This window comes from Undibacterium sp. JH2W, assembly GCF_049340425.1.
Classification (GTDB): Bacteria; Pseudomonadota; Gammaproteobacteria; order Burkholderiales; family Burkholderiaceae_D; genus Undibacterium.
On sequence record NZ_JBMPOT010000009.1, the window covers coordinates 172,294 to 283,226 of the forward strand.

At 50.2% G+C, this 110,933-nt stretch carries 118 protein-coding genes and 5 pseudogenes (1 of these 123 running past the window's edge); 75 read left to right on the top strand and 48 right to left on the bottom strand.

Going from position 1 to position 110,933, the window contains the following annotated elements:
• The 19 genes from ACO0LC_RS15305 to ACO0LC_RS15395 form a co-directional block, all read left to right on the top strand.
• Positions 1-285, top strand: partial view of an aldehyde dehydrogenase family protein gene (locus ACO0LC_RS15305; RefSeq protein ID WP_423004539.1) — the 3' portion only. Its footprint begins 1,227 nt before the window's first position; only the last 285 of its 1,512 coding nucleotides appear in the window; the start codon falls outside the window, past its left edge; its stop codon occupies positions 283-285.
• A 124-nt stretch (positions 286-409) separates the two neighbouring features.
• The gene (locus ACO0LC_RS15310) at positions 410-706 is read left to right on the top strand and encodes a helix-hairpin-helix domain-containing protein (protein ID WP_423004541.1); all 297 of its coding nucleotides are present in this window, start codon (positions 410-412) and stop codon (positions 704-706) included.
• 104 nt (positions 707-810) lie between these two features.
• A complete protein-coding gene (gene iscR / locus ACO0LC_RS15315) occupies positions 811-1,293 on the top strand; it encodes a Fe-S cluster assembly transcriptional regulator IscR (RefSeq protein WP_423004543.1) in 483 nt (160 codons plus the stop codon).
• 16 nt (positions 1,294-1,309) lie between these two features.
• Positions 1,310-2,563, top strand: coding sequence for an IscS subfamily cysteine desulfurase (locus ACO0LC_RS15320; protein WP_423004545.1), 1,254 nt, complete (start codon positions 1,310-1,312; stop codon positions 2,561-2,563).
• A gap of 56 nt (positions 2,564-2,619) precedes the next feature.
• Positions 2,620-3,015, top strand: a complete 396-nt coding sequence (gene iscU / locus ACO0LC_RS15325; RefSeq protein ID WP_186951509.1) for a Fe-S cluster assembly scaffold IscU — start codon at positions 2,620-2,622, stop codon at positions 3,013-3,015.
• A 68-nt stretch (positions 3,016-3,083) separates the two neighbouring features.
• Positions 3,084-3,407, top strand: a complete 324-nt coding sequence (gene iscA / locus ACO0LC_RS15330) for an iron-sulfur cluster assembly protein IscA (RefSeq protein ID WP_186945385.1) — start codon at positions 3,084-3,086, stop codon at positions 3,405-3,407.
• Between the two features lie 11 nt (positions 3,408-3,418).
• Entirely contained in the window at positions 3,419-3,922 is a 504-nt protein-coding gene (gene hscB, locus ACO0LC_RS15335; protein ID WP_423004547.1) for a Fe-S protein assembly co-chaperone HscB, read from the top strand.
• Between the two features lie 69 nt (positions 3,923-3,991).
• Positions 3,992-5,857, top strand: a complete 1,866-nt coding sequence (gene hscA, locus ACO0LC_RS15340) for a Fe-S protein assembly chaperone HscA (RefSeq protein ID WP_423004549.1) — start codon at positions 3,992-3,994, stop codon at positions 5,855-5,857.
• A gap of 52 nt (positions 5,858-5,909) precedes the next feature.
• Positions 5,910-6,248: an ISC system 2Fe-2S type ferredoxin gene (gene fdx / locus ACO0LC_RS15345; RefSeq protein ID WP_162041509.1), complete on the top strand. Its 339-nt coding sequence runs from the start codon at positions 5,910-5,912 to the stop codon at positions 6,246-6,248.
• Between the two features lie 40 nt (positions 6,249-6,288).
• Positions 6,289-6,483, top strand: a complete 195-nt coding sequence (gene iscX / locus ACO0LC_RS15350; protein ID WP_423004551.1) for a Fe-S cluster assembly protein IscX — start codon at positions 6,289-6,291, stop codon at positions 6,481-6,483.
• Positions 6,484-6,748: 265 nt separating this feature from the next.
• A complete protein-coding gene (locus tag ACO0LC_RS15355; RefSeq protein WP_423004553.1) occupies positions 6,749-8,362 on the top strand; it encodes a sensor histidine kinase in 1,614 nt (537 codons plus the stop codon).
• Between the two features lie 137 nt (positions 8,363-8,499).
• Positions 8,500-9,294: a thymidylate synthase gene (locus ACO0LC_RS15360; protein WP_423004555.1), complete on the top strand. Its 795-nt coding sequence runs from the start codon at positions 8,500-8,502 to the stop codon at positions 9,292-9,294.
• A 17-nt stretch (positions 9,295-9,311) separates the two neighbouring features.
• Entirely contained in the window at positions 9,312-9,794 is a 483-nt protein-coding gene (locus ACO0LC_RS15365; protein ID WP_423004557.1) for a dihydrofolate reductase, read from the top strand.
• Between the two features lie 7 nt (positions 9,795-9,801).
• On the top strand, positions 9,802-10,371 hold the full coding sequence (locus ACO0LC_RS15370) for a DUF4337 domain-containing protein (RefSeq protein WP_423004559.1): 570 nt from the start codon (positions 9,802-9,804) through the stop codon (positions 10,369-10,371).
• Between the two features lie 24 nt (positions 10,372-10,395).
• The gene (locus ACO0LC_RS15375) at positions 10,396-11,184 is read left to right on the top strand and encodes a MipA/OmpV family protein (protein ID WP_423004561.1); all 789 of its coding nucleotides are present in this window, start codon (positions 10,396-10,398) and stop codon (positions 11,182-11,184) included.
• Positions 11,185-11,509: 325 nt separating this feature from the next.
• Positions 11,510-13,780: an Orn/Lys/Arg decarboxylase N-terminal domain-containing protein gene (locus ACO0LC_RS15380; protein WP_423004563.1), complete on the top strand. Its 2,271-nt coding sequence runs from the start codon at positions 11,510-11,512 to the stop codon at positions 13,778-13,780.
• Between the two features lie 186 nt (positions 13,781-13,966).
• Positions 13,967-14,875 carry a flagellar brake protein gene (locus ACO0LC_RS15385; protein ID WP_423004565.1) on the top strand — a complete coding sequence of 303 codons (909 nt, stop codon included), beginning with the start codon at positions 13,967-13,969 and terminating at the stop codon, positions 14,873-14,875.
• Between the two features lie 205 nt (positions 14,876-15,080).
• Positions 15,081-17,564: a DUF1800 family protein gene (locus ACO0LC_RS15390; RefSeq protein WP_423004567.1), complete on the top strand. Its 2,484-nt coding sequence runs from the start codon at positions 15,081-15,083 to the stop codon at positions 17,562-17,564.
• A 12-nt stretch (positions 17,565-17,576) separates the two neighbouring features.
• Positions 17,577-19,028 (top strand): DUF1501 domain-containing protein, encoded by a 1,452-nt coding sequence (locus tag ACO0LC_RS15395; RefSeq protein ID WP_423004569.1) that lies wholly within the window; start codon positions 17,577-17,579, stop codon positions 19,026-19,028.
• Positions 19,029-19,104: 76 nt separating this feature from the next.
• On the opposite strand, the gene ACO0LC_RS15400 is transcribed toward ACO0LC_RS15395, so the two are convergent.
• Both ACO0LC_RS15400 and dcd read right to left on the bottom strand, forming a co-directional pair.
• The gene (locus ACO0LC_RS15400) at positions 19,105-20,025 is read right to left on the bottom strand and encodes a glutaminase (protein ID WP_423004571.1); all 921 of its coding nucleotides are present in this window, start codon (positions 20,023-20,025) and stop codon (positions 19,105-19,107) included.
• Between the two features lie 13 nt (positions 20,026-20,038).
• Positions 20,039-20,605, bottom strand: coding sequence for a dCTP deaminase (gene dcd / locus ACO0LC_RS15405; protein ID WP_186945400.1), 567 nt, complete (start codon positions 20,603-20,605; stop codon positions 20,039-20,041).
• A gap of 59 nt (positions 20,606-20,664) precedes the next feature.
• On the opposite strand from dcd, the gene ACO0LC_RS15410 reads away from it, so the two are divergent.
• The 7 genes from ACO0LC_RS15410 (at position 20,665) to ACO0LC_RS15440 (ending at position 29,055) form a co-directional block, all read left to right on the top strand.
• Positions 20,665-20,901, top strand: coding sequence for a hypothetical protein (locus ACO0LC_RS15410; RefSeq protein WP_423004573.1), 237 nt, complete (start codon positions 20,665-20,667; stop codon positions 20,899-20,901).
• The gene (locus tag ACO0LC_RS15415; protein ID WP_423004575.1) at positions 20,885-23,224 is read left to right on the top strand and encodes a YgiQ family radical SAM protein; all 2,340 of its coding nucleotides are present in this window, start codon (positions 20,885-20,887) and stop codon (positions 23,222-23,224) included. Before ACO0LC_RS15410 ends, ACO0LC_RS15415 begins: the two co-directional genes overlap by 17 nt.
• Before the next feature lie 168 nt (positions 23,225-23,392).
• Complete coding sequence (locus ACO0LC_RS15420; protein WP_162041522.1) at positions 23,393-23,683, top strand: hypothetical protein; 291 nt, start codon at positions 23,393-23,395, stop codon at positions 23,681-23,683.
• A gap of 179 nt (positions 23,684-23,862) precedes the next feature.
• A protein-coding gene (prfB, locus tag ACO0LC_RS15425) for a peptide chain release factor 2 (protein ID WP_186951525.1) occupies positions 23,863-24,967 on the top strand; the annotation gives its coding sequence in 2 pieces (ribosomal slippage) (positions 23,863-23,943 and positions 23,945-24,967; 1,104 coding nt in all).
• An 88-nt stretch (positions 24,968-25,055) separates the two neighbouring features.
• Complete coding sequence (gene lysS / locus ACO0LC_RS15430; RefSeq protein WP_423004578.1) at positions 25,056-26,591, top strand: lysine--tRNA ligase; 1,536 nt, start codon at positions 25,056-25,058, stop codon at positions 26,589-26,591.
• Between the two features lie 90 nt (positions 26,592-26,681).
• Entirely contained in the window at positions 26,682-28,469 is a 1,788-nt protein-coding gene (locus ACO0LC_RS15435; protein WP_423004580.1) for an ABC transporter ATP-binding protein, read from the top strand.
• Positions 28,470-28,581: 112 nt separating this feature from the next.
• The gene (locus ACO0LC_RS15440; protein ID WP_423004582.1) at positions 28,582-29,055 is read left to right on the top strand and encodes a cupin domain-containing protein; all 474 of its coding nucleotides are present in this window, start codon (positions 28,582-28,584) and stop codon (positions 29,053-29,055) included.
• Here ACO0LC_RS15440 and ACO0LC_RS15445 read toward each other — a convergent pair whose 3' ends face one another.
• The 3 genes from ACO0LC_RS15445 to ACO0LC_RS15455 form a co-directional block, all read right to left on the bottom strand.
• The gene (locus ACO0LC_RS15445; protein ID WP_423004584.1) at positions 29,056-30,048 is read right to left on the bottom strand and encodes an NAD(P)/FAD-dependent oxidoreductase; all 993 of its coding nucleotides are present in this window, start codon (positions 30,046-30,048) and stop codon (positions 29,056-29,058) included.
• 75 nt (positions 30,049-30,123) lie between these two features.
• Positions 30,124-30,321, bottom strand: coding sequence for a hypothetical protein (locus ACO0LC_RS15450; protein WP_423004586.1), 198 nt, complete (start codon positions 30,319-30,321; stop codon positions 30,124-30,126).
• 82 nt (positions 30,322-30,403) lie between these two features.
• On the bottom strand, positions 30,404-30,853 hold the full coding sequence (locus tag ACO0LC_RS15455) for a CBS domain-containing protein (RefSeq protein ID WP_162041529.1): 450 nt from the start codon (positions 30,851-30,853) through the stop codon (positions 30,404-30,406).
• Positions 30,854-31,030: 177 nt separating this feature from the next.
• Between ACO0LC_RS15455 and ACO0LC_RS15460 the strand changes: the two genes are divergently transcribed.
• From ACO0LC_RS15460 to ACO0LC_RS15470, 3 genes are read left to right on the top strand one after another with little or no spacing between them, the layout of a single operon-like run.
• The gene (locus tag ACO0LC_RS15460) at positions 31,031-32,341 is read left to right on the top strand and encodes an O-acetylhomoserine aminocarboxypropyltransferase (protein ID WP_423004588.1); all 1,311 of its coding nucleotides are present in this window, start codon (positions 31,031-31,033) and stop codon (positions 32,339-32,341) included.
• 1 nt (position 32,342) lies between these two features.
• Entirely contained in the window at positions 32,343-33,149 is an 807-nt protein-coding gene (locus ACO0LC_RS15465) for an alpha/beta fold hydrolase (RefSeq protein WP_423004590.1), read from the top strand.
• Between the two features lie 12 nt (positions 33,150-33,161).
• The gene (locus ACO0LC_RS15470) at positions 33,162-33,779 is read left to right on the top strand and encodes a LysE family translocator (protein ID WP_423004592.1); all 618 of its coding nucleotides are present in this window, start codon (positions 33,162-33,164) and stop codon (positions 33,777-33,779) included.
• A gap of 10 nt (positions 33,780-33,789) precedes the next feature.
• Here the strand turns inward: ACO0LC_RS15470 and ACO0LC_RS15475 are convergent, their stop codons facing one another.
• Genes ACO0LC_RS15475 through ACO0LC_RS15490 form a run of 4 tightly spaced genes read right to left on the bottom strand, consistent with a single transcriptional unit; the run spans position 33,790 to position 38,453 of the window.
• Entirely contained in the window at positions 33,790-34,860 is a 1,071-nt protein-coding gene (locus ACO0LC_RS15475) for a sulfotransferase family protein (RefSeq protein WP_423004594.1), read from the bottom strand.
• 58 nt (positions 34,861-34,918) lie between these two features.
• Positions 34,919-35,929, bottom strand: coding sequence for a hypothetical protein (locus ACO0LC_RS15480; protein ID WP_423004596.1), 1,011 nt, complete (start codon positions 35,927-35,929; stop codon positions 34,919-34,921).
• A 10-nt stretch (positions 35,930-35,939) separates the two neighbouring features.
• Positions 35,940-36,659 carry an adenylyl-sulfate kinase gene (gene cysC, locus ACO0LC_RS15485; protein WP_423004598.1) on the bottom strand — a complete coding sequence of 240 codons (720 nt, stop codon included), beginning with the start codon at positions 36,657-36,659 and terminating at the stop codon, positions 35,940-35,942.
• Positions 36,660-36,707: 48 nt separating this feature from the next.
• On the bottom strand, positions 36,708-38,453 hold the full coding sequence (locus ACO0LC_RS15490; protein WP_423004600.1) for a methyl-accepting chemotaxis protein: 1,746 nt from the start codon (positions 38,451-38,453) through the stop codon (positions 36,708-36,710).
• A 411-nt stretch (positions 38,454-38,864) separates the two neighbouring features.
• Between ACO0LC_RS15490 and ACO0LC_RS15495 the strand changes: the two genes are divergently transcribed.
• A complete protein-coding gene (locus ACO0LC_RS15495) occupies positions 38,865-39,197 on the top strand; it encodes an Mpo1-like protein (RefSeq protein ID WP_423004602.1) in 333 nt (110 codons plus the stop codon).
• A gap of 47 nt (positions 39,198-39,244) precedes the next feature.
• On the opposite strand, the gene ACO0LC_RS15500 is transcribed toward ACO0LC_RS15495, so the two are convergent.
• The 11 genes from ACO0LC_RS15500 to ACO0LC_RS15550 form a co-directional block, all read right to left on the bottom strand.
• Positions 39,245-39,679, bottom strand: a complete 435-nt coding sequence (locus ACO0LC_RS15500) for a GNAT family N-acetyltransferase (RefSeq protein WP_423004604.1) — start codon at positions 39,677-39,679, stop codon at positions 39,245-39,247.
• Positions 39,676-40,119: an acyl-CoA thioesterase gene (locus ACO0LC_RS15505; protein ID WP_423004606.1), complete on the bottom strand. Its 444-nt coding sequence runs from the start codon at positions 40,117-40,119 to the stop codon at positions 39,676-39,678. Before ACO0LC_RS15505 ends, ACO0LC_RS15500 begins: the two co-directional genes overlap by 4 nt.
• A 5-nt stretch (positions 40,120-40,124) precedes the next feature.
• Complete coding sequence (locus ACO0LC_RS15510; RefSeq protein ID WP_423004608.1) at positions 40,125-41,021, bottom strand: alpha/beta fold hydrolase; 897 nt, start codon at positions 41,019-41,021, stop codon at positions 40,125-40,127.
• Between the two features lie 32 nt (positions 41,022-41,053).
• On the bottom strand, positions 41,054-41,953 hold the full coding sequence (locus ACO0LC_RS15515) for an SDR family oxidoreductase (RefSeq protein WP_423004610.1): 900 nt from the start codon (positions 41,951-41,953) through the stop codon (positions 41,054-41,056).
• Between the two features lie 27 nt (positions 41,954-41,980).
• Complete coding sequence (locus tag ACO0LC_RS15520) at positions 41,981-42,916, bottom strand: glutathione S-transferase family protein (protein WP_423004612.1); 936 nt, start codon at positions 42,914-42,916, stop codon at positions 41,981-41,983.
• A 35-nt stretch (positions 42,917-42,951) separates the two neighbouring features.
• Entirely contained in the window at positions 42,952-43,962 is a 1,011-nt protein-coding gene (locus ACO0LC_RS15525; RefSeq protein WP_423004614.1) for an NADP-dependent oxidoreductase, read from the bottom strand.
• Positions 43,963-43,969: 7 nt separating this feature from the next.
• Positions 43,970-45,220 carry a serine hydrolase domain-containing protein gene (locus tag ACO0LC_RS15530; protein ID WP_423004751.1) on the bottom strand — a complete coding sequence of 417 codons (1,251 nt, stop codon included), beginning with the start codon at positions 45,218-45,220 and terminating at the stop codon, positions 43,970-43,972.
• A 109-nt stretch (positions 45,221-45,329) separates the two neighbouring features.
• On the bottom strand, positions 45,330-45,800 hold the full coding sequence (locus tag ACO0LC_RS15535; RefSeq protein WP_423004616.1) for a PaaI family thioesterase: 471 nt from the start codon (positions 45,798-45,800) through the stop codon (positions 45,330-45,332).
• Complete coding sequence (locus tag ACO0LC_RS15540) at positions 45,797-46,579, bottom strand: SDR family oxidoreductase (RefSeq protein WP_423004753.1); 783 nt, start codon at positions 46,577-46,579, stop codon at positions 45,797-45,799. Before ACO0LC_RS15540 ends, ACO0LC_RS15535 begins: the two co-directional genes overlap by 4 nt.
• A gap of 108 nt (positions 46,580-46,687) precedes the next feature.
• Positions 46,688-48,505, bottom strand: a complete 1,818-nt coding sequence (locus tag ACO0LC_RS15545; RefSeq protein WP_423004618.1) for an acyl-CoA dehydrogenase — start codon at positions 48,503-48,505, stop codon at positions 46,688-46,690.
• 83 nt (positions 48,506-48,588) lie between these two features.
• Complete coding sequence (locus tag ACO0LC_RS15550) at positions 48,589-49,767, bottom strand: acetyl-CoA C-acyltransferase (protein WP_423004620.1); 1,179 nt, start codon at positions 49,765-49,767, stop codon at positions 48,589-48,591.
• Positions 49,768-50,120: 353 nt separating this feature from the next.
• Between ACO0LC_RS15550 and ACO0LC_RS15555 the strand changes: the two genes are divergently transcribed.
• Positions 50,121-51,785 (top strand): MFS transporter, encoded by a 1,665-nt coding sequence (locus tag ACO0LC_RS15555; protein ID WP_423004622.1) that lies wholly within the window; start codon positions 50,121-50,123, stop codon positions 51,783-51,785.
• Between the two features lie 71 nt (positions 51,786-51,856).
• On the opposite strand, the gene ACO0LC_RS15560 is transcribed toward ACO0LC_RS15555, so the two are convergent.
• From ACO0LC_RS15560 to guaB, 7 genes are all read right to left on the bottom strand, one after another.
• Complete coding sequence (locus ACO0LC_RS15560; protein WP_423004624.1) at positions 51,857-52,762, bottom strand: LD-carboxypeptidase; 906 nt, start codon at positions 52,760-52,762, stop codon at positions 51,857-51,859.
• Positions 52,763-52,781: 19 nt separating this feature from the next.
• Positions 52,782-53,336 carry a tRNA adenosine(34) deaminase TadA gene (tadA, locus tag ACO0LC_RS15565; RefSeq protein WP_423004626.1) on the bottom strand — a complete coding sequence of 185 codons (555 nt, stop codon included), beginning with the start codon at positions 53,334-53,336 and terminating at the stop codon, positions 52,782-52,784.
• Positions 53,336-53,779 carry a 6-carboxytetrahydropterin synthase QueD gene (gene queD / locus ACO0LC_RS15570; RefSeq protein WP_422941532.1) on the bottom strand — a complete coding sequence of 148 codons (444 nt, stop codon included), beginning with the start codon at positions 53,777-53,779 and terminating at the stop codon, positions 53,336-53,338. The genes tadA and queD overlap by 1 nt, the downstream gene beginning before the upstream one ends.
• Positions 53,780-53,785: 6 nt before the next feature.
• A complete protein-coding gene (queE, locus tag ACO0LC_RS15575) occupies positions 53,786-54,421 on the bottom strand; it encodes a 7-carboxy-7-deazaguanine synthase (RefSeq protein WP_423004755.1) in 636 nt (211 codons plus the stop codon).
• A gap of 320 nt (positions 54,422-54,741) precedes the next feature.
• A complete protein-coding gene (guaA, locus tag ACO0LC_RS15580) occupies positions 54,742-56,334 on the bottom strand; it encodes a glutamine-hydrolyzing GMP synthase (RefSeq protein WP_423004628.1) in 1,593 nt (530 codons plus the stop codon).
• A gap of 3 nt (positions 56,335-56,337) precedes the next feature.
• Entirely contained in the window at positions 56,338-57,387 is a 1,050-nt protein-coding gene (locus tag ACO0LC_RS15585) for a GGDEF domain-containing protein (RefSeq protein ID WP_423004630.1), read from the bottom strand.
• A 42-nt stretch (positions 57,388-57,429) separates the two neighbouring features.
• Complete coding sequence (gene guaB / locus ACO0LC_RS15590; RefSeq protein WP_423004632.1) at positions 57,430-58,890, bottom strand: IMP dehydrogenase; 1,461 nt, start codon at positions 58,888-58,890, stop codon at positions 57,430-57,432.
• 104 nt (positions 58,891-58,994) lie between these two features.
• Between guaB and ACO0LC_RS15595 the strand changes: the two genes are divergently transcribed.
• A complete protein-coding gene (locus ACO0LC_RS15595) occupies positions 58,995-59,498 on the top strand; it encodes a DUF4124 domain-containing protein (protein WP_423004634.1) in 504 nt (167 codons plus the stop codon).
• A 30-nt stretch (positions 59,499-59,528) separates the two neighbouring features.
• Here the strand turns inward: ACO0LC_RS15595 and ACO0LC_RS15600 are convergent, their stop codons facing one another.
• Positions 59,529-59,807 (bottom strand): RnfH family protein, encoded by a 279-nt coding sequence (locus ACO0LC_RS15600; RefSeq protein ID WP_423004636.1) that lies wholly within the window; start codon positions 59,805-59,807, stop codon positions 59,529-59,531.
• A gap of 19 nt (positions 59,808-59,826) precedes the next feature.
• A complete protein-coding gene (locus ACO0LC_RS15605; protein ID WP_423004757.1) occupies positions 59,827-60,258 on the bottom strand; it encodes a type II toxin-antitoxin system RatA family toxin in 432 nt (143 codons plus the stop codon).
• 111 nt (positions 60,259-60,369) lie between these two features.
• Between ACO0LC_RS15605 and smpB the strand changes: the two genes are divergently transcribed.
• Complete coding sequence (gene smpB, locus ACO0LC_RS15610; protein ID WP_423004638.1) at positions 60,370-60,819, top strand: SsrA-binding protein SmpB; 450 nt, start codon at positions 60,370-60,372, stop codon at positions 60,817-60,819.
• A gap of 25 nt (positions 60,820-60,844) precedes the next feature.
• On the opposite strand, the gene ACO0LC_RS15615 is transcribed toward smpB, so the two are convergent.
• Positions 60,845-61,147 (bottom strand): hypothetical protein, encoded by a 303-nt coding sequence (locus ACO0LC_RS15615; RefSeq protein ID WP_423004640.1) that lies wholly within the window; start codon positions 61,145-61,147, stop codon positions 60,845-60,847.
• Between the two features lie 306 nt (positions 61,148-61,453).
• On the opposite strand from ACO0LC_RS15615, the gene ompR reads away from it, so the two are divergent.
• The 3 genes from ompR to ACO0LC_RS15630 all read left to right on the top strand — a co-directional run bounded on the left by ompR (position 61,454) and on the right by ACO0LC_RS15630 (position 64,745).
• Positions 61,454-62,221 carry a two-component system response regulator OmpR gene (gene ompR / locus ACO0LC_RS15620; protein ID WP_423004642.1) on the top strand — a complete coding sequence of 256 codons (768 nt, stop codon included), beginning with the start codon at positions 61,454-61,456 and terminating at the stop codon, positions 62,219-62,221.
• 43 nt (positions 62,222-62,264) lie between these two features.
• Positions 62,265-63,626 carry an ATP-binding protein gene (locus tag ACO0LC_RS15625; RefSeq protein WP_423004644.1) on the top strand — a complete coding sequence of 454 codons (1,362 nt, stop codon included), beginning with the start codon at positions 62,265-62,267 and terminating at the stop codon, positions 63,624-63,626.
• A gap of 177 nt (positions 63,627-63,803) precedes the next feature.
• Entirely contained in the window at positions 63,804-64,745 is a 942-nt protein-coding gene (locus ACO0LC_RS15630; RefSeq protein WP_423004646.1) for a retroviral-like aspartic protease family protein, read from the top strand.
• Between the two features lie 40 nt (positions 64,746-64,785).
• Here the strand turns inward: ACO0LC_RS15630 and ACO0LC_RS15635 are convergent, their stop codons facing one another.
• From ACO0LC_RS15635 to ACO0LC_RS15645, 3 genes are all read right to left on the bottom strand, one after another.
• The gene (locus tag ACO0LC_RS15635) at positions 64,786-66,951 is read right to left on the bottom strand and encodes a TonB-dependent receptor (RefSeq protein ID WP_423004648.1); all 2,166 of its coding nucleotides are present in this window, start codon (positions 66,949-66,951) and stop codon (positions 64,786-64,788) included.
• Between the two features lie 206 nt (positions 66,952-67,157).
• Positions 67,158-67,943 carry a substrate-binding periplasmic protein gene (locus tag ACO0LC_RS15640; protein WP_423004650.1) on the bottom strand — a complete coding sequence of 262 codons (786 nt, stop codon included), beginning with the start codon at positions 67,941-67,943 and terminating at the stop codon, positions 67,158-67,160.
• A 208-nt stretch (positions 67,944-68,151) separates the two neighbouring features.
• Positions 68,152-69,777 (bottom strand): patatin-like phospholipase family protein, encoded by a 1,626-nt coding sequence (locus ACO0LC_RS15645; RefSeq protein ID WP_423004652.1) that lies wholly within the window; start codon positions 69,775-69,777, stop codon positions 68,152-68,154.
• A gap of 400 nt (positions 69,778-70,177) precedes the next feature.
• Between ACO0LC_RS15645 and ACO0LC_RS15650 the strand changes: the two genes are divergently transcribed.
• Both ACO0LC_RS15650 and ACO0LC_RS15655 read left to right on the top strand, forming a co-directional pair.
• Complete coding sequence (locus ACO0LC_RS15650) at positions 70,178-70,396, top strand: hypothetical protein (RefSeq protein ID WP_423004654.1); 219 nt, start codon at positions 70,178-70,180, stop codon at positions 70,394-70,396.
• Positions 70,303-70,839: a lipase family protein gene (locus ACO0LC_RS15655; RefSeq protein ID WP_423004656.1), complete on the top strand. Its 537-nt coding sequence runs from the start codon at positions 70,303-70,305 to the stop codon at positions 70,837-70,839. Before ACO0LC_RS15650 ends, ACO0LC_RS15655 begins: the two co-directional genes overlap by 94 nt.
• 92 nt (positions 70,840-70,931) lie before the next feature.
• Here ACO0LC_RS15655 and dksA read toward each other — a convergent pair.
• Together dksA and ACO0LC_RS15665 are read right to left on the bottom strand one after the other, a co-directional pair.
• Positions 70,932-71,405 (bottom strand): annotated as a pseudogene (gene dksA, locus ACO0LC_RS15660) (RNA polymerase-binding protein DksA).
• Positions 71,406-71,599: 194 nt separating this feature from the next.
• A pseudogene (locus ACO0LC_RS15665) lies at positions 71,600-72,432 on the bottom strand (phage portal protein); the annotation flags it as partial.
• Between ACO0LC_RS15665 and ACO0LC_RS15670 the strand changes: the two are divergent.
• The 4 genes and pseudogenes from ACO0LC_RS15670 (at position 72,407) to ACO0LC_RS15685 (ending at position 73,547) form a co-directional block, all read left to right on the top strand.
• Positions 72,407-72,631 (top strand): hypothetical protein, encoded by a 225-nt coding sequence (locus ACO0LC_RS15670; protein WP_423004763.1) that lies wholly within the window; start codon positions 72,407-72,409, stop codon positions 72,629-72,631. The pseudogene ACO0LC_RS15665 and the gene ACO0LC_RS15670 sit on opposite strands and share 26 nt — an antisense overlap.
• Positions 72,628-72,834, top strand: a complete 207-nt coding sequence (locus ACO0LC_RS15675) for a glycoside hydrolase family protein (protein ID WP_423004658.1) — start codon at positions 72,628-72,630, stop codon at positions 72,832-72,834. The genes ACO0LC_RS15670 and ACO0LC_RS15675 overlap by 4 nt, the downstream gene beginning before the upstream one ends.
• Before the next feature lie 102 nt (positions 72,835-72,936).
• Positions 72,937-72,996, top strand: a pseudogene (locus ACO0LC_RS15680) (hypothetical protein); the annotation flags it as partial.
• Positions 72,997-73,163: 167 nt separating this feature from the next.
• Positions 73,164-73,547, top strand: coding sequence for a phage virion morphogenesis protein (locus ACO0LC_RS15685; RefSeq protein WP_423004660.1), 384 nt, complete (start codon positions 73,164-73,166; stop codon positions 73,545-73,547).
• Between the two features lie 25 nt (positions 73,548-73,572).
• Here ACO0LC_RS15685 and ACO0LC_RS15690 read toward each other — a convergent pair whose 3' ends face one another.
• From ACO0LC_RS15690 to ACO0LC_RS15710, 5 genes and pseudogenes are all read right to left on the bottom strand, one after another.
• The gene (locus ACO0LC_RS15690; RefSeq protein ID WP_423004662.1) at positions 73,573-74,064 is read right to left on the bottom strand and encodes a GNAT family N-acetyltransferase; all 492 of its coding nucleotides are present in this window, start codon (positions 74,062-74,064) and stop codon (positions 73,573-73,575) included.
• Positions 74,027-74,341 carry a DUF1778 domain-containing protein gene (locus ACO0LC_RS15695; RefSeq protein ID WP_423004664.1) on the bottom strand — a complete coding sequence of 105 codons (315 nt, stop codon included), beginning with the start codon at positions 74,339-74,341 and terminating at the stop codon, positions 74,027-74,029. The genes ACO0LC_RS15690 and ACO0LC_RS15695 overlap by 38 nt, the downstream gene beginning before the upstream one ends.
• A gap of 756 nt (positions 74,342-75,097) precedes the next feature.
• Positions 75,098-75,400, bottom strand: a pseudogene (locus ACO0LC_RS15700) (transposase); the annotation flags it as partial.
• A gap of 6 nt (positions 75,401-75,406) precedes the next feature.
• Positions 75,407-76,588 (bottom strand): annotated as a pseudogene (locus tag ACO0LC_RS15705) (IS3 family transposase).
• 832 nt (positions 76,589-77,420) lie between these two features.
• A complete protein-coding gene (locus tag ACO0LC_RS15710; protein ID WP_423004666.1) occupies positions 77,421-77,849 on the bottom strand; it encodes a hypothetical protein in 429 nt (142 codons plus the stop codon).
• 760 nt (positions 77,850-78,609) lie between these two features.
• Here ACO0LC_RS15710 and ACO0LC_RS15715 point away from each other — a divergent pair.
• The gene (locus tag ACO0LC_RS15715; RefSeq protein ID WP_423004668.1) at positions 78,610-79,335 is read left to right on the top strand and encodes a hypothetical protein; all 726 of its coding nucleotides are present in this window, start codon (positions 78,610-78,612) and stop codon (positions 79,333-79,335) included.
• A complete protein-coding gene (locus tag ACO0LC_RS15720) occupies positions 79,332-79,739 on the top strand; it encodes a hypothetical protein (protein WP_423004670.1) in 408 nt (135 codons plus the stop codon). The genes ACO0LC_RS15715 and ACO0LC_RS15720 overlap by 4 nt, the downstream gene beginning before the upstream one ends.
• A 260-nt stretch (positions 79,740-79,999) precedes the next feature.
• On the opposite strand, the gene ACO0LC_RS15725 is transcribed toward ACO0LC_RS15720, so the two are convergent.
• On the bottom strand, positions 80,000-81,067 hold the full coding sequence (locus ACO0LC_RS15725) for a phage portal protein (RefSeq protein WP_423004672.1): 1,068 nt from the start codon (positions 81,065-81,067) through the stop codon (positions 80,000-80,002).
• Entirely contained in the window at positions 81,064-82,893 is a 1,830-nt protein-coding gene (locus tag ACO0LC_RS15730) for a terminase ATPase subunit family protein (protein ID WP_423004674.1), read from the bottom strand. Before ACO0LC_RS15730 ends, ACO0LC_RS15725 begins: the two co-directional genes overlap by 4 nt.
• 140 nt (positions 82,894-83,033) lie before the next feature.
• On the opposite strand from ACO0LC_RS15730, the gene ACO0LC_RS15735 reads away from it, so the two are divergent.
• From ACO0LC_RS15735 to ACO0LC_RS15790, 12 genes are all read left to right on the top strand, one after another.
• Positions 83,034-83,846 carry a GPO family capsid scaffolding protein gene (locus ACO0LC_RS15735; RefSeq protein WP_423004676.1) on the top strand — a complete coding sequence of 271 codons (813 nt, stop codon included), beginning with the start codon at positions 83,034-83,036 and terminating at the stop codon, positions 83,844-83,846.
• Positions 83,847-83,873: 27 nt separating this feature from the next.
• Positions 83,874-84,875, top strand: a complete 1,002-nt coding sequence (locus ACO0LC_RS15740) for a phage major capsid protein, P2 family (RefSeq protein ID WP_423004677.1) — start codon at positions 83,874-83,876, stop codon at positions 84,873-84,875.
• A gap of 14 nt (positions 84,876-84,889) precedes the next feature.
• On the top strand, positions 84,890-85,636 hold the full coding sequence (gene gpM, locus ACO0LC_RS15745) for a phage terminase small subunit (protein ID WP_423004679.1): 747 nt from the start codon (positions 84,890-84,892) through the stop codon (positions 85,634-85,636).
• Between the two features lie 111 nt (positions 85,637-85,747).
• Entirely contained in the window at positions 85,748-86,239 is a 492-nt protein-coding gene (locus ACO0LC_RS15750; protein ID WP_423004681.1) for a head completion/stabilization protein, read from the top strand.
• 2 nt (positions 86,240-86,241) lie between these two features.
• Positions 86,242-86,445 carry a tail protein X gene (locus ACO0LC_RS15755; RefSeq protein ID WP_423004683.1) on the top strand — a complete coding sequence of 68 codons (204 nt, stop codon included), beginning with the start codon at positions 86,242-86,244 and terminating at the stop codon, positions 86,443-86,445.
• 2 nt (positions 86,446-86,447) lie between these two features.
• Positions 86,448-86,657: a hypothetical protein gene (locus tag ACO0LC_RS15760; protein WP_423004685.1), complete on the top strand. Its 210-nt coding sequence runs from the start codon at positions 86,448-86,450 to the stop codon at positions 86,655-86,657.
• A complete protein-coding gene (locus ACO0LC_RS15765; protein ID WP_423004687.1) occupies positions 86,654-87,148 on the top strand; it encodes a lysozyme in 495 nt (164 codons plus the stop codon). Before ACO0LC_RS15760 ends, ACO0LC_RS15765 begins: the two co-directional genes overlap by 4 nt.
• A gap of 13 nt (positions 87,149-87,161) precedes the next feature.
• Entirely contained in the window at positions 87,162-87,668 is a 507-nt protein-coding gene (locus ACO0LC_RS15770) for a lysis system i-spanin subunit Rz (RefSeq protein WP_423004689.1), read from the top strand.
• Positions 87,652-88,074 carry a phage tail protein gene (locus tag ACO0LC_RS15775; protein ID WP_423004759.1) on the top strand — a complete coding sequence of 141 codons (423 nt, stop codon included), beginning with the start codon at positions 87,652-87,654 and terminating at the stop codon, positions 88,072-88,074. Before ACO0LC_RS15770 ends, ACO0LC_RS15775 begins: the two co-directional genes overlap by 17 nt.
• Positions 88,075-88,136: 62 nt before the next feature.
• Positions 88,137-88,592: a phage virion morphogenesis protein gene (locus ACO0LC_RS15780; protein WP_423004691.1), complete on the top strand. Its 456-nt coding sequence runs from the start codon at positions 88,137-88,139 to the stop codon at positions 88,590-88,592.
• A 30-nt stretch (positions 88,593-88,622) separates the two neighbouring features.
• The gene (locus tag ACO0LC_RS15785; RefSeq protein ID WP_423004693.1) at positions 88,623-88,982 is read left to right on the top strand and encodes a hypothetical protein; all 360 of its coding nucleotides are present in this window, start codon (positions 88,623-88,625) and stop codon (positions 88,980-88,982) included.
• Positions 88,951-89,163, top strand: a complete 213-nt coding sequence (locus ACO0LC_RS15790; protein ID WP_423004695.1) for a phage virion morphogenesis protein — start codon at positions 88,951-88,953, stop codon at positions 89,161-89,163. The genes ACO0LC_RS15785 and ACO0LC_RS15790 overlap by 32 nt, the downstream gene beginning before the upstream one ends.
• A gap of 6 nt (positions 89,164-89,169) precedes the next feature.
• On the opposite strand, the gene ACO0LC_RS15795 is transcribed toward ACO0LC_RS15790, so the two are convergent.
• Complete coding sequence (locus tag ACO0LC_RS15795) at positions 89,170-89,787, bottom strand: hypothetical protein (protein WP_423004697.1); 618 nt, start codon at positions 89,785-89,787, stop codon at positions 89,170-89,172.
• Between the two features lie 96 nt (positions 89,788-89,883).
• On the bottom strand, positions 89,884-90,258 hold the full coding sequence (locus ACO0LC_RS15800; protein WP_423004699.1) for a hypothetical protein: 375 nt from the start codon (positions 90,256-90,258) through the stop codon (positions 89,884-89,886).
• A gap of 570 nt (positions 90,259-90,828) precedes the next feature.
• On the opposite strand from ACO0LC_RS15800, the gene ACO0LC_RS15805 reads away from it, so the two are divergent.
• Together ACO0LC_RS15805 and ACO0LC_RS15810 are read left to right on the top strand one after the other, a co-directional pair.
• Positions 90,829-91,191, top strand: a complete 363-nt coding sequence (locus ACO0LC_RS15805) for a hypothetical protein (RefSeq protein WP_423004701.1) — start codon at positions 90,829-90,831, stop codon at positions 91,189-91,191.
• A 137-nt stretch (positions 91,192-91,328) separates the two neighbouring features.
• Positions 91,329-92,279, top strand: a complete 951-nt coding sequence (locus ACO0LC_RS15810; protein WP_423004703.1) for a phage antirepressor N-terminal domain-containing protein — start codon at positions 91,329-91,331, stop codon at positions 92,277-92,279.
• 246 nt (positions 92,280-92,525) lie between these two features.
• Here the strand turns inward: ACO0LC_RS15810 and ACO0LC_RS15815 are convergent, their stop codons facing one another.
• The gene (locus ACO0LC_RS15815) at positions 92,526-93,209 is read right to left on the bottom strand and encodes a hypothetical protein (RefSeq protein WP_423004705.1); all 684 of its coding nucleotides are present in this window, start codon (positions 93,207-93,209) and stop codon (positions 92,526-92,528) included.
• Between the two features lie 353 nt (positions 93,210-93,562).
• Between ACO0LC_RS15815 and ACO0LC_RS15820 the strand changes: the two genes are divergently transcribed.
• The 17 genes from ACO0LC_RS15820 to ACO0LC_RS15900 are packed head-to-tail and all read left to right on the top strand — an operon-like array spanning position 93,563 to position 108,827.
• On the top strand, positions 93,563-94,033 hold the full coding sequence (locus ACO0LC_RS15820) for a phage baseplate assembly protein V (RefSeq protein WP_423004707.1): 471 nt from the start codon (positions 93,563-93,565) through the stop codon (positions 94,031-94,033).
• Positions 94,030-94,299 carry a PAAR domain-containing protein gene (locus ACO0LC_RS15825; protein WP_423004709.1) on the top strand — a complete coding sequence of 90 codons (270 nt, stop codon included), beginning with the start codon at positions 94,030-94,032 and terminating at the stop codon, positions 94,297-94,299. Before ACO0LC_RS15820 ends, ACO0LC_RS15825 begins: the two co-directional genes overlap by 4 nt.
• Before the next feature lie 18 nt (positions 94,300-94,317).
• Complete coding sequence (locus ACO0LC_RS15830) at positions 94,318-94,662, top strand: GPW/gp25 family protein (RefSeq protein ID WP_423004761.1); 345 nt, start codon at positions 94,318-94,320, stop codon at positions 94,660-94,662.
• Entirely contained in the window at positions 94,659-95,498 is an 840-nt protein-coding gene (locus ACO0LC_RS15835; RefSeq protein WP_423004711.1) for a baseplate assembly protein, read from the top strand. The genes ACO0LC_RS15830 and ACO0LC_RS15835 overlap by 4 nt, the downstream gene beginning before the upstream one ends.
• Positions 95,495-96,439 (top strand): phage tail protein, encoded by a 945-nt coding sequence (locus tag ACO0LC_RS15840; RefSeq protein WP_423004713.1) that lies wholly within the window; start codon positions 95,495-95,497, stop codon positions 96,437-96,439. The genes ACO0LC_RS15835 and ACO0LC_RS15840 overlap by 4 nt, the downstream gene beginning before the upstream one ends.
• Positions 96,440-96,449: 10 nt before the next feature.
• Positions 96,450-96,947 (top strand): hypothetical protein, encoded by a 498-nt coding sequence (locus ACO0LC_RS15845; protein ID WP_423004715.1) that lies wholly within the window; start codon positions 96,450-96,452, stop codon positions 96,945-96,947.
• An 11-nt stretch (positions 96,948-96,958) separates the two neighbouring features.
• Positions 96,959-100,150: a DUF4815 domain-containing protein gene (locus ACO0LC_RS15850; protein ID WP_423004717.1), complete on the top strand. Its 3,192-nt coding sequence runs from the start codon at positions 96,959-96,961 to the stop codon at positions 100,148-100,150.
• 8 nt (positions 100,151-100,158) lie between these two features.
• The gene (locus tag ACO0LC_RS15855; protein ID WP_423004719.1) at positions 100,159-100,380 is read left to right on the top strand and encodes a hypothetical protein; all 222 of its coding nucleotides are present in this window, start codon (positions 100,159-100,161) and stop codon (positions 100,378-100,380) included.
• 1 nt (position 100,381) lies between these two features.
• Positions 100,382-101,509, top strand: a complete 1,128-nt coding sequence (locus tag ACO0LC_RS15860) for a hypothetical protein (protein WP_423004721.1) — start codon at positions 100,382-100,384, stop codon at positions 101,507-101,509.
• 8 nt (positions 101,510-101,517) lie between these two features.
• The gene (locus tag ACO0LC_RS15865) at positions 101,518-102,183 is read left to right on the top strand and encodes a hypothetical protein (RefSeq protein ID WP_423004723.1); all 666 of its coding nucleotides are present in this window, start codon (positions 101,518-101,520) and stop codon (positions 102,181-102,183) included.
• Between the two features lie 31 nt (positions 102,184-102,214).
• A complete protein-coding gene (locus ACO0LC_RS15870; RefSeq protein WP_423004725.1) occupies positions 102,215-103,390 on the top strand; it encodes a phage tail sheath protein in 1,176 nt (391 codons plus the stop codon).
• A gap of 23 nt (positions 103,391-103,413) precedes the next feature.
• Positions 103,414-103,923 (top strand): phage major tail tube protein, encoded by a 510-nt coding sequence (locus ACO0LC_RS15875; protein WP_423004727.1) that lies wholly within the window; start codon positions 103,414-103,416, stop codon positions 103,921-103,923.
• Between the two features lie 53 nt (positions 103,924-103,976).
• A complete protein-coding gene (locus ACO0LC_RS15880) occupies positions 103,977-104,297 on the top strand; it encodes a phage tail assembly protein (RefSeq protein ID WP_423004729.1) in 321 nt (106 codons plus the stop codon).
• A gap of 8 nt (positions 104,298-104,305) precedes the next feature.
• Complete coding sequence (locus ACO0LC_RS15885) at positions 104,306-104,419, top strand: GpE family phage tail protein (RefSeq protein WP_423004731.1); 114 nt, start codon at positions 104,306-104,308, stop codon at positions 104,417-104,419.
• Between the two features lie 20 nt (positions 104,420-104,439).
• Positions 104,440-107,355 (top strand): phage tail tape measure protein, encoded by a 2,916-nt coding sequence (locus tag ACO0LC_RS15890; protein WP_423004733.1) that lies wholly within the window; start codon positions 104,440-104,442, stop codon positions 107,353-107,355.
• A 12-nt stretch (positions 107,356-107,367) separates the two neighbouring features.
• Entirely contained in the window at positions 107,368-107,823 is a 456-nt protein-coding gene (locus ACO0LC_RS15895; RefSeq protein ID WP_423004735.1) for a phage tail protein, read from the top strand.
• Positions 107,820-108,827, top strand: coding sequence for a contractile injection system protein, VgrG/Pvc8 family (locus tag ACO0LC_RS15900; protein ID WP_423004737.1), 1,008 nt, complete (start codon positions 107,820-107,822; stop codon positions 108,825-108,827). The genes ACO0LC_RS15895 and ACO0LC_RS15900 overlap by 4 nt, the downstream gene beginning before the upstream one ends.
• On the opposite strand, the gene ACO0LC_RS15905 is transcribed toward ACO0LC_RS15900, so the two are convergent.
• The 3 genes from ACO0LC_RS15905 to ACO0LC_RS15915 form a co-directional block, all read right to left on the bottom strand.
• Positions 108,824-109,111, bottom strand: coding sequence for a hypothetical protein (locus ACO0LC_RS15905; RefSeq protein ID WP_423004739.1), 288 nt, complete (start codon positions 109,109-109,111; stop codon positions 108,824-108,826). The two genes, ACO0LC_RS15900 and ACO0LC_RS15905, sit on opposite strands and share 4 nt — an antisense overlap.
• Before the next feature lie 248 nt (positions 109,112-109,359).
• On the bottom strand, positions 109,360-109,746 hold the full coding sequence (locus ACO0LC_RS15910) for a hypothetical protein (protein WP_423004741.1): 387 nt from the start codon (positions 109,744-109,746) through the stop codon (positions 109,360-109,362).
• 33 nt (positions 109,747-109,779) lie between these two features.
• The gene (locus ACO0LC_RS15915; protein ID WP_423004743.1) at positions 109,780-110,832 is read right to left on the bottom strand and encodes a hypothetical protein; all 1,053 of its coding nucleotides are present in this window, start codon (positions 110,830-110,832) and stop codon (positions 109,780-109,782) included.
• Between the last annotated feature and the right edge of the window lie 101 nt (positions 110,833-110,933).

The following is a 110,933-nucleotide window of genomic DNA, read 5'->3' on the forward strand; positions in this document are numbered from 1 at the left end:
TTGAATAATGAAGTACCGCAAGGCTTGTCATCATCTATCTTCACCACAGATATGCGCGAAGCCGAGACCTTTGTCTCTGCTGCCGGTAGTGACTGTGGCATCGCCAATGTCAATATCGGCCCTTCAGGCGCTGAAATTGGTGGTGCGTTTGGTGGTGAGAAAGAGACTGGCGGTGGTCGCGAATCTGGCTCTGATGCGTGGAAAGCCTATATGCGCCGTACTACAAACACCTTCAATTACAGCAATTCCCTGCCATTGGCACAAGGCATCAGCTTTGATATTTGATCCAGATCAAATATATTGAACTCAAAAGATCGCCTTTTGGCGGTCTTTTGCTTTATTGAGCTGCAAATTCACCTTACAATTTAAGATTCGCCACCTCGCACAAACCCTCGCAACAAGCAAGCTTATGAAAAAAGCACTTTCATGCGCCTACATTAACCAGTTAGAACAATTGCCAAATGTAGGCAAGGCAACAGTTGCCGACTTGCACCTGCTGGGCATTACCGAACCGCAGCAACTCAAAGGGCGCAATCCTTACCAGATGTATGTCGAACTTTGTGTTCTGACCAAAGTCAGTCATGACCCCTGTGTCTACGACGTTTTCATTTCCATAGTAAAATTCATGGATGGCGAACCACCTCAGGCTTGGTGGCATTACACAGCAGAGCGCAAAGCCCATCTGGCATCCCCCTCCTCACTATAAGCCCATTCCTGACAAGATTACTCAAGTTTGCTATACTTGACTAAAATGCTCAACAACTCAGGGCATTCAGCTTTTTCTTGCGTGGAGTACCCTCGGAGTAATATATGCGACTGACCACCAAAGGACGTTTTGCCGTGACGGCAATGATAGACCTGGCCCTGCGCCAGGATAAGGGACCTGTAACCCTTGCGGGCATCAGCCAGCGCCAGGACATCTCCCTGTCCTATCTTGAGCAGTTATTTGGGAAGCTGCGCCGTCATGAAATCGTTGAATCCGTAAGAGGACCGGGCGGAGGCTACAATCTTGCCCGCAAAGCACAAAATGTCACCGTTGCCGATATTATCATCGCCGTTGATGAGCCCCTAGATGCAACACAATGCGGTGGCAAAGGTAATTGTCATGGCAGCGACCATGAAAATGGCCTGCACTGTATGACACACGACCTGTGGGCGACGCTGAACGCCAAAATGGTCGATTACCTGGATTCTGTTTCGCTCCAGGATTTAGTCAATCAGCAAAGACAGAAAGCATCAGAAAATCATGTAGTCGTCATGCACCATACGCATGCCAGCCACATTGCCTCTTGAATATTTGGAGTTTTAAATGAACGCCCCTTTGGAACAAAGCCTGCTTGATACACTGAAGTCACCGCATTTCCCTATTTACATGGATTATTCGGCGACGACGCCAGTTGATCCTCGTGTTGCTGACAAGATGATTCCCTTCTTGCGTGCACAATACGGCAACCCCGCCTCACGCAGCCATATGTATGGATGGGACGCAGAAAAAGCGGTGGAAGATGCACGTGCTCAAGTGGCAGACCTGGTCAATGCTGATCCGCGTGAAATCATCTGGACTTCCGGCGCGACAGAAAGCAATAACCTGGCGCTCAAGGGCGCAGCAAATTTTTACAAGGCCAAGGGCAAGCACATCATCACGGTAAAAACCGAGCATAAAGCAGTGCTGGATACCGTGCGTGAACTGGAGCGCCAGGGCTTTGAAGCCACTTACCTGCAACCAGGCGATGATGGCTTGATTACAGTAGAACAATTGAATGCCGCCATACGTCCCGACACCATCCTGGTATCCGTGATGTGGGTCAACAATGAAATTGGTGTCATCCAGCCTATCGCTGAAATTGGTGAACTGTGCCGCGAAAAAGGCATTGTATTCCACTCCGATGCAGCGCAGGCGACTGGCAAAGTACATATCGACCTGGAAAATACCAAGGTTGATCTGGTGTCTTTCTCTGCACACAAATCCTATGGTCCGAAAGGCATAGGCGCGCTGTATATCCGCCGCAAACCACGTGTACGCCTGGAAGCACAGATGCACGGCGGCGGTCATGAACGCGGCTTCCGTTCTGGCACACTGGCAACCCATCAAATCGCCGGCATGGGTGAAGCCTTCCGTATTGCAAAAGAAGAAATGGAAAGCGAACTGGCACACGTACGCGCCATGCGTGACCGCCTGGCAAAAGGCTTGCAAGAAATTGAAGAAACCTATGTCAATGGTGACATGGAACACCGTGTACCACACAACCTGAATGTCAGCTTCAACTATGTTGAGGGCGAATCCCTGATCATGGCGATCAAGGATATTGCAGTATCATCCGGCTCAGCATGCACCTCTGCCAGCCTGGAACCATCTTACGTATTGCGCGCACTGGGCCGTAGTGATGAGCTGGCGCATAGCTCAATACGTTTTACCATCGGCCGCTTCACGACAGAAGAAGACATCGACTTTACGATAGATTTGCTGAAGTCCAAGGTTGCCAAGTTGCGTGAATTGTCCCCCCTCTGGGATATGTACAAGGACGGCATTGATATATCCACTATCCAGTGGGCTGCACATTAATTCAATATTGAATGCGTATTTAAAAAACGCATTTGAGAAAATCAAGGAGCATCAAAATGGCTTATTCTGAAAAAGTTTTAGATCACTATGAAAACCCACGCAATGTTGGCGCTTTTGAAAAAGGCGACGACACAGTAGGCACTGGCATGGTTGGCGCACCTGCTTGCGGCGACGTCATGAAATTGCAAATCAAGGTAGGCGCTGATGGCGTTATCCAGGATGCAAAGTTCAAGACTTATGGCTGCGGCTCGGCGATTGCCTCTTCTTCCCTGGTCACTGAGTGGGTCAAGGGCAAGACACTGGACCAAGCCCTGGAAATCAAGAACACGGCGATTGCTGAAGAACTGGCACTGCCACCGGTCAAGATCCACTGTTCCATCCTGGCGGAAGATGCGATCAAAGCTGCTGTGCTGGATTACAAAAACAAGCACAGCGCTGAACAAAGCGCCTGAAATTAGTTTCAAGATTCGCTTCAAGAAAACCGGCAACAAAAGTTTAGTAGCAAAAAACTGGAATAAATATGGCTATCACACTCACAGAAAAAGCGGCAAAACATGTGACCCGTTATATGGAACGTCGCGGCAAAGGCATAGGCCTGCGTTTTGGCGTACGTACCACCGGCTGCTCAGGCATGGCTTATAAGCTTGAGTATGTGGATGAAATCGGTAACGACGATCAGATTTTTGAATCGCATGGCGTCAAAGTGTTTGTAGACCCAAAGAGCCTGCCCTATATCGACGGTACCGAACTGGATTTTGCCCGCGAAGGTTTGAACGAAGGCTTTAAATTCTACAACCCCAACGTCAAGGACGAATGCGGTTGTGGCGAAAGTTTCAGGATTTAAGGCTGGCGCAGATGCAGAATCATTTTGATTTGTTTCAGTTGCCGCAGCAATTTGCACTTGATCAGGGACAATTGGATGCAGCTTACCGCGAAGTGCAAAACCAGGTGCATCCTGATAAGTTTGTGCAAGCCAGCGAGGCGGAAAAGCGCGTTGCCATGCAATGGGCAACCAGGGCCAATGAAGCTTATCAAACCCTCAAGAAACCGCTGAAGCGTGCGCGCTATCTGTGTGAATTGCAAGGCGTGGATTTACAAACAGAATCCAACACCTCCATGCCCGGTGCATTTTTGATGCAGCAGATGGAATGGCGCGAAGCCTTTGATGAGGCGCGCCAGGATAATAACGAAGCCACCTTATTACGGCTCGAGCGTGAACTGAATAGCGCCTTAAGAACGCAATTGCATGCGGTTGGCGACTCGATAGACCTGGGCAAGTTTGAAGAGGCTGCATTGCAAATCCGCACTTGCATGTTTCTCGAAAAATTTATTGCAGATATTGCTGCGCTCGAAGAGTAATTTCGAATAACCCGGCAAATCTGCCTGTGCTGATTTGCCTTTTTTGGATGCCTAGCCATCCCTCTCACCATGGCATTACTGCAGATTTCTGAACCTGGCATGTCCACCGCTCCACACCAGCACAGGTTGGCAGTCGGCATAGATCTGGGCACGACTAACTCCCTGGTTGCAACTGTACGCAATAGCATCCCCGAAGTATTGAATGATGAAGAAGGCCGCCCTCTGCTGCCGTCGGTAGTACGCTATTTGCCAAATGGCCATGCCCATATCGGCTTCAAGGCCCAGGCCGAACAAAGCAATGACCCCAGGAATACCATAGCCTCGGTCAAACGCTTCATGGGTCGCGGCTTGAAAGACATCGCCTATGCCGAGAATTTACCCTATGATTTTCATGATGAGCCAGGCATGGTGCAGATCAAGACTGTGGCTGGCATCAAGAGTCCGGTAGAAGTATCCGCACAAATTCTGGCCACACTACGCCAGCAGGCAGAAGATGCCCTGGGTGATGATCTGGTTGGCGCTGTCATTACCGTCCCTGCCTATTTCGATGATGCACAAAGACAGGCAACCAAGGATGCAGCCAAACTGGCTGGCCTGAATGTCTTGCGTCTGCTCAATGAGCCTACCGCTGCAGCAATTGCCTATGGCCTCGACAATTCTTCAGAAGGCATCTATGCCGTCTATGACCTGGGTGGTGGCACCTTTGACATCTCCATCCTGAAGATGAGCAAGGGAGTATTCGAAGTCCTGGCTACTGGTGGCGATTCTGCCCTGGGTGGTGATGATTTTGATCACCGTCTGTTTTGCTGGATTTTGCAGGAATCCAGGCTGGCACCGCTGTCAGACGAGGATACCAGCGCCCTGATGGTCAAAGCACGTGAAGCCAAAGAAATTTTGTCGAACAAGCCTTCTACCTTTATTGATGCAAAACTCAATTCTGGCGAATCTGTCCACTTGCAGATCAGCGCAGCGGCATTTGCCGAAATGACACAAAACCTGGTAGTCAAAACCACGACGCCTTGCCGCAAAGCCCTGCGCGATGCTGGCCTGACTGTGGACGATATTGATGGCGTGGTGTTGGTGGGTGGCGCAACACGCATGCCACATGTACGCAAAGCTGTAGGCGAATTCTTTCAGACTACGCCGCTGGCCAATATTGATCCTGACAAAGTCGTAGCACTTGGTGCCGCGATACAGGCCAATCTACTGGCAGGCAATCGCGCTCCTGGCGATGACTGGTTGTTGCTGGATGTAATCCCTTTATCGCTGGGCGTGGAAACCATGGGTGGCCTGGCTGAAAAAGTCATCCCACGCAATTCCACCATCCCCTGTGCGCGTGCGCAAGAATTTACCACTTTCAAGGACGGTCAGACTGCCATGGCCATCCATGTCGTGCAAGGCGAACGTGAATTAGTGAGCGAGTGCCGCTCGCTGGCACGCTTTGAATTGCGTGGCATCCCTCCTATGGCAGCTGGCGCTGCCCGGATACGCATCACTTATCAAGTAGATGCGGATGGATTGCTGTCAGTGTCAGCGCGCGAACTACGCTCCGGCGTGGAAGCAGCAATCACGGTCAAACCATCATATGGCCTGGCCGATGATGAAATCACGCGTATGTTGCAAGACTCATTCACTTCAGCAGATGCCGATATGCAGGAGCGTGCCTTGCGTGAAGAAGTCGTCGAAGCTGAACGTATTTTGCTGGCGACTCAGTCCGCACTGAATGGTGACGCCCAATTGCTGAGCAGCACAGAGCAAGGACAGATCAAAGCATTGATGGATCAGGTCGCCGGATTGAAAAACGGCAAAGATTATCAGTTACTCCATGCCGCCATCACCGCTCTTGCCAATGGTACGGAAGAATTTGCCGCACGCCGCATGGATCAAAGTGTGCGCAGTGCACTGGCCGGAAAAAAACTGGATGAAATAGTCTGACCGCTCAAAGCGGCGCACCTACATATTCAAATAGCTAGATTACGAGAACAACATGCCACAAATTATTGTCTTGCCACACCCACAGCTTTGCCCAGAAGGAACTGTCATTGATGCGCCTGAAGGTAAATCGCTGTGCGAAGCCCTGGTTGAAAGCGATGTCGAAATCGAACACGCCTGTGAAATGTCTTGCGCTTGCACCACCTGCCATGTGGTAATACGTGAAGGCTTTAATTCATTGAATGAATCTACTGATGACGAAGAAGACCTGCTGGATGCAGCCTGGGGCCTGGAAGCGACTTCGCGCCTGTCATGTCAGGTTAAACTGGGCAAGCAGGATATCACGATAGAAATCCCGAAATACACGATCAACCACGCACGCGAAAATCATTAATACTGGTTTGCTATGCGCTTACTGCTAAGTGAGGCTCAACATGAAATGGACAGATACCTTCAGAATCGCCGAAGCTCTCAGCGATAAATTCCCTGATGTTGACCCATTGAAAGTACGCTTCACTGACTTGCACAACTGGATCGTCGATCTGGAAGAATTTGATGACGATCATGCACGGGGTGGTGAAAAGATACTCGAGGCCATACAAATGGCCTGGATAGAAGAGAATAAATAAATCTACCTTCTTTTTTTACAAACACATACCAGTTCATTCAGGGTCCCAGCAATCATTTCATTGTTTTTGGACATTTGGATACACAGAGCAAACACGCAAGAATCATAACTTGCTGAAACGCAAAAAACCTTTTAGTATTTTAGAATTGTTTGTGCGATCATTAAACTGTGTATCCGTGTCTGATCTGTAAATGAATGTCTGGCGAGAAATAACACTTAAAATCGCCGGCTCTACCTACCGGGAAGTGTTGCACAAGGACCTTGCAATGCAGTTTCGACATCTTTTATCTGCGCTACGCAGTCGAATTACGCTGAGACTGGCGATTATTCTGGCTGTCGTATTCGGATTGACCGTCCCAGCTGCCATACTCATTCCCTACCATTTGCACACAATAGAAACTGCTGCCCAACTCAGAAATGCAGAAGATCATAATCGCCTGGTCGAAATTCTCTCTGTCATTTTAAGTGAACCCTTGTGGCAAATCACACCCGAGATTGCCAATATCTCTAGCGAAGTCGTGTACTCCGACCCCAGGGTAGCCACCATAGAAGTCATTACCTTGCCCGACCGCAAGGAATTCATCAAGAATGATACGCGAAAAAAAAACCAGAAGGGCCCGTTCACCAGCATGGTCAGGGAAATCAAGCATGGCGGGCAAGTCATAGGCCAGGTCAGATTGACCCTGGCGGAAGATTTACTGCAAGAAAGTCTTGCATCCGACTTCCGCCGCTATGTAACGACAGCGGTTTTATCACTGATACTGGCCATCCTGTTTATCCTCGTCGTCTTGCAATGGCGCCTGGTGCAACCAGTCAGAATATTGATGGGGCAGTCTGATCGCCTGGCCAATGGCGAACTAAATGATCCTATTGCGCTAAATCGCGAAGACGAATTGGGCCATTTGGCCACCAGCCTGGAAGCAACCCGCCAGGCGCTGCAAAGATCCTTTGGCGAACTGGAAATCAAGAATCAGCAATTACTGGAATATTCGGGCACCCTGGAATCCAAGGTCAGGCAACGCACGCAAGAGCTGGAAACAGTCAATCAAAATCTGGAAGCCGCATTAACCAATGTCAATTCTGCGCAAGCGGAATTGGCGAGGGTAGAACGCATGGCGGCACTGGGCTCCATGGTGGCCGGCGTTGCTCACGAACTTAATACTCCTCTGGGCAATTGCCTGCTGGTAGCCAGTACACTGGAAGAAGAAACCCGCAATCTGGTCAGGATGGTAGAAGAAGGCAAGATGAAACGATCTGACCTGACACGCTATGCGACAACCGCCGTTGATTCAACAAAATTGCTATTGCGTGGCCTACAACAATCCGCGCATCTGGTGGGCGACTTCAAACAGGTTGCGGTCGACCAGTCCAGCGCGCAGCGCAGGCAGTTTGCCTTGCTAGTTATGTTACAGGAACTCACCGCCCTGCTCCACTCCAGCTTGCGCAAGACTCCCTTCACACTGGAACTTGATATTCCATCTGAAATACAGCTCGACAGTTATCCAGGTTTGCTCGGTCAGGTTTTCACCAATCTGGTCAATAATGCAGTCGCCCATGGTCTCGAAGGACGAGAAGAAGGCCATATGCGCTGCACCGCCGAACAACAAGGCGACCATGTCACTATCATCTTTGAAGACAATGGCAAGGGAATTTCGGCAGAAATTATTAACAGAATTTTTGAGCCCTTCTTCACCACCAAATTTGGCCAGGGCGGCAGTGGCCTGGGCTTGAGCATTACCTTCAATATCATTTCCAATGTGCTTGGCGGCAGCATTCACGCGACCAGTGTAGTTGGACAAGGGACACGCTTTGAAATCAAGCTGCCTCTGGTGGCACCAGGTGAGCCTGAATCCAGCAATCCCTTGCTGAGCAAGCGCTAAACTCAATTGCCTCCTTTGTATTAGCTGGTGCCACCAGGAGCCAGACTATTTACGATCCCCAAGTGTTTTTTCTTACCCTAAGGTATACTAGCGCGCTGGATAAGATAGCAATTCAACATAATAATTAATTAAGTACCATGCACCAATACCTTGATTTCATGCGCCATGTGAAAGAACACGGCACTCAAAAAACTGACAGAACCGGCACTGGCACTGTGTCCGTATTCGGCTATCAGATGCGCTTTGACCTGAGCCAGGGCTTTCCATTGGTGACGACCAAAAAATTGCACCTGAAATCCATCGTCCATGAACTCATCTGGTTTTTGGCAGGCTCGACCAATATCAAATACCTGACCGACAATGGCGTTTCGATCTGGAATGAGTGGGCCGATGCAAATGGTGATCTTGGCCCCGTATACGGCTCGCAATGGCGCAATTGGCCTACGCCTTCTGGTGAACACATAGACCAGATCAAGCAAGTTGTAGCACAGATACGCAGTAACCCAGACTCGCGCCGCCTCATCGTCTCTGCCTGGAATGTCGCCGACATACCGCAGATGAAGCTGCCACCCTGCCACATGATGTTCCAGTTTTATGTCGCTGACGGAAAATTATCTTGCCAGCTATATCAACGCAGTGCAGATATCTTTTTGGGCGTACCCTTTAATATAGCTTCGTATGCCTTGTTGACCCATATGGTGGCACAGCAGACAGGTCTTGAAGTGGGCGATTTCATATGGACGGGCGGTGATTGCCACTTGTATTCGAATCACATGGACCAAGTTAACGAACAATTATCACGTAACACTTTGCCATTGGCTCAATTAGTGATCAAGCGCAAACCTGAATCCCTCTTTGACTATCAATTTGATGATTTTGAGTTTGCCAATTACCAATTCCACCCTGCAATCAAAGCACCTGTTGCAGTGTAAACCCTGGATTCATGAGTATGTCATCTTTAAGTATTATTGTTGCAACGGATAGCAAACAAGGCATAGGCATAAATAACAAATTGCCATGGCATTTGCCTGAGGATCTCGCCCATTTCAAGCGTACCACCAGCGGCCACGCCATCGTAATGGGTAGAAAAACCTTTGAATCCATAGGCCGGCCATTGCCAAACAGGCGCAATATCGTAGTTACCCGTAATCCTGAATGGCAACATGCGGGGGTTGAAGTTGTTGCCTCTTTGGATGCAGCCCGTGCTTTGTTAAGCAATGAATTGGCTTTCATTATTGGAGGCGCCCAGATTTATCAGCAAAGTCTGGATCTGGCTGATGAACTGATCGTGACTGAGATACAACAGGAATTTGCATGTGATGCTTTTTTCCCTGTAATCAATCCGCTAATATGGAAAGAGACGGGAAGAGAAAAACATTACTCCCAGGAAAATAATTTGCACTTCGCATTTGTCACTTATAAAAAGATTTAGGATTACTATGTCAGGACACGGATTTCACGTACACGGCCCACATGACCACGAACTGGAACATGCAGCGCACGGCAATGATGATTTTGCCAGTAAAATTGCGGTAATGACTGCCATTATGGCAACTGTTGGTGCCTTGTTTGGCTATGAAGGTGGCGCTACACAGAATGATGCCGCCATGTACAAAAATGATTCTGCCATTAAAAAGACAGAGGCATCGAACCAATGGAATTATTACCAGTCCAAGTCCAGTAAGCAAAACCTGGCGGAACTGGCAATGGTGATCCCTGGCTCGGATGCAACAAAATACAAAGCAGAAGTTGAGCGCTACAAGTTAGAAAAAGAAGACATCAAGAAAAAAGCAGAGGCATTGGAAAAAGCTAGCCTGGCTTTTGAAGAGAAGTCTGAACAAGCTTTGCACCAGCACCATCGTTGGGCTCAGGCGATGACAGCTGTGCAAATTGCCATTTCCCTGGCAGCAATCACTTTGCTGACCAAAAAAAAATGGCTGCAATATGGCTCATATGGCGTGGCTGGGGTTGGTGTGGTATTGGCTGGACTTGCCTCGCTGCACATATAGTAATAGTAGAGTGAGAAAAAAATAATGAAAAAACTACTGGGTATCACATTATTGGCGGCGGCTTGCTCTGCAGGAGCGCAGACCGCACAATTTGTGCAACTGGTTCCTTCTAGCTACTTACCCAAGGATGTGAATTTCTCCCTGGGTGCAGCAGCACTTAGCTTGCCCAAGTACACCGGCTCTGATGAGCGCCGTCTGGCTGCTTATCCCATGTTCGACGCACAATGGAAGAACGGTGCATTTTTTAGTGCAGTGAATGGCCTGGGCTATAATTTTTCCAAAGATGCTGGAGTGCAGTATGGCTTGCGCATGTCTCTGGAGGCCCCTCGTGACGAATCACGCTCAGCCAAGCTTCGCGGCTTGGGTGATGTGAATACCACAATCGAGCCAGGTGCTTTTCTGAATTTTAATCTCGATCAAAACTTCTCCCTGGCCTCATCCATACGGTATGGTTCAGGAGTTGACCACAACGGCGTGCAAGTCAGTTTCGGCGCACGTGCGACCACTTTGCTAAGCCCTCAGCACCGCTTGTCTGCCAGTATAGGCGCGAATTGGGTTAATAGCGCCTATATGCAATCTTATTTTGGCGTAAATGCAGCACAATCTGCAGCCAGCGGCTATGCCCAATTCACACCGTCGTCAGGTATCTCGGATATTAAACTGGGCGCAAGCTGGCATTGGACGATAGACAGCAACTGGTCATTGACCACAGGTGCATCGGTGAGCCGCCTCAATGGCGATGCTGGCAGAAGCCCCTTTGTCTTCCAGAAAAATCCTGTCACAATCTTTTCTGCCGCCAGCTATCGCTTCTAGCAAGCTATACACAATATGTTGCGAATTAAGAGTACTCTGCAATGAACTGAGTACTCTTTTTTATTGCACACTTTGCTCATGCAATTATCTGGGTTTATTGAATAAAATTTATCTCCATGCGCTTTTTTCTAAGCAAGATATGGCGCAATTCCTGATTTGATGACAATCAGATGAAATTTTACATTTCCAGCCAAAAACCTGCGATTTTTTCACATTAGCCAGCCCATATCTGAGAGAATTCGCTTCTTTGAATTTTTCGGCGCGCAAGCGGTTGATTTAACTTGCCCAGGCGTCTCCCTTGTAACAAGCTTTTTTGGAGACCTCCATGAAATTCCGCTTCCCCATCGTCATCATTGACGAAGACTTCCGTTCTGAAAACACCTCTGGCCTGGGCATACGCGCGCTTGCTGATGCCATAGAATCCGAAGGCATGGAAGTATTGGGTGTCACCAGCTATGGTGACTTATCCCAGTTTGCCCAACAACAATCACGTGCTTCCGCTTTTATCCTCTCGATTGACGATGAAGAATTTGGGGATGGCACCGATGAAGAGACAGATTACGCATTAAAGTCCCTGCGTGCCTTTGTAGAAGAAATTCGCTACAAGAATGCCGACATCCCAATTTACCTGTACGGTGAAACCCGCACTTCCCGCCACATCCCCAATGACATCCTGCGTGAATTGCATGGTTTCATTCACATGTTTGAAGACACGCCAGAATTCGTGGCGCGCCATATCATCCGCGAAGCCCGTTCTTACCTGGATGGCCTGGCTCCACCGTTTTTCCGTGCACTGGTGCATTATGCCAATGATGGATCCTATTCCTGGCATTGCCCTGGTCACTCAGGTGGCGTAGCCTTCCTGAAGTCACCTATAGGCCAGATGTTCCATCAGTTCTTTGGTGAAAACATGCTGCGCGCCGACGTGTGTAACGCCGTGGAAGAGCTGGGGCAATTGCTCGATCATACCGGCCCGGTTGCCGCGTCCGAACGCAATGCAGCACGCATTTTCAATGCGGATCATTGCTACTTCGTGACCAACGGTACTTCAACGTCCAACAAAATGGTCTGGCATTCCACAGTCGCTCCTGGCGATATCGTTGTGGTTGATCGTAACTGCCACAAGTCCATTTTGCACTCCATCATCATGTGTGGTGCGATACCGGTTTTCCTGATGCCTACAAGGAATCACCTTGGCATTATCGGCCCTATCCCGCTGGAAGAATTCAGCATGGAAAGCATACAAAGGAAGATAGAAGCCAATCCTTTTGCTCGTGAAGCCAAAAACAAGAAACCGCGCATCCTGACCATCACGCAATCTACGTACGACGGTGTGTTGTACAACGTCGAAGTATTGAAAGACTTGCTGGATGGCGAAATCGACACCCTCCATTTCGATGAAGCCTGGTTGCCACATGCGACTTTCCATGACTTTTATAAAGACATGCATGCCATAGGCAAAGACAGACCACGTGCCAAAAAATCGATGATTTTCTCTACCCAGTCCACGCACAAATTGCTGGCTGGCATTTCGCAGGCATCACAAATACTGGTACGTGAATCCGAGACGCGCAAACTCGATCGAGACAGCTTCAATGAAGCCTATCTGATGCACACCTCGACATCGCCGCAATATTCGATTATCGCCTCTTGCGATATCGCAGCAGCCATGATGGAAGCACCAGGCGGTACAGCACTGGTGGAAGAATCCATACTCGAAGCACTGGACTTCCGTCGCGCCATGCGCAAGGTAGATCAGGAATGGGGCAAGGACTGGTGGTTCCAGGTTTGGGGGCCGGAAGAATTTGCAGCAGACGGAATCGGTTCGCGCGAAGACTGGATGATACGTGCCGAAGATGACTGGCATGGCTTTGGCAAACTGGCGCCGGGCTTCAATATGCTAGACCCGATCAAGGCTACCATCGTGACGCCTGGCCTGTCGCTGGAAGGCAAGTTTGGCGAAACAGGCATCCCCGCCTCGATTGTCACCAAATACCTGGCTGAGCATGGCGTTATTGTTGAAAAATGCGGCCTGTATTCCTTCTTCATCATGTTCACGATCGGCATTACCAAGGGTCGCTGGAATACTTTGCTGACTGCCTTGCAACAGTTCAAGGACGACTATGACAAGAACCAGCCTATGTGGCGCATCTTGCCAGAGTTTGCTGCGGCAAATCCCCGTTATGAAGGCGTGGGCTTGAAGGATCTGTGCCAGGGTATACATGAAGCCTATAAAGGGCATGATGTGGCACGTCTGACGACAGAGATGTATTTGTCTGACATGCAACCGGCAATGAAACCATCTGATGCTTTTGCCATGATGGCGCACCGCGAAACTGAGCGGGTATCGATAGATGAGCTAGAGGGTCGCGTTACTGCCATTTTGCTGACACCTTATCCACCCGGTATTCCACTGCTGATTCCTGGCGAACGTTTCAACCAGACTATTGTTGATTACTTACGCTTCGTGCGTGATTTCAATGAAAAATTCCCTGGTTTTGAAACTGACTGTCATGGTCTGGTCAAGGCCGAGATTGATGGCAAACGTGGTTACTTTGTTGATTGCGTCAAATCTACGGCCGAATCTGGCAAATAAAGCGGTTTTAGTCATTTAATCGCCAGATGTGCCTCCTTAAAAAGCACTTATTGTCAAAGAAAGGCAATAAGTGCTTTTTATTATACAAACGAGCAACATCGCACTTAATTTGCCCTGATTTTCGATATACAATCGATCCGGTACTTCACATTACGGACACAGGACATGGGTGGTGCAACAGGACTAATGCCAATCAAGCACGCTGAGATCAGCGTGGGTCAGGCCGTACCCTGGCCTATCTATGATGAACAAGGGCATTTGTTGATGGCTTCTGGTGTCAAGGTAGAAAGCCAGCATCAATTGGACGGCTTGCTGGAGCACGGCTATTGCAATCCAGACGCCATGTGGGACACCATACCTTCCAAGATGACGCCAATTTCCAAGCCTGCTTCATCTCAGTCAGGTTCTCCTGGCAGTAGCTCACCTTCCCCTCAAGATGCCCATAAAGATGTCCTGATGGAGCTTGATAGCGTACGCTGGAATGTGGGTGAAACACTCTACCTGCAAGTCCATGACCATACGGCCATGCGCTACACAGTCAGACTGATAGGCTTTGTCAAAAACATGTCCATCATGGTCACAGCACCAACAATGGATGGTAAGGCGGTCATCATTCGTGACGGACAAACCTTTATTGTGCGGGCCTTTCCCGGCAAGAAAGCCTATGCCTTCACAGCCTCAGCCATCAAATCTGTCTACTCCCCCCACCCTTACCTGCATATTTCTTACCCAAAACAGGTGCGGTGCACAACCATACGCCAGGGCTCACGGGCAACTGTAAAAATTATCGCCTCCCTGACCATAGGAGATCCCGAGCAAATGGCAGCTGCCACAATAGGCGATCTTAGTATGGGCGGCGCTTCTGGCGTCATCAAAAAAGCCGTGGGCAAGAAAGGAGATGTGGGGGTGCTCAAATTCAAGGTCAGCGCAGCTGGAAATGATGAATACCTCAGTCTGAATGTCATCTTGCGCTCGCAGGCCCCTACCGAAAACGGCCTGGAGTACAGACATGGTTTTGAATTTATTGATGTCTCTGCACAATCAAAACTTATACTTTCGGCATTCGTTCATCAAACTCTGGCTGAAATAGATTAATCCCCTTTAAATAAATTATCTTTCCAGCAATTTATGGCAAAGTGAAATAACAATCATTCCGGGTCATTACATCTACTTACTTTCTACGCACAAATTGCACCACCCCTAACGGTTTGTTACACTTTATGGCGGTTTGCGCCATAGGCATGGATTAGAATTGACTTTCCAGAATGAAATTTTCTGTGAATGGATAATAGGAGTTATCATGCCAACAATCAGGATTTCCACATTCAAGCATTGCTTGATTGTTCTCGCTGTTTTCGCCCTAAGTTCCTGCGGTGGCGATCAAAAGACTGCATCGTCTAATGTCAGCACACCAGCACCAGCACCAATTTCATCACTGCAGCAATTGTTTGCGCCGGCCCCTGCCACGAGCAACACGGTGGCAAACTTTAACGGTAGCCGCTCCAACTATACAATTACGTTGAGTAGCACAGGCTACTCAGTCAAAGACAACATGGGAACTGACGGTGCCGTCGGCATCTCCCCCAGCGTCCAGCAACTGGTTTTCAAGGACGTTTCTGTCAACCTGCAAATTTCCAATCTGGCCTCCAGTATTTCTGCAAATGACTTGAATTCCATTGTAGAACTATACATTGCCTACTTTAATCGCATCCCGGACGCGAATGGGCTGGCTTACTGGATCACCCAGTTCAAGAATGGCATGCCTATCAACAAGATCAGCGATTCTTTCTACACTGCAGCCATACAGGACTCTGCATTGACAGGCTATGCCCCCAATGCAAACAATGTCGATTTCGTCACCAATGTTTATCGCAATGTGTTAAGCCGCGCACCTGATCAGCCTGGTTTGGATTACTGGACCAACAACCTCGCCAGTGGCGCGGTTGACCGTGACATCGTCGTGCGCTCCATGTTGATTGCAGCACACGGCTATGCAGGCGATCCCGTTTATGGCTGGGTAAGCAGCTTGCTGGACAACAGGACCAGTGTCGCCAAAAACTTCGCCATACAGCAAGGTCTGACCTACCTCAGTAGTGCAGATTCCATTACCAAAGGCATGGCACTGGCATCTACAGTTACCTCTACAGATACCAGTGTCGCCAATGGCTTGATACAAGCCTTGGTGGGCTTTCAAACCAACAGCAATGCACCAAGCCCGGCACAAGCATCGCGCTTCCTTGCGCAAGCCAGTTTCGGCGCCAACAATGCCGATATCAATAGTCTGATCGGCAGTAGCTATAGCGCTTGGATAGACAAACAGTTTGCCATACCACAGAAGCTGCACCGCAGTTATATGGATGCCCAGGCTGCAGGCTTTATCAATGGATTGAAAGATCTCAGTCAAAATAATTTCTTTGAATCCTACTGGCAGCAAGCAATTAAGGGGGATGATCAGTTAAGGCAACGTGTCACCTTCGCACTTTCGCAAATCATGGTAATTTCCTTCCAGGATAGTAATGTCGCCAACTATCCACGCGGCGTTGCAGGATATTACGATACGCTGGCAGCAAACTCTTTTGGTAATTTCCGCAATCTGCTGGAAGCCGTCAGCCTGCATCCCATGATGGGCACTTATCTGACTTCCTTGCGCAATCAAAAGGAATCTGGAACTCAGGTACCAGATGAAAACTATGCACGCGAAGTCATGCAGCTTTTCACCATAGGCCTGTATCAGTTGAACCAGGATGGCAGCAATGTCCTCAGTGGTGGCAAGCCAGTAGAGACTTATTCCAGCTCAGACATTGCAGGTCTGGCTAAAGTCTTTACCGGCTGGAGCTGGGCCGGCCCGGACAAGAGTGATACCCGTTTTTTTGGCGGCAATGCAGATGCCAACCGCGATTGGCTGCCTATGCAAAGCTATCCCAAATATCATTCTGTCTCGGCAAAGACCTTCCTGGGCGTGACTATTCCCGCGCAATCACCAGCCAATCCTGAGGCCAGCCTGAAAACTGCCCTGGACACTTTATTCAATCACCCAAATGTTGGTCCTTTCATAGGAAAACAGTTGATACAACGCTTGGTCACCAGTAACCCTAGCCCACAATATATATCCCGGGTGGCCGCTGCCTTCAATAATAATGGCTCAGGCGTCAGAGGTGATATGCGCGCAGTCATCAAGGCCATTTTGCTGGACAATGAAGCGCGCACCGATACCACTTTGGCTTATGCCAATACTGGCAAACTGAGAGAGCCCGTCTTGAGACTGGCTAACTGGATGCGTGCATTTAACGTCAATTCCACATCCGGCCGCTTCCTCATGACAAGCATGGATGATCCCCTGAGTGGCTTGTCTGAAACACCGATGCGTGCACCTTCCGTATTCAACTATTATCGTCCGGGTTATGTGCCGCCAAATTCCAGTATTGCCAATGCTGGCCTGGTAGCACCAGAAATGCAGATTACTGGCGAGACTTCGGTAGTTGGTTATCTGAACTTCATGCGCGATGTCATTCCAAATGGCACAGGTTCCTCACGTGATGTCAAAGCCGATTACACCAGCCTGATTGCGTTGGCAGCAACACCGGATTTATTGCTGGATCAGTTGAACCTGAACTTGATGGCAAATCAAATGAGCAGTAACTTGCGCAGCCAGATTTTGACGGCAGTGAATTCTGTCGCCATCCCAACCAACAATGCAGCCAATGCAGATACGGCGAAAAAGAATCGTGTTTACCTGGCAATTTTCCTGACTATGGCTTCACCTGAATACCTGGTCCAAAAATGAAGGGGATACATCATGACTAAAGTTAACGCTTCACGCCGCCAGTTTTTGCGCGTTTCTACCGCCTTGGGTGCTGCAGGTGCCGCAGGTAGTGCAAGTCTGCCATTTGCGCTTAATTTAGCAACCATGGGTTCCGCAGCCGCACAAACCTCGCCGGGTGGCTACAAGGCGCTGGTCTGTCTGTTCCTGTATGGTGCCAATGACCATGCCAATACTGTCCTAGCAACAGACAGTGGCTCCTGGAGTCAATACACCACAGTACGCACCACCAATGAGGCAGGCTCGATTGCCTTGCCACCCGTAGGCAGCAGCGGCGGGGTCATCGCAATTAACCCCAGCACGACACAAGCAGGCCGCAGCTTTGCTCTGCATCCGCAACTGGGGCCTTTGAAAACCTTGTTTGACAATGGCCGCGCAGCCATACTGAGCAATGTTGGTCCATTGATAGTGCCAACGACACTGGCACAATACAAGGCAGCCAGCGTGCCCTTGCCACCGAAACTGTTTTCCCATAATGATCAGCAATCGCTATGGCAAGCTTATGCACCTGAAGGCGCAGCCTATGGCTGGGGTGGTCGCATGGGTGATATGCTGGCCTCGACCAATGCTTACCCGGTATTTACGGCAATATCAGCATCAGGCAATGCCGTATTTCTGGCTGGCCGCTCTGTCAATCAATACCAGGTCAGTGCCTCAGGCGCAGTGCCCATCAATAGCTTGAGCGGTAGCTTGTTTGGCTCCAGTGCTGCTGGCAATCCTCTAAAAAATATCATCTCCGCTGATAGTGCCAATTTGTTCCAGAAGGAACACGCTGCAGTCACCAATCGCTCCATCAATGCGCAAACCTTGCTCAGTCCGGCAATGGCTGCGGCTGGTGGGAATGGCGTACCCAACCCGACCCAATACACCAACCCCAACACAGGCAACCTGACCAACAATGCCCTGGCATCACAATTGCAAACTGTGGCAAGGATCATCGCTGGGCGCAGTGCACTAGGGGCACAAAGGCAAGTGTTTTTCGTCAGCCTGAGTGGTTTTGATACCCATGATTTTCAACGCACCAACCATGCAGACCTGATGGCCAAGCTGGCTCATGCCATCAGCTATTTTGATGGTGTACTTGGCAATTTGCAGGGCACGGACCTGCGCAAGCAAGTGACCCTGTTCACTGCCTCTGATTTTGGCCGTACCTTTACCAGCAACGGCGACGGTACGGACCATGGCTGGGGCTCGCACCATTTCATCGTTGGTGGTGCAGTCAAGGGTAATAATATTTATGGTGAATTCCCAGTCACTGGTCTCAAGCACAACCTGGACGTAGGTTCAGGTAGCCTGCTGCCACAGATTTCGGTTGACCAGTATGGCGCTACCCTGGCCAACTGGTTTGGCCTCAGCACCACACAAATTAATGATATTTTCCCAAATATCACTAATTTTTCCAATCGCAATTTGGGATTTTTTGCCTGATTAGTGATTGCAACTGCTGTAATGACAACTGCTGTCCGGTCTTGAAAGCCGGACAGACAGTGCTCACAACAGGTAATCAGAATATCGACCTGGCAGTCAGCGTCGTGAAGCGTTCCAGCGCATAAGTACCTGCCAGCGAATTGCCGGTTGCATCCAGGCCCGGCGACCATACAGCCACAGCCAACTCGCCCGGCACCAAGGCTAAAATACCGCCGCCCACCCCGCTCTTGGCTGGCAAACCCACGCGATAAGCAAAATCGCCTGCAGCATCATAAGTGCCACAAGTCAGCATCAGTGCATTCAAGCGCTTGGATGAACTGGCATCCAGAATTTGTTGCCCACTCCAAGGGATGCTGCCATGATTGGCAAGGAAGCTGCCAGCCTTGGCCAATTCAGCACAAGTCATCGTCAGCGAGCATTGGCGGCAATAACTGTCGATAACGGTTTTGACAGGATTGTGCAGATTGCCAAAATCCTTCATCAAATGGGCAATGGCATAATTGCGGTGCGCAGTCTGGCGCTCAGACTGCGCAACTGCCATATCAAAATCGATAGCAGGCTCGCCTGATATAGTCCTGGCAAACTGCTGGACTGCAATATCCGATTGCACAAAGCGCGCCGACAAAATATCGGCAATGACCAGCGCACCTGCATTGATGAAGGGATTACGCGGCTTGCCACGTTCATATTCCAGCTGCACCAGGGAATTGAATGGGTTGCCGGAAGGCTCGCGCCCTACCCGCTCCCAAATCGCATCGCCTTCGCGGGAAAATGCCAGCGCCAGGGCAAACAATTTGGTGACGCTTTGCAAAGAAAATTTTTGTTGGCTGTCACCTATGTTGTAAGTGCTGCCATCCAGGCAATACACAGCCATGCCAAAATGCTGTGCTGACACTTTGGATAACTCAGGGATATAGGAAGCCACTTTCCCTTGAGCCAATAAAGGCTGGACTTCAGAAAAAATGGTCTGAAGTATGGTTGCGTAATCCGGCTGCATCAATTTCTTGTATTCAGGTTTTCGGCAAAGTCACGCCAACCTGGCCCTGATATTTACCACCACGGTCTTTATAAGACGTTTCGCAAACTTCATCACTTTCAAAAAACAGCACCTGGGCGCAACCTTCACCTGCATAAATCTTGGCTGGCAATGGTGTGGTATTAGAAAATTCCAGCGTCACATAACCTTCCCATTCAGGCTCAAACGGCGTGACATTGACGATGATGCCGCAGCGCGCATAAGTGGATTTACCCAGGCATATTGTCAATACACTACGTGGAATGCGGAAATATTCCATCGTGCGTGCCAGCGCAAATGAGTTCGGTGGAATGATGCACACATCACCCTTGAAATCGACAAAGGATTTTTCATCGAAATTTTTTGGATCAACAATGGTGCTGTTGATATTCGTAAAAATCTTGAATTCGTCGGCGCAACGTATATCGTAACCATACGAAGAAGTGCCGTAGCTGACGATGCGATTACCATCACGCTCACGCACCTGACCAGGCTCAAACGGCTCTATCATGCCGGTTTGCTCTGCCATACGGCGTATCCACTTGTCTGATTTGATGCTCATGTGCTTCTCCTGCCAAATTAATATTGGCGCGATTTTACGCGAAAACAGCTATATCTAATATGGAATTAGCTCTCGAAAGCATAAACAAATTTGAGGAATTTTCTACCCTGGCATTCGCCATGCAGACATCTCGCATCGTGCAGCCCAGCCAAATTCGCAATTCAAAGAGTGAAATCAATTGGCAAAAAATTCACTTCAGATTTATGCAAGCTTTTGATTTTTCAGAAGAATTTCCTTTCATACGAGCAAATTTAACAGCTTTCCGGTACAATTCCGCCCATGAACGCTCAGCCTAAAAATCTATTCTCCTTTCCCCGTTTCCGTCCAGAAGTTGGCGGGAAAAATACCGCACCATTTTTACCCATGTCACGCACCGAAATGGATGCACTGGGTTGGGATAGTTGCGACGTTATCCTCGTCACTGGCGATGCCTATATCGATCACCCCAGCTTTGGCATGGCCTTGATAGGCCGCCTGCTGGAACATCATGGCTTCCGTGTTGGCATCATCAGCCAGCCAGACTGGCAGTCTGCCGATGCTTTCCGCGCTTTAGGTAAACCGAATCTGTACTTTGGCGTCACAGCAGGCAATATGGATTCCATGGTGAACCGCTACACCGCTGACCGCAAGATACGCTCTGAAGATGCTTATACGCCAGATGGCGACCGCACCAAGCGTCCGGACCGTGCCCTGGTGGTTTATGCCCAGCGCGCCCGTGAAGCTTACCCGGACGCCAATGTCGTCGCTGGCAGCATAGAAGCCAGTTTGCGCCGTATTGCCCATTATGATTATTGGTCTGACAAGGTAAGACGCTCCGTCCTGCCAGATTCCAAGGCTGACATACTCTTGTTTGGCAATGCCGAACGCGCATTGATTGATCTGACTCACCGCTTGGCGAATGGCGAAGCCATCAAGGATATCCGTGATTTGCGCGGCACTGCCTTCATGACACCAAAAGGCTGGTTGCCAGATGAAGATTGGACAGAGATCAATTCTGTCAAAATTGATACCCCAGGTAAGATAGAAGCGCATACCGATCCGTATGCCATGGTCCCCGAGAAAGAAGCAAAATGCGCCACTGGCGATGCGCCTGTGGCTACTGTCGCCTCTGCGGAAGCCAAGCCTGAAGTCAAAGCCGAGACCAAGGCTGACGTCGTGCAATTGCAAGCCATACGCATCATGAGCCGCGAAGAACGCCAGCTCATGCTGCGCAACAAACAACACAAATCTGTCATACGCCTGCCTTCCTTTGATGAAGTCAAGGAAGATGCCGTGTTGTATGCCCATGCCTCGCGCGTATTCCATCTGGAAGCCAACCCAGGTAATGCCAAGGCACTGGTGCAGGGTCATGGCGACCGTGATGTTTGGCTAAACCCGCCACCGCTGCCGCTGGCCATGGATGAGATGGATGGCGTATATGACCGTGCCTATGCACGCGCACCCCACCCAGCCTATGGCAAGGCACGCATACCGGCCTGGGAAATGATACGTTTCTCGGTCAATATCATGCGCGGCTGCTTTGGTGGCTGTACCTTCTGCTCGATTACCGAGCATGAAGGCCGCATCATACAAAGCCGCTCTGAACCTTCAATTTTGCGTGAGATAGAAGAAATCCGCGACAAGGTCAAAGGCTTTACCGGCACCATCTCTGATCTGGGTGGCCCCACAGCGAACATGTACCGCCTGGCCTGCAAAGACAAGAAGATAGAAGAATCCTGTCGCCGCCTGTCTTGCGTCTACCCAAGCATCTGCTCAAACCTGGGGACTGACCACAGCAAGCTGATCTCGATTTACCGCAAGGCGCGCGCCCTGCCTGGCATCAAGAAGATACTGGTCAGCTCTGGACTGCGCTATGACCTGGCAGTACGCTCACCAGAGTATGTAAAAGAACTGGTCACGCATCACGTCGGCGGCTTGCTGAAGATAGCGCCTGAGCATACCGAGGCTGATACTTTGTCCAAGATGATGAAGCCCGGCATAGGTAGCTATGATGAGTTCAAGGCGATGTTCCAAAAGTATTCGAAAGAAGCTGGCAAGGAACAATACCTGATCCCTTACTTCATTGCTGCCCATCCAGGCTCTACCGATGAAGACATGGTCAACCTGGCAGTCTGGCTCAAGAAAAATGATTTCAAGCTCGATCAGGTGCAGACCTTCATGCCGACCCCTATGGCGCTGGCGACCACCATGTACCATACCCGCAAGAATCCGCTAAAGAAAGTCACTGCAGATTCTGAAGTGGTAGAAACTGCACGCTCAGGCAAGATACGCAAGCTACACAAGGCATTGTTGCGCTATCACGCACCAGAAAACTGGGAAATCATCCATGAAGCCCTGGTGCGCATGGGCAGGCGCGATTTGATAGGTAGCGGGCCAAGGCACTTAATCCCGCTACGCCAGCCCCATATCGCGATTACCATCGATGAAAGTGGTGTCGCCAATGGCAAACGGGTAGCCGCACCAAAAATTGATACTTTTGGTAAAAAGTCATATGCACGTGCTGCTGCAAATGCAAAAACGACACCAGGCAAACCTGCATCCACCAGCCCGGCGCGGCCTGGGCTGGCATACAAGTCGGCCAAACCAAAAGCGACGACCGGCAAGACTGGTAGACGTTAAGAAATTAGAAATAAGCAACAATAATCTGAAAAAAATGAAAGCTGTGTAGCCCTGCATCGGGCAACGCAGCTTTTTTTTGTGCTTGCCCTTTTCATGTCCTGCCACTGATGTAGAATCAAATCATCACTTGCCACCAAGTCCAGGTTATCAACACTACAGGGAGGAAGTATGAAACACATGAAAACAGTATTAATACTTGAGCATACTGAAGAGGTTTTCGATAAGCTCACCTGCGATGTGTGCGGTGCAGAATCAAAATGGGATGAAAACTGGGCAAGCAAAGAACACGAAAAATCCATCACCACCCTGCAACTAGAAGAGGAAGAGTCCTTCCCCCATGGCGGCCAGTCTACCCAGACGCAATACCATATCTGTCCATCCTGCTTCAAAACTCACCTGGCAAAGTGGATGGAAAGCCACAGGGAATCGAAACCTACCATCACCAACTCAGTCTGGTAAAGACGCGCACCATATTGAATGTAAACTTTGGCAAGTGATCAATAAACCCCGGCAAATCTGCCAGGGTTTAATGTCATTTAAGCATATCCATGTGAGCAATTTATATCAAGCGCGTTACAGCAAGCGCCTTACAGCAAGGTATAATGCAAGGTTTGATTGCATTAGAAAAGTATAAAATCATGGAAGCTGAACGCCTCAATAGCCTGTCCGCCCTGCTCGCCGACCTGACCGTCCGCGAAGCCGAACTTCGGAGGTATCTTTGACTTCGATATCAAGTCAGAGAAACTGGAACAAGTCAACGCCGAACTGGAAGACCCTGCCGTCTGGAATGACCCCAAGCGCGCCCAGGAACTAGGCAAAGAAAAAAAATCCCTGGAAAACGTCGTCAACACGCTTGTCAAAGCGGATAGCGGCCTGCGCGATGCGAATGACCTGTTCGCCATGGCGCGCGAAGAAAATGACGACGACACCCTGGAAGCCATAGAAGTTGATGCCCAGAGCCTGCGTGAACTGGTTGAAGGCATGGAATTCCGTCGCATGTTCAATAACCCTATGGACCCGAACAACTGCTTTATCGATATCCAGGCTGGTGCCGGTGGCACGGAAGCACAGGATTGGGCATCGATGCTGTTGCGTCAATATTTGCGTTATTGCGAACGCAAGGGCTTCAAGGTCGAAATCATGGAACAGTCAGACGGCGACATCGCTGGTATCAAGACAGCCACCTTGAAAGTGGAAGGCGAATACGCCTATGGCTTCCTGCGCACAGAAACTGGCGTACACCGCTTGGTACGCAAATCGCCTTTCGATTCCAACAATGGTCGTCACACTTCTTTCTCCAGCCTGTTTGTCTACCCTGAAGTAGATGATTCTTTTGAGATCGACATCAACCCGGCGGATGTGCGTACCGATACTTACCGCGCCTCTGGTGCTGGTGGTCAGCATATTAATAAAACCGATTCCGCTGTTCGTTTGACGCATGGCCCTTCGGGCATCGTCGTGCAATGTCAGAATGACCGCAGCCAGCACAGGAACCGTGCAGAAGCATGGGAAATGTTAAAGGCCAAACTGTTTGAACTCGAATTGCGCAAGCGCATGAGTGAAAAGCAAAATCTGGAAGATTCCAAGACCGACGTAGGTTGGGGTCACCAGATTCGCTCTTATGTACTGGATCAATCCCGCATTAAGGATTTACGCACGAATTTTGAATCTGGCAACACCAAGGCAATTCTGGATGGTGACCTGGATGAATTCATTGCGGCATCCTTAAAGCAAGGCGTTTAAGTTTAATACCGTGCGCAGGCATTCGCCTGCGCTGCCTTAAAGAATCAAAACCTGCAGGCCAAATGCCTGCCCTCCCCTAGGGAAAATTATGTCTGATATCAATAACACGACAGCAGGTGAATTGCCTGTTGATGAAAACTCCATCATCGCCGAACGTCGCGCCAAACTTGATGCTATCCGCTCCAAAGGCGTAGCATTTCCAAATGATTTCCGCCCACAGCACAAGGCTGCGGAACTGGCAGAGAAATACGGCACAATGAGCCGTGAAGAACTGGAAACACTGAATGTTGAAGTCAGTGTCGCTGGTCGCATGATGTTGAAACGTGAAGCTGGCAAAAAAGCTGCATTCGCGACCTTGCAAGATGCATCCGGCATGAAGGCTGATGGCCGCATACAATTATATGTCACTACAGACAAAACTGGCGAAGCTGAAATGGAAGCCTTCCGCCACTATGACCTGGGCGACATCCTGGGCATAGAAGGTGTATTGTTCAAAACAAAAACTGATGAATTGACAGTCAAGGTCACGACCTTGCGCATGCTGACCAAGTCCCTGCGCCCTTTGCCGGACAAATTCCATGGCCTGGCCAATCAGGAAACCAAATACCGCCAGCGTTATGTCGACCTCATCATGAGCGAAGACACGCGCCGCACTTTCAAGGCGCGTACCGCAGCCATGAACTCTATCCGCACATTCATGAACAGCAATGATTTCATGGAAGTGGAAACACCGATGCTGCACGTGATACCTGGCGGCGCTGCTGCCAAGCCTTTCATCACCCATCACAATGCGCTGGACATGCAAATGTATTTGCGTATCGCGCCTGAGCTGTATCTGAAACGTCTGGTAGTCGGTGGTTTCGATCGCGTGTTTGAAGTGAACCGCAACTTCCGCAACGAAGGTGTATCGCCACGCCACAATCCCGAATTCACGATGATGGAATTCTATGCGGCCTATGTCGATTACAAATGGCTCATGGACTTCACGGAACAAGTCATACGCAAAGCTGCCGAAGATGCGCATGGCACAGCCGTATTGACTTACCAGGGTCGCGAACTGGATTTGAGTAAGCCCTTCCAGCGCCTGACCATCGTTGGTGCCATCAATAAATATGCGCCGGGTTACACTGGCGAGCAATTAAATGATGCTGAATTCATCAAAAAAGAATTGCTGAAGTTTGGCGTCAAACCTTTCGCTACAGCTGGTCTGGGTGCATTGCAACTGGCACTGTTTGAAGAAACTGCAGAAGCACAATTGTGGGACCCGACCTATATCATCGATTACCCTGTTGAAGTCTCGCCACTGGCACGTGCCTCTGACACAGTTGCAGGCATCACTGAGCGTTTCGAGCTGTTCATGACAGGCCGTGAAATCGCCAATGGCTTCTCGGAATTGAATGATGCAGAAGACCAGGCAGCGCGCTTCCAGGCACAGGTTGCAGCAAAAGATGCTGGCGATGAAGAAGCCATGTACTACGACGCTGATTATATCCGCGCCCTGGAATATGGCCTGCCACCGACTGGCGGCTGCGGCATAGGCATAGACCGTTTGATGATGTTGATTACAGATTCACCTAACATCCGTGATGTGATTTTATTCCCGCATTTGCGCAGGGAAGATTAATAATTGACATAGTCAAGCATAAATAAGGAAGGGACTGTAAAATTTACAGTCCCTTTTGCTTTATATCGCATCCCTCTCTTACATTTACCCATGCCACCTGTTCATCCACTTAAGAAACTGTTCCAGTATGCCAAGGCCTATCGCAGTGATTTTCGTCTGGCGACCATTTATTCCATATTAAATAAATTCTTTGATGTTTTGCCGGAAGTCTTGATTGGCGTCGCGGTTGACATCGTTATCAATGGCGACAAGAGTTTTTTGGCAAAACGGGTACTCAGTAGTTTTGGCATTACCGACACCTGGCATCAATTGATGTTGCTGGGTGCAGTGAATGTCTTGATCTGGGGTGGCGAATCCTGGTTTGAATATCTGCTGTCCATCAAATGGCGCAAGCTGGCGCAAAACCTGCAACATGATTTGCGCCTGGATACCTATGACCATGTGCAAAAACTGGAGATGGCCTATTTTGAAAACCAGCGCACTGGTAATCTGATGTCCATCCTGAATGAAGATATCAACCAGATGGAACGTTTTCTGAATGGCGGTGCAAACCAGATCATCCAGGTTATCTGTTCTTCCATCATGGTCAGCGCCGTCTTTTTCGCCTTACAGCCATCGCTGGCCGTGATCTCCCTGCTACCAGTGCCATTGATATTGGTAGGCGCATTCTGGTTCCAAAAACGCCTGGCACCACGTTATTCCGAAGTACGTGAAGCCGCTGGCGATGTCAGTGCTCGCTTGAATAATAATTTGCTGGGCTTGGCCACGATCAAGGCCTTCGCCACAGAAAGCTTTGAGAAAAATCATATAGCAGAAGCCAGCAATGCCTATCGCCAGGCAAACAGCCAGGCGATTGCCATCAGTTCCGCCATCACACCGATCATCCGCATGGCTATTCTGGCTGGCTTTACCGCTACCCTGGTCTACGGTGGCTGGCTGACCTTGCAAGGCGAACTGGCAGTTGGTGCATATTCTGTACTGGTCTACCTGACACAGCGCCTGCTATGGCCCATGACTGGTTTAGCTGAAGTGGCAGATATGTATCAACGCTCTATGTCGGCCATAGACCGTGCCATGGGTTTGCTGGATACCAAAATCAATATCCCTTACGAAGGCAAACATATTGCGCCCGCACAGGTCAAAGGTGATTTGCACTTCAATCAAGTCGATTTTGCTTACGGCGACCAAAAGACCTTGCAGCAAATCAACTTGCATATCCCTACTGGCAAGACTGTGGCCTTTGTTGGTTCTACTGGCTCCGGCAAATCGACCCTGGTAAAACTGCTTTTGCGCTTCTACTCTGCACAAGCGGGGAAAATCACTCTGGACGGCATAGAGATCAATGACATCAATCTGCAAGACTTGCGACGCTGCATAGGCTATGTCGCCCAAGATAGCTTCCTGACCGATGGCACGATAGCAGACAATATTGCCTATGGCATGCAAGATGCGGATGAAGTCGCGATCAGGGATGCAGCACAGGCAGCGGAAGCCATGGAATTCATTTCCAAACTGCCGTTGGGCTTTGCTACCCGTATCGGCGAACGCGGGCAAAAATTGTCTGGCGGCCAACGCCAGCGCCTGGCATTGGCCCGAGCAATTTTAAAAAATCCGCCTATATTGGTACTGGATGAAGCCACCAGTGCCGTCGACAATGAAACTGAAGCAGCAATCCAGCGTAGCCTGGATGTCGTCAGCCGCAACCGCACTACTATAGTCATTGCCCATCGCCTCTCTACGATTCGTCAGGCTGATTGCATACATTTGCTGGAAGCTGGCAAGATTATAGAGAGTGGTACACATGACGAGTTGTTGACACTTAATGCTGGCTATGCTGCCTTGTGGCGCTTGCAAACTGGCGAGCGCAATCATGGATAGCCCTAGTCGACACAACAACTATATATGATTAAATAGTTGCGTGTCATTTAACTTTGTTTTTCATCGTGGATGCAAGCTCAGTGTTACTCTTATGACATGGAGAGTATAAAGCATGAAAAAATCACTAACGATAGGCTTGGCAGCAACTTTACTTACCTTGCTGGGCGTAACGTCTTATCAAGCCATAGCCTACGTTACACAGGTACAGCCTGCCAGCACAGAAGCCTTGCATTCGCCCATTAAACCTTTTGAAGTTGATCCCAGCTGGATCAAGGAAGGCACGCCGAATTTCAGGGCGACTGAATTCTTCAAGTCACATGATGGCAAGACCAGCTCAGGTATTTTTGAATGCGATGGCCCATCCAGCTTTGAATGGCAGTATCAGTTTGATGAAACCATTTATGTGCTTGATGGTGGCGTGGACATTGAGTATCAAGGCAAAAATTTTTCCCTGAAACCAGGTGAAACAGCACTATTTCGCGCCGGCACGACGGCCTTGTGGCATGTCCCCAAAGGCATACGCAAAGCTTGGACCCTGCATGATGCTGGCAAACCCGCACGCGGGCTGGCCAGCATACTTAACTGATCAGGAAATTGCCTTTGCCAATGCCAGCGCACTGAGGAAGGCATTTTCCACTTTGCCAGCACCTTCAAGACCCGCAGCAAACCAGTCGCCACAGACACCTATCCCCTGCTTGCCATTCCATAAGAAATCAGAATCCACTGGTTTTACTGCTTCAGCATAACGCCAGCGGTGTACCACGGCATGGATAGGTTGTATCCATGAGCCTGTGGCTTCGTGGAAAGCCTTGGTCAATTTTTCCTTGACCCTCTCATCATCATCTTCGAGATGCTCAATACTCCATGCCTGCGTTGCGTGACAAACCCAGCGCTCACCAGCTCTATGCAAAGGTTTGGCATCGTCATGCGCAATCCAGCCAAGACGGGAATTGTTAACCCAAGCACCATCATAAGCCAGGTCCAGCGAAGTCTGGAAACCCAGCATCAGTGTCCAGCATGGTGCCAGGTGAGCCTGCCTGGCCTGTTTGGCCAGCGCGGGTGCAACACTCAACAAAGGCTCAGCCTGGTCTGCAGGTACCGCCAGTATCACTGCATCAAATGGGCCGGCAGTTGCAGCTATTGGCACCGTTGCTGAACGGATTGACAGTAGCCATTGCTTGCCATGCGCCTCAAGAGCAGTCACCTGTTGCTCTGCGCGCACATCAAGACCATGGGCAAGCTGTTTGCCCAGAGAACTCATACCAGGTACGGCAATATAACGCGTAGCACTGCGCCCTGCCGGTTTGCTGTTACCAGCTTCCAGCGTGGCCAGCTTGGCAGTCCAGGGAACTACCCAGCCAAATTTTTTCCAGTCTGCAATTTCTTTCTTGAAGCGGTCTGAGCTGGCAGTGAAATATTGCGCCCCATGATCAAAACCACCCAATTCTGTGTGTCTGGTACTCATGCGGCCACTGACGCCCATGCTTTTTTCATACACAGTGACATGATGACCTTGCGCCTGCAATTGACGCGCAACTGTCAAACCTGCTAATCCGGCACCAACAACAGCGATATGCATATTATTTCCCTTATCTAGCGTCCAAACAGACAATAAAAAACGCCCGCTATACAAGCTTGCGGGCGTCGTTTTGGTTTAGTGCATATTGATATCTACTTTAGGAACAGCGTTTTCGCGGCCGTGCAGGCTGGCGCGGCGTGCGGTACAGTCAGGAACACTCCCCCTGACCAGGCGTAGCATCCTGCAAGCACTGGAATCCAGCTCATGCGGCATGGCCTTCATACAGCGGGAGCCGTATAAGCCTGGCTTTGCTTCACAACTGTCTGGTTTCATTCGCTATCCTGAAATAGAGATCAACTTACTGTATTTAATCCATTACCTCATCCACTTCAGTCAGTGGTATTGCGACTGAGGATCACTGTTCGTTTTCTTCAACTGGCCAGTCACGTATATAGGCTTTCAACATTTTGTTTTCAAAGCTTTGCGCCTCCAACACAGCTCTGGCCACGTCATAGAACGAAATCACGCCCAGCAAGGTCTTTGCATCCATGACAGGCAGATAACGTGAATGTTTTTCCAGCATCATGCGACGCACTTCATTGACTTCAGTTTCCGGCGTTACGGTGAGTGGATGGTCATCCATATATTTGCGCACCGTACCGTTACCAAGCGAGCCCTGGTTTTTATGTATCGCGCGTATGACTTCACGGAAAGTCAGTATGCCAACCAGATCGCCGTACTCCATCACGACCAGAGAACCGATATCTTTCTCTTCCATGACGCTGACGGCTTCGGTAATAGGGATATCAGGCGTGATCGTGAAAAGGATGTTGCCCTTCACTTGAAGTATCTCTGAAACTTTCATGATGTCCCTCCTCTTATACATTTATGTGAACCTTCATTGCAATGTATCGCAAGCCTTGCAAAAAATCCAGCATGTAAAATATTTTATTCATTAATTCACGCGCATTTTGTCTGCCCTTTGCATCTTCAGCATCAGCGATGGTAGCATTGCTGCCTCACAATATGGAGACTCTCACCAATGAGCGGCCCTAAATACCACGGCTTTGACACCCTGTCCCTGCATGCAGGCGCTGCGCCCGATCCGGCCACAGGTGCACGTGCCACCCCTATTTATTTGACATCTTCTTTTGTATTCAAGGATTCAGATCATGCCGCCTCGCTCTTCAATATGGAAAGAGCGGGCCATGTCTATTCACGCATATCCAATCCCACCAATGCTGTGCTGGAAGAAAGGATTGCAGCACTGGAAGGCGGCGTGGCAGGTATCGCCGTTGCCAGCGGGCAAGCTGCCATGCATCTGGGTCTGACCACCATAGCCGGTGCAGGTTCCCATGTCGTTGCTTCGCGCGCCTTGTACGGTGGCTCGCAAAATTTGCTGGCCTATACCATGAAGCGCTTTGGTATAGAAACCAGCTTTGTCAACCCGCGTGATCTGGATGCATGGCGTGCTGCAATACGCCCGAACACCAAGGTTTTGTTTGCAGAAACCCTGGGGAATCCAGGACTTGATGTGCTGAATATTCCCGCAGTTGCAGAAATTGCGCATGAGCATCATTTACCGTTGATGCTGGACTCTACCTTCACCACACCCTATCTGCTAAAACCATTCGACCATGGGGCTGACCTGGTTTTCCATTCAGCCACCAAGTTCCTGTGTGGCCATGGCACTGCCATAGGCGGTTTGCTGGTCGATGGCGGCACATTTGACTGGCAGGCAGCCTATGAAAAGAACGGGCACTTTGCCGAACTTTGCGAACCTTATGATGGCTTCCACGGCATGGTATTTAGCGAAGAGTCAACCGTTGCTGCATTTTCACTCAGAGCCAGACGTGAAGGCTTGCGCGACTTTGGTGCCTGCATGAGCCCGCACAATGCCTTCACCATCTTGCAAGGCATAGAAACCCTGGGTATTCGCATGGACAGGCATGTGACAAACACCCGCAAAGTAGTCGAATTTTTGGTATCGCATCCCGCTGTCGAGTCAGTCTCCTACCCTGAACTGGAAAATCACCCTGACTATGAACTGGCAAAAACACTGCTACCCAAAGGTTGCGGCGCAGTATTTTCATTCAACATCAAGGGTAATCGCGCAGCCGGGCAGCGCTTTATTGAATCCCTCAATATCTTTTCGCATCTGGCCAATGTCGGCGATGCCAAGTCCTTAGCCATACATCCTGCTTCGACCACCCATTTCCGCGTGCCTGCAGAGCAGTTGCTGGCATCCGGCATTAGCGAGGGAACCATGCGTCTGTCGATAGGCCTGGAAAATGTCGAGGACTTGATCGAAGACTTGTCTCGTGGCCTCAAAGCCGCACAGAAGGGAGTCTGAGATGTTAATTGAAGTCTATGGCCATGCAGCCTATTGCTATACCGGTGGCAAGACCTACAACCCTGCCCTGCCCACCTTGGTATTCATCCACGGCGCACAAAACGATCACTCAGTCTGGGGTTTGCAGACCCGCTATCTGGCACATCAAGGTTTTAATGTACTGGCAGTCGATTTGCCCGGCCATGGCCGTAGCAAAGGCCAGGCGCTGAGCAGCGTAGAACAAATGGCAGACTGGCTGCTGGCTTTGCTGGATGTGGCAGGTATAGCGCAAGCCACGTTGATCGGACATAGCATGGGCTCCCTGATCGCACTGGAGACTTGTTTTAAGGCCAGTACACGAGTCAGCAAGCTCATCATGGTTGGTACTGCCTACCCTATGAAAGTATCCGACACCCTGCTCAATGCCGCCCGTGATGAAGAGCAAACCGCAATTGATATGGTGAATATATGGTCACATACCTCCATCGCACACAAACCTTCCTGCCCCGGCCCCGGCTTTTATGTGATGGGTGTCAGCCAGCGCCTGATGCAGCGTATCTCTGCCATCAATCCTGACAAGGTTTTTTATACTGACTTTGCTGCGTGCAATGCCTATGCCAATGGTGAGGTAGCTGCGCAATCAGTAAGCTGCCCCAGCCTGTTCATACTAGCAAAAAAAGACATGATGACGCCAGCAAAGGCTGGTTTGGCGTTGAGCAAAGCCATCGCGAATAGCCAGCAAAAAATCATAGACAATTGCGGTCACTCATTGATGTCAGAACAGGCTGACCAGGTGCTGACAGCCATCCATGATTTTGTGAAGGCATAAGCAGCGATGGCAATGAATCTGGAAAGCTGGGCCTTGTTTACGGCAACCGAGGCAGCCTTATCTCTGTCACCCGGCCCTGCAGTAATGATGGTGGTGGCCTATGGCATAGCCAGAGGGTGGCGTACATCCCTGTTTGTCACCCTGGGTATATTGATGGGTAATGCGATTTACTTTGCAGTATCGGCAACCGGCGTAGGTTCGCTGATACTGGCCTCGCCCAAAGTATTTATGACGATCAAATACCTGGGGGCGGCTTACCTGGTCTATCTTGGTTTGTCAGCTATCTTTGGCAAACCGTCACCATTGACCATATCCAAATTGGAAGGGACAGTGCTCAGTGGCAGGAAGATATTCAGCAGCGCACTCATGCTGCAATTGATGAACCCTAAAACCCTGCTGATGTTCGTGGCGATACTGCCACAATTCATAGATCCCAAGGAACCAGTAGGCGTGCAGATGCTGATACTGGCAGCCTGCTCCATCATTCCTGAATTTTTTATCCTGCTCGGATACGGCATGCTGGCCAGCAAAGCCAGTCACTGGGCAACACAGGAAAGGTATGCAGTGATTACTGAAAGAATAGCCGGCACCCTGGTAACAGGCGCCGGCATCATGGTTGCACTGGTGTAGCTTTTAATTTCTATGCATGTGCAGGCAGGCGCTGGTTGAGGCTGGCCAGGTAATCTGCCCTGAAGCGGCGCAAGACATAATCCTTGTAATTGTCATGCTTTAGGCTATCCCAGGCCTCTACCCTGCCCTTGCTGGATTTGTCCTTGGCCGCTGCCAGCACTTCGGGGCTTAATTCCAGGTTGGCATCGGTCATCATTTCATAGCCATACAATTGCATGAATTCTTTGGTCAGGCTTTCTATGACTTCAATTTCCTGCATGCTCAGTTGTTGCTTGAATTTGTCCTTGTTGGCCATGACGGGTGGGAAACGGTTGCTTGCCCACAATGCCGACATCTGAGATATTTGCTGTGCTTCGCTGGAATGAGTGACGTCCAGCATCTCTGGCAAGAACTGTATGCCAAAGAAGTCACAAATTGCCCTCAGCACTGTTTCCTGATTACTTAGGAAATCTTCATAGCGTATGGTCAGCACTCTATCCGGGTGGCGATTGATGATGTCGCGCGATAACTGATGCGCCTCCAGCCAGGCCATGGCGTTCAGCGTAGAATCGTAATCATGAATAATTGCCTTGTTCATGGAGGCAACTTGAGCCCTGGGATCTCTGACTACATTCAGGAACAGCATATTCGGAAATAACTGTAAGAGCTCTTCCGCATAATGCACACTATCAAGCGACTTATCCATGATGATACTGGCATGATGATGCTCACCTGTGCGCAACAGTAACTCCCACAATATCCTGTGTACACTGCGCTGATCATTCTTGATAGACTCAAACACATCTACCGGATCGAATACCATACCCTTCCATTTCACCATGCTAGCCGCCTGCAAGCCTATAACGTCAACAACCAGTCTGAAGTAAGACTCGTCATCACTCAAATCGCCATAGCGTGGCACCAGGGGCATGAAATCAATGATGTGCAAGGGATAGGGTGAATAGAATTCCTTGCTGTTATTTAAACGCAAACGCAGGGCATGGCTACCGCAGCGGCGCAAGGGTATCATCAGCACGGGGGTTGGTCGCTTATTCTTGACAGCCACTTTTTGTACACTGGTCACACTATCTGATTCTGCCATGATGCTCTCCCCATGCTTGAAGGCCTGAATCTGGAAGATCGCCTAAATGCCTGTCATGTCAAGACAAACTGAGTTGCGGTTTTTCCATTTTCTCAAAATAAGCTATAAACGCTTGCACAAAATGATCCACTTCAATTGCTGCCAAATTATTAATACCACCAGCAGCACGTCGCCCACCACCAGTAGGAAATGCGGAACAGAATTGACTGGCCGGGCAATTATCTGTATCGCCAGAACGCACACTGACAACATAACTGCCCTCTGGCTTTGCTGTCAGCACTGCAAAGGATTTTCCACGCTGCTCTTGCGTCAATTGATTTGCCAGAATGCCTGAGATGCGTCTGGCCCACGCCTGGGCGGGCAAGATATAAATGGACGTCAATTCACTTTGCCTGTAAACACGCAAGCCCTGCATGAAAGCCATATCGCTGACATAGGCATTGCGCAGTACATCAAATTGCGCAGCACTATTCAAAAAATCAAAGGGATCGGAATAGTCATGTACAGCCTGATACAAAGCAGCAGGATGAAAATGCAAATCATCCACTGATTCGCCATAGGCGTTGTAGTTGAGTAAAATACCCAGTTCTTGCAATTGACTGCGCTGTATTTCGCTAAGGCCAGCTTGCGTGCCCATAGTACTAGCAACTTCAGGCAAGTTATCGCCATACGCCGCCACTACTGCCCATTGCCAGTATTGTCCGCTTAAATAGCGATTGACCAGGATACTGCTACACACGTCCGTCGCCATATCGCAATGCAAGTTCAGATGAGCATGTTCAAAGGCTTGCGCAGCATTGTGATGATCGAAGTAAGTAACCTCTGCACCCGCAGCAAGATGTTTGCGCAATGGCACAATATTGCTGTCCAGCGAGATGTCCAGTACAGTCAATCGGTCACCCTGCCTGGATTCGAAACGACCTAGCAAATCAATATCCCGCTTGGTACCAGTAACAAGTTCTGCTTTGCATGGATCTGCCAATCTAAGCTGATGCAAGGCGCAAATACCATCGGCGTCACCATTGAACACATCATAGGCTTGCACTGAATTGTTGCTTTCTACTGACATGGTGCTTTCACTATTTGATATAGCATAATCCTATCAGGTGTCTATAGAGTTTCTCTGCGGCTTCCTCTATGGTATGTTGCTCGGAATTGATTTCCAGGTCAGGGTCCAAAGGCGCCTCATAAGGTGCTGAAACACCGGTGAATTCAGGTATCTCACCTCTGCGTGCTTTCGCATACAGACCTTTAGGATCACGTCTTTCACATGTTACGCCTGGTGTGCTTACATGCACCTCAACAAAGCGCTCTTCACCTATGATCTGTTTTGCCATAGCCCTGTCATCCCTGAATGGCGAAATAAAAGCGGTAATGGCTATCATTCCTGCCTCATTCATGAGGTGAGCAACCTCTGCTGCACGGCGTATATTTTCACGTCTGTCATTGGCGGTAAAACCCAGGTCACTGTTTAAATGATGACGTAAATTGTCGCCATCCACGACAAAACAGCAGTGGCCGCGCTCCAGTAAAATTTTTTCCAGAGCATAAGCCAATGTGGATTTGCCTGCACCACTCAAACCAGTTAACCATAAAGTAGCTGGGCTTTGACGCATCAAACGTTCACGCGCATTGGAATTAACGACACCATAATGCCATTTGATATCCACACCACTAGCATGTGGATTTTGCACAAAACGCCCAAATTGCGTCCTGCGCTCTACCCTGATTGCGGGCTGCTCAGCTTGGGCTTGCCCGCTTTGAGGCTGCTCCTCCAGTATGCTCGTGCTCGCTTGCATATACTGCTCCCGGTTTTACCGCTGGTATCAAACATTTGATTTAGCTAATTAAAACTCTTCCCAATCAGCATTGGAAGGCTGAGGATTATTGCTGGCATTTGCCACGCGCTTGATCTGCTTCACCTGAGTTTTATTTTTATCCTGCGCCGTGGTTTTTTTTATCAACGGTACAATTTTTTTATCAGCAACTCCTGATTCACGCCAATTGGGTTCTGCGAACTTTTCCGTAGCGAGCTGGAAGGTGCTGACCAGCTCAGACAAATCATCTGCCTGGTTTTGCAGTGCAGCGGCAGCGGCAGCGGCCTCCTCTACCAGAGCTGCATTTTGCTGAGTGACATCATCCATCTGCACGATGGCTTCATTAATTTGCTCTATGCCTGCTGTCTGCTCCTGGCTAGCCAGCATGATTTCACTCATGATATTGGTGACCTTCTTAATGCTCACCACAATTTCATCCATGGTGACACCGGCCTGATCAACCAGTTTTGCACCAATATCTACCTTAGTGACAGAATCATCAATCAAATGCTTGATCTCACGTGCAGCCTCGGCTGAACGTTGCGCCAGATTTCTGACTTCAGTCGCCACCACTGCAAAACCACGCCCCTGTTCACCCGCACGGGCTGCCTCAACTGCAGCATTCAAAGCAAGTATATTAGTTTGAAAAGCAATGCCATCAATGACACCAATAATATCGACAATTTTGCGTGAAGAAGTATTGATGGACCCCATGGTCTGAACAACTTCAGAGACCACAGTACCTCCTTTGATGGCAACATCAGAAGCCGATTTGGCCAGCACATTGGCTTGCCTGGCACTGTCTGCATTTTGCTTGACGGTAGAAGTCAACTCCTCCATCGACGAGGCAGTTTCTTCCAAAGAACCAGCCTGTGCCTCAGTGCGGGAAGACAAATCCATATTGCCTGAAGCAATTTGCCTTGATGCAGTGGCAATCGTATCTGTGCCTGAACGCACCATACCAACAATGCTGGCCAGACCTTTTTGCATTTCGTCCATGGCATGCATGAGGCTATGGGTGTCTTTTTGAGCCAGGCGAATGGGAACGGACAAATCACCGGCTGCAATTCTTTCAGCAATTTGTACTGCATGACGTGGCTCACCACCCAGTTGTTTCAGCAGACTCTTGACGATGAGCCATGCTGCCAGCACACCAACAAACAGAGCTGCCGCACCAAATATAAACATGAGTTTTTTTGCGCTCGCATAGTCTTGTTCAGCCTGGACAATTGCATCAGCGTTCTGTCTGTCTTCGTCTAAAATGAACTCATTGAGTAAATCCCACCATTTCTTTTGTATTGGCCGGAATTCGAAGCGCAATAACTTATAGGCTTCGTCCCCTTGCTTTTGAACGCCCAACTCTGCTCCCTTAGCGATAAATGGCTCAGACAATCTGGCCTGCTCCCGAATTCGTTCTAACAAAGCAATTTGCTCAGGGGACGCATTCGGATCAGCTTTCAGCATCAGTGTGAGTTTATCTTCGGCCTCAGTATATTTTTTTGTTTGCGCCGCTATCCTTTTTACCTCAATCTGGATTTCAGCTTCGTCAGACAAGAGGATGAGATTGCGTAAAGCCAGTGCCCGTTCAGTCACTGTCAGATACATGGTGGAAGCGAGTTTGGACTGCACATTATTGACATTGGCAATTTCTTCCAGACGCTCATGCATCTTCGCCATATAGGTGGTCCCGAGAAGCAGGACAACTAGTAGCAAACCTAACACCAAGCCAAAACCAGTGATCAGACGGGTTGAGACTTTCGAATTCTCGATGTACATAGTTCCCCCAAAAACGTTGTCAGCTACAGAAAGTTTGACTAGATCAGGGCTTGCATAAATTCGTTCTACAAGCTCATATTGCCACACGGAATTTAATGCCACAAGGAAATTATTAATAATTGTGACTTCAAGATAAAGCTTTAAATATCAAATACTTAAAAGAATAAATTGCAGCTATCGCCAGCTAGAAATCAGTAGCAAAAACCATATATGGCTATTTCTAAAATGTATATCAACTCGAATAATAGTAGATATTTTTACAATGTCAATTATACAATTGACATGTACTCACTCAAATCAATGAGGAAATTTGATAAACCATTTAGGAAATAAAAACACAAGAGGCAATGCGTAGCCTAAGATGACAGAAAATCTATGCGATCTAAAACAAAACATTAGGGGGAGAGCAACATGGCAGATAAATACACCGACTTTTCGGCGTTCTATGCTTTTTATCTGACGGAGCACAGCAATAAGACCTGCCGGCAATTGCACTTTATAGGCAGCACGCTGGTATTACTGTGTATCACTGCATTTATTGTCATGGGAAATACAGGGTATTTGCTAGCTATACCCCTCTGTGGCTATGGTTTTGCCTGGGTAGGGCATTTTGTTTTTGAAAAAAACCGTCCGGCCTCATTCAGGCAACCACTGTTTTCCCTCATGGGTGACTGGGTAATGTACTGGCAATTATTAAGTGGAAAAATCAGCTTTTCCCAACATGAAGGCATACGCAAGGCCTGAAATTCCAAGGCAGCCAGAATATAGGTCAAGGCCGCCTGGAAAATTATTCAGGCAAAATGATAAACCATGCTGACATGGGGAATCCCAGCCTCTTCAAAAATCTCGCCATCACGGGTATAGCCTTCTTTAAGATAGAAGTTTTCTGCTGACTGTTGCGCATTCAAGCGTACAGCCAGCTCACCCCTCACCTGCGCTTCTTTCATCAAGGCACGTAAAATCTTTGCGCCTACACCCAGACCCCGCGCCGTTGCCAGCACAGCCATGCGGCCTATGTGCGCATCCGGCAACAGGCGACCTGTTCCTAAGGCTTTGCCATCGGCATCATAGGCAACTACATGCAGGCATTTTGTATCTGCCTCATCCCATTCCAGTTCTGCCGGGATTTTTTGCTCTACGACAAACACTTCATAGCGTATAGCCTGGGCATCTTTTTGCAGGGTAGCCCAGTCTGCAATAACCAGGCGCAAATTTCCAGTATTCATATTCGTGTATCGGCAAGTATGTGCGTTTCAAAGGATGAAATTATCGCACGCCATCCATCTGTAACGGCAATTGCCTTGCGTTTTTCTGTATCCGCATAAACATATACCAGTTCACCAGATATCAAATGCTCTTCACCAAGATAGATTTCGAGGATGAACTGGAGAGAAGAACGACCTATGCTGGCGCAACGCACACCTATATCCAACTCATCATCAAACCTGGCGGGTGCCATGTATTCTATAGTCGATTTGCGGGCAAACAACTCTTTTCCCTCGGCTGCCTGGGCAATCACATTCGGCAAGCCAGCGGCGCGCCAGTATTCGGTAAAAGCCACATCAAAATAATTGAGGTAGTTGCCATTGAAGACTATGGCCTGCATATCCACCTCAGACCAGCGCACCCGCAAGCGATGAAAAAAAGCAAAATCTGCTTTGGCCATAATTCTTAACTCTGCAAAAATTGACGAATAAGACGGTTGACGCGTTCCGGTTGTTCATGAATGACCCAGTGTGAGCCTTCAGCAATACGCTGTATCTGGATATCATCGACAAAATTCTCCAACCCATCCAGCAGGGTCTTGGGCAGTGCCTTATCGTTTTCACCCCAGATAACGCGTGTGGGCACTTTCACCTGAAAATCAGCCGGGTTCAGATTCAATTGCAAGGGTCCTGGATTGTTGTCTGTTGGTGGATGTAGTGGTGAAGCACGGTAGTAATTGACACCACCCGTCAAACCCCGCGCCCAACACCCATGATATGCTGCCCTGGCATTTGCATCAAACCAGCTTGCCTCGCCCTGCCCCATGCCATTAAAGAAACTATCCATGAGAGCGAAATCATCTTTGGCAAGTGCTTCTTCAGAACCTGGGTTACGCAGCCAGTTCATGTATTCACTGGAAGTTTTTTGCGCAGGGTCTGTCGCCAATGCCTGCATGAACAGGTATGGATGTGGTGAATTAATGATGATCAACTTTTCAAATAAGGCTGGCAGGGCGATTGCCATATTCCAGCATACCGCACCGCCCCAGTCATGCGCGACGACCGTAGCTTGCTGATAGCCCAGGTGGGCGATGAGCAAGCGCAGGTCATCGACGATATGCCTGGCCTTGTAGGCAGTAACATCTGCAGGCATATCGGACAGATTAAAGCCTCGCAAATCCGGCGCCACCGCAAAATGATCCTGTCCAAACTCTGCCAGTTGAGCCGACCATTCGTACCAGAACTCTGGAAAGCCATGCACAAACAAAATCAATGGTCGACCTCGCTCACCCGCACTGGCAAAATGCAGACGGGTTCCATTGTCCAGTGTGGCAAACTGATTGCTTAATATTTCTGCTGTCATCAATGCTTCTCCCTGATGCTTGAAAGTAGTAATCAGGCTTTGAGCTTGGCTCTAAGCATGTCGCGAATATGTGGTGCGGCCTTATAAGGGTCACCAGGATTGCGTTGCAGGACGATGTCTTCCATGCGCTCCTGCACATTTCCCAGGGCACCAGGGTGAGAGAAGATGTAGAACTGTTCGTCCGCAATTGCCTTGAAGGTGTTTTCAGCGACTTCCTCGGCTGTCACCTTACCAGAATTCACAGCCTTGTCTGACATGGCCTGTGCCGCTCTTTGGCTGGCAGTTGGCGCAGAACCTGGTACATCTTCAGGACGGTTTCTATGCGATTGTGAAATACCGGTAGGCACGAAATAAGGGCACAGGACAGAAGCACCTATCGGTGCCTCAACCAGTTTCAAATCCTGGTACAGGGATTCTGAAAGAGACACTACTGCATGCTTGGAGACGTTATATACACCCATAGTTGGCGCATTAAGTAAACCTGCCATGGATGCCGTGTTGACAATATGCCCTTCGAATTGCGGATCTTTCTTCGCGCATTCCAGCATCAGATTGGTAAAGATGCGCACGCCGTGAACAACACCCCAGAGATTAACGCCCATCACCCAATCCCAGTCAGCCTGGGTATTTTCCCAGATCAGGCCACCAGAACCGACACCGGCATTATTGAATACCAGATGCACGGCACCAAATTTTTCCATGGTAGCGTCGGCCAGAGCCTGCACTTCTTCTGCATGACGCACATCGCAACGCATGGCCAGCACTTGTGCGCCTTGCGCTTCCAGCTCGGCTTTGGTTTTATCCAAGGCATCTTGCTGCACATCAGCCAGCACCAGCTTCATGCCCAGACGCGCACCAATAATCGCAAATTCACGACCAAAACCGCTGGCACCACCGGTAATTACGGCTACTCTGTCTTTGAATACTTTCATGTTGTCTCCTGTAATAATTTATTAAGCTTATTTATTTGCACGTTTCATCTGGAAGCCTATTCGTGGGAAATGCACGACCACAGTTCCAGCTCGTTCGTCTTCACGGCGCACAGCGAATTCGTTTTCACTGGCAATAACCAGTTCACCCACCACTGGGTCCAGCGCATAGTTGGTCGGCATGATGGCAACCTGCTCACCCAGCGCTATGCCATGGCTGTCAACAAAATTGCGTCCTGCCGTATCAAATCCCTGTGCGTTTTTGGCGATCTCCAGTGCTTCTGCGCTGCTCAGAGCTTCAGACTGGTGATGGCCGAAAGCAGCGATACGATCCATCCACTCCAGCAGCTTTGGATACGCATCGAAGACAGGATTGATCGCTGGAGCCAGTCGTATCAGCCACAAAGCCTGATACACAGAAAAATCAGCAATACTGGCTTGCGCACCCAGCAGAAACGGCGCATCGCCCCTGAGCATGTTTTCCAGACGCATTAAATATTCGCAAAGCTGGCCTTTGGCTTCGCCCATGCTGGTGCGTGGCATATTGCCACGCATGGTGGCCCGGTCTGCGCTGAAGGCTTGCAATTCCTCTGCACTGATATTGCCGAATAGGGATGGGATGGCTGCAGGCTGAAATGCATAAGGAATTGCCGTCCAGAACAGAGTAGTATCCGCCCATTGCGCCAAGTTGCGTGCAAGACCGTTGACGGCAACCGGGTATAGCGTATGTGCAGGTGATCGTTTTTCCAGCACCTCGGCAATCAGGGATGTGTCGCAATAAATATCTTCGCCAATTTGTAATATGGGCGTACGCCTGTAACCACCCGTCAATGCCGTTACATCTGGCTTGGGCATGATGATAGGTACTGTGACCGACTTCCAGCTCAATTGCTTAAAACCGAAAATCAAGCGTATTTTTTCTGAAAATGGAGAAATCGCAAAATTATGGAAAATAAGATCGGACATGGCTGCTCTGCGCTCTTTAGGTTTATACGATTAGCTCAAATCAGCTTCACCAATTGCTTGCCGAAGTTCTTGCCTTTCAGCAGGCCGATAAATGCTTCTGGCGCAGCAGCAAGCCCCTCAGCGACAGATTCACGGAACTTCAATTTGCCCGTCGCAACCAGGCCGCCCAGCTCTTTCAAACCCTGCGGCCACAAATCCATATGTTCAGAGACGATAAAGCCACGCATCGTCAAACGCATGGTCAAAAATACGCGGGCGTTTTTTATGCTCAGTTGTTCACCGTTATAACCAGCGATCAAACCACACAGTGCGATACGACCAAAGGCATTCATGCGCGCCAGGCTGGCGTCAAAGATTTCACCGCCGACGTTTTCAAACACGGCATCAATGCCATCCGGTGTTGCGGCTGCCAGATCGACTTCCAGATTGCCTGCCTTGTAATCGATGCAAGCATCAAAGCCCAGTTCATTGACAACATAAGCGCATTTGTCTGCGCCACCGGCTATGCCCACCACACGGCAGCCCAGTTGCTTGCCCAACTGACCAACCACACTACCCACTGCACCGCTGGCAGCAGACACCACAATAGTTTCACCAGCCTTGGGTTGCATGATCTGGGTCAAGCCATACCAGGCTGTCAGGCCAGGCATGCCCACCGAACCCAGGTAGGCTGATAAAGGAATATGGGTCGTATCGACTTTGCGCAACAACAAGCCATCAGACACCCCCATTTCTGACCAGCCCAGCATGCCTATGACTTTGTCACCGACATTGAATTTAGCATTCTTGCTGGCGACCACGTCACCCACGGTACCGCCTATCATGGTTTCACCTATGACTTGCGGGGCGGCATAGCTTTTTGCATCTTCCATGCGACCACGCATGTAAGGGTCCAGCGACATGTAGTGATTGCGCACCAGCAGCTCGCCATCCTTGAGTTCTGGCACAGGCAGGGATTCAAGGCGGAAATTTTCTGGCACAACCTGACCTTTGGGGCGGGAGGCCAGGACTATACGCTGGTAAGAAAGTTGAGAAGCAGTTGTCATGATTTGCTCATTTCATCAAGTGATTTGCCAAAGCCTGGAAGGCACGGTAAGTGACAGGGTCAGTCGCACCATTGGCAGCAATGGGATGGGAGGAAAATTTAACGATGACCATTTCGGCCACCGGGTCTATATAGATACGTTGCCCGTGTATGCCACGGGCTTCAAATGTCTGGTGGCTGTTATGCCCTACCCACCACATATTGCGGTAGGAGTAACCGGGCAAGGTCGCATAGCCAGCCTTGGAAAATTTGGCTGGGTCAGCACCCTTGCGTATATCTTCTACTGCAGCAGCAGGAATAATTTGTTGGCCGTTGAACCTGCCATTCAGGCGCATCATTTCACCAAAGCGTGCCATGCCGCGTAGCGTCAGGTTCAAACCACCGCCACCCTGCTCAGTACCAATACTATCCACCGCAAAATACGCATCATTCTCGGTGCCCAGTTTTTGCCAGATACGTTCAGACAAGAGATCAGACAGATTTTGCCCGCTAGCGCGCCTGACTATCCAGGCCAGCACTTCAGCATTCACGGTCTTATAGGCAAATGCCTCATCATGCTTGCCTTCTTTTTTCAATTTCACCAGGAAATCATAAAAGGTTTTAGGCCCGTCATAAGTCGGCGCTGTCGGCAGCAGTCCGCCTGACCTGGCGTAATCCCAGACTTCAGCTTTGGGGTCAGCATAATTTTCAGAATACTGTACACCTATGGTCATATCCATGACCTGGCGTACAGTGGCGTCGCCATAGGCGGTGTCTTTGAGTTCAGGAATATATTGTGTGACGGGCGCACTGGGATCCAGTTTGCCGTCTGCAGCCAAAGTCGCAGCCAGCGTACCTACGAAAGACTTGGTGACCGACATGGCGATGTGCGGCAAATAGGTTTTAGTAATGCCTAAGTAGCGCTCATAGACTATCTTGCCCTTGTGCAGTACCAGTATGCTGTCGGTATAAGTACGGGCTTGCATATCAGCCCAGCCAATCTCGCTGCCTTTTTCATCTGCGAACCGCAATTTATCAAGATCACGCAAAGCCACCGGCAAAGCTGAAACAGGTCCTGCACCATGCCAGACATTGCTGGTAGGCCCCAGTTCACGCCCATGCGAAAACGACCAACGGGTGCGGGGGAACTGATAATTACTGCCATTGGCAAACTTGATGAGCTTGTCAGGTGCCGGTGGAAAACCTTGCATCCAGCCCATTTTTTGCGGGTCACTTGCCTCAGCATCAGGCAAGGCAGTTTGTGCCGAAGACATGTTCATGAATGGTCCACCGAGTAAAGCAAAGAAAAGAATTGCAAAGCGGGTCTGCTGCATGTTGGTCTCCATTTATTTTTTATAGGACTTGCAGAAACAACGTCAATTTTTTTAATCAGTCACTACCGTAGAGTTTTTTCATATTTTCGCCAGACTTCAAACGTCGCAGATATTTGAAAGTACCCATGGCTTTGGCAATCAGCTTGTCGCCATTCCAGACCTCGCCCTCGCAAAAGCACATGGTGGTGGATTGATGAAAAGCCTTGCCGCGCGCTTCCACGCGACCACCCGGCACACCGCCAGGTTGCAGGAAGGTGGTTTTCATTTCTACCGTAACGACGCCCTTGAGGTCACTACTCATGGAGCGCCCTGCCATGGCCATGACTACATCCAGCATGGTCATGATCACACCGCCATGAGCGATTTGCCAGCTATTCATGTGACGAGCTGTCAAATCCAGCGCCAGACGTGCCTGGCCATTTTCCATTTCCAGGAATTCAACACCCAAGTCATATAGAAAGGGATTCAATACCGGTGTAGGCTGAGCAATGGGAAGTTCGGAAACAGACTTATTAGTTTCCGTCATACCGCAGATACTCCACCATCCACTGCCAGGGTCTGGCCAGTGATGTGTTTACCAGCATCACTGGCAAACAACATTGCCACGCCTTTCAAATCCTCATCATCACCTATGCGCTGCAAAGGTGCTTCTTTGGCGAGTTTTTCTTCACCCAGGTTTTCCAGTATTCCCTTGGTCATCTTGGAGGGGAAAAACCCCGGTGCAATCGCATTGACTGTAATGCCATGCACACCCCATTCACCAGCCAGGGTACGGGTGAAGTTGATGACGGCTGCCTTGGAAGTGTTATATGCAATGGTCTGCATGGTACCCGGTGCATTGCCCCCCAGGCCAGCGATAGAAGCAATATTAATGATGCGGCCATATTTGCGCGGTATCATTGAGCGCTTGCCAACTGCCTGCGAGATCAGGAAGATGCTGCGGATATTCAGGTTCATGACCTTATCCCAGGCATCGACTGGATAATCTTCCGCTGGAGCACCCCAGGTAGCGCCGGCATTATTGATGAGGATATCGATATGTCCCAAGCGAGCCAGTGCTTCATCCACCAGCGGTTGGACCGCTGCTTCTTTGGACAAGTCTGCAGCGATCGCGCTGGCATCTATACCACGGCTTTTCAGGTGGGCAACGGCTTCATCCAGGTCAGATTGCTTGCGTGAAGACAGCACCACTTTTGCGCCCTGCTCACCCAGTGCTTCTGCCATTTGCAGGCCCAGACCACGCGAGCCACCAGTAATCAGGGCCGTCTTGCCGTGCAAGTCAAATAATTGTTGTACGCTACGAATTGCTTTGCTCATTGTTAGTCTCCAGTATATGCGGCCACCACCTGTCTGCACGCAGGCAGGTGGTGTATCGTTTGATATATGTGCTTTTGATTATTTAAAGGCTATGGTTCAGAACCAGGCATCCTGCATCTCGAAAGTCGTCATATCGATATTCGACAGCAAATCCAGTTGTGGATGAACGCGTGGCAATTCCCAGTGGAAGAAGTATTTACAAGCCTGCAGTTTGCCTGCGTAGAAATCAGCATCATGGTGATTTTCCTTGTTCAGGCATAAGGTAGCTTGTTCCAGCCACATCCAGGCAATCACGGCATGACCAAATACTTCGAGATAAGCCGAGGCATTCGCGAGGGTCTTGTTGGCATCCCCCACGCCGTGCAGTTGCTGGGTAACGCTGGCCAGTCTTTGCAGCACACGTGCCAGTGATTTGGTATAGGCTAGCAATTCAGGATGCGCTGCGGCCCTGGCCAAGGTCTTGTGCATGATTTCGCCCAGCGCCTCAAGCGCGGCACCGTCCTGCATGACTACCTTGCGGCCCAATAAGTCCAGGCCCTGTATGCCATGCGTACCTTCATGGATGGGATTGAGGCGGTTGTCGCGGTAAAACTGCTCTACATTGTATTCACGGGTATAGCCATAACCGCCATGCACCTGTATCGCCAGATTATTCGCTTCCAGACACCATTGCGAGGGCCAGGATTTGGCGATAGGCGTCAATATCTCCAGCATTTGCGCAGCATGGGTACGGGCTTCCGGCGACGGGGCGGTACGTTCTTCATCGACCAGGCGGGCGCAGAATAAATTCAATGCCAGGCCACCTTCGACATAGGCTTTTTGTGCCAGCAACATACGTTTGACATCGGTATGTTCAATGATGGGCACTTGCGGTGCAGCCGGGTCTTTGTTGAGTGGTGCACGTCCCTGTGGGCGATTGCGTGCATAATCCAGCGCATGTAAATAGCCGGTATAGCCCAGCATGACGGCCCCCAAGCCGACACCTATGCGCGCCTCGTTCATCATATGGAACATGTTTGCCATGCCCCGATGTAAAGTACCAACCAGGTAACCTACCGCACCTGCCTTGCCTCCCGGTTTGAATTTACCTTCGCCAAAATTCAACAGACAATTGGTGGTGCCGCGATAACCCATTTTGTGATTCAGTCCAGCCAGCACTACGTCATTGCGTTCGCCCATGCTACCATCATCGTTGACCAGTTTTTTAGGTACGATGAAAAGTGAGATACCTTTGACACCAGATATCAACTTGCCATTTTCATCTGGCACCTTGGCCAGCACCAGGTGCACGATATTCTCTGCAAGCTCATGTTCACCTGCCGATATCCACATCTTGTTGCCAGTCAGCCGGTAAGTGCCGTCTTCTTGGGGCTCAGCCCTGGTGACAATATCAGACAAGCTGGAGCCTGCCTGAGGTTCAGACAAACACATGGTGCCAAAGAAGCGGCCTTCCAGCATGGGTTTGACGAAGGTTTCTATCTGCTCAGGTGTACCACATTTGAGCAAGGTATTGGCATTGCCTATGGTCAGGAAGGGATAAGATGCCGTCCCTACATTCGCCCCTTTGAAGTAGGCAAAGCCAGCCTTTTCAACAACGCAGGGCAATTGCATGCCACCGACATCAAAGTCTTGTCCTGCCGCCATCAGGCCAGCTTCGCAAAATGCTTTCAGGGCCGTTTTTACTTCAGGAATCATATGCACTTCTTCGCCATCGAAGTGCGGCTCCTGCTGGTCATTTTTTTTATTGTGGGTAGCGAACAGGTCTGTCGCTATTTGTTCGCAGGTATCAAGGGCGGCATTGAAAGTTTCGCGGCTATGGTCGGCGAAACGTGGCCTTTGATTCAGTGATTCTACATTCAGCCATTCATACAGCATGAATTCGAGATCACGGCGGGAAAGAATTTTAGATTGCATGGCTTTATTTGGACAAAAGAGATGAAATACCCATTTTGCTCATACTGCATGACAACAGCATGAGCACCCAACATGCATTCAGCTTAGACTACTTCAAACAGACCTGCAGCACCCTGTCCACCACCAATACACATGGTGACAACCACATATTTTGCACCACGGCGCTTTCCCTCTATCAGAGCATGGCCGGTCAGGCGTGCACCCGAAACACCATATGGATGACCGACTGCAATCGCGCCACCATTGACGTTCAATTTATCCATAGGGATGCCGAGTTTGTCTGCACAATACAAGACTTGCACGGCAAACGCCTCATTCAACTCCCACAAACCTATGTCTTCAACCTTGAGGCCAGCTTTTTTCAAGAGTTTGGGAATGGCAAAGACAGGACCTATACCCATTTCATCAGGCTCGCAACCAGCAATCGCAAAACCACGGAAAATACCCAATGGTTGCAAGCCCTTTGCCTCAGCCAGTTTGCTATTCATCAAAATGGCAACCGAGGCGCCATCAGAGAACTGGCTGGCATTACCAGCAGTAATGACACCACCTGGCACTGCGGTACGGATTTTGGATACGCCTTCGAGCGTAGTATCTGCACGTATGCCTTCATCAGCAGAGATAGTGACTTCTTTGGTGATCAGCATGCCGGTCGCTTTATCGGCGACGCCCATGACAGTCGTCATCGGCACGATCTCGGCATCAAACAAACCAGCAGCCTGGGCGGCGGCGGCACGCAACTGGCTTTGTACGCCGTATTCATCCTGACGTTCGCGTGGGATGCCATAACGCTTGGCAACGGTTTCTGCAGTTTGCAGCATGGGCCAGTAAACTTCTGGCTTATGTTGCTTCAACCAGGTTTCAACTATCATATGGCTATTGGCTTCGTTTTGTACGCAAGAGATAGACTCGACGCCGCCTGCCGCATAGACATCACCTTCACCGGCAATAATCCTCTGTGCTGCCAGAGCGATGGTCTGCAAGCCGGAAGAGCAAAACCGGTTGACCGTCATACCAGCCGTAGTTACTGGGCAACCTGCCCGCAAAGCGATCTGACGGGCGATATTGCTGCCAGTTGCGCCTTCTGGTGTGGCACAACCCATGATGACATCTTCCACCTCGCCCGCTTCTATTTTCGCACGGTTTATAGCTTCATTCAGCACATGGCCACCCATAGTAGCGCCATGCGTCATATTGAAAGCACCTTTCCAGGATTTTGCCAGGCCGGTACGAGCGGTGGATACAATAACTGCGTCAGACATGTAGATCTCCTAATTTGTATAAGTATGTTTTACAGACTGGAATTGCTTGCCATCATAAGAAGTAAATTACTCTCTTGCTTGAATTAAAAGCACATATCCTCAAGCTCAAAAACTAGAATATCACATTTTAGTACGACCGTTCGTAAATTTATCTTCTTCAATTTTACTCTTGAATATTGCACTTCTTTACATATCCAGGATAGCTCTTTCGTAAGTTTCTGTAAGTTTCGAGCAAGCAAGCCGTAAGTTTCGACTTGCACACTTTGCGTGCCATAAAAATTATGTCTACAATGCGTCTTTGCATTTTTGACCATTTTTTAGCAAACTTAATATACTTAAAACAGGAGACAAGCATGGCGACAGCACCTATCGCAACGTCAGGCGGCATGACATCTGAAGAACGCAAGGTTATTTTTGCATCTTCGCTGGGCACCGTTTTTGAATGGTACGATTTTTATCTATATGGGGCACTTGCGTCCATCATAGGACAACAATTCTTTAAAGGTACAGACCCGAATACAGGATTTATTCTTGCATTGCTTGCATTCGCTGCAGGATTTATTGTCCGTCCTTTTGGGGCCCTGGTATTTGGTCGCCTGGGCGACATGATAGGCCGCAAGTACACCTTCCTGGTCACCATCCTGATCATGGGTGGCTCCACGTTTTGCGTCGGCTTATTACCAAATTTTGAAACCATAGGCGTTGCTGCCCCTATCATTCTGGTATTACTGCGCGTCCTGCAAGGGCTAGCTCTGGGTGGTGAGTATGGTGGAGCTGCAACCTATGTTGCAGAACATGCGCCACATGGAAAACGTGGTGCCTATACAGCATGGATACAAACGACCGCCACGCTTGGCCTGTTTTTGTCCCTGGTTGTAATCCTGAGCATACGCAAAATCATGGGTGAAGCCGATTTTGCCGTATTTGGCTGGCGCTTCCCCTTCCTGGTGTCGGTTTTCCTGCTGGCAATTTCAGTATGGATACGCTTATCGATGAATGAATCACCTGCGTTCGCAAAAATGAAAGCCGAAGGCAAGACTTCAAAAGCCCCGCTGACTGAATCCTTTGGCCAATGGAAAAACTTGAAGATAGTTATCCTGGCTTTGCTGGGCCTCACTGCGGGACAGGCAGTTGTCTGGTACACCGGGCAATTCTACGCATTGATATTTTTGGAAAAGGTATTGAAAGTTGATGGTGCATTGGCAAACATGATGGTTGGTGGGGCATTACTGATAGGCACGCCATTCTTCATTATTTTCGGCACACTTTCTGACAAGATAGGTAGAAAACCAATTATCCTGGCAGGCTGCGTTATCGCAGCAGTGACCTATTTCCCTCTTTTTGGCGCTATCACGCACTTTGCCAATCCAACTCTGGAAAAAGCACTTAAAAACTCTCCTGTTGTTGTCACTGCAGATCCTGCGGATTGCCAATTCCAGTTCAATCCTACTGGAACCAAGAAATTCACTTCTTCTTGCGACATTGTCAAAGCAAAATTGGCAGCCTCATCAGTCAACTATACCAATATAGAAGCACCGGCTGGCACGGTCGCATCCGTCAAGGTTGGTGACACTCTCATTGAATCCTTTGTATCCAAGGGCTTACCACCAGCAGAAGCAACAGCAAAAGACAAGGCTTTCTCTAAAGATCTGGCTGCTGCGATTAAAGCTGCAGGCTACCCTGAAAAAGCCGACAGTGAGCAAATCAATTATGTCATGGTAGTGATATTGCTCACTGTTTTGGTTATCTACGTGACGATGGTATACGGACCAATCGCCGCCATGCTGGTGGAGATGTTCCCGACACGTATCAGGTACACGTCCATGTCCCTGCCCTATCATATCGGGAATGGCTGGTTCGGTGGACTGCTGCCATTCTTTGCAGTGGCCATGGTGGCGTCTAAAGGCGATATTTATTATGGTCTGTGGTATCCGATCGCCATTGCGAGCGTGACAGCAGTGATCGGCTTCTTCTTTGTTAAAGAAACCAGAGATAATGATATTTATGCGGCGGATTAAATATTAAGATACAAGAATGAAAAAGCCCGCCCGTCTATAGAAGGGCGGGCTTTTTTAACGATTCGGAGGAATTACAATGAGTAGTACATATTCAAACTAACCTGCCCTGTCCCAACCTTCAATTCTGCCTGACTACCGACTACCAAGCTGGCACGGGTCGATATATGACCAAATGGCAGACCAGTAATGATGGGTACTTCAATCAGACCACGGATATAGGCAAGCATGGCATTGAAGTCATAACCGTTATCATGCTCAGCCAATTTATAGGCAGAAAAATTTCCGAGTACGATGGCTTTTTGCTTGCTCAACACACCAGCAAAATGCAGTTGCAGCAACATGCGCTCTATGCGATATGGGTGTTCGCCTATATCTTCCAGGAACAGTATGCCATCTTCAACTTCTGTCCAATAAGGCGTGCCGATTGCATGCGTCAGCATGGCCAGATTGCCACCCCATAATTTGCCCTGCACCTTGAACTCCAGACTTGCGTCAGTTTCAAATTCAACAGTGTGTGAAGTATTGCTGACGCACGCCTTGAATTGTTGCAGCGTATATTCAACTGGCTGCGCACGTATGTAATCATCACATAACATGGGACCAGCTATACTGGTACGGCCACGTGCCAGCATAGCCAGGTGCACCAGAGTGAAATCGCTATAGCCGACAAAGCACTTGCCGCTGTTTGCCAGCAAATCAAAGTCCAGCAATGGCAACAACCGCGACATGCCGTAGCTGCCACGCAGAGCCATGATTATCTGCACATCTGGATTTTGCGCTGCTTCATGCATTTGCCTTGCACGTTCTGCATCAGTCCCACCAAAACGCTGGAATTTAGCCGCAGATTTATAATAACTGTGCACCTTAAACCCTTGCCCGGTCAGGCATTGCAAGCCGCGCTCTATGAGGCTGTCGTCCAGAGGTGCTCCACTAGGGGCGACGATGGCAATTCCAGTTTGCTTGTTTTGTTCAGACATCATGAATATAGTAGTCTTTTCAGTCTTCTAAAAGGGATGCACTATCGCTGGCGGTCAGCTTCTTTTGCACAGCTGCAGCACGCCTCTGAGCAAAAAAATCCTTGAGCATGCTACTGCATTCGTCTGCCAATATGCCGCCGGTGACCTGGGTATGATGATTCAATTGCCCATGCTCAAACACATTTAACAAAGAACCTGCTACGCCTGTCTTGGGATCGCTGGCAGCAAATATCACGCGCGCCAGCCTGGCATGCATCATCGCTCCGGCGCACATCATGCACGGCTCAAGAGTAACGTAGAGTTCACAACCTGGCAGGCGGTAATTGCCCATTAACTCAGCCGCTGCGCGTAAGGCCATAATTTCAGCATGGGCAGTTGGGTCATGTTTGCCTATGGGCCGATTATAGCCACTGGCAATGATCACACCATCCTTAACGACTACAGCACCGACCGGCACTTCACCTTCATTCCAGGCTAACAGGGCTTGCTGGTAGGCTGCCTGCATGAACTGGGCATCACGCAGGTTCTGCTGGTTCTGCCCACCTTGCGGTGGCAGATTTTGCTCGTCGACCATTATCCGTCTATCTCTGCCCAACAATTCGGGGTTTCATAGAGGGTGACCTTGGTCAATTCCAAAGTACGGCCAAATCTGCCGTGATAAACCACTTTCAAAATATCAAAAGCGATCTTGGCCAGGTTTTCTACTGTCGGTACACGATCAATCACCACAGTCTTGTGGCCTGGCAGCTTCTCCAGGAAATTCTTGATGATGTAATCCTTCTCATAGACGATGAAGGAATGATCCCACAGATTGACCAGATGCTCATTGGCCAGCGCCTTGATATCACCAAAATCCATGATCATGCCGTTATCCGACTCGCCATCCTTCTGAACGACATCGCCGGTCAAGGTAATTTGCAAGGTATAGCGGTGACCGTGCAAATTGCGACACTGGCTGCCGTGATCGGGAATACGATGACCTGCATCGAATTCCAACTTTCTGGTAATCGTTAACATGAAAACTCAAGGAATCTGTAATAGTTTATGGGTCTGCAAACTCAGCTTCCATTGCGGATGCTGTTTGCAGTATTCAATTGCAAGACGCAAATTATCGTCTCTCAAAGGGCCATCCATGGCTTGTACAAAGTAATGTTCAAAATCAAGATTTGCATATGCCGCCATATTCTGACCAAACTGCGGGATCACCACTTTCAACTCGCTGCCTTTGCGCACTACCAGCTCAGAACCCATTTTAGGGCTGACGCAAATCCAGTCTACACCTTCAGGCACGGGCAAAGTGCCATTGGTTTCTATGGCAATCTCAAAACCCACGGCATGCATAGCATCAATGAGCACAGCATCAAGTTGTAATAAAGGCTCGCCACCAGTAAACACCACATACTTACTGGCAGTATAGGATACTGGCCACAAAGCGTTGATGGTCGCTGCCAGTTCCGCCGCCTGCTTGAACTTGCCACCACCCTCGCCGTTTGTGCCAACAAAATCGGTATCACAAAACTGACAAACCGCAGTCGCCCTGTCTTCTTCCCGCCCCGACCACAAATTGCAGCCAGAAAAACGGCAAAACACCGCCGGACGCCCGGCATGATTGCCCTCGCCCTGTAGAGTATAAAAAATTTCTTTGACGCTATAAGTCACGTCTGATTCCCGCATGATTGTCAGCAGCGACTTTGAAGGCTGCACAGGCAAGGCTTTTGACAAAGCCGCTCTCTTTTACACCGCATGAAAAATGCAGTATATGAAATTTAATGCGTTTTTGGAACGCAAAAGGGAGACATGATACCACGGAGTGGCTTATTGGCCTTGTGAGTTCGATAAAGCCCCCACTTTATCTACTTAATTTGGCAAGATCTTATAAAAAAATTATGAGACTATGCCAGAAACGAAAAAAGCCCGCAATGATGCGGGCTTTCGGGATGTTTCATGCTTTCAGTTGCCTGATGTTGCCAGACCTGAAATCATTCCCACTCTATCGTCGCAGGCGGCTTGCCTGAGATGTCATAGACGACGCGATTGATGCCGCGCACTTCATTGATGATCCTGTTAGAGACCTTGCCCAGCAGCTCATGCGGCAAGTGTGCCCAGTGAGCCGTCATGAAATCCTGGGTTTGTACTGCGCGCAGGGCAACTACATATTCGTAGGTACGGCCGTCGCCCATGACGCCTACGGACTTGACTGGCAAAAATACTGCAAAGGCCTGACTCGTCGCGTCGTACCAGCTTTGCGGTTTTTCTGCTTGCGGATCAACTAAAGTGCTACGCAATTCTTCGATAAAAATGGCGTCGGCACGGCGTAACAGGTCAGCAAATTCTTTTTTGACTTCGCCGAGTATGCGTACACCCAGGCCAGGGCCAGGGAAAGGATGACGGTAGACCATACCATGTGGCAGGCCCAGGGCAACGCCCAGTTTGCGCACTTCATCCTTGAATAATTCGCGCAATGGCTCCAGCAGCTTCAAGTTCAAGGTATCTGGCAAGCCGCCTACATTGTGATGACTCTTGATGGTGTGCGAGCCTTTTTTGCCTTTGCCTGCACTTTCAATAACGTCAGGGTAGATCGTGCCCTGTGCCAGCCATTTGGCATTACTGAGCTTTCCGGATTCAACCTGGAAGACTTCAACAAATTCGCGGCCTATGATCTTGCGTTTGGCTTCTGGATCAGTCACGCCTGCCAGATGCCCCATGAACTGGGCAGCAGCATCAACATGGATGACTTTGACACCGAGGTTGTTGGCAAACATTTCCATGACCATTTTACCTTCATCGAGGCGCAGCAAGCCATGATCGACGAATACGCAGGTCAGCTTGTCGCCGATGGCGCGGTGAATCAGGGCCGCAGCAACACTACTGTCTACACCGCCGGACAAACCAAGGATGACTTCATCATCGCCCACCTGGGCGCGGATGGAAGCAACAGCCTCGGAGATGTAGTCAGGCATGTTCCAGTCGGACTGGCAGCCGCAGATTTCGTGCACGAAACGACTGAGGATAGCTTCACCCTTCAGTGTATGTGTGACTTCCGGATGGAATTGCACGGCATAAAAACGACGCTCTTCATCCGCCATGGCGGCAATCGGGCAATTGTCTGTGGATGCCATCAATTTAAATCCTGGCGGCATTTCATTGACCTTGTCGCCATGACTCATCCACACCTTGAGCATGCCATGGCCTTCTGGCGTGACAAAGTCATTGATGTCTTTGAACAGGGCTGTATGGCCGCGGGCACGGACTTCGGCATAACCAAATTCACGGACCAGGCCATTTTCCACCTTGCCGCCGAGCTGCTCAGCCATGGTTTGCATGCCGTAGCAAATACCCAGCACTGGCACGCCAGCCTCAAACACGGCCATAGGTGCACGTGGAGTATCACCTTCAGTGACGCTATTTGGCCCACCGGATAAAATAATTCCGGCAGCCCCATAGTTTTTGATGAATTCATCGCTGACATCATAAGGATGGACTTCAGAAAAAACACCTGCATCACGAACGCGGCGTGCGATCAATTGCGTGACTTGGGAACCAAAATCAAGGATAAGTATTTTTGAATGCATAAATCAAATTATCATGTCAGGTTGTGCAGGCGTGGCCTGAACAACACAATTGTTTCCTGCATTTCTGGCTGAAAGCAGGGCTTTTTCTGCAAGACTAACTAAGGTTTCTGGCTCGACTTCGGGGAAAATATCGGTCGATGCCGTACCCGCACTGATGGTCAAAGCGGTATCGACTTCATCTATTTTTTCAGGGTGCATGAGTACTGAGGCACGGATACGCTCACCTACTGCAGTAGCCACCAGATGCGAAGCACCAGGCAACACCACCAGCAGCAAGTCTGTACCAAAGCGTCCCAGGGCATCGAATGGACGCACGCATGAGCGGATGCGGCTGACGGTCTTGATCAGTATCATGTCCGTCGCTGCAACCCCATGCAGATCACGCAGATGCTCCATCTGATCTACGCTGGCAATCAGTAAAGCCAGAGGTTTCAGGGCTTTGCTGCAACGCTCCATCTCCAGCTTGAGTGAACGCACAATGGCAGACTTGTTCCATGTACCCAGCAAGGGGTCGATCAGCGAGTCGCGCTTCAAATTTCGGTTTTGCTTGATGACTTCGAGCTGGCTCTGGTACAAGACACCGAAAGCCATTTCACGTTCGGCCATGGAAGCCAGGTCAGCAAGAGATTGCCTATCTTCATCATCCAGGTCACGGGGCTGGTAGTCAATCAGGATAAGACTGCCTATCAGTTGATTGCCATGATCAAAGATGGGATGGGAAGCAAAGAAGCGTATATGAGGCACACCGACAACTAAAGGGTGCTTGCCCAGGTGCTCATGCAAGCGCAAATCTGGTATGACCAGGATTTCGTCAAAAACAGGAATCGAATCACAAAATGCTGCCTCCATATTGGTAATGGAGTGCACCAAATACTCAAACCTGGGCGTGAGCTTACCCAGGCTGACAAAGCAGTTGGCAACGTCAAACAGTTTGATGCCGAGGCGTTCAAAACGCCCCAGCCTTAGTTCCATTCGTTCCGATACCAGACGTTCAAAACCCGAACTGACAGGTGTCGTTGTAGCTGGGCTGGAACGATCTAAGTTCGTTGACATACCACTCTCCGGGCATCCTCAATTCGGGTCATGCATCACTCTTTAATCAGCACGGTAATTAGGCGCTTCTTTAGTGATCTGCACGTCATGGACATGTGATTCACGCATGCCGGCAGAAGTAATTTCAACGAATTCAGATTTGGTATGCAAATCATCTATCGTGGCGCAACCACAATACCCCATGGAAGAGCGCACACCACCAACCAGTTGATACAAGATAGCAAGTACACTACCTTTGTAAGGTACGCGCCCTTCTATACCTTCAGGTACCAGCTTGTCTGCATTATTGGCAGCATCCTGGAAATAACGATCAGCAGAACCATCGGCCATCGCACCCAGACTGCCCATGCCGCGATAAGATTTATAACTACGCCCCTGGAACAAGATAACTTCACCAGGCGCTTCTTCAGTACCGGCAAACATACTGCCCATCATCACAGTCGATGCGCCTGCTGCCAGGGCCTTGGAGACGTCACCAGAGAAACGTACGCCACCGTCAGCGATACATGGAACACCAGTACCTTTGAGTGCATTGGCGACATTGGCAATCGCTGTAATTTGTGGAACACCAACGCCAGCCACGATACGGGTAGTACAAATAGAGCCAGGGCCTATACCAACTTTGACCGCATCCGCACCATGCTCAACCAGGGCCAGCGCAGCAGCAGCAGTTGCGATATTGCCACCAATGACTTCTATATGCGGATAATTGGTTTTTACCCAACGCACGCGATCCAGTACCCCTTTGGAGTGGCCATGGGCAGTATCAACAACGATAACATCGACACCGGCCTTTGCCAGCAAATCTATGCGCTCTTCATTATCTGGGCCTACGCCAACAGCTGCGCCTACGCGCAATTTACCTTGATCGTCCTTAGATGCAAAAGGATGCTCCGTGGATTTTTGGATATCTTTTACAGTAATCAGGCCGCGCAACTCAAATGCCTCGTTGACAACCAGCACACGCTCCAGGCGATGCTTGTTCATCAGGCGCTTGGCCTCTGCCAGATCAGCAGTTTCATTGACATAGACGAGCTTGTCGCGCGGTGTCATTTTGGCACTTGCTTCAGCATCCAGCTCTTCTTCAAAGCGCAAATCGCGGTTGGTAATGATACCAACTACTGTTTTGCCTTCCACGACAGGAAAACCGCTAATGCCATACTGCTGAGACAGGGCAATCACTTCACGGATTTTTGTGGTGGGCGGGATAGTGATAGGGTCACGTAGTACACCAGACTCAAAACGCTTGACCTTGGCGACTTCGCGGGCTTGCTCTTTCGCGGTCAAGTTTTTATGAATGATGCCGATACCACCTTCTTGCGCCATGGCAATTGCCAAGCGTGCTTCAGTGACTGTATCCATCGCAGCTGATACCAAAGGGATATTCAGATTGATGTTGCGAGTCAATTTAGTCGCAAGCGAAGTATCTTTAGGGAGTATGTTCGAGTATGCAGGGACGAGTAGCACGTCATCGAACGTGAGTGCTTTTTGGAGTAAACGCATAGTATTTCCTATAGGCGCAAAACCGAATTATACAGAAAACTTGCGAAGTCGTCTTGCTCCGTGTAAAACTCTTGCATAATCCTATGTTTTTTTGAAAGCACACCATGTTGATCTCACGTCTTGCCTGCTCCCTTTTATTGACTACCATTTTCTGCGCCAGTGCTCAGGCTCAATATGTCTGGCTGGATGAAAAAGGCAATAAACAATATTCTGACATGCCGCCACCCAAGTCCATCCCTAAGAGCAAAATACTGAAGGCGCCCGGTGGTGTAGCCAAGCCTGCGGCAGCCGAAGCAGAAGACAAACCTGCCTCCTCAGCCAATGAATCGGCTGCCAAATTGGAGAAACCGGTAACAACCGCCAGCAAAAACGAAGACTTCAACAAGCGTAAAGCCGAGCAAGCTGAAAAAGACAAGAAAGCCGAAGAAGAAAAGACAGCGGCTGCGGACAAGGCGAAAAATTGCGATAGAGCGCGCAACTATCAACAAACCCTGAATTCTGGAATTAGAATAAGCCGTACCGACAAAAACGGTGAAAAAAGCTTCTTGTCTGATGCCCAGCGTGAACAGGAAGCGGCTGATGTGAAAAAAGCGCTGGCAGGCTGCTAATAGCGATGGACATGCTCAGGGCAAACCCTGCTAAGCCTGAGCCTGTTTTTTAGCCCTGCGCCTGCGCGACTCCATAGGATCGGCAATCAGGGGGCGGTAGATTTCCACTCTATCGCCAGCATGCAATTTTGCATCTAGCGACTTAAGTTTGCCGAACACACCAGATTTGAGGGTAAAAACATCAATCTCGGGATGCATCTGTATAATGCCACTTTGCTGTATGACTTGCAGTATCGTTGCATCAACTGCAACTTGCAGATCCAGCAAACTCGTTTTATCCAGTCCTGCATAACAAAGCTGAACTGGCATGATAGCAGGCCCAGGCACTTCAGCCATACAAGGCCTCTGCTCTGGTACAGAAAGAATCAACAAAACTATTGGCTATTTTGGAAAAAACTGGTCCTATGAGATGTTCCAGGAGCTTACTGGAGAATTCATAGTTGAGATCAAACTCAATTTTGCAGGCATCTGGCCTGAGTTCGGTAAACTTCCAGCAACCCGACAATTGTTTGAAAGGCCCTTCAACCAGATTCATTTGCATGGAATGTGGTCGCTGATTGATATTTCGGGTCGTGAAATGTTGCTTTAAACCATGGTAGTTAATGGACAGTGTCGCAACCAGATCATGTTCTGAGCGCTCGGCCACCTTGACCTCGCCACACCAGGGCAGGAATTGAGGGTAATTTTCAACTTGCTCAACCAAAGCAAACATTTGCTCTGTGCTGTAAGCTACAAAAACTGTTTTATGCACAACTGCCATCAAGAAGAACCATTTGGTAGAATCACAGACTCGCATTTTAACCGAGTCATAGGCAGTACCAAAATGCATTCCTGCATTTCCTTACTTTAAATTGACCAATTTTCATCCTACATGAGCATCGCTGATAATAAAAAAGCATTCCACGATTATTTTATCGAGGAGCAATACGAAGCTGGTATCGTCCTGCAAGGCTGGGAAGTCAAAGCCATACGCGCAGGCCGCGCGCAGTTGAAAGAGTCGTATGTCATTGTCAAGAATGGCGAAATATTCTTGTTCGGTGCCCATATTGGTGCCCTGCCGACCGCATCCACCCACATTCACCCTGACTCTGTACGCACACGTAAACTATTGTTAAATGCGGCAGAAATCAGCAAGTTGATAGGCAAGGTCGAGCGTTCTGGCTACACCATGGTTGCATTAAACATGCATTTCAGTAAAGGCCGCATCAAATGTCAGATCGGTCTGGCCAAAGGTAAGAAGCAGCACGATAAGCGGGATACGGAAAAAGAGAAAGACTGGCAGCGAGAGCAACAAAAAATCATGAAACAAAACCGCCGCTGATACTGCCGCGACGTGGAGCAAGACGCTAACGCGCTGGACGATACAGTTCGTGTCCAACTTCCTGGATTTGACGGCGCAATGCGCGCCGCTCTTCAGGTGTCATGCGATTACGCTTTTGGCTGTCATCCCCGCCGCCGCAGGCACGCTCACCCATGTGGCGGGCGTCATTGCAGCGCTCCAGCAAACTATTTTTCTCAGTCTGCCTGGTGATTTGCCGTTCGTGCTGTTTTTCTTCCTTACGGGCATTCGCGTCTTTGTTCTGGGCATTCGCACCATTAAAACGCCCCCAAAAACCGGCCCCCGCATTGCCATGCTTACCGTCAGCCATAGCATTGCCCGCCAACACGAGTGACAACATTAAGACAGAAATTTTTTTGTACGGTATATTCATCAAATTGAAAACGAATGGCCTTGCACGAACGAAGCGGATAATGCAAGCTAAAGGAACAAATGAATTGAAGAGGATTGCAATTCTATGCGTAAAAGCACCAGGCTTGCTAGCTCCAATACAGATAATTTAGTTTACGATAGCCAGAGAGAATGCGCATTCCCATTCAGTAAAGTGTGTAACAGTTTGTAATCCGGATTATTAAATTTGTTTGCAAGCTCAGCCTATGACAGTACTATTAAGCCCATGAACACTACGCCCCCCACACCAGACTCCACAAACACCAATTCCAGCAGCCCCAAGGCTAAAATTCTGGTTGTCGACGACGATCTGCGCTTGCGCGATTTGCTGCGTCGCTATCTGACAGAACAAGGCTTTCAAGTAGTCAGTGCTGAAAACGCCCAGGCCATGAACAAACTCTGGATCAGGGAGCGCTATGACATGCTGGTACTAGACCTGATGCTGCCGGGTGAAGACGGACTAGCTATCTGCCGCCGCCTGCGCGGCGCTGGCGATAAAACACCCATCATCATGCTGACTGCCAAGGGTGAAGAAGTAGATCGTATCATCGGCCTGGAAATGGGTGCCGATGATTACCTGCCAAAACCGTTCAGCCCTCGCGAACTGGTTGCCCGCATTAATGCCGTGCTGAGGCGCAAGGCGCCGGATGAATTGCCAGGTGCACCATCTGATGGGCCGCAAACCTTCGCTTTTGGTGATTTTGTCCTTGACCTGGGCACTCGTACACTGAAAAAGAATGACTACAATATTTCCCTGACTACCGGTGAATTTTCAGTATTAAAAGTCTTCGCCCGCCATGCCCGCCAACCACTGTCCAGAGAAAAACTCATGGAACTCGCTCGCGGTCGTGAATACGAAGTGTTTGACCGCAGCCTGGATGTGCAAATTTCTCGTTTGCGCAAACTGATAGAGCCTGATCCCAGCAATCCACTGTATATACAAACGGTATGGGGACTGGGTTATGTATTCATTCCCGATGGTCAATCGCATTAATTTATTATCTTTTATATCATTTTGTGGTTTCCCCCTATTTTGAATGCGTAATTACTTGAACAGTCTGGAATGGCTCAAAAGCGGACTGTTTTGGCGCACCTTCTTCATGCTGGCCGTGCTCGTCACCGCCAGCATGTTGGCCTGGATGTCCAATTTCCGCACTCTGGAGACTGCACCAAGAGCACAACAAATTGCTTCGCAGATCGTCTCCATCGTAACCATCACGCGCGCTGCGCTCACACACTCGGCCCCTGAAAAACGCCACGAACTTTTGCGTGACCTGGCCAATGAAGAGGGAGTGCAAATCTACTTACTGGAAGACACCGACCACATAGAAGAACCGGAAGCAACGCCTTTCCTCCTCGAATCCCGGTCTTTAATGTTGCGGGGGCTGGGTAATAACACGCGTTTTGCCAGCAAATTAAATGGCATAAGCGGCTTCTGGATCAGCTTTGATATCGAAGACGATCACTACTGGCTAAGGCTGGAACAAGACCGGCTGGACCCACCCATAGGTCAGCAGCTGTTCAGTTGGGCTATCCTCACTCTGTTTTTGACACTGTTGGGTGCGGCCATTATCTCAAAGCTGATTAATGATCCCTTGTCACGCCTCAGTAATGCCGCCCGCGCTGTCGCCAAGGGCAAGCAGCCGCCACCCCTGCCGCAAAAAGGCCCGAAAGAAATTCGCGAAACCAATGTCAGCTTCAACACCATGATGGAAGATCTGGTCAGGATAGAAACTGATCGCTCCATCATTCTGGCCGGTATTTCGCATGACTTGCGCACCCCGCTGGCACGCATGCAATTAGAAGTAGAAATGGCCAACCTCAGCGATGATGCCAGAACGGGCATGCAATCCGATCTGCAGCAAATGGATGACATCATCAGCCAGTTCCTCGACTATGCAAAACCACTGGATAAGGTCGAATTTGAACGCATTAACGTCAGCGAAGTCATGCAGCAAGTCATGGATGAAGCCTTTCGCTTCCAAAACCTGCGCCTGCGCACCGCCATCACACCCGATATCTATGTCAATGGCAATCTGACCGAACTCAAACGCCTGTTCACCAATATCGTGGAAAATGCCTGCCGCTACGGTAAAACACCAGGCTCACCCGTCATTACCCTGGACGTGCAATGCTCGCGCAAAAATAAAGAGAGAAAACTCTCCATACAGATCAGCTTTCGCGATCATGGACAAGGTGTAGAAGAACAGGACCTGGTGCGCCTGCTGCGCCCCTTCACTCGCGGCGACGCTTCCCGCAGCCAGGCCAACGGCTCAGGCTTGGGCCTGGCCATCGTAGATCGCATTATTAAAAGTCATGGCGGTAAATTACGCATCTATAACCACCTGGAAGGTGGCTTTGTCATCGTTATCGCCTTGCAGGAAGCAAAAGAAGTCTAAATCCACTCAATTGGCATGCCCCCCGCCCGTCACATTCTTTCGGCAGTGCGCCTTCGCCCCCCCTATGTCTTTGTTCAGCCACAGCAGACTAATTGCTTAAAGATAGCAGCCTGGCACCATCCTCTTAAATGTTACAATTGCCGCCATTTTTCCAGGCTCTTGATAACAAATAAACTCATGCTTACCCAATTAAAAACGCTGTTCGCTGCCAGCTTGCTCCTCTGCCTCCCTGCATTAGCAGAAACTTACCCGCCATCAGCTTACAAAGAGGGTGCCATCAAATGCATGCGCGCGCGCAGCTATGACTGTGCAGAAAAGAACTGGAACCAGTACATCAAAATGCGCCCTACCGACGCCCACGCCGTCGCCAGCCTGGCTATCGTCTACCATTGGGCAGACAAGCCTGAAGCCAGTATCATACAATCAGAAAAAGCTATCAGCATGGGCGAAGGTACTTATGACTTGTTTGCAGCCTACTCTGAAAGCCTGGCCAAAACCGGGCGTATAGATGAAGCGATAGACTGGGGTTATAAAACACTGGCTGTCGTACCCACGCTCGTCAATGTGCGAGGAGATGTCGCCAAATACCTGGTGTTGCGCAAGCGAGAATTTGAAGCCCTGGCTTTGCTCGCCTCTTTTGATGCATCACTGGAGGCCCAGGGCCATGGTCATTATTTCGAAGGCCAGCGTATAGCAATAGAATCATCGCTGGAACGCCAGGGGCAAGCTGTTGCATCAACACAAAAAAGCATACGTCTGCCTAGAACCAAAGAGCATTTTTACGCCCCAGTCAAACTTGGCGACTCCAGAATAGTCGCCTTTATGGTCGATACCGGTGCCACGAAAACCTCACTCAGTGAAGACATGCTGACCAGCTCCAAGGCAACTTATAAAGTGGTCAAGCCAAATGTCAATCTGCAATTGGCAGACGGCAGAAATGTTTCCGGCCGCATGGTCACGCTTGACGCCATGAAAGTCGGACCATTTGAACTCCACAAAGTAACTGCCTTTGTTTGCAAAACCTGCGTATCCTTGCTTGGACAAGCCTCTTTATCTCAATTCAATATGGTGTCATCCAAAATCCAGGGAGTAGAATTTCTAACGTTGGAATTGCGCTAATTGACGTATCAAACCCTGTTGAGACGTGCAAACATCCCTGCTACATCGCGTATCTCAAAGTCATGCCAAAGGTACGCGGGCGTGTGACGGCGATGCGGCGGGTATCGGGTAAATCTGCAGAAATGGCTACTGGCAAACCCGTCTGACCAATTTTATTGAATACATTATCAATAAAAAATCCAAGGCCCAGACGCTTGTCGGCAGAAATCTGGCGTACACCCCATTTCAGGTTGACCAGACCATAGGCTGCCCTCTGATAAAAAGGGCTACTCCTGTCAAACAAAAAATTGGCCTTGCCTATATAGGTATAATCCAGACGAAGATAGGCTGGCATGCCATGTGCGAGTACTGGTGTGTATTCGACTGCCGCAGCCATGGACCAGTTTGGCACATCCAGCAAGCTATCACCATTTCTGGCCGGCGTTCCTGGCACATCATTGTTTAAACGGGTGCGACCAATATTGGCCATCAGATTCAATTCCAGTAACTTGTTTGGCTGATAAGTCAATTCAAGCTCAGCACCACGGCTGCTTGCAGAACCAAAATTGGCGGTAATATTAAAGCCGCACTGCAGCACTATCTGCTGCTGCACATCGTTCCAGTCTATGCTATACAAGGAGGCGTTGGCGGTCAGGCTGCCATGCAGCCAGCGTGATTTGGCACCCAACTCATAATTCCAGATCGAATCCGCACCAAATCTTTGTAACTGGCTTGCATTCAAATTCAGACTGGCAAGCTCTTTACCGCAGACCGCAACTGGCGCAGGATTGTTAGGCCCGCCAGGACGATAGCCCTTGGATGCAGTCGCAAACAACAGCAAGTCTGGTGACGCTTGCCAGGATAGATTGAGTTTGGGATTCAGGCCGCTATCTGAAGAACTACCAGTTACGCCTGAAGCAACACCACCGACGAATTCACCATCCACTTGCTGGGCAAAGCTCTGGTTCACACGAAAACTCCGCAAGCCAAGATTGACACTGAGTTGCGGCGTGATCTTGTAGGAAGCCTCCCCAAACAAAGCTGTTTCGCTGACGGTAGCCTGCCTTGCCCCTTTGAAAAAACTGGCATACTGCGTACCAAAAGCGGCGTTATAACCAGGCGTGACCGGTATTTGCGAAGCCAGGGGTGCATTCACGTGATGGTAATAAGCGCCTCCGATGAATTGCCAAGGTCCTTTCCAGTCCGAAGTCAGGCGCAGCTCCTGAGTAAATTCACGGTTCAAATAGTTGCCCTGCATAATGACCGGGTAAATATAAGTCTGCGGCTTTGGTGAAAAAAAATAATAAATTACTTTGGAAGAATCTTCATCCACACTGACATTCCTGTCGTAGTATGAAGTCGATGACAGTAACTCGAATTGCTCGAACTGCTTGCGCACAGAAATATTGGCGATACTCGACACCTGGGTACTGGGCTCAGGCAACAAACGTGTCTGCAATAGCGCCGAAGTACTGCCTGGCGGCTGGTCAATTTGAAAAGGTGCCCCCAGAAAACTTCTTTGCTGTAGCCACGAGCCAGATAGTGTCAAATCGTCCGCCAACTGCCATTTCAGCATCAGGCGAAAGCCAGAAGTCTTTTCAGTATTGACATTTTCCTGAACTGGGCCACTAACAGGCAAGCGTAAGTAATTATCCGCACTGATGCCATAGCGCGGTATAAAACCATCTTGATACTTCTCAAAAACCGTCAGACGAGCAGCCAGCCTGTCCTCAACAAGAGGAATATTGAGCACTGCTCCCGCCGACCAGTTCCTGCCACCGCCCTTGGTAGATGACAATGCACTATCAGTTTCAAATGTCAGCTTTTTCAAATCTGCTTGCCTGCTCAGGTATTTGACCGTGCCGCCCATGGAACTGGAGCCGTATAGAGTACCCTGGGGGCCACGCAAGACTTCCACCTGCCCTATGTCAAACAAGGCAGGGTCAATAACGCCACGTAAAGACAGTAAAGAGGCATTGCTCGAGGCCGCAATCGGTGTCTCATCAAGGTAATAACCAACTGTACCGGCTGTGCCCGCAGTAGAAGAAATACCTCGCATGATGAGAATATTCTGTCCCGGCCCTGAGGACACCACAGTCAGTCCTGGAGTATGTCGCGCAACATCCAGCACACTTTGTATCCCCAGGCGACTCAGCTTGGCTGCGTCAAAAGCTGTGACACTCATCGGTATGCTTTGCAAACGCTCACTGCGCTTTTGCGCAGTCACTATTACCTCCTGAGCTGGCGGAGTGACAGTTGATGCCTCACCAAGCATTTCAGGCTCGTCTGCCCGGGCTGCTACTATGGGTGACAGCAGCAGCATTATCGAGAGCCTTGCCCAAGAAAACTGCTGGATGATATATCGAGAATGCAATGAAAGCATCACTACCTCCAACGCTGCATGGCACTACATTTTAGTTTCCAGCAAAAAACTCACGGCTGAGCATGCAATTGTTGCTTATATACGTCGCTGAGTCTTGCCAGTTGCCCTGTGTCACTCAATTGCTGAAAACCACGATCAAATCTTGTCATCAGTTCTTTTGCATGTAGCAAGTTGCGCCGTATCACCAAATAAACCGGCACCACCGATATCGGCTTGCCCTGCATTTGTATCTTTTGCCGTTCTGCAGCTGAAAAATGATTTTTCAGCAAATACTGCCCGCTATCAAAATCGATAGGAAACAAATCTATGCGCCCTATGAGCAGCTTTTTAAAATTCGACACATCACTAGGAGCAGAATCGGTCCCTAATACGCCAGTGGCAACCAGCCTGGCAAATTCTTCACTGTAGTAATTGCCTTGTGTAATCCCTATCTTCATGCCACTCAAATCTGCCAGCTTGACCCAATTAAATTCTTCACCGGCTCGCTGAAAAAAACCTATACGCAAAAAATAAATTGGCTTGTTTGAATACAATAATTTCACATCCCGCTCTGGGCTATGCGCCCAGCCATAGCTGCCGTCATAAAAATCCTGCATGACACCTACAATGGCACGATTATTTGGCACTGCAACAAAAGAAGCGTCCACTTTGCTTAATTTAAATGATTCACGCACGATATCGGTCAGCAAACCTGATGGCGGCACACCGTAGACAATCAAAGGAGGATAGTCCTGCTGTGTCAGCGCAATTTGCATACGCTCAGCCTCTGGCACAGCAGGTGGTAGCGACAATGCCTGCAAAAGCAGAGACAAAACCAGGGAAGATAAATTTACCATTCAGCGACTAGCCATGAAAGATGCAATCCAGAATGAAAACCACCGTACCTCATTTTAGGACAGGCAAATTTAAAAATGCTTAAACATTCGTCAAATTGTGTCGCCTTCGTGACAAATTAGCATACTCATCATGTTTCCTGGAGAAAATAATTACCTATTCAATCAAAGTCACCCAAAAACTGCCGAAACCTCCACTGATTTCATAGTCTCATTTACTACAATTGATCCATGATGCGGAAGGATTCGATGAATTTGGTTCTTGCACCGAATAGCGCGGCACTTGCACTATCTCCCCCTGATCCTGTGCTGCCTTTGAAGTCAGCAAATTGCTAATATTTTTCGACAGCTTTTCGCGATGATGATCTTTCAACCATGACACCAGCTTAGTACTCGAATCCGAGTCGCCTGTCATCAAGACCCTTGCCGCTTCAAACAGAGAATTTTGTATCGGCAATTCTTCGCAACGCCCGGGGCCATTCAACGCCAGCTTGTAATTGGTTTGTATGGAATTGACAAACCTGTCCAGCTTAATAAGCTGATTATCCCTATGCGTTTCATCACGGTATTCATCAGCACTGCTTTGCTGGAGAAATGCATTGCGCTTGCGAGGACTACCTTTTTTGGTGAGTTCGAGTAGACGGTCCAGCCCTATATGCCAGACGGCACAGTGGGCACTATTGATGGACCTGCCAACGGTCAATATACCTGCTTCGTCACCACCCACACCCTGGCCGCGAACCAATCCCCCCCCGGCCCTGGAAACAGCATAATTCTTTAAAGGTATATTCACGCCAGGATTAAATCTATAAGGCTGATCAGAAGCAAGAGAGACACCCAGAACATCCAGCTGCCCTTCCCTGCGCTGCTCCAGCAAAGAATCAAATGCCCGATAGATAGACGGGCTGATGACATAGTCAATCATGCTGCTTCTGGTATCGGCCAGTGAACCACTCAAATCCCCCCTGTCGCTGACATGGGCATCAACCAGTATCAACAAGCAGGACAGGTCCTGGGTCCCGACCAGGATTTCAGAATAAGCGCGTATCAAGGCATCCACACCCAGATTATCAGACGAGCCCGCATCATATAAATGCAAGAACTTGGGGCTGGAAGGCTGGTAAATATCACCGTCTGCATTGAAATTCTTCAGTGCCAGGGGTACAAATATCCCGGGGTAAGCTGCCGAGGCTGCCACCGCATCAGCGAGACGCAGTTGATTCAAGTCCGAGCCAATTTCCTTAAATGCCGCATCAGTAAAGGTAAAACCCTGCAAGCTCGCTTCTGATGAATTCAACCCCCTGGTCGTCAGGGTATCTGCACCGACAAAACGGTGCGCATGCGAGCTATTGATATACAGCAATGGCCGGCCAGGCTTCTTCTCACCCAAGTCCCCATAGACCGCACCTTTGTAAATACCGGCATCAAAGACATCGGCCAAGGTCCGCGTAGCATTTTTCCCAGACGTCAGGGTCGGAACCAAGTTCATGGGGTTCGCCGAACGGTACACCCATGAAGTTAAATAGTCCCTGCGCAACTGCATGGACAGCAAATCAAAATCCGCATCACTTTCCAAAGGCTTCAAACTAATCGCAGCAGCAGTCAGCGAGCCACCTGACACCGATGAAAGTGCAGTCACCTCATCAAACAAACCAAAATTACGCAATTGCGCAATCACCCCCAAACCAAAATTTGCAGCCCGCGAACCACCGCCAGAAATCGCCACCCCAACAAACATGGGGTGAGTACAGGGATCGTTTTCTACAGCACTGGTACAACCCAGTTTGGAAGGATAACTCGCCCGCGGCACACTGACATCCGCGCTAGTCGCTTTCACATTGATATAAGGATTTCTTTCATCTATGTGCAAAGTAGCACACCCTGACAAAAGCATCGCCGCCCAGATCGAAGAGCCAACAAAGGCATTTTTTATCGGGGAAATATTCAACAATTCACACTCCATGACTCACAAAAAAACGCGAACTCTCAAATCAGCGCAAGGCACGCTGACTGCATAAAGTTCAACAACAAGATTGGTAGACTATTAATTTTTACAGAGGTTCCTGAATATCTCACGGAACCACTACAAGTAAATGACCAGACGTGATGCTAACAGTATTTCAAAACCAGCTTGTCTTTATAATCACAATCGACTAAATTGCCAAATTAGAAATTAAACTGACTTAAATAGCAAACACCATGCAGCGATTAAATACACGACACTGAGGAGTAACATCATGACTACCAGCATAGGCACCACCACAGGTCCCAACCCCGGCCTGGCCATGACATTGGCAGCCATTGCATATTGCGCCGACCCGGCGACCACACTCAATAATCTGGACAATGGCTGGACTGCCGTATGGGCGGCAATCTCGCCACCGTTTTTGCACCATGGCTGCTGTATCAACTTGCGCAGGACCATGCCAGTCTACCGTCGCTCTTCCCCGTCATGACCTTTGCTGCCCCGACAGCAGGTAACAATGCCTTTGCCACTGCCTATGACAAAAGCTTCCCCAGCTCATGGCGCTACTATAACGAAATCGACCTCGTGCCCATGGCATCTGACTCACTACGCTCGACAGAACTACTCTACTCCCCGGCAACAGAAGCCGGCAGCATAGAAACCACCTACAACAATCTCACCGTCACACTCAAGAACGGGATAGGACTCATCGCAGATTCGATCGACGTTGCAGAACTTCGCGATGGTTCGTATTACGCACAAACCAATCAATCCCATGGCAGTGTTGCGCTGAATACATCCAAGACCTTATATCCTGTCGATACCAGCAAAGCCCTGATAGACCAATGGTTCGACCAGGTCGCCTCGCAACATGTGCAGAGCACTTATCTGTCTTTCTTTGGACTGCCGCCGGTTGCTTGCGCCGGGACTTAACCACATGCAAGCCAGGCAGCACTAAATCGAGCGCCAAATGCAAACAAGCCCTTGATCAGCAAGGGCTTGTTTGCATTTGGCCAGAATAAGAATCAATGTCCAAATATTTTTTGTCTTTGCTCATGACGCTGCTGCACCTCCAGCGATAGCGTAGCGGTAGGTCGTGCCAGCAGGCGCTCAACACCAATAGGTTCGCCAGAATCTTCGCACCAGCCATAGTCCCCCTCGTCTATACGCGCAATTGCAGCACGCACTTTCTTGAGCAATTTTCTTTCACGATCACGTGTACGTAATTCAAGCGCATGCTCCTCCTCTATCGTGGCACGATCAACAGGGTCCGTGATGATTTCATTCTCCTGCAAATGCGCCGAGGTCTCGTTGGCATTTTACACCAGGCCCAACTCAATATCCTGCAGACGCGATCTAAAAAACGCCAATTGTGCATCATTCATATATTCCATCTCACTCATTGGCAGAATGGTCTCTTCCGTCAATTTGGATTTTGAAATACGCACATTGGATCTGATTGCTGCTTTCTTTGCCGCATGGGCTTGTATGGTGGTCATCGTAAAACTCCTGAATTGAATAATTGGCGATTGCGCGAGTTGATATTTCCCAAAAACATATGGCAAGAAATCAGCAAATCCCTTGAATTACCCAGACTTTGCCTGCTGAAGAAATATTTAAAACGTATGGCAAGATACCAATCAATTCACACCACATCTACAAGACCACGACCACAAAACTTGTCAGCGAGTTCCTACGCAGGCTTAGAAATTTCATCACCCAATGAATAAGGCGTGAAACGGATCACTTGCTCGCCCAGCCACTCGTTACACTCTCTAAACCGCGCCTGCAGCGGTTCCAGCTCGTTCATGGCAAACACCTTGGCCGCTGGCTCAACAGCCCCAAAACCGCCCGTATTGTTCGGCACCAGACCCAGCAGTTGCGGTGGTACCCGGTGCGCCGCCAGCATGTCGTCACGCGTCACGTTCTTGATGCTGAAAAATTCATCCTTGGCCGCCACCTCAGACACTAGCAATATCTGTATGCCGTCCTTCTTGCCGTTGGGCGCATACATGAACACATTGCGGAAATTGCCTGGCCCCTTGCTATAGCGTAGTGCCTGGCGCATGTTGTCGACGTCACTTTGATTCTGTGCAGGGTCTGTCATATACAAGATGAAACCAGCATGAGAGCCGTTCTTGCAATACTTGCACCTGAATAGCGTGGCTGCTTCATTCGACCAGGTAGAGTGCAAAGCGCTGAGATATTCCGGCAGGCCGTACACCTCCTGATTGATGTCCGGCTCCATCAAATGGAAAATCGCCCCAGACTCAAACACATGATCTTCCTGCCAGCCAAGCACAAAGGCGTATTGGTTCAAGTCGTCACTACATCGGCGCATGTACTTGGCAAGCGCAGGCTCAAGCGGCAAAGGCTTGCCGTTAGGGCTTTTACGGTTTTCCAGATAAGCATTACCAAACACCAAAAATCCAGAGCAAACCGGCTAAACGCCTCGCGTGACAGCAAGGCATGCGACACAAAGATAGCATTGACGCCGTGCGTGCTGGCTTTAAATCTGGGTGTCAGCCGCCTGGGCGCATTCCTGCCTATGGGCAAAGCCATCACCCAGCTCGGCATCCCCCTCAATGAATGGGTATTCATCCTCATCATCATCTACACCGCCCTGCAAATCACCTTCTTCCTGCGCGACAGACTCATCAAGCCCTGGCTGCACCGCCGTGTAAATCAGAACGCCAATGTGCAGAAAGGTAAAAGCCAATCATGAGTACGGATATCAAACAAAAACTCATCGCCGAAGGCATTGCCGCCTTGCCTCTGATAGTCCTGTTTGAAGGCACCAGGCAAACCGCCTACCTTGCCGCCGTCAGCATCCCCACCATTTGCCGGGGCCACACTGGTGGCGTCAAGCTGGACCAGACTGCCACCATAGAGCAATGCAATGATCAGCATCGCCTCACGCTCGTTTGAATACGCCTACGTCCTCAATATCATCGTCACCGACTACAGCGGTGAAGAAGACGCCCTCATCGCCCCCCCCTGCTCGATTGGCTGGCAACCCACCAGGCAGACCTGCTCGGCAACGACGACAAAGCCAAAGGCATACGCTTCATGGTCGACTTCAACAACCACAACAGCGTTGACATCAGCCTGGAGATAGACCTGACAGAGCGCGTCATCGTCAAACAGACCGGCACCCGCTTGGTGGCAACTGATCAACGGCGACAAGCTGCTGGCAGAATGGCAGGTGCACCCCATCCCACCCACATAATGCAAGACGACCTCACCGCGCTGGAGACATGGGTCAGCACCCTGCTGACCAACCTAGACCCCGCATCCAGGCACAACAAAACCCCGACGGCACGCCCTACGCACCGCGCAAACAACGCAAAAACATACGCGGCAAACAAGGCCGCATCAAAAAGCAAAAAGCCAGTATGTTCAACAAACTAAGGACAAACACCCACCTCAAAGCAAAGGCAAACGGCAACGGGCTGGAAGTAGGGTTCTATGGCCGCGTAGCCCGTATTGCGCTGGTGCATCAATACTGGTTACGGGACAGGGTTGTGGCGGGTGGGGGTGAAGTCAAATACTATAAGCGTGGTGTCATAGCTGAAAGCGAGCATGTGAAAAAATTAATTTTAGACACATTTATCCACCGCTCCCAGGCTCTCAGATCATAGACGAATTTAACGGAACTAAACGACGCTATGGTATGTGGGCAATAGGAATAAGTAAACTCAGAGGATTCGAGGGCATCGCAACAAACCCATATCTCAAATAAAACGCTGCCGCTTTTTCGTCTTTGGCGTCAACAAATAGTGCCCAGCCCCCAACAGCTTCTGCCGCAGATTTGGCACGACTCATGGCGTCAAGCAGCAATTCTTCACCGTAACCCCGACCTTGTTGGCTTTCTTCAACAGCCAACCTTCCTAACGTGATAGCTGGTACATTGGCTGGCAATTTTTTTGCCATACTCGGCGGCAAGGTATCTCTAGAAATTAATGCCCGTATTGCCAAACTATAAAACCCCAAAACAACCTGTGGCTTATCTTCATGGACAATGACAAATGTTTGCGAAATTAAGTTCTTCTTATGCTGCTTCGCGATTTGCTGGACCCATGTGTTTAATACTTCATTACCGCAATTAAAGCTTCTTACATCATGCACTGCTTCCAGTGCTGTTACGAACGTTGTCATTTTCTGCCTTTATTTTGCGCTTTTCAAACGCCTTTCTCAGCACTTCATTAGGCCGATTAGGGGTATCAAGCAATTTTATAAATAAAGCAGCATCTTCTAGCGAAAAAAATATCACACGTTCGTGATTGATAATTCTGTCCGCCTTTTCGATCGCAGCCTGAACCAAAAACTGGTTCAAGGTCGCGCCCGTCAAATCTGCTGCTACCTGTAACTTTGTTGCTATGGGCTGAGAAACTCGGGCTGTAATCCGGTCTCTATTTTCCGTCGCGTTAATCATATCTATACCTTTCGGCGTGCTCTTAAAGCACTTCACTACCAATTAAATTGTGTTTTTAAAATTATTTATTTTCAACTATTCATATTCACCTCACTTTTTGTTAAAAGCCATATTTTGTTATCAAGCCTGAATTATATCACACTGGCGACAAAATGCCACCATCAATGTGTCAAACTGGCACCAATCAAACTATACAACGATAAAGGCCATAGTTTTTAACTTGCAATGGGGATAGTCAGAAAAAACTGAACTTCGCTACAAATTAATTTTTTTACATGTATTTCAAAAAAATCGAGACGAAGTGTCGGCACACAGTGAAATTCAGTTGATTGGGGCGGATGGACAAATACACCTGTTTTGACATCGGTACTTTGTCATCAAATGGGGTGATCTCAAGTAAGTCACAATAGCAATGAAAAATATAATTAATGACTTAAATGAAGGACGCAGAAATTTGGTTATGCATGAGAGATGCTCAAAAACCAACCACAACAGGTGAGTCTTGATTTTTGGGATGCAAAAAATAATTTGATATAGGTCTGTGTCTATACAGGGGTGACCAGCCTCGCGTATTTACACACGCGAATTTGAAATTATTGAGATTTTTCCAGGTTCGACACATGCCCGAATAGATACCAATTATTGCGAACATGTGATCATGAAAAACAGCACATAGAAAATACTCGAAAGAACAATAGAATTCAGTTTAATTGTCGCTAGGAGCCTGTAAAAATAACTGTGTAAGTTCTCCCGGAGCTATTGGTGAGCGTTGATGCGCTCACCAAATTCGCTATCAAAGCGATTCAGTGCCTGTCGCCAGTGTTGTATAGGCATGGTCCATTTCTTCGCTGCCTGTTGTATCGCCAGGTACACCACTTTCATGGCCGAGGCATCATTGGGGAAAAATTTTCTGCGCTTGGTGGCTGACCGGATGACGCTGTTAAGTGATTCGATGGCATTGGTCGTATAAATGGCCCCGCGTATCTCCGGCGGATACTCGAAGATGGTCCGTAGATTGGGCCAGTGGTTTGTCCATGATTTGGCAACCTGCGGATACTGTAGTGGTCAAGTATTTTCGGACACAGGGATAGGTTCTTTTTCTACCATTTGTTGCTCATAGACACTGGGCGGCAGATTACCCAGGGTGGAATGCAGACGGATGTTGTTGTAAAAGCTCACAATATAATCTGCAATGTCATGCATGGCTTCATGCATGATTGGCGTAGGTCTTACGCCAGACACGCTCCATTTTTAAGCTCAGGAAGAATCGCTCCATAACAGCATTGTCCCAGCAATTTCCCTTTCTGCTCATGCTGCAAATGCATCCATACTTCCTCAACAAGTGCTGGTAGGATCCGCTGGCATACTGGCTCCCTCTGTCTGAATGTACGATCAATCCAGCGTCGGGTGCACGTTGTATCAGTGCCATTTGCAGGGCTTCACAAACGAGTTCGGCATGCATGTGTGGTGCCATTGCCCAACCCACGATCTTGCGTGAATACAGGTCCAGCACTGCCGCCAGGTACAGCCACCCGCTTTGGGTACGGATATAGGTGATATCGGCTACCCAGGCACGGTTGGGTTCTTTCTGTTCAAACTGGCGGTCCAATTGGTTTGGCGCTATAGGTAAATCATGCTTGCTGTTGGTCGTATGAATGAACTTGCGCTTCCAGATTACCTGCATCCGATGTCGCTTCATGAGAGTGCGTATCCGGTGACGGCCTACCTTTAACCCTTTGTGCTGCAAACTGCTTTGCAGGCGGCGACTGCCATAGGTGCTGCCACTGATTTCAAATGCTGCTTTCAGATGTACACTGGTCGCGCAGACTTTTTGCAGGCTCTTCTGGCTCCTTAAGTGGGCGTAATAACCGGACCTGGATACTTCCATTGCCTTGCATGCCGCCTGTACCGGAATGGCCTTCTGTTGCAACTGATGGATGACCCGATATCTCATTTCAGCTCTTTGGCAAAGAAGGCCGATGCCTTTTTTAAGATATCGACATCCTGCCGGAGCTGCCGATTTTGTGCTTCCAGTTCACGTATGCGCAGTTGCTCTGGCGTTAAAGACTTCCCTACTCCAGCCTCCTCAAGTTTCTCCACATCCAGCTGGCTCAACCACCGGCGTACCGCCGTCTCTCCCAGCTTGAATTCCTTGCACACCTGGTTCACACTTAAACCTTGCTCTGTCACCATGCGTACTACTTGTAGCTTAAATGCCATCTCAAAGGTTCTTCTTTTGGCTTTCATCTCTTTTCCTCAATAGGTCAATTATCCCACCTATCTCGGTGTCCGGTATTATTAGACCACTACAGTGGTTGCCATTAAGAACGATTTCAGTCGTGGGGATAATCACCACAACTGGCTGCAATCATCGAGATGATTACCATATTTGAAATGGCATTGAAGCATTGGGAAAACCCCAACGGATGGAAGATAAATCCAATAACGGGCAAGCCTTTACGACAGACTGTGCAGACCGCCAAACCAGGGAGATATTCCCCTAGCTAACACCATAATGGTGCCAGTTGAGGGGATTATTTGAGTAAAAAGCGACCCCGTGCCTTCCGTTCCCTCTAAAAACTGCAACGTAATCGTTTTTCCGATCGTGCACTTTCAGGAATTACTTTTGTAGAATCTGGGCGAATTTCGAAAAGATTCGTTGAGCAAGAGGTGCCATGATGTTGAAATTCTGAAGTGTAAGTCTTTCCTTCCAACGGAATGAAAGAAAAAGTAAGTCCACAGTATCCGTGATTGGTATCTAACCAAATGCGCTTGCCTGCTGGAATTGAAATATCTCTTTGCTCAGTATGACCTTTGATAGCAGGGTGTGGTGTGCCGCAAGTGCCGCTTTCACTAATCAGCACACCCGGGGTTCTGCCCAAGAACCGTATGGTCGCAATACTGCCGCTTACGGGTGGGGTATACGTTGAACATGCGGTAAGAGTTAGTCCTAGGGAAAAAATAGAAAGTGTTTTAATCATTCTCATTTAAGTAATTTATTGAAAATATGCACGCTTTGGATTGAAACCAACTTGTAGCCGAATTGGCATCTCAACCACATGCCATTGAGTCGATCGACTTAGATTGGGCGTGTCGTTCCGTAACTTTTTACAATTGGAGTGGCCAATCCAAATGTTTTTTCTTCACAAAAAAGCCCATAGAATTTTCCGGCTTCAAAGTTAAAACGAGTTCTGATTCTTGCACGCATTCCTGAAGGATGTAAAACGCATTCATATGTAACGTAATGCTGGCCCGGCAACATCTTCACAATGCGTGGATGACCTGCAAAGTATCCTCCGTATTCCACTCCATCAACGCCGATGAAATATCCATTGCCCTGGATATTGGGGTCTTCGGTTTGAACTATAGTAGCGAGTTGCGCATCTGGCTTTTTTTCACCCTCATATGTGTGAAGTCCTTGAACTCCCACTATGCTGGCACACCCTGACAAAATCAATACAAGTACTAAATTTAGAGACGAGTTTTCTTTCTTGAAAATTCTAAACATAATTTATATTCCGCAAAAAAATAAGCTGCATGATATCGTTAAACGAATGATTCATGGCAAATCTTAGCAACGAAAACAGTCAGCGTAGGCGAGACTAACAGAGCTTAATCGCCTACCGGGTTGGAAATGCATTAATTTCACACCGGATCCTGCAGTTCCGTCCTGCCTTCTTTTGGTTACCGTTTCCCCTAATTGGCTCCGCCAAAATCCTATGTGAGTATGTGTCGGTACACACGACACCTTGCACCTCAAATGTATGAAAATTTGCGTCAAATTGCGTCATCAATTGAGGCTAACCGGGTGGCAGCAAACGTAAGTCGGGCTTGGTCCTAACTGGTGACGCATATTTGAGTAAAAAGCGACCTATTTAGCGGACAGGCGTGGTGGGGGGATGTCTGCGCGCCAGGGGATTAAATGGGAAATACCTGAAGAAATTGTGTAAATGAAACCATCTCATTGAGATCCTAAGGTGGTTGATGGAGTGCTCATAGCTACAAGGCAATAGATTTTCGGGTGTAGCACAATTTTCGGCCCAAAGTGTAGTGCATGCCAGCTTATCGAACTCAAATCATATTGTCCGCCACACCCGTTTCCTGCTTTATCAACTGCCTTCCGTCGACAAACTTCCCAACATAATTTGCCTTTTCACGCGCACAAAATATTAGTCAATAAATAATGTTAATAAGACAAATAAGACTTGTAATAAATAGACTAGAAATCTATATTAAATGTTGACGTAATTTCATCTTGAGATAAAAGAATGATCACGGACAAGAAAATTGAAAATCAGACAATAATTTACAAATTTGCTAAAGGCATGGCAACTTTGTTTTTGGGGGTCGTGATCCCCTTAATATTGATGTTTCAAGCATATTTCGTGCTTCACGAATTGAGCCACAATATTCAAACTCATGAGAGTAACAACACAGTCACTGAAAACTTCATAAAAGTCAGGAAAGAACTATCAAGTGCAAATGACTTTCTCTTGTTTACGAAACTACAAACAGAAAATGTAAATTACAACGTAATGATAAATAAGCAAGTAATGAAAGTTGCAGTGATGAATATAGGTTTTGCCGTTATGTCTGTTGGGATAATGTTCATCCTGCTAGGTTTTAAAGAAATCAGTGACACACAACAAAAAACTGAAAATGGGATGACATTGTCTGGAGCGGCCAATGGAATAAAGTTTGATGTCAAGACAGGCTCAACGGGCCTGGCAATTTTTATACTGGGCTCACTTATGGCAAGTGGGAGTGGAATTTTACCAAACGAGTATCGCGCGGGTGATATCCCAGGATATTGGTATGAAGGCAAATCTGCAGCTCAACGAAATATTGCTGAAAAGCATAGTCTGAGTGAACGTGAAGAGCTTTCAGTTCGCAACTACCAAGACTGTCGAATTAACAATTCGGATGGACTACAATTCGCTCGTTGTTTTACGAATCGTTTTGCAGATACTTATGACAAGGAAACATCAAAATGAAATTTCCAAAGTGGTGCTTTTTATTACTTGTTTTTGCTATCGCATTTTCCACAGCCGCCATTGCACAATCAACCAAATGTGATGCAAAACCGAAACTATATGTCCATGCAAAATGCGAATGCACAAAAGATAAAACTTCGTTAGAAAAAGAAGACTGCAATTGGTCTACTCTACTTTTTTTCGGCGAACCTAAAACAGCCTATGAAGAGGCTCGGGATGCTGACATCAAAAAAGGCTCTTCAACTCCGGGCGGATCCTCAAATATTCCAAAATCCCAAGCCAATAAAATTGGACTTTCTTTGAAAGACCCTATTAGTCTCGACACAAATGACCCGAATAGTATTACAAATCAGACACTTGGGAAAAATGCTCCATTATCGTCCAGTTTCCCTCGAAAAAAATAAAGGCCTGGCATGAGTCCTAGCCAAACTGAACAGACCTAATTGCCAATAATTAGTTCAGCTCCCCGTCCTCTGCCGCGCCGCCCTCTCCCGCTCAAAATCATCCCGGCAATCCCGATCACAAAATAGCGTATCGGGTGCCACCGATTCATCACAAAACCGACAAGCCCCCGTACACCGCATGCGTACCCTACCCCGCGCAAACGCAATCGCCGAAGCAATAAACATCTCGACATTTTTATCTGACATATCCGCAACATCACTCATTTCGTATTACCTCCCTCATCACCCAATGAATAAGGCGTGAAGCGGATCACCTCCTCGCCCAGCCACTCGTTACACTCCCTGAAACGCGCCTGCAGCGGTTCCAACTCATGCATAGAAAACACCTTGGCCGCTTTCTCAACATCCCCAAAACCGCCCGTATTGTTCGGCACCAGGCCCAGCAGTTGAGGCGGCACCCTGTGCGCAGCCAACATGTCATCGCGTGTCACGTTCTTGATGCTGAAAAACTCATCCTTGGCCGCTACCTCAGAAACCGGCAAAATCTGGATGCCGTCTTTCTTACCGTTAGGCGCATACATGAACACATTGCGGAAATTGCCCGGTCCCTTGCTATCGCGTAGCGCCTGGCGCATGTTGTCAACGTCGCTTTGATTCTGGGCTGGGTCTGTCATGTACAGGATGAAACCGGCGTGAGAGCCGTTCTTGTAATACTTACGCCTGAACAGCGTCGCCGCCTCATTCAACCAGGCAGAATGCAAGGCGCTTAGATATTCAGGCAGGCCATACACCTCCTGATTAATATCAGGCTCCATCAAGTGGAAAATCGCACCAGGCTCAAAGACATGATCTTCTTGCCAGCCACGCACAAAGGCGTATTGGCTCAAGTCATCACTGCACCGGCGCACGTACTTGGCAAGCGCGGGCGCAAGCTGCAAAGACTTGCCGGTGCGACTTTTGCGGTTTTCCAGATAGGCATTACCAAACACAAGGAAGTCCAGCGCAAAGCGGCTAAACGCCTCACGTGACAGCAAGGCATGCGGCATAAAGGTGGCCGCCAGCAGGTTGCGCTTTACATAGATTGCCGTTGAATGGTGCACGCTGGCCCTGAAAGACTTAGCCAAGCCATCCCAACTGATAGGCGGTTCGTAATACCGCCCATTCGTCCAGCACTCGATATAGTCCAGAATTTCAGACCTGTCTAATACCGGCGTAGGATCACCAAAGCTGAACACCTCGGCCCCAGGCGAGACTGGCAAAGCCGGTACCGCTTCAGCCTGACTACTTGGCCCAGCGTTGAAACTGCCGCGCCTCTTCTTTCTCGTCATGAATACACCTCCATAAATGATTGATTGCTGCCTATGCCGCCATCCAATGGCTCATGGTCCAGCGCATGCATACATGCCCAGGCAAGGTCTGCATGCCCGGTTTCTTCGCTTCGGTCGGCCACATAGGTCACATGCTGGCCGCTGGCCGTCAGGGTCTTTTTAATCGTCATGAATGCCTGCGCCAGATCCGTGGCCCCGGCGTCGAATTCCAGACGGCCCTTGCTGATCACATCGCGGGCCTTGATGACCATGCGGCTTTTAACAGCCGGGTCATAGTTGATCTTGGTCACATTGGGATAGAAGTTCTTCACCAACTGGTGCACACCCTCCCCCATACCCGTCGCGTCAATGCCGATAAAGGCAACGTGGTAGCGAATGGTGGTTTGCCGTATCTGCTCTGCCTGGGCCGCAAAGTCCATGCCCCTGAACTGCATGCGCTCCAACACCCGGAACTTGCCGCCTGGCGTGCGTGGCGGCGCAAGGATGACCAGCCCGGCACTATCCCCCGTAAAAGCAGGGTCATACCCTATCCAGACCGGGTTATCACCATAAGGCCGCGTGGTAAATGGCTTAAAGTCTGTCCAATCTACCCAGGCGTCCACCATGCACTTTTGTAGCTCCTGCAGGGGGAAGACAGACGCCGTGTCATCAATGAACTGACACATCAACAGGTTTTCAAACTGGTCCGGGCTATATTCGTAAGTGCGCAGCTCATCAATGTCGAACAGATCACAGCCGCCAGCCTGGGCGTCCAAGATCGTGACGATTTGCCGCCACATCTTGTCTTCACCCGTAAAACCACTGGCAAGCCGCTTGTGGCTGACATCAATATTGACCTGGTCTTTTTTGGGCCGTCGCTTATTGAACAGCTCCCCCGTCCAGAACGGGTAAGCCTCATGCGTAATACTCGATGGCGTAGAAAAATAGGTCTTACGCCATTGTTTATGCAGCGCCATACCTGACGCCACCTTGTTCAATTCCTGGAATTTATGCGTCCAGAAAAATTCATCAAAGTAAAAATTGCCGTGATATCCCTGGGCCGTACGAGCATTGGTACCCAAAAAATACAGGTGTGCGCCATTGGGCAAAACTATAGGATCACCGGCCAGCTCGATGCCCGCCGCCTCTTTGGCGAATTGAATAATGTACTGTTTGAATACGTGCGCCTGCGCTTTTGATGCAGATAGAAAAATCTGATTGCGCCCCGTCTCTATTGCATCGGCTAAGGCCTCCCGCGCAAAGTACCAGGTAGCGCCAATCTGCCGCGACTTCAAAATCACCCGCGTGCGCTCATGCCCATTGCGCAACCATACCTTTTGATAATCAAACAACGAATCGCGGAAAGCCTCTAACAACTGGTCGCGCTGCTCATCACTGTAATCATTGCGCGTCGGCTTCTTCTTAGGGCCAGCATTGCGATTTGCCAGCTTGGGATTCAGATCTACCTCATTGCCGCCCGGTGTCTCATAACGCCGCACCCGTGCTGTCTGCACCGCCTGGCGCATGAGCAAATCAATCTCTTTGAAATCACCACCCGTTTTAACGTCCTTGGCAACTAGTTGAACCAGGCGCGTTTCAAGGCTGGCTTCGATTTTCTCGATGAACGGGGTTTCATCCCACTTCTCCCGGTCACACCAGCTCTGCACCGTCGTGCGGGCAATCTCCAGATGCCGCGCAATCGAAGACACCCGCCAGCCCTGCCAGTACAGTGCCTGGGCGTGCTTTTTCAGGTCGTAAGTAGGCGCAACCGTTGCGCCATCAGCAGGCGCATCCAGTTCGTTATCGGGGGAAATTTCAGACGTGTCATCGTCGGCAATCGCAATCATGCCGCCAGATTAAGGGCATCGCGCCCGCGTAGGCAGTACCGCAAAGTTGATAAAAATCTTAACAACTCCCAGCCCGTTGAACACACTCAGCGCAAGTAAGACCATGGGCACTCATCAACTGCCCAGCCCCTTATTTCATCATGTCCACCAAAAAATTCAAGTCAAAATTCTTCCGCGTCGCCGTCGAAGGCGCCACCACAGATGGCCGCAAAATAGAACGCAGCTGGATACAACAGATGGCCAAAAACTTCGACCCGCAAAAATACGGCGCCCGTATCTGGATGGAACACATACGCGGCACCCTCGCCGACAGCCCATTCCGTGCCTATGGCGATGTAACAGCAGTAAAAGCAGAAGAAGTCACCATCGACGGCAACAAAAAGCTCGCCCTCTTCGCCCAAATCCAGCCCACAGACGACCTCGTCGCCATGACCAAGGCTAAGCAAAAGATCTACACCAGCGTAGAAATCAACGACAAATTCGCCGACACCGGCGAAGCCTACCTCGTTGGCCTCGGCGTCACCGACAGCCCCGCCAGCCTCGGTACCGAAGTATTAGCCTTCGCCGCCCAAAACCCAGACGCCAACCCCTACGCCACCCGCAAAGCCACACCCGGCAACCTCTTCTCAGAAGCCACCGAAACAGTCTTTGAATTTGAAGAAATCGACGCCGAGACCAGCAACCTCGCCACCAAAGTCATGGATCTCATCAAAGGCTTCACCAACAAAAAAACAGGCGACGACGCCCGCTTTGCCGATGTCTCCAAAGCCTTTGAAACCGTCTTAGAGCATGCCGCCACCCAAGAAGGCCGCATCAACATCCTCGAAAGCGCCCTCAAAACCGCCACCGACAACTTCAACGCCCTCAAAGACCAACTCGACAAACAACCCGGCAACCACACCCAGCGCCCACCCGCCACAGGTGCCGCCAGCGCCCAACAAACCGACTGCTAAGCCAATAAATAAACAACAGGAAACAACATGCAAAACACCACCCGCAAAGCCTACAACACCCTCGTCACCCGCCTGGGCGACATCAACGGCGTAGACGACGCCACCAAAACCTTCGCCATCGCCCCCAGCGTCCAGCAACGCCTTGAAACCAAAATTCAAGAATCCAGCCAGTTCCTCAGCCGCATCAACATCATCGGCGTGCAAGAAATGGAAGGCGAAAAGCTCCACTTAGGCATCAGCAGCCCCGTCGCCAGCCGCACCGACACCACCCAGCAAGACCGCCAGACCCGCGACTTAACCGGACTGGAAAACGGCCGCTACAAATGCAGCAAAACCAACTACGACACCCACGTCCCCTATGCCAAGCTTGATGTCTGGGCCAAATTCCCCGACTTCCAAACCCGCATTCGTGACGTCATCGTCAAACGCCAGGCGCTAGACCGCATGGTCATGGGCTTCCACGGCACCAGCATCGCCCCCAATACCGACATCCTCGCCCACCCCCTGCTCCAAGACGTCAACATCGGCTGGCTGCAACACATGCGCGAAGACGCCCCACAGCGCGTCATGTCCCACGGCGCAGCCGCGGGCAAAGTCAAAATCGGCCAAAACGGCGACTACGCCAACCTCGACGCCGCCGTCTTTGACGCCATCACCCTCCTCGACCCCTGGTTCCGTGAAGACGCAGGCCTGGTCTGCATCGTCGGCCGCGAACTCATGCACGACAAATACTTCCCGCTGGTCAATACCAACCACGCCCCCACAGAGACCCTGGCCGCCGACATCATCATTAGCCAAAAGCGTCTGGGTGGCCTGCAAGCCGTCAGCGTCCCCTACTTCCCGCCTAACAGCTTCCTCATCACCCGCTACGACAACCTGTCCATCTATTACCAGGACAGCGCCCGCCGCCGCCAGATCGTTGACAACGCCAAGCGCGACCGCATCGAAAACTACGAATCCTCCAACGACGCCTACGTCGTCGAAGATTACGGCATCGCCGCCCTCGTTGAAAACATCGAACTCGCCTAAGTCACACACCAACCATGACCACCGCCACCCACCACAGCCCCGCCCAGCGCCACGCCGCCCGCATCCTCGCTGCCAGGGCAGCCGCAGCATCCAGACACGGCCAGCCCATCCAGGGCAGCGCCTACGATTTGATGCTCGCCAAACTCATCAACGACAAACAAAGGCTCAAGACCATCAAATCCATCCAGCGCAAAATCGAGCTCAAACGCGAAATCCTGCCCGACTATGACGACTGGATCAACGCCGCCCTACAGCACGGCAACGGCGCCCAAGACCTCGTCTTAACCACCGCCCTCGTCTGGCACATAGACGCAGGCGACTACGCCCGCGCCCTCGACATCGCCCAATACTGCCTGGTACACAACCTCAACCTGCCAGATCAATACGCCCGTGATGTCCCCACCATGCTGCTCGACGAAATCCCAGGCGCATATCTCGAAGGCCGTTTTGAAAGCCCGGCTGCAGCCGTGGAAACTCTGCGTGCCGTGCAACTGCTGACCGTCAATGCAGACGTACCAGACCAGGCCAGCGCCAAGCTGTACAAGGCGCTGGGTTACGCACAGATAGGCAAGATGGGTAACGGTGACATTGACTTTGAACAGTTACCAGAAGAAGCCGCCAGCAAGGCATTGGACAACCTGCGGCGCGCCCTGGACCTATTCCAAAACATCGGCGTCAAGAAAGATATAGAACGGCTTGAACGCCGTCTCAAGAACATCGTAGGCGATGAAGGTGGAGAGAAAACCACCCCGCCAACGTAACCAAGCACCCTCCGGCGCCGGGCGGCGTGGGCCGATCAGGGATTTCTAGCCATTTACCCTGTGACAGCCCACCCACTGCCCACTTGATTGACTCAATGAAGATCCAGACCCATGCCCTCATTTATTGCCAACGCACCAGCCGGCCAGACCAGCTCAAGCCAACCAGACAACATCATTACCAATGATGGATTTTTTCCGGATCTGGATGTCACCGCCATGCGCGACGCCATCAGGCTGGACGGCACGGTCACAGATGCCCGCCTGATCGCGGCCACCGTAGACGCAATCATCTTTGTGAATGACCAGGTGAAAGAGCTGAAGGCATCGGCGCAAAATGCAGGACACAGCAGCATGGCAGCCATCCCAGCAGCACAGGTCAACCGGCAAAGCGTCTTGATTGCCCACTACCTGCGCGCTGTGTATTGCACGGCAAAAGCGGATCTGATTGAACGTTACAAGGATTACGACACCACTGCCACCTCCCTGGATGACAAGAAGCTGGTCGGCTTTCTGGCAAATGGCCCTGATGAAGAACGCAGGAATGCAGCCTGGGCGATATCTAAGCTCATGGGCTGCCATCAAGTCACGGTAGAGCTTATCTAACCATGATGGTGCGCGCTCAACAAAACGACACCCTGGACCTATTGGTCTGGCGTCACCTGGGCAGCACTGCAGGCATTACCGCAGTGCTGGCCTTAAATCCTGGCATCACCAGCCTGGGCGCATTCCTGCCCATGGGCAAAGTCATTACTTTGCCAGACCGCGCACCTGCAGCGCCAGTGCTGCAAATGATTAACTTGTGGGACTAACCATGATCGACTACCCCATGGAAACAGTGAAAACTATGCCGCCAATCGCCATCAGTGCAATCACCTTGCTGGGCATTCCCCTCAATGAATGGGTATATATCCTTACCCTTATTTACATCGTGCTGCAAATCACCTTCTTCGTGCGTGAGAAAGTGATTAAGCCATGGTTACACCGCAGAGTTAATGCTCGAAAAAGCAAGGCTCAAGCATGAGCGATATCAAACAAAAGCTCGTTGCTGCTGGCATCGCGGCTGCCTTGCCCATCATTGTCCTGTTTGAAGGCACCAGGCAAACAGCCTACCTTGATCCAGTCAGCATCCCCACGATTTGCCGGGGCCACACTGGTGGCGTCAAGCTGGGCCAGACTGCCACCATAGAGCAATGTGACGACATGACGGTACAAGACCTCCTCAAAGCCAAGGCGTCAATGGAAAGCTGTCTTAAAGTCCCACTCAACGACAACCAGCGCGCCGCCTTCACAAGCTTTGTGTTCAATGTGGGACCGGGCCGCAAAGGCGTTAAGGACGGTTTTTGCGTGCTGGAAACTGGCAAGCCATCCACCATGATCACAATGCTAAATAGAGGCGACTACACCGGCGCATGCAATCAAATGCAGTTTTGGAACCAAGCCGGTGGTGTGGTGTACGCAGGCCTGACCAAGCGCCGGGCCGCAGAACGCGCACTCTGTTTGAAACCAGTATAAGAAAGCCACCACCATGCCCGACTTCATCAAACTGCTGGACCCACGCCCCTGGATAGCCCTTGCCGTAGCCGCCGCCATCCTGTTCTGTGTCGTCAAATACAAAGACGCCCTACACCAGGTAGATAAACTTACCGCCCAGATTGATAAAGACAAAGCAGAAGCCACCGCCACTGCACGCGAAAATGAAAAGCTCATGTCCCGCAGCCTGGCCGCCATTGCCACCAACCACCAAAAGGAAATGCAAGATGAAAAAGACAAACGCGATAAGTTTATTGCTGACGTGCGCACTGGTGCTGTGCGCCTGTCAATCCCCGTCAAAGCTTGTCCCGCCAGTACCGGCGCAAATACCACCGCTGGATACAGCCATATCCCAGAAACGCGAGCCGAACTTACGCCTGAGGCTGGAACAACTCTTGCAGCCATCGCCGCAGACGGTGACGACGCCATCAGGCAATTAAACGCCTGTATAGACAGCTACCAGGCCATCAGAGCCATTGCCAACCATGTACAAACCAAATAGCCTGCGCGCCCATTTAACGGCTGCCATACCCGATTTAAAGCGCAACCCAGACAAGCTGCTCGTCTTTGTAGACAAAGGCAGCCTTGTCACCACCCGCACCAAATCACGCTCGTTTGAATACGCCTACACCTTAAACATCATCATCACCGACTACAGCGATGAAGAAGACGCCCTCATGGTGCCCCTGCTCGCCTGGGTAGCCACCCACCAGGCAGACCTCCTGGGCAACGACGACAAGGGCAAAGGCATACGTTTTATGGTCGACTTCAACAACCACAACAGCGTCGATATCTCGCTAGACCTCGACCTCACAGAACGCGTCATCGTTAAACAAACAGGCACCCGGCTAGACATCGCCCACGCAGGCGAAGTCACTACCACGCCTCCCTATACAGACCTCTACTAGCAACTCTACAGCGGCGACAAGCTGCTGGCAGAATGGCAGGCACACCCTATCCCCTCCACATAATGCAAGAAGACCTCACCGCGCTAGAGACCTGGGCCAGCACCCTCCTGGCCAAGCTAGACCCCGCCGCCCGCCGCAAGCTCACGCTGCAAATCGCCCAAGACCTGCGCCGCCAGCAACAAACCCGCATCCAGGCACAACAAAACCCCGACGGCACCCCCTACGCACCGCGCAAACAACGCAAAAACATCAGAGGTAAGCAAGGCCGCATCAAAAAGCAAAAAGCCAGCATGTTCAACAAGCTGCGCACCAACACCCACCTCAAGGCAAAGGCAGACGGCAACGGGCTGGAGGTGGGTTTCTATGGCCGCGTAGCCCGTATTGCGCGGGTGCATCAATACGGGCTACGGGATAGGGTTGTGGCGAGCGGGGGTGATGTTCAGTATGAGCAGAGGCGGGTTTTGGGACTAAGCTTGCTAGAATCCATGATAGATTTTGATGTATTCTTGGGTGAATAAAACGCACCCAACCATTTCGAAAAAATTGTCATGCCTTACTCCATCGTTGTCTATGATCCAAAAAATGAGTCTTTAAACTTAAATGTGGAAATGCACTTTGGCTCTGGTAGTTTGCTCGTGACCTACTGGACTGCTCCGGCTGACAAGTTAGGCTGTACGCTGATCCCCGATATGGTAGAGCGAGCATTTGAAGAAACTGGCTTTGCCTTGAATGGTGAGGAATTGATAACCTTCATTAACGAGATATCCAAGCTCAAAGAATTTTGGCAGCTTCCCGATGCGCGCTCACAAGGATATGCAGCACCAGATGACCTGATCGAGAAATTTTCAACTATCCAGGCAATTGCATTGCAAGCCTATGAAACTGGGCAAACCTTGGCGGTTTGCTGAACATGGCGACGCGCTGAAAGTGGGTTTCTATGGCCGCGTAGCCCGTATTGCGCGGGTGCATCAATATGGGCTACGGGATAGGGTCGTGGCGGGTGGGGTTGATGTTCAGTATGAGCAGCTGCGGGTTTTGGGGCTTGATCATCTAAGTCTTGAAGCAATCGAAAACTGGCTACATCGCTAGCCTGGTCTAATTCGCATTGTAAGTAGCAATCGCCGTTCGAAAATGGACATTGGGTGTCTCAAAGCATAAGTTACTAGCGTCGCCAGAACCGCCAAGCATTGGGCTCACTATGGGGGCGTAATGCATTCCCGTTCTCAATGGGCCAAGCATTTTGATCGCCGCTTCAAAGCGCTGCTCGTCCAATAGCGCATATCTATCGCTTAATACATGGGCAAAAAGCTCTGTCCCATTCTCTGCAACGGTAAAAGCATCAAACGTATCTACACAAAAGAGCACATACACAAAACGTTCGCCATCCCATCTGAAACCCAACTGATCACCAAAGCAAGTTTCTGCAAAAAAAACTGGCCCGCCCTGTTGGGGCGTTGGGTATACAGCGCGCCAAAAGTCTTTTTTATTCCATTCCTGAAATGAGTCTCTTGGCTGTGAAGTTATGCCGTCCCCGAAAACATATAAAACCCTGTCTCCCAGGTACCCTGCACCGACACGTTCCCAAAAGGCGACGACTTCCGCTGGAACGTGCACAACGAGTTCTGTCTCTACAAATTTAACAAGTCCAGGTACATCAATAATATTTTTTACGTTCCCTTCGGAAGGGAATGCCATAGAAAAATTTTCAAACATAATTTTCGGTAGATAAATTAACCCGGCTTTTGGACTTGACGCCGGCTTTTGCGGGGCAATTCGGTTTAACTCAACACAGAACCGGGCAGCAGCACTTTAGTGAGATATTTCCAGTAAATTCTCGCCTTTATACGTTGTTTTCCCATGATCATCATCCAAGATAGTTTTAAAGCTTTCCTGAATCTTAAGACTTACGTCAGCAGCAAATAACTGATCTCGGAAACGTAAATACACCATTTGTGCATGAGGGATTAAATTTTTTATGAGTACGAACTCTAGGTCTTCATAGCGATAGAAGTCGTGACAGTTGCATTCAATCTCTATTACAGCGGAATTATCCGTACTATCAATCTTCTGTACGTATATTGTATCTCCATCTATTTGCGTCGAAAATTTATCCCCAGCTACAACACTTGCGATCTCGGTAGTAAGAATTGCCGCATCTAAAATTAAAATCAAATCTTTTTTCATTTTCGTCACTCTTTAATTCATATATTGAATCGAGGTACTTTATTAAATCGTCAGTATTATTAATAATTAAAAACCCCTCTTTTTCTGTCTGTTTTACAAGCCCCCTCTTAAATCCTGCTGTACCTTTGCCATAAATCAACTGGTTGGCTACTAAAGTGCGATTAGATTGCATTAAAAGCACCTACACGAGCTTTTAAATGCGATTAATTTCCGGGGAAATTCCCTCTATTCACTAACTTTTCTATAATATTAGCAAAGCAAATTCATTTGCTAACGGTTAATTGCTGTTAATTACACACCTTAACAGTCCATAACCATACACATTGCCAAAACACCCAAACCTGCGCTATCCTTGCGACAGGTGCTGAACACACCTCTCCATCAGCGGCCACCACCCGCGCCCGTAAGACGTGGTTTTTTTACGTCCATAGGTTTACCTATGGCCGGGTAGTGCGTAACGATACAAGACCCGCAAGGGGAAAGTTGCGGGCCGTCTGATGGCGGTGTTCAAGTACCCGGCCACCCTCTGAACAGGGGTGAAATTGAACGAAAAACCATCAGGAGGCCATCATGGCTGCTCATACCCCTATTGCGTCTGCAATAGCTGCATCATCACAACCCTCTTTTGCCTTTTCCAAACTGCAAGACCTGCGCGCCAGTTTTGAACGCCTGCGCGGCCTGCAAATCGACGCCCTCAAGGCCATGGGCTTTGACACCCTGCTCGATGACCTCGCCAGCATCTGCGACGCCTTAACCAAGCTAGACCGCATCAACGCCGACATGGGCGTCACCGACAGCGCCCTCACCATGCTGCTGCAACTACTCGACTCTGCAGGCGAACAACCCCTCGCCCCCCAGGGCCTGCACGCCCTCCTCTCCCCCGTACAACAACGCCTCCTCACCACCTGGAACCATCTGTCTGACCTGATTTGATCTGATCTGCCGCAAACATCGCCCACATTTCACAATGTGCAATTTGCGTCTGCTCTTCGCGGTCTCGTAATATTTTGGAAACTAATTTACTATTTTCTATGCGCGCACAACGAATCGAACTAATTAAAGGAAAGAAGATGCAAACTCAGATTATTTCTGTCGACTTCCATAAAGATAAGCTGCAGCTGATTGATAAAGACAACGAGCCTATGGTGCAGATGAAACCTATCGTCGAAAATATGGAGTTAGACTGGTCAACACAGCGCAGAAAACTTGCTGCAGATAAAGAAAAATGGGGTATGGTCATCATGACCATACCTTCGCAAGGCGGGGATCAAGAGACAGTTTGCCTGCCTATCCGAAAAATTGCATCGTGGCTAATGACCATCAGCCCCAACAAAGTCGCCCCAGAACTCCGCGACAAAATCACCCTTTATCAAAACGAGTGTGACGATGTACTGTGGGAACACTGGTCGAAAAGCGGCAAAAATACTGGTGCATTGCAAATCCAGATGGTCGCGCCACGCGAGCCAGCGCCGCAAGCCGTTGGCAACTCTTCCATACGGCTCAAGATGCGCGACATATTGACCATGCAGCAGCAATGCCGCGACCGCATGCGTGAAATCGAAAAAACAGAAAGCCCGGCCATACGTGCTGGCCTCTTTGAGCAATTACGCTTTATTGCCGACCAAATCGGTCACGACGTACCAGACATTAACCACTTCGCCTTCCCCAAGCCAGCCCCCCTGCCCCTGCCTGTTGAACCTGTAAAGCAAAAGCCTGCACCCAAACCCTGGCAACCCGTCAGCGTCAATCAGTTTTGGGATATTGTCAGGCAGCTGGAAGAATCAGGCATCCCCCTCAACCACAGCCGCCTCGCCCACCGCATCGCCATCAATCTGCCAGAAGTCGCAGAACTGGCCGAACAACACAAGCTACGCATGCCCGACATGGCCGTCCTGCGCAAATCCATTAAAGATAGCAAAGACCCCGCATTCATCGAAGCAACAGACGTCAGTAGCATCTTGCGCAAAAAACCCGTCAAGTGCCATGTATTCGACGCGCAAGGTTATTCGTTGAAAAATTAGCCGGGACGCCACCATGCCCCCCCCTGAGCACCAAAGAACGCCAGCTTGTAGAAGCCGCCCACCAGGCCGCCCTGGCCAAGCTAAAAACCACCACCCACCCCGTAAAACGGCAGTGCCTACTTGAAGAACTAACAGACTGGTGCGTGCTTCTTGGATATCCGTTACCCGAGCAGTTATTACATTGAGTTGCGAAAACAACTGCGGATGTGTGCGATTACGTTGCACTAATCGCACGATAACTTAATTTTAAGAATTATTTCTGGTTGCCTTCAAATGAAGGAATGCAATAGTTTTCGAGATCCACTTCGGGCATCGCTCAGAAATATATTTGCCGATTTCTTCAACCATTCTATAAGTCAGGATAATTCCAAACGCCGCAAAAAGACCAAGGCAAGCGAGCAAAAAATCCATGCTTGGCGAGTCATTAAAAATTTTTCCAAAATACACCCAAGCAGCAACAGACATAGCTACGCCGCTAAAGACTGTAAAGAATTTTATAATACCCCAAACAAAGAAGGACATTCCACAACTAACCAATCGAGGTTGCCATGCGTGACCAACGCAGCCACAAAGTATATAACTTATGAACTGTGGAACGATGACAATAGAAACAAGAACGCCAATAACGATGAAATCAAACACAGCATCCAGAACAATCTCTCGGAGCCAGTGTATTACCTGTGCAGGCCAAGTTAAAACAACTTTCGAGGCACTGTCTAAACTTGAGTGATCATATATTTTTAATTCTAGGAAAACTCCTTTCGTATACGCCCACCAGATCAAAACCATTGAAACAACAAACGCAAGTGAGAAGAAGTAAATAATTACTTGAATATCACTTGGTCGCGCCCTTAATGTTTTCGATGAAATGATGAGCCAAGTTCCCCAAATCAGTCCCAAAGAAAAAATAATAAATAAACAAGCATTCATTAATTTTGATCCTTATTTAAAATGATAAATTGTCAAATTATTTTCTACACATTCTAAAAATCCATTAATTAATTAAAAAATAATTTTTACAAGTAGTAATAATACAACTATATTCATGCCTTTTTTAACAATCTATCTACCTTAAATGAGGAAATGCTGTGGCTATTGCACACACGAAACCCGCCTAGGTACGAATAGCAAGCGTAGGTACGAATAGCCCCGCGTATTCGTACGCATGTTGCATCAAAATATCTCACACCCCTCGCGCACGCGTAAACGCCCCTGAGTTACTAAGCCCCATAGCAACCCCTCCCCGCGTGACTGGCTAGCCCGGCCACGTCACCATAGTCGGCATGGAATTCACCCTTGCCGACCTCTCCCGCCGCCTGCAAAACCTCGTCCGCCTCGGCACCATTGCCGAAGTCAAGCACGGCCGCGTACCACAAGTGCGCATGCAAATTGGCGATATCAAAACCGGCTTCTTGCCTATGGCAACGGCACGTGCTGGCAAAACAAAGACATGGAACCCACCAACGGTGGGCGAGCAATGCGTTTTGCTCTCGCCATCAGGTGAATTCGCGGGTGGTGTGGTTCTGCCAGGCATTGCCAGCAACCACAACCCGGCACCAGACACCAACCCCGACAACACCCGCACCGAATACCCAGACGGCGCGACGGCAGATTACAACCACGCAGAGCATCACTACATCATCACTTTGCCAGCAGAGGGCAAGTTTAGTTTTGTCGTCGGTGCTACCACGCTGGAGCTGCGTAACGACGGCGTGACTTTGCGCACACCCAAGTTTGAGGGCGTCAAATCATGAGCCACGGTATCGCCGTTAAAGCCCTGGACTTTGCAGGCGGCGCGCATCTCGCTGGCGGTCAACATTTCTTTGCTGTCGATGGTGCGCCAGTCGTCGTTAAGGGTGACCGCGTCACCCCGCATGGCCCTGCGCCACATGCTAATCCGGTGATGGTCGAGGGTTCCGGCTGGATGACATTGAACGGCATACCCGCATGCCGCCAGGGGCACCATGCAAGCTGTTCTCATCCCAGCACAGGCCGTAGCTGGTTCGCTATTCCCGATTAAGGAACAGATATGGCAGGTATGAATATCAATACAGGTGAACGTTTGTCAGGCCTGCAGCATTTGCGCCAGAGCATTGCCGACATTCTGACTACGCCTATAGGCACCCGGGTCATGCGCCGCGACTATGGCAGTCTGCTGTTTGAGCTGATAGACCAGCCGCTGAACGGCTTCACACAAGTGCGCCTGTATGCCGCCACGGCTGAAGCTCTGCTGAAGTGGGAGCCGCGCATCAAACTCACGCATGTAAAGCTATACCGCGCAGACGCGCCGGGCAAGGTCATTATTGAACTCAAAGGCCAACTTGTCAGCACTTCCAAGGCCTTTAACTTGTCCTTGCCGCTGACGATCAAGGGGCAAGCATGATGGACTTGGCCAAGTTACCCGCGCCTGCAGTCGTTGAAGCGCTGGATTTTGAAGCCCTAGTGACGGCGCACAAGCAAGACTTGCTGCAGCGTTACCCGGCAGCCGCCAATGTGTTGGGCTTGCCGTCTGAACCCTTGGTCAAGCAGGTAGAAGCATTCTCTTACCGCGAAATGCTCTTGCGTGGTCGTATCAACGACGCCGCACGCGCCAACCTGCTGGCCTTCGCCACCGGCACGGATCTGGACCACAAAGGCGCGTTCTATAACCTGGCACGCATGCCTGGCGAAGCGGACGAACGTTACCGCAGCCGTATTCAGTTGCGCATTACTGCCCTGGCTGGCAATGGTACAGCAGAGCAATACCGCTTGCTTGCGCTGTCTGCCAGCCTGAATGTCCGTGACGCCAATGTCAGCAGCACCACGCCCGGCACCATCGCCGTGGTGCTATGGCTGATTGATGTGAGCCAGGCGCAGGCTACCAGCGCCGCTGTGCTGGCGGCCATGAACGTGCCAAACGCCCGCCCGCTGGGTGTGACTGTCAAAGTGGTTGCAGCTCGGCCGGTGGCTCTGGATGTCACGGCAACCTTGTGGCGCGAAGCCAGCGCCCCGGCGGATATCGTTACGCAAATTCAGGCGCGCTTTATCGCAGCCATCGCCAGCTATGCCAGCCTGGGCCGGTCAGTGCCACTGTCCTGGGTGACGGCACAGCTACAACAACCAGGCATTGCCCGCGTTGAATTCCCTATTGCAGCCCAGCCCCCTAGCAATACTGTGCTGTCTGAAGACAGATACGCAGTCGCCGGTGTTATCAACCTGGCTGATGGCGGTGTGGCATGACTGATCTTGCTCTGTTATTGCCACCCAACGCCAGCGAACTGGAACGCAGCCTGGTGCGCACCGCACCGCGTGTGGATCTGGACATGATGGCAGACGCACCGGCCAACACTACCAGCACGATGCCTGCAGCCTTCCAGCCCTGGCTTGCCGCTGAATGGAACCTGGCGCAATTCTCGCTGCACTTTGCCAGCAATGCTGACCTGATTGCGGCTGGCTTGCCCTGGTTGCTGGAACGCGGCAGCGCCGCCAGTGTGGTGCGTGCCTTGTCATGGCTGGCTTATGACCATGTGACGCTGGAAGAAGATGAATTTTTGCTGCACATAGACCCAGGCACGACGGCGGCTGCGCTGGATCTGGCCCGGATACGCCAGGTGGTCAACGCCTCTTTGCCCGCACACAGTCGTTTCTATCGTCTATATCACGGCCTGGACCTGCGTGCAGGCCGCTTGGACGCCACCAGCTTTGATAACTGCCTGTTGGATGATGATTCTGGTATCTGGTCTGGTGACCCCGCTACAGACGGCGTTAAGTTGTCGTTTGGCGAGACGCATACCGGCCTGGTCGACGTGCCGCCAGCATTGGCCCCGATGACTGCCCACCGTCCGCGCCAGCTCAATACCGTCACTGACGATGCCTTGATGCAGTTAGATAGCTGGGTGCTCGATAGCGAGATCCGCTTAAACAGTGTGGTCAGCATCAGTGACATCTACACCGGCCAAGTGAATCAACCGGCATTGCTGGCTGTGCGTGGCAATCATCGCGCCACTTACAGCGCCTTGCTTGCCATACAAAGCGCACCAGCACCCATCAAAGCAATTGCACCAGGCAATGCCACCACCGTCACCAATCCGGCTTTGCCTGTTTATGGCTGGGCTGACCAATGGGCCAGCGGCTGGGCTGTTTGTTACCAATTAATTGCCATTCCACCGACTACACCATAAGGATATTCAAATGGCTGTATTACAAGACCAAGGCCGCATCGAACTGGCCGAACAGTTTAAAAACCGCCCCCTGCACCTGGCCTGGGGCCATGGCCTGCCCGCATGGGATGCCGCGCCATCTTCTGAACCCGTCACGGCTACCGCCCTGGTGGACGAGATAGGCCGCCGCGTGTCCAGCCAAAAGCAATTCGTGGTACCAGAAACAGACGTGAACGCGCCAAACACCATTCGCGTCCCAGGCGGTGACCTTTACCGCATTGTGGCAACCCCGTCCCGCTGGGTATTCATTGAATTTGTCTTTGACTATGGCGACGGCGCAGGCCAAGACATACGCGAGCTGGGCTTGTTTGTTGGCACTGAGGTAGCCGCAGGCCTGCCAGCCGGGCAGCGTTACTTCACACCAGCACAAATCACCACGCCAGGCCGTCATTATATGCTGGACCGTATCCCGCGCCTGATCCGCTCTGGCGCGACTGAGCAAGTCTATCGCTACGTTTTGCCATTCTGAACAGGACCCCCATGGATCAAAATATTAACTTACCCGGCTACCTGAACCGGCACAATCCGGCAAAGCAGTTTGATACGGTGCTGTACCGCTCAGACAAAGTTATCCAGTCTGACGAACTCAACGAAACACAAAGCCTGCTGCAAGGCCGCATCAAAGGCGTGGCAGACGTGTTGCTGGCCGATGGTGCGGTTATCCGTGATGCCCGCATTGTCGTCAATGCCAGCACCGGCGCGACGACTTGTGAATCTGGCGCGCTGTATGTCGATGGCGCGGTACGTGGCGTGCCGCCTGCAAACCTCACTATTGCTGTGGTGGGTATCGTCATTGTTGGTGTGTACATGCAAGCCCACATCGTCACCGAGCTAGAAGACCCCAGCCTGCGCAACCGTGCGCAAAATACCCGTGGTTTTGACAAAGCCGGTGCAGGTCGACTGCAAAAGCTTTTAGCCTGGGGCTTTGCGGGTGATGGCCAGGAAGGTAATTTTTACCCTGTCTATACAGTAGAAGACGGCACAGTACGTAGCAAAGAACCACCGCCCCAGCTGGATGGCGTCACGCAGGCAATCGCCCGCTATGACCGTGATTCATCAGGCGGCAGCTATACCGTCAACGGCCTGAATGTCACAGCAGCAGACAACCTGCCCACAGGTGAACAGGTGTACACCGTCAGCGAAGGCCGCGCCAGGGTGTCCGGCTTTGCGGTGGAACTGCCCACCAGTCGCCGCCTGGTAAGAGCAGTCACACCAGACTTGCGCTATATCGAGAATGAACCACACCAATCCACAGGCCCGGCAGCCCAGCGCGTGAACTTTGACCGTGCACCTGCTGCCAACGTGCTGCGTGTGACCATCACCGCGCAAAAGACCATCGACGTCGCGCACGGCGGTTTTACAGGCGCACTCGACCCATTGGAAGATGGTTCCGTACTGGCCGTGCTGTCTGTAAAGCAAGGTGCCACCACCTACACCAAGGACGTGGACTGGAAATTCACCGCCCAGCAGATAGACTGGTCTTTGCCAGGTGCAGAGCCACAGCCAGGCAGCACGTATAAGGTCACGTATCAATATTTGGCTACTGTGCCTGCCAGCGCCATAGATGCTGATGGTTGCACAATCACCGGCGCTGTGCTGGGTACGGCTATCCTGCTCAGTTATAACCGCATGCTGCCCCGCATAGACCGTTTGTGCATGGATAGCGCCGGTGGGCTGGTCTGGCTGCCAGGTGTGGCGGCAGATCGCAACCCAAAATCGCCCAGCGTACCGGCCAATTTGTTGGCGCTGGCGTCTGTGGTGCAGAACTGGCGCGCTGGAGCACGCACTGTCATTAACGATAGCGTGCGCGTGGTTCCTATGGATACATTGGCAGCATATGCGAGGCGCATGGACTTGCTGACCGAATTAATGGCGCAGCAGCGTCTTGAATCCAGTACACAATTGCGTGACGCTACCGCCAAGCGTGGCTTGTTTGTAGACCCCTTCATGTCTGATGCTGTGCGTGACCAAGGTCTGGTACAAACTGGCGCTATTTTTAGTGGTGAGCTGACCCTGCCCGTAGCCGTTGAGCCACGTTTGCTGTCTGTCGATATGGCGGCCCCCATTACCCTGGCTTACAACACCGTCACCTTGCTGGAGCAGTCTTTACGCACAGGCAGCATGCGTATCAACCCTTACGATGCATTTGACCCTTTACCGTCTGACGTGGTCTTGAACCCTGCAATAGACCGCTGGACTGATTTAAGCACGACCTGGTTAAGCCCTATCACCAAGAACATCACAGAAAATCAGACCCGGGCCGTGGCGCGTACAGAGCAAGCAGTAGGTGAAGCATATGAGCGTTTCAACATTCTTGCCAACGAAATCAGCTACGCCAGCAAACCGGCCGAATTCATACGGCAAATCAGTGTCGGATTTACGATTAAAGGATTTGAAGCAGGTGAAGCCATCCAGACCTTGCGCTTCGACGGTATCACCGTAGCACCAAGTAACGTAGCAGCACCATTGCCTGGCACCCTCACTGGCACATTTATGATTCCAGCCAAAGTACCGGCAGGCAGCAAGCGTGTGGAATTCGTTGGCACTCATGGCAATTATGGTGTTGCGATATATAGCGGCATAGGCTTGGAAGCACAAGACGTGCGCCAATTGGTAACGGTCCATACATCAGGCTGGGTAAGCTTTTTTAAAGCAGATCCACTAGCCCAAACCTTTACATTGTCTGCTGATCGTCAGATTGCTGCACTTGACCTGTGGTTCACCGCTAAGGGCAATTCTTTGCTGGCAGTACAGATCCGGGAAACAACAACAGGCATCCCAAATCAAAAGGTCATCGCCCAGGCGCGTATCCCGGCTACCTCCATCAATGTGGACGGTCAGGCTACCCGTATTAATTTCGACTACCCGGTAAGCCTGTCGGGTGGCGTGGACTATGCCCTGGTGATTTTATGTGATGACGCCACCACAGCGGCCAGCATTGCCGAGCTGGGCAAGTATGACGACCATAAGGGCCAGTGGGTTGCCAGCCAGCCTTATACGGTGGGGGTGTTGCTGTCATCGAGTAATGCAACGACGTGGACGCCACATCAAGACCGCGACCTGGCTTTCCGGCTACTGGCGGCTGAATACCAGGTCACTACGCGCACCATAGAGCTGGGCAATACCAACCTGGCTAACGTCACTGATTTGATGCTGCTAGGCCTGGTAGAAGCCCCCAGCGCACAAACCCGCGTTGAATATCAAATTACCTTACCAGGCGGTAGCGTCTTGAACGTGGATGACCGCCAGCCGGTGCGTCTGGCTGCGCCTATGTCCGGGCAATTCAGTGTGACGGCCAAACTGACGGGTACGGCCAGCCTGTCTCCCGTGCTGTACCCAGGCGTCACGCTACTGGCTGGCACTGTCGCTAACCAGGGCAGCTACATTAGCCCGCTGGTGCCTGCAGGGCAAAACGTGCGTGCCCGCATTGTGGTGGATTGCTATTTGCCTGCAGGTACAAGCCTGGTTGTGAGTGTTGCCCCAGAAGCAGGCGGCGCACCTGTCTACACACCCGCACCCTTTGTATCAAGCCGGGATATCGCTGCTGACTGGCATGAGCTGACTTATGAATTGAACGGTATCAATGCCGATCGTCTGCGGGCTAAGCTGGATATATCCGGCAATACCGCCGCCAGGCCGCGTCACCGCAATTTGCGCGTCATTGTTATTTGAGGATCGCCATGCAAGATCAAAAGACAGCAAACCGGCAATACAAGCTGCCCCACATTCAGAACACCGGCTCGGATGAAGTAACGCGCCTGCGCGACACCATCACGGCCATTGATGCAGATATCAACACCCTGGGCGTGGTGCAAGCTGGCAAGGCAGACAAAACCACTACCGCCAACCTGCAAGCGCAGATTGACGACTTGACCACCCTCATTTACGCAGGATTGATTTGATATGAGCGCAAATAACTTAAGCGATTTCCGCGACCAATACATAGCCCGCGCCCGCGCTTTGCTGCAAGGCGCGGATCTGGCGCAAGCCAACACTAATGCCATGGTAATTAATGGTGCCTTGTTCGGCGCACTGGACAAGGTCATCAACGCCCCGCTGATAGGCCGCGACACCTTAGCCCTGTTTGATGCCATGAGCAGCGCAGATATCAACATCTGGCTGGCAGACGCTAGCCACCGCAGCACCTGGCAGCGCCTGTGCACGGACGAAGCACGCACCCTACAAGTGGCACTGCAGGATGATTTGTTACGCCCTAAGCTCATGGGCAGTACGCTGGCATGGACGGACATCCTGGCGTCCAGCGTCATGCAGACTTGGATACAGAGCAAGGCGGTCTACCTGGCACCCTACATCGCCGCGATACCTGGCTGTTTGACACTGACAGCCACCAGCCGCACGACTATGGACAAGTTTGCCAGCGTACCGGCCGCCATGACCCTGATTGTGGCAAACACCAACTGGTTAAACGCCATCGCAGCCAATACCCAGGCACAAGACGCCATAGCGGCCAGCCTGATTGCCTTGCGCGAGCTGGGCAAGTCTGGTGTTGGTATGACGGCGCTGTACACCAAACTGACCAGCATCATGGTCTATCTGTTTGCAGATGCCACAGCCTCGGTCGACGCCTGGAACTTTGTATCGAGCAAAATTGCTGCAGGCCGCACTGTCATGCCCGTGACCTTATTTGCTGACGCTGGCATACGCAATGCCTTGCATGGCAATACTGGCATTGCATCGGCACTCACCAGCACGGCGACCGCCCTATATCAATGGCTGTTCACCAACAAAATGACTGTAATCCAGCGCAACTACAACGCCTCAACCACACAGGCAGGTTCTGGCATAGGCGGCAAATTCCTGACGCTGGCGATGGCAGGTACTTACAACAGCACCGCAGGCAATTTTTACCTGACCAGCACAACGAGCCAATTTGCGGCTACCCCGAACGGTGGCAGCGCACCCACCTTGACCACCGCCAATAAACAAGTCGGCAGCCAAAACGGTGCGATGTACTACACCGACGTCAGCACCGGAATTTTTTATATGTCTATCGGCTATCTCGCAATCTAAGGCACACCATGACACAGCTCATTATTGACACCGGCAATCAAATCACCGGCTATACACAAGACGACAACCTGCAAGCCTGGGAAGGCGTGCGCCTGGTGCCAGCGCCGGAAGGCTTTAACCCGGCCTTGCTGGCTCACTACCTGGTCAAAGTATCCAAGGGCAAGACCAACATCACCCTGAACGTGGATACGGCCCTGGCAGCCGCCAAAGCTGCCCGCTGCAGCCAAATCAAAGAAGAAGCCGCCTGTCTGATTGCCGCCACCGACTGGAAGAAGCAAAGAGCCAACGAACGCGACGCCGCAGGCTGGGGCAGCCTGGCTGATATCGATACGGTGTTGGCAGAACGCGAAAGCATACGCCGCAGCAGCGATGCCGCCGAGCTGGCCGCCAACGCCCTGACAGATATCAATGCAGTGCAGGCTTTTACCTGGTCTGTCAATGTCGCAGTGCCCGCCCCCAACCGCCTGACACGCGGCCAATTCCTTGACCGTTTCACCAAAGAAGAAAGAGCCGCCATCTTGGCCGCAGCAGAAGCTAACGCCAGCTTAAAAGATTGGGTGATGCGTTTAGAAAACGCAGACTGGATCAAACCCATAGAAGCAACACCAGGCCTGCAAGCCCTGGAAATTGCCGGGCTCATCCAGCCTGGCCGCGCCGCAGCCATCCTTGCTTAACCCTCCCAACCACCTAAAGGAGCAAAACACAATGCCCGCAACAACTTACCACCATGGCGTGCGCGTCATCGAAATCAACGCAGGTACGCGCCCTATACGTACCGTATCCACGGCTGTCATTGGCCTGGTGGCCACGGCTGACGATGCAGACGTAACAGTATTCCCCTTGAATACGCCGGTGTTGCTGACCAACATCCAGGCAGCCATCGCCAAAGCAGGCCATAACGGTACCTTGGCCCGCGCACTGGATGCAATTGCACAGCAAACCAACCCGGTCACCATCGTCGTGCGCGTCGCTAGTGATGTGGATGAGGCAGCACAAACCGCCAACGTGGTCGGCACTGTGACACCAAGCGGCCAATACACAGGCGCAAAAGCCTTGCTGGCCGCGCAAACCAAGTTTGGCATCAAGCCCCGCATCCTCGGTGCGCCTGGACTCGATACCCAAGCCGTCACCACCGAGCTGGCCGCCATCGCCCAAAAGCTGCGCGCATTCGTTTATGCCTCTGCCTGGGGCGCCCAAACCAAAGAAGCTGCCATCGCCTACCGTCAGCACTTCGGCCAGCGCGAGGTCATGATTATTTGGCCTGACTTTGTGCACTTCGACACGGCCAGCAATGCCAGCGCATCCATACCGGCTGTTGCTTACGCCCTGGGTCTGCGTGCCAAAATTGACAATGACATAGGCTGGCACAAGTCTTTATCGAATGTCGTGGTGAATGGCCCCACCGGCATAGCGCGGGACGTGTTCTGGGATTTGCAAAGCAATGCTACAGATGCCGGTGTATTGAACGCTGCAGGCGTTACCACCCTGATTAACAAAACCGGTTACCGCTTCTGGGGTTCCCGAACTGCAGAAGAAGCAGAGTTTTTCTTTTTTGAGAACTACACCCGCACAGCCCAGGTACTGGCCGACACCATTGCAGAAGTACATTTCAGCTATGTAGACAAGCCCATGCACCCCTCCTTAGTGCGTGATTTAATTGAATCCATCAATGCCAAATTCCGCGCCCTCAAAACGGCCGGGCTAATTATTGATGGCAAAGCCTGGTTCGACCCAGCCGCCAACAGCAAGGACAGTCTCAAGATAGGTTCTCTGGTCATTGACTACGATTACACGCCAGTGCCACCAGTTGAAGATCTGGTCCTGCAGCAGCGCATCACAGATAAATACCTGGCTGACTTTGCCAAACAAATCAGCCTCTAATCCATAACAACCAGGAGCAAATCATGGGATTACCCAGCAAATTAAAAGACTTCAACCTGTTCAATGACGGGCAAAGTTATCTTGGCCTGGTGCCTGAACTGACCCTGCCCAAGTTGGGCCGCAAGATGGAAGACTATATTGCCGGTGGCATGTCTGGCCCTATCGAGGTCGACTACCACAGCGAAAAAATCGAATTCGACTGGACCGCAGGCGGCTTGCTGTATGACGCCTTGCTGCAGTATGGCGCTGTTACCCACAACGCCGTCCAGTTGCGCTTTGCCGGTGCGTACCAGAATGACGACACCGCCCAGGTAGATGCTGTGGAAATCGTTATCCGTGGCCGCCATAAAGAAATTGAGATGGGTAACGCCAAGATGGGCGACAAGAACGACCACAAATACAAAACCACCTGCAGCTACTACAAGCTGATCATCAACGGACAGGACATCATCGAGCTGGACTTTATCAACGGCATAGAAATGGTCGGCGGCATAGACCGCCGCGCCGAGCTGCGCGCTGCCATTGGCATGTAAAGACTCATTATCGAAAAATTAACTTATTAACCAACGCCTAAGAAAGTAACACTATGACAACAGCAAATAACGAAATTGTATTCATCACCAGCAAAACCATCACCCTGGACGAACCCATCAAGCGCGGCGACAGCCTGATTACAGAAATCACTCTGCGTAAGCCCAAGGCGGGCGAACTGCGCGGCGTGTCCTTAGTCGAGCTGGGCCAGATGAATGTCGCCGCATTACAGCAAGTGCTGCCGCGCATCACCACACCTATCTTGACAACACAGGATGTGGCGAATCTGGATGTCGCTGACCTGGTCGAAATTGGCGCGGAGGTGTCGCTTTTTTTGGTCAAGAAAGCGGACCGCACGGCATTCCAGCGCACGTAGAAGATGCCATGGCGGATTTGGCTATTGTGTTTCACTGGCCCCCGTCTGCCATGGATGATCTCAGTATTGTAGAGCTGATGGACTGGCGCGAACGTGCCAGGGTGAGAAACACAGCAGAGTAAACAAGTGGAGCGGTTAAGCGATGTCAGAACGCGATTTAAAGTTACAGGTAGTCTTCAACATGATAGAGCGTGTGACCGCTCCCCTTAAACGTATCATTGGCGAATCCACCGCCAGCGGCAAAGCCTTGAAAGCCTTGCGCGACAAGTTAAAAGACCTGGACGCGCAACAAAAGCATATTTCTGGTTTCAGGCAAATGCATACCGGCTTGCGTGAAACTGGTGGGCGGCTCGATGCGGCCCGCCTCAAGGTCAAAGAGCTGGCCGAACAAATGGCCGCCACAGAAAAGCCCACGCGTACCATGACGCGAGAACTAAACCGCGCTACCACGGCCGCCCGTTTGATCAAACAGCAGCACCAGCAAGAAAGCCTGCAATTGCAGGTACTGCGCGACAAGCTCAACGCCGCTGGGATTAGCACAAGCAATTTAACCGGGCATGACCGCAGCTTGCGCCATAGCATCGCCTCGACAAATAGCCAGATAGACGCGCAAAAGCTGAAGCTGGCTGAACTGGCAAAGCGGCATGAACAAGTGTCAGCCGCCAAATCCCGCATGGAAAAGACCCGCGCCACCGCCAGCAATATGGTCTCCAGCGGTATGGGCATGACCATGACAGGCGCAGCCATGAGCGTGCCTTTAGTCAAGGGCGTGAGTGAATCCAAGCACTATGAAACCGAAGTCCAGCGCCTTAAAGGTTTGGGCATGAGCGCGCATGACTCGAATGATGCCGTCAAATTCGCCGCTGAAATGAAAACATTTGGCATCAGCCAAACAGAAAATCTGGAACTAATGCGCGATGCCCTATCTGTATTTGGAGACCTGCATCATGCCGAAATGGTGACGCCACTGCTGGCAAAAATGAAGTTTTTGAATGCCACGCTCTACGACGAAGGCGAAGCCGGACAAAAGAATGAAGCCTTTATGGACATGCTCAAAGTCATCGAGCTGCGCGGTGGCTTAGCCAGCAAAGAGAAATTTGAGCATGAAGCCAATATGGTGCAAAAGGTCATTGCCGCCACTGGTGGCCGTGTAGGCTCCAATGAATGGCTGAACTTTATCAAGACAGGCGGCCTGGCTGCCAAGGCGCTGGACGACAAGGCATTTTTTTACCAAATGGAACCGCTGATACAAGAGATGGGCGGCAACCGCGTGGGGACAGCGCTGCAGTCTGCTTATCAAAACCTGTACCAGGGCAAGACCACCAACCGCGCCGCGTCTGAACTCATGCGCCTGGGCCTAGTCGATAAAAACAAAGTCATCTATGACAAGGTGGGCAACGTCAATGAAGTCAAAGAAAAAGCCCTGGTTGAAGGTGAACTGTTCAAAGCCAACCCCTTTGAATGGATAGAAAAGGTCTTACTGCCCAAGCTGGCCGCCCATGGCATCACAGAAAAGTCGCAGATTGAAGACACCATCGGCACCATCATGACCAACCGCACCGGCTCAGGCCTGTACGCCACCGTAGTCAACCAGATGGCGCAGATTAAAAAGAATGCCCACAACAATGAGCGCGCCGCCGATATCGATACCTGCCTGGGCCTGGCCATAGATTCAGCCAAGGGCCGAGAAATTGCCGCTTTAAAGAAACTACATGACCTGCAGCTAGAAATCGGCAATAAAGTCTTGCCCATCTATGCCAGTGCGCTGGAAATTGTTGCCGACAAATTGCAGTCTGTCGTGAATATCATGAAAGAGTACCCAGGCGTCACAAAAACCGCAGTCATCGGCCTGGGTGCACTTGCTGGGCTGGTCTCCGTGTTGGGTGTTGTTGCCATTGTGGTCGGTTCAATCCTGGGGCCATTTGCAATCATGCGTTTCCTATTAAGGTCGCTAGGCATTGCCGCCGCGTCCAATGGGGCGAAGGTCGGATTGTTTGCCCGTGCCTGGCAATGGCTAGCCAGTGCCTTTGCCCGTATTGGCCCATTTTTTACTCGCGTAGGTGCCTGGTTGCGTGGCCTTGGGCCTGCTATACGTGCTGCGGGCAGTGGCTTCATGTGGCTAATGCGCTCGTTAGTGCTGGTAGGACGTTCCTTTTTGCTCAATCCCATAGGCTTGGCTATCGTAGCCATTGCCGGGGCGGCATACCTGATCTACCGCAATTGGGCGCAAGTGAGTGCCTTCTTTAGCGGGCTATGGGCTTCTATCAAACAAAGCTTTGATAATGGCGTTGCAGCTCTTAACGGGTTTATCAATGCATGGAACCCGGTAGAACGATTCCGCAATGCTATCGCCTCAGTGTATGGTTTTTTTACCATGGAGTTGCCTGGCAAATTTAGCGAGTTTGGATCCTACATGATGCAAGGCCTGGTGAATGGCATCACCAGTGCCGCTGCCACCGTGCGCGAAACCATCAGCAACATGGCCGACAATGTGGTGTCCTGGTTCAAAGAAAAGCTGGGCATACACAGCCCCAGCGTGGTGTTTGCAGAGCTGGGCCAATTCACTATGCAAGGCCTGGCAATAGGCATAGACAAGGCTCAGGCGCTGCCGCTGGACAAACTCAATGGCGTGACCAAGCAAATGACCGCCATCGGTGCTGGCGTGGCCCTGGGTATGTCTGGTGCCGCCATGACACCGGCCTTTGCTCAACTGCCGCCACCCTTGTTCAATCAGCAGCCTGTCGCCCTGGTGCAGTTTGCGGCCTTAGCGCAGCCGGAACAGGTCACGCAATTGCAAGCCATCTCAAAAAGGCCAACACCAGAACAGACAAGCCAGGCTGCACCCTTGAAGTTTGACCGTCGCCCACCTGTGGCACCGCAAGCCAATACACCTGGCAGCAGCTACCACAGCGCGGACACGATCCAGATTGTGATCAACCCACCCGCTGGCAGCGACCCGCAAGCCATTGCCAAAGCTGTGGCCGCCGAGCTGGACAGGCGCGAACGACAAAAGAGCCAGGCCAAACGCTCTGCCATGCATGACTATGATGAATTTTAAGGAAACAGCACCATGATGATGAGCTTAGGTCAGTTCGTATTCAGCTTGCCCACCGTGGCCTACCAAGAGCTACAGAGACAGACAGAATGGAAGCACCCGGCCACCTCCCGCGTGGGCGAACGTGATGCGCACCAATACATAGGCCCAGGTGACGACACCATCACGCTGACGGGCTGGATGGCCCCCTCATTAACCGGCGACCCGGCTGCGCTTGATGACCTGCGCGCCATGGGCGACGCTGGGGATGCTTATGTCTTGGTGGAAGGCACAGGCCGCATTTACGGGCAATTTTTAATCACCAACATGACACAGGGTGGTTCTATTTTTTTAGAAGATGGCGCGGCTTTGCGGGTAGATTTTACTGTCAACCTTAAGCGCGCTGACCTGGGCAACCAGGTAGACCCGCACACAGGCGGCCCGGATCTGGATGATGATGTTTTTGATTGGGAAGACATAGACTTAGCATGAGCCACAATAAACCCCTGTTTGCCATCACCCTGGACGGCCAGGACATTACCAGCAAGATATATCCGCGCCTGGTGAGCCTGACATTGACCGAGGCCAGAGAAAACGCTGTCGATGAACTCAATATCACCATAGATGATAGCGACGGCCGCGTGGCGATACCACGTAAAGGCGTCAAGATCACCCTGCAGCTAGGCTGGGAACATTCGGGCATGGTGGATAAAGGCACGTTCGTGGTGGACGAAGTAGAACACGAAGGTGCGCCCGACATGCTGGTCCTGCGCGCCCGCAGTGCCGAGATGGCAAAGCCAGTACGCACCCGCAAAGACCGCAGCTTTGATCAACAAACCGTCGCCGATATCGTCGGCCAGATTGCCAAAGACAACGGTTTAACACCCAAGGTAAGCCAAAGCTTGCAAGGCGATGTCATCGACCACATAGACCAGACCAACGAGTCAGACATTAATTTTTTAAACCGGCTGGGCAAGCGATTTGATGCAGTCGCCACCGTCAAGAAAGATGCCCTGCTCTTCTTACCCATTGATGAAGGTAGCAACAGCAAAGGCGAAAGCCTGCCCACCATCACACTGGAACGCCGCGACGGCGACAAGCACCGCTATCACACCGCCAGCCGCGACGCCTACAGCGGCGTGCGCGCCCAATGGCACGACCCCAGCGACGCGAAAGAAAAAAGCGAACTGATCGGTGAAGACGACAACCCCAAACGCCTGCGGCACACCTACCCCAATCAAGAAGCGGCAGAGCAAGCAGCAAAGGCAGAGATGAACCGGGTTAAGCGTGGTAAGGCAACCCTGCAATTCGCCCTAGCCCTGGGCAGGCCAGACATCACCCCCATGATGGGAGTACGCATCCCCAGCTTAAAGACACCAATCGGGGACACAGACTGGATCATTGTCAAAACCACGCACAGCGTCACGGCACAGGGATTTACTACGCAATTGGAACTGGAGACGAGGAAGGGGCAAGACAAAGACCAAATGCACTAATCGCAGAATGGGCAAAAAAGGTTATCCATAAAATCGCCAACCTCCATATTTTCATTTGGAATCATTACAGTTACGTCACCGTGTTTTTCACAATGAATATTTTGGGAGCCACCAAGCTTCGATATTGCGCTTATATTGAGGTCGTTCCATCCACACCATGGACAAGTTTTAAGTGGTGCATCAGTTTCTGCCACGATAAATTGTTCCCAGTTACATTCGCCACAATGAATTTTATGGATGGCTTTAGCACAGGTCAAAATAGTTACTTTTTTAGAGTGTGTCATTTTTTCGATAGCCCGCGTAGGGTGATTAGCGGCGCGTAATCGCCAGCCTGGTCGGAAATGTATGAATGTCAGACCTGACCCCGCGGCGATAGGTGACCCCGCGGCGATAGGGGTCAATAAGTGGGACGCGATTTAGCTCCTGCAATGTCATTATCGAATCACCACATATGCAACAGCAAGTCGCTCTAAGTTCCTTGTTCATTTTGTTTTTCTCTACGATCTCTATGCCTGTTTCTTGAGGCAATACATCAAGAAACACTATCCAAAATTTTACGTAGTTCTGAATCATTACCATCGAGGAGCGGAGTGCTATTGTAGAAAAACTGTGAACTGAATTTTCCATCCCCAGAAACTACCAACAACAGACCTTGCCAACTTTGACTTCTTTTAGACAAATGTTCATGTAACGCCATAATAGATTCGAATACTTCGTGTGAGCCTCCAATCTGCAAACTATGATTTTCTCTCATCTCACTACCGCACCAGCATCTTGCAGTCGCCATATTTCGCTGATGTCCGTCGCTTCCTGTTAATATTTCTTGGTAATAGACTATCTTCTGCCACCCCTCTGGGGCAGTGAATGCAATCTCTTGCACAACTAGACTTACCAGTTCCGTACTTTGTAATGAATTCATATTGCCGATATAGAATATAAAAATGTATGAATGTCAGACCTGACCCCGCACCGTATACTTTACTTCGGGTTCTGCACCACATTCGGGATTAATCTGCTTAGCCGCATCCGCTGCAAACTGCCGTAATAGGTCAATAGGGCGGTTAAAGCTATACATTATCCGAAGGAACGTGCCGCCACCTAAGAACATCTCAACACCATCCGTCCCCACTGCAATCATCTGATCGTCATACATAACCCCTTGATTCATCTTAGCGAACATTTTTTTGGACTCTGTTTTCGACCCAAGCCGAGCAGGTATCCCGGCCTCGTTGCACTCATGGACAAGTTTGGAAAAATCTACACAAATGAAAATTACAATTTTTTCTGTGAGCAAATCGTCGATTAAGTCACTTGATATCGACTGAGTCAGAATCGGCCTCGCTGTATCTTCATAAAAGCTGGAGGTGTACGAAAAAATCGGTCCTTTGATGTCGCAGGACTCCATCCATGTATGGAACATAAAGGGCGCGGCAGGAAGCATCTTTCCCTTGTACATCCCGAAGAACAAACATTCATCAACGTCGCCAATCGCCCACTCTCTATTCTGATTTAGCGTCTTATATGCTTCGTTGATCTTCTCGCAGTAAGTAGGCGGTACAAATTCACCGTCCCCGCTCAAGTGAATCGTTTTTCCCGTCGCTAAATCGATTCCTTTGTCAGTTTCCAAAGTCTCCTGAACTTGTGCCATAGTGGCTTTCTGTTTCAAAATCCGCTTAAATTGCTTGTGGTCTTTTTCATCAAAATCTTTAATCGCATAATATAAGTAGCAATCACAACCAGTCTCACTGAAGGACTTTAGAATTTCCAACATCTCTAAATTTCTCTTACCTTGCTTCACCTCTGCTAGCTCGATACGCTCCTGCCCATCCACATTTCGAACGATCAGCAAGTCTCCTACGTGCATGAAGGTCGTTAAGTCGCACATGATCGCGACTTCGCTCTCCTTCTTATTAAATTCGTCAGCTACAGTATAGAGTTCAGCAAGCGACTTACGGTTGATATTGTTCTGAGTATCGCCCTGAGGTGTACTGTCAATAGCGGACACTCATGTTCTAAGCTGCCTGTGAGTGCCGATTAAAATTTTCAGCAAATAAGGCTGGCGATATATTGCCAAGACGCGAGTGACGTCGCTGGCGGTTATAAAAG

Excerpts from the sequence above, each read along its gene's own strand:
- ACO0LC_RS15310 (WP_423004541.1), top strand. The coding sequence starts at position 410 with ATGAAAAAAGCACTTTCATGCGCCTACATTAACCAGTTAGAACAATTG.
- iscR (WP_423004543.1), top strand. The coding sequence starts at position 811 with ATGCGACTGACCACCAAAGGACGTTTTGCCGTGACGGCAATGATAGAC.
- ACO0LC_RS15320 (WP_423004545.1), top strand. The coding sequence starts at position 1,310 with ATGAACGCCCCTTTGGAACAAAGCCTGCTTGATACACTGAAGTCACCG.
- iscU (WP_186951509.1), top strand. The coding sequence starts at position 2,620 with ATGGCTTATTCTGAAAAAGTTTTAGATCACTATGAAAACCCACGCAAT.
- iscA (WP_186945385.1), top strand. The coding sequence starts at position 3,084 with ATGGCTATCACACTCACAGAAAAAGCGGCAAAACATGTGACCCGTTAT.
- hscB (WP_423004547.1), top strand. The coding sequence starts at position 3,419 with ATGCAGAATCATTTTGATTTGTTTCAGTTGCCGCAGCAATTTGCACTT.
- hscA (WP_423004549.1), top strand. The coding sequence starts at position 3,992 with ATGGCATTACTGCAGATTTCTGAACCTGGCATGTCCACCGCTCCACAC.
- fdx (WP_162041509.1), top strand. The coding sequence starts at position 5,910 with ATGCCACAAATTATTGTCTTGCCACACCCACAGCTTTGCCCAGAAGGA.
- iscX (WP_423004551.1), top strand. The coding sequence starts at position 6,289 with ATGAAATGGACAGATACCTTCAGAATCGCCGAAGCTCTCAGCGATAAA.
- ACO0LC_RS15355 (WP_423004553.1), top strand. The coding sequence starts at position 6,749 with ATGCAGTTTCGACATCTTTTATCTGCGCTACGCAGTCGAATTACGCTG.
- ACO0LC_RS15360 (WP_423004555.1), top strand. The coding sequence starts at position 8,500 with ATGCACCAATACCTTGATTTCATGCGCCATGTGAAAGAACACGGCACT.
- ACO0LC_RS15365 (WP_423004557.1), top strand. The coding sequence starts at position 9,312 with ATGTCATCTTTAAGTATTATTGTTGCAACGGATAGCAAACAAGGCATA.
- ACO0LC_RS15370 (WP_423004559.1), top strand. The coding sequence starts at position 9,802 with ATGTCAGGACACGGATTTCACGTACACGGCCCACATGACCACGAACTG.
- ACO0LC_RS15375 (WP_423004561.1), top strand. The coding sequence starts at position 10,396 with ATGAAAAAACTACTGGGTATCACATTATTGGCGGCGGCTTGCTCTGCA.
- ACO0LC_RS15380 (WP_423004563.1), top strand. The coding sequence starts at position 11,510 with ATGAAATTCCGCTTCCCCATCGTCATCATTGACGAAGACTTCCGTTCT.
- ACO0LC_RS15385 (WP_423004565.1), top strand. The coding sequence starts at position 13,967 with ATGCCAATCAAGCACGCTGAGATCAGCGTGGGTCAGGCCGTACCCTGG.
- ACO0LC_RS15390 (WP_423004567.1), top strand. The coding sequence starts at position 15,081 with ATGCCAACAATCAGGATTTCCACATTCAAGCATTGCTTGATTGTTCTC.
- ACO0LC_RS15395 (WP_423004569.1), top strand. The coding sequence starts at position 17,577 with ATGACTAAAGTTAACGCTTCACGCCGCCAGTTTTTGCGCGTTTCTACC.
- ACO0LC_RS15400 (WP_423004571.1), bottom strand. The coding sequence starts at position 20,025 with ATGCAGCCGGATTACGCAACCATACTTCAGACCATTTTTTCTGAAGTC.
- dcd (WP_186945400.1), bottom strand. The coding sequence starts at position 20,605 with ATGAGCATCAAATCAGACAAGTGGATACGCCGTATGGCAGAGCAAACC.
- ACO0LC_RS15410 (WP_423004573.1), top strand. The coding sequence starts at position 20,665 with ATGGAATTAGCTCTCGAAAGCATAAACAAATTTGAGGAATTTTCTACC.
- ACO0LC_RS15415 (WP_423004575.1), top strand. The coding sequence starts at position 20,885 with ATGAACGCTCAGCCTAAAAATCTATTCTCCTTTCCCCGTTTCCGTCCA.
- ACO0LC_RS15420 (WP_162041522.1), top strand. The coding sequence starts at position 23,393 with ATGAAACACATGAAAACAGTATTAATACTTGAGCATACTGAAGAGGTT.
- lysS (WP_423004578.1), top strand. The coding sequence starts at position 25,056 with ATGTCTGATATCAATAACACGACAGCAGGTGAATTGCCTGTTGATGAA.
- ACO0LC_RS15435 (WP_423004580.1), top strand. The coding sequence starts at position 26,682 with ATGCCACCTGTTCATCCACTTAAGAAACTGTTCCAGTATGCCAAGGCC.
- ACO0LC_RS15440 (WP_423004582.1), top strand. The coding sequence starts at position 28,582 with ATGAAAAAATCACTAACGATAGGCTTGGCAGCAACTTTACTTACCTTG.
- ACO0LC_RS15445 (WP_423004584.1), bottom strand. The coding sequence starts at position 30,048 with ATGCATATCGCTGTTGTTGGTGCCGGATTAGCAGGTTTGACAGTTGCG.
- ACO0LC_RS15450 (WP_423004586.1), bottom strand. The coding sequence starts at position 30,321 with ATGAAACCAGACAGTTGTGAAGCAAAGCCAGGCTTATACGGCTCCCGC.
- ACO0LC_RS15455 (WP_162041529.1), bottom strand. The coding sequence starts at position 30,853 with ATGAAAGTTTCAGAGATACTTCAAGTGAAGGGCAACATCCTTTTCACG.
- ACO0LC_RS15460 (WP_423004588.1), top strand. The coding sequence starts at position 31,031 with ATGAGCGGCCCTAAATACCACGGCTTTGACACCCTGTCCCTGCATGCA.
- ACO0LC_RS15465 (WP_423004590.1), top strand. The coding sequence starts at position 32,343 with ATGTTAATTGAAGTCTATGGCCATGCAGCCTATTGCTATACCGGTGGC.
- ACO0LC_RS15470 (WP_423004592.1), top strand. The coding sequence starts at position 33,162 with ATGAATCTGGAAAGCTGGGCCTTGTTTACGGCAACCGAGGCAGCCTTA.
- ACO0LC_RS15475 (WP_423004594.1), bottom strand. The coding sequence starts at position 34,860 with ATGGCAGAATCAGATAGTGTGACCAGTGTACAAAAAGTGGCTGTCAAG.
- ACO0LC_RS15480 (WP_423004596.1), bottom strand. The coding sequence starts at position 35,929 with ATGTCAGTAGAAAGCAACAATTCAGTGCAAGCCTATGATGTGTTCAAT.
- cysC (WP_423004598.1), bottom strand. The coding sequence starts at position 36,659 with ATGCAAGCGAGCACGAGCATACTGGAGGAGCAGCCTCAAAGCGGGCAA.
- ACO0LC_RS15490 (WP_423004600.1), bottom strand. The coding sequence starts at position 38,453 with ATGTACATCGAGAATTCGAAAGTCTCAACCCGTCTGATCACTGGTTTT.
- ACO0LC_RS15495 (WP_423004602.1), top strand. The coding sequence starts at position 38,865 with ATGGCAGATAAATACACCGACTTTTCGGCGTTCTATGCTTTTTATCTG.
- ACO0LC_RS15500 (WP_423004604.1), bottom strand. The coding sequence starts at position 39,679 with ATGAATACTGGAAATTTGCGCCTGGTTATTGCAGACTGGGCTACCCTG.
- ACO0LC_RS15505 (WP_423004606.1), bottom strand. The coding sequence starts at position 40,119 with ATGGCCAAAGCAGATTTTGCTTTTTTTCATCGCTTGCGGGTGCGCTGG.
- ACO0LC_RS15510 (WP_423004608.1), bottom strand. The coding sequence starts at position 41,021 with ATGACAGCAGAAATATTAAGCAATCAGTTTGCCACACTGGACAATGGA.
- ACO0LC_RS15515 (WP_423004610.1), bottom strand. The coding sequence starts at position 41,953 with ATGAAAGTATTCAAAGACAGAGTAGCCGTAATTACCGGTGGTGCCAGC.
- ACO0LC_RS15520 (WP_423004612.1), bottom strand. The coding sequence starts at position 42,916 with ATGTCCGATCTTATTTTCCATAATTTTGCGATTTCTCCATTTTCAGAA.
- ACO0LC_RS15525 (WP_423004614.1), bottom strand. The coding sequence starts at position 43,962 with ATGACAACTGCTTCTCAACTTTCTTACCAGCGTATAGTCCTGGCCTCC.
- ACO0LC_RS15530 (WP_423004751.1), bottom strand. The coding sequence starts at position 45,220 with ATGAACATGTCTTCGGCACAAACTGCCTTGCCTGATGCTGAGGCAAGT.
- ACO0LC_RS15535 (WP_423004616.1), bottom strand. The coding sequence starts at position 45,800 with ATGACGGAAACTAATAAGTCTGTTTCCGAACTTCCCATTGCTCAGCCT.
- ACO0LC_RS15545 (WP_423004618.1), bottom strand. The coding sequence starts at position 48,505 with ATGCAATCTAAAATTCTTTCCCGCCGTGATCTCGAATTCATGCTGTAT.
- ACO0LC_RS15550 (WP_423004620.1), bottom strand. The coding sequence starts at position 49,767 with ATGTCTGACGCAGTTATTGTATCCACCGCTCGTACCGGCCTGGCAAAA.
- ACO0LC_RS15555 (WP_423004622.1), top strand. The coding sequence starts at position 50,121 with ATGGCGACAGCACCTATCGCAACGTCAGGCGGCATGACATCTGAAGAA.
- ACO0LC_RS15560 (WP_423004624.1), bottom strand. The coding sequence starts at position 52,762 with ATGTCTGAACAAAACAAGCAAACTGGAATTGCCATCGTCGCCCCTAGT.
- tadA (WP_423004626.1), bottom strand. The coding sequence starts at position 53,336 with ATGGTCGACGAGCAAAATCTGCCACCGCAAGGTGGGCAGAACCAGCAG.
- queD (WP_422941532.1), bottom strand. The coding sequence starts at position 53,779 with ATGTTAACGATTACCAGAAAGTTGGAATTCGATGCAGGTCATCGTATT.
- guaA (WP_423004628.1), bottom strand. The coding sequence starts at position 56,334 with ATGCATTCAAAAATACTTATCCTTGATTTTGGTTCCCAAGTCACGCAA.
- ACO0LC_RS15585 (WP_423004630.1), bottom strand. The coding sequence starts at position 57,387 with ATGTCAACGAACTTAGATCGTTCCAGCCCAGCTACAACGACACCTGTC.
- guaB (WP_423004632.1), bottom strand. The coding sequence starts at position 58,890 with ATGCGTTTACTCCAAAAAGCACTCACGTTCGATGACGTGCTACTCGTC.
- ACO0LC_RS15595 (WP_423004634.1), top strand. The coding sequence starts at position 58,995 with ATGTTGATCTCACGTCTTGCCTGCTCCCTTTTATTGACTACCATTTTC.
- ACO0LC_RS15600 (WP_423004636.1), bottom strand. The coding sequence starts at position 59,807 with ATGCCAGTTCAGCTTTGTTATGCAGGACTGGATAAAACGAGTTTGCTG.
- ACO0LC_RS15605 (WP_423004757.1), bottom strand. The coding sequence starts at position 60,258 with ATGGCAGTTGTGCATAAAACAGTTTTTGTAGCTTACAGCACAGAGCAA.
- smpB (WP_423004638.1), top strand. The coding sequence starts at position 60,370 with ATGAGCATCGCTGATAATAAAAAAGCATTCCACGATTATTTTATCGAG.
- ACO0LC_RS15615 (WP_423004640.1), bottom strand. The coding sequence starts at position 61,147 with ATGGCTGACGGTAAGCATGGCAATGCGGGGGCCGGTTTTTGGGGGCGT.
- ompR (WP_423004642.1), top strand. The coding sequence starts at position 61,454 with ATGAACACTACGCCCCCCACACCAGACTCCACAAACACCAATTCCAGC.
- ACO0LC_RS15625 (WP_423004644.1), top strand. The coding sequence starts at position 62,265 with ATGCGTAATTACTTGAACAGTCTGGAATGGCTCAAAAGCGGACTGTTT.
- ACO0LC_RS15630 (WP_423004646.1), top strand. The coding sequence starts at position 63,804 with ATGCTTACCCAATTAAAAACGCTGTTCGCTGCCAGCTTGCTCCTCTGC.
- ACO0LC_RS15640 (WP_423004650.1), bottom strand. The coding sequence starts at position 67,943 with ATGGTAAATTTATCTTCCCTGGTTTTGTCTCTGCTTTTGCAGGCATTG.
- ACO0LC_RS15650 (WP_423004654.1), top strand. The coding sequence starts at position 70,178 with ATGACTACCAGCATAGGCACCACCACAGGTCCCAACCCCGGCCTGGCC.
- ACO0LC_RS15655 (WP_423004656.1), top strand. The coding sequence starts at position 70,303 with ATGGGCGGCAATCTCGCCACCGTTTTTGCACCATGGCTGCTGTATCAA.
- ACO0LC_RS15675 (WP_423004658.1), top strand. The coding sequence starts at position 72,628 with ATGAGTACGGATATCAAACAAAAACTCATCGCCGAAGGCATTGCCGCC.
- ACO0LC_RS15685 (WP_423004660.1), top strand. The coding sequence starts at position 73,164 with ATGGGTCAGCACCCTGCTGACCAACCTAGACCCCGCATCCAGGCACAA.
- ACO0LC_RS15690 (WP_423004662.1), bottom strand. The coding sequence starts at position 74,064 with ATGACAACGTTCGTAACAGCACTGGAAGCAGTGCATGATGTAAGAAGC.
- ACO0LC_RS15695 (WP_423004664.1), bottom strand. The coding sequence starts at position 74,341 with ATGATTAACGCGACGGAAAATAGAGACCGGATTACAGCCCGAGTTTCT.
- ACO0LC_RS15710 (WP_423004666.1), bottom strand. The coding sequence starts at position 77,849 with ATGTTTAGAATTTTCAAGAAAGAAAACTCGTCTCTAAATTTAGTACTT.
- ACO0LC_RS15715 (WP_423004668.1), top strand. The coding sequence starts at position 78,610 with ATGATCACGGACAAGAAAATTGAAAATCAGACAATAATTTACAAATTT.
- ACO0LC_RS15720 (WP_423004670.1), top strand. The coding sequence starts at position 79,332 with ATGAAATTTCCAAAGTGGTGCTTTTTATTACTTGTTTTTGCTATCGCA.
- ACO0LC_RS15725 (WP_423004672.1), bottom strand. The coding sequence starts at position 81,067 with ATGACGAGAAAGAAGAGGCGCGGCAGTTTCAACGCTGGGCCAAGTAGT.
- ACO0LC_RS15730 (WP_423004674.1), bottom strand. The coding sequence starts at position 82,893 with ATGATTGCGATTGCCGACGATGACACGTCTGAAATTTCCCCCGATAAC.
- ACO0LC_RS15735 (WP_423004676.1), top strand. The coding sequence starts at position 83,034 with ATGTCCACCAAAAAATTCAAGTCAAAATTCTTCCGCGTCGCCGTCGAA.
- ACO0LC_RS15740 (WP_423004677.1), top strand. The coding sequence starts at position 83,874 with ATGCAAAACACCACCCGCAAAGCCTACAACACCCTCGTCACCCGCCTG.
- gpM (WP_423004679.1), top strand. The coding sequence starts at position 84,890 with ATGACCACCGCCACCCACCACAGCCCCGCCCAGCGCCACGCCGCCCGC.
- ACO0LC_RS15750 (WP_423004681.1), top strand. The coding sequence starts at position 85,748 with ATGCCCTCATTTATTGCCAACGCACCAGCCGGCCAGACCAGCTCAAGC.
- ACO0LC_RS15755 (WP_423004683.1), top strand. The coding sequence starts at position 86,242 with ATGATGGTGCGCGCTCAACAAAACGACACCCTGGACCTATTGGTCTGG.
- ACO0LC_RS15760 (WP_423004685.1), top strand. The coding sequence starts at position 86,448 with ATGATCGACTACCCCATGGAAACAGTGAAAACTATGCCGCCAATCGCC.
- ACO0LC_RS15765 (WP_423004687.1), top strand. The coding sequence starts at position 86,654 with ATGAGCGATATCAAACAAAAGCTCGTTGCTGCTGGCATCGCGGCTGCC.
- ACO0LC_RS15770 (WP_423004689.1), top strand. The coding sequence starts at position 87,162 with ATGCCCGACTTCATCAAACTGCTGGACCCACGCCCCTGGATAGCCCTT.
- ACO0LC_RS15775 (WP_423004759.1), top strand. The coding sequence starts at position 87,652 with ATGTACAAACCAAATAGCCTGCGCGCCCATTTAACGGCTGCCATACCC.
- ACO0LC_RS15780 (WP_423004691.1), top strand. The coding sequence starts at position 88,137 with ATGCAAGAAGACCTCACCGCGCTAGAGACCTGGGCCAGCACCCTCCTG.
- ACO0LC_RS15785 (WP_423004693.1), top strand. The coding sequence starts at position 88,623 with ATGCCTTACTCCATCGTTGTCTATGATCCAAAAAATGAGTCTTTAAAC.
- ACO0LC_RS15790 (WP_423004695.1), top strand. The coding sequence starts at position 88,951 with ATGAAACTGGGCAAACCTTGGCGGTTTGCTGAACATGGCGACGCGCTG.
- ACO0LC_RS15795 (WP_423004697.1), bottom strand. The coding sequence starts at position 89,787 with ATGTTTGAAAATTTTTCTATGGCATTCCCTTCCGAAGGGAACGTAAAA.
- ACO0LC_RS15800 (WP_423004699.1), bottom strand. The coding sequence starts at position 90,258 with ATGAAAAAAGATTTGATTTTAATTTTAGATGCGGCAATTCTTACTACC.
- ACO0LC_RS15805 (WP_423004701.1), top strand. The coding sequence starts at position 90,829 with ATGGCTGCTCATACCCCTATTGCGTCTGCAATAGCTGCATCATCACAA.
- ACO0LC_RS15810 (WP_423004703.1), top strand. The coding sequence starts at position 91,329 with ATGCAAACTCAGATTATTTCTGTCGACTTCCATAAAGATAAGCTGCAG.
- ACO0LC_RS15815 (WP_423004705.1), bottom strand. The coding sequence starts at position 93,209 with ATGAATGCTTGTTTATTTATTATTTTTTCTTTGGGACTGATTTGGGGA.
- ACO0LC_RS15820 (WP_423004707.1), top strand. The coding sequence starts at position 93,563 with ATGGAATTCACCCTTGCCGACCTCTCCCGCCGCCTGCAAAACCTCGTC.
- ACO0LC_RS15825 (WP_423004709.1), top strand. The coding sequence starts at position 94,030 with ATGAGCCACGGTATCGCCGTTAAAGCCCTGGACTTTGCAGGCGGCGCG.
- ACO0LC_RS15830 (WP_423004761.1), top strand. The coding sequence starts at position 94,318 with ATGAATATCAATACAGGTGAACGTTTGTCAGGCCTGCAGCATTTGCGC.
- ACO0LC_RS15835 (WP_423004711.1), top strand. The coding sequence starts at position 94,659 with ATGATGGACTTGGCCAAGTTACCCGCGCCTGCAGTCGTTGAAGCGCTG.
- ACO0LC_RS15840 (WP_423004713.1), top strand. The coding sequence starts at position 95,495 with ATGACTGATCTTGCTCTGTTATTGCCACCCAACGCCAGCGAACTGGAA.
- ACO0LC_RS15845 (WP_423004715.1), top strand. The coding sequence starts at position 96,450 with ATGGCTGTATTACAAGACCAAGGCCGCATCGAACTGGCCGAACAGTTT.
- ACO0LC_RS15850 (WP_423004717.1), top strand. The coding sequence starts at position 96,959 with ATGGATCAAAATATTAACTTACCCGGCTACCTGAACCGGCACAATCCG.
- ACO0LC_RS15855 (WP_423004719.1), top strand. The coding sequence starts at position 100,159 with ATGCAAGATCAAAAGACAGCAAACCGGCAATACAAGCTGCCCCACATT.
- ACO0LC_RS15860 (WP_423004721.1), top strand. The coding sequence starts at position 100,382 with ATGAGCGCAAATAACTTAAGCGATTTCCGCGACCAATACATAGCCCGC.
- ACO0LC_RS15865 (WP_423004723.1), top strand. The coding sequence starts at position 101,518 with ATGACACAGCTCATTATTGACACCGGCAATCAAATCACCGGCTATACA.
- ACO0LC_RS15870 (WP_423004725.1), top strand. The coding sequence starts at position 102,215 with ATGCCCGCAACAACTTACCACCATGGCGTGCGCGTCATCGAAATCAAC.
- ACO0LC_RS15875 (WP_423004727.1), top strand. The coding sequence starts at position 103,414 with ATGGGATTACCCAGCAAATTAAAAGACTTCAACCTGTTCAATGACGGG.
- ACO0LC_RS15880 (WP_423004729.1), top strand. The coding sequence starts at position 103,977 with ATGACAACAGCAAATAACGAAATTGTATTCATCACCAGCAAAACCATC.
- ACO0LC_RS15885 (WP_423004731.1), top strand. The coding sequence starts at position 104,306 with ATGGCGGATTTGGCTATTGTGTTTCACTGGCCCCCGTCTGCCATGGAT.
- ACO0LC_RS15890 (WP_423004733.1), top strand. The coding sequence starts at position 104,440 with ATGTCAGAACGCGATTTAAAGTTACAGGTAGTCTTCAACATGATAGAG.
- ACO0LC_RS15895 (WP_423004735.1), top strand. The coding sequence starts at position 107,368 with ATGATGATGAGCTTAGGTCAGTTCGTATTCAGCTTGCCCACCGTGGCC.
- ACO0LC_RS15900 (WP_423004737.1), top strand. The coding sequence starts at position 107,820 with ATGAGCCACAATAAACCCCTGTTTGCCATCACCCTGGACGGCCAGGAC.
- ACO0LC_RS15905 (WP_423004739.1), bottom strand. The coding sequence starts at position 109,111 with ATGACACACTCTAAAAAAGTAACTATTTTGACCTGTGCTAAAGCCATC.
- ACO0LC_RS15910 (WP_423004741.1), bottom strand. The coding sequence starts at position 109,746 with ATGAATTCATTACAAAGTACGGAACTGGTAAGTCTAGTTGTGCAAGAG.